General features: G+C 66.6%; 90 protein-coding genes. 47 read left to right on the plus strand and 43 right to left on the minus strand.

Translation table 11 applies throughout. The features are described from left to right. Positions 1-59 precede the first annotated feature (59 nt). Both RT91_RS05855 and RT91_RS05860 read left to right on the plus strand, forming a co-directional pair. Complete coding sequence (locus RT91_RS05855) at positions 60-551, plus strand: transposase (RefSeq protein WP_160321844.1); 492 nt, start codon at positions 60-62, stop codon at positions 549-551. Further along, a complete protein-coding gene (locus tag RT91_RS05860) occupies positions 484-786 on the plus strand; it encodes a hypothetical protein (RefSeq protein ID WP_035186185.1) in 303 nt (100 codons plus the stop codon). The genes RT91_RS05855 and RT91_RS05860 overlap by 68 nt, the downstream gene beginning before the upstream one ends. A gap of 50 nt (positions 787-836) precedes the next feature. Here the strand turns inward: RT91_RS05860 and RT91_RS05865 are convergent, their stop codons facing one another. After that, on the minus strand, positions 837-1,367 hold the full coding sequence (locus RT91_RS05865; RefSeq protein ID WP_007422107.1) for a DUF4142 domain-containing protein: 531 nt from the start codon (positions 1,365-1,367) through the stop codon (positions 837-839). Positions 1,368-1,954: 587 nt separating this feature from the next. Here RT91_RS05865 and RT91_RS05870 point away from each other — a divergent pair. Both RT91_RS05870 and RT91_RS22300 read left to right on the plus strand, forming a co-directional pair. Beyond that, the gene (locus tag RT91_RS05870; RefSeq protein ID WP_035186188.1) at positions 1,955-4,183 is read left to right on the plus strand and encodes a bifunctional diguanylate cyclase/phosphodiesterase; all 2,229 of its coding nucleotides are present in this window, start codon (positions 1,955-1,957) and stop codon (positions 4,181-4,183) included. Positions 4,184-4,678: 495 nt separating this feature from the next. Next, positions 4,679-5,008: a hypothetical protein gene (locus RT91_RS22300; protein WP_196796278.1), complete on the plus strand. Its 330-nt coding sequence runs from the start codon at positions 4,679-4,681 to the stop codon at positions 5,006-5,008. Positions 5,009-5,405: 397 nt separating this feature from the next. Here the strand turns inward: RT91_RS22300 and RT91_RS05880 are convergent, their stop codons facing one another. Further along, entirely contained in the window at positions 5,406-6,101 is a 696-nt protein-coding gene (locus tag RT91_RS05880; protein WP_035186191.1) for a DJ-1/PfpI family protein, read from the minus strand. Between the two features lie 78 nt (positions 6,102-6,179). Here RT91_RS05880 and RT91_RS05885 point away from each other — a divergent pair, with 78 nt between their 5' ends. Then, positions 6,180-7,127, plus strand: coding sequence for a GlxA family transcriptional regulator (locus RT91_RS05885; protein WP_013639484.1), 948 nt, complete (start codon positions 6,180-6,182; stop codon positions 7,125-7,127). A 92-nt stretch (positions 7,128-7,219) separates the two neighbouring features. Here RT91_RS05885 and RT91_RS05890 read toward each other — a convergent pair whose 3' ends face one another. The 4 genes from RT91_RS05890 to mrdA form a co-directional block, all read right to left on the minus strand. Next, positions 7,220-8,002 (minus strand): 3-hydroxybutyrate dehydrogenase, encoded by a 783-nt coding sequence (locus tag RT91_RS05890; protein ID WP_035186193.1) that lies wholly within the window; start codon positions 8,000-8,002, stop codon positions 7,220-7,222. A 40-nt stretch (positions 8,003-8,042) separates the two neighbouring features. Then, positions 8,043-8,780, minus strand: coding sequence for an acetoacetate decarboxylase (locus RT91_RS05895; RefSeq protein WP_007422113.1), 738 nt, complete (start codon positions 8,778-8,780; stop codon positions 8,043-8,045). Between the two features lie 17 nt (positions 8,781-8,797). After that, a complete protein-coding gene (locus RT91_RS05900) occupies positions 8,798-9,946 on the minus strand; it encodes a patatin-like phospholipase family protein (RefSeq protein WP_035186194.1) in 1,149 nt (382 codons plus the stop codon). A 388-nt stretch (positions 9,947-10,334) separates the two neighbouring features. Beyond that, the gene (gene mrdA / locus RT91_RS05905; RefSeq protein WP_013639487.1) at positions 10,335-12,239 is read right to left on the minus strand and encodes a penicillin-binding protein 2; all 1,905 of its coding nucleotides are present in this window, start codon (positions 12,237-12,239) and stop codon (positions 10,335-10,337) included. 283 nt (positions 12,240-12,522) lie between these two features. Between mrdA and RT91_RS22470 the strand changes: the two genes are divergently transcribed. From RT91_RS22470 to RT91_RS05925, 4 genes are all read left to right on the plus strand, one after another. Then, positions 12,523-12,747, plus strand: coding sequence for a hypothetical protein (locus RT91_RS22470; protein WP_035186195.1), 225 nt, complete (start codon positions 12,523-12,525; stop codon positions 12,745-12,747). Continuing rightward, the gene (locus tag RT91_RS05915; protein ID WP_013639488.1) at positions 12,711-13,361 is read left to right on the plus strand and encodes a DUF6969 family protein; all 651 of its coding nucleotides are present in this window, start codon (positions 12,711-12,713) and stop codon (positions 13,359-13,361) included. The genes RT91_RS22470 and RT91_RS05915 overlap by 37 nt, the downstream gene beginning before the upstream one ends. Before the next feature lie 301 nt (positions 13,362-13,662). Beyond that, a complete protein-coding gene (locus tag RT91_RS05920) occupies positions 13,663-14,835 on the plus strand; it encodes a YeeE/YedE family protein (RefSeq protein ID WP_035186197.1) in 1,173 nt (390 codons plus the stop codon). Between the two features lie 58 nt (positions 14,836-14,893). Continuing rightward, complete coding sequence (locus RT91_RS05925; RefSeq protein WP_007422118.1) at positions 14,894-15,835, plus strand: sulfurtransferase; 942 nt, start codon at positions 14,894-14,896, stop codon at positions 15,833-15,835. Between the two features lie 58 nt (positions 15,836-15,893). Here the strand turns inward: RT91_RS05925 and RT91_RS05930 are convergent, their stop codons facing one another. Beyond that, a complete protein-coding gene (locus tag RT91_RS05930) occupies positions 15,894-16,892 on the minus strand; it encodes a LacI family DNA-binding transcriptional regulator (RefSeq protein ID WP_035186198.1) in 999 nt (332 codons plus the stop codon). 135 nt (positions 16,893-17,027) lie between these two features. Next, on the minus strand, positions 17,028-18,518 hold the full coding sequence (xylB, locus tag RT91_RS05935; protein ID WP_035186199.1) for a xylulokinase: 1,491 nt from the start codon (positions 18,516-18,518) through the stop codon (positions 17,028-17,030). Between the two features lie 254 nt (positions 18,519-18,772). On the opposite strand from xylB, the gene RT91_RS05940 reads away from it, so the two are divergent. The 4 genes from RT91_RS05940 (at position 18,773) to RT91_RS05955 (ending at position 22,809) form a co-directional block, all read left to right on the plus strand. Next, on the plus strand, positions 18,773-19,870 hold the full coding sequence (locus tag RT91_RS05940; protein ID WP_231295344.1) for a substrate-binding domain-containing protein: 1,098 nt from the start codon (positions 18,773-18,775) through the stop codon (positions 19,868-19,870). Beyond that, a complete protein-coding gene (locus RT91_RS05945) occupies positions 19,867-21,372 on the plus strand; it encodes a sugar ABC transporter ATP-binding protein (protein WP_035186200.1) in 1,506 nt (501 codons plus the stop codon). Before RT91_RS05940 ends, RT91_RS05945 begins: the two co-directional genes overlap by 4 nt. Positions 21,373-21,502: 130 nt before the next feature. Further along, on the plus strand, positions 21,503-22,408 hold the full coding sequence (locus RT91_RS05950; protein WP_240314210.1) for an ABC transporter permease: 906 nt from the start codon (positions 21,503-21,505) through the stop codon (positions 22,406-22,408). A 131-nt stretch (positions 22,409-22,539) separates the two neighbouring features. Continuing rightward, complete coding sequence (locus RT91_RS05955) at positions 22,540-22,809, plus strand: HU family DNA-binding protein (protein ID WP_007422124.1); 270 nt, start codon at positions 22,540-22,542, stop codon at positions 22,807-22,809. A gap of 106 nt (positions 22,810-22,915) precedes the next feature. Here the strand turns inward: RT91_RS05955 and RT91_RS05960 are convergent, their stop codons facing one another. The 5 genes from RT91_RS05960 to RT91_RS05980 all read right to left on the minus strand — a co-directional run bounded on the left by RT91_RS05960 (position 22,916) and on the right by RT91_RS05980 (position 28,765). Then, a complete protein-coding gene (locus tag RT91_RS05960; protein WP_035186203.1) occupies positions 22,916-23,812 on the minus strand; it encodes a GDP-mannose 4,6-dehydratase in 897 nt (298 codons plus the stop codon). Positions 23,813-23,926: 114 nt separating this feature from the next. Further along, entirely contained in the window at positions 23,927-24,910 is a 984-nt protein-coding gene (gmd, locus tag RT91_RS05965; protein WP_035186204.1) for a GDP-mannose 4,6-dehydratase, read from the minus strand. A gap of 78 nt (positions 24,911-24,988) precedes the next feature. Further along, positions 24,989-27,235, minus strand: a complete 2,247-nt coding sequence (locus tag RT91_RS05970) for a xanthine dehydrogenase family protein molybdopterin-binding subunit (protein WP_035186207.1) — start codon at positions 27,233-27,235, stop codon at positions 24,989-24,991. Continuing rightward, positions 27,228-28,271: a xanthine dehydrogenase family protein subunit M gene (locus tag RT91_RS05975; RefSeq protein WP_007422128.1), complete on the minus strand. Its 1,044-nt coding sequence runs from the start codon at positions 28,269-28,271 to the stop codon at positions 27,228-27,230. The genes RT91_RS05970 and RT91_RS05975 overlap by 8 nt, the downstream gene beginning before the upstream one ends. Then, positions 28,268-28,765, minus strand: a complete 498-nt coding sequence (locus RT91_RS05980; RefSeq protein WP_007422129.1) for a (2Fe-2S)-binding protein — start codon at positions 28,763-28,765, stop codon at positions 28,268-28,270. Before RT91_RS05980 ends, RT91_RS05975 begins: the two co-directional genes overlap by 4 nt. A 158-nt stretch (positions 28,766-28,923) precedes the next feature. Between RT91_RS05980 and RT91_RS05985 the strand changes: the two genes are divergently transcribed. The 3 genes from RT91_RS05985 to RT91_RS05995 all read left to right on the plus strand — a co-directional run bounded on the left by RT91_RS05985 (position 28,924) and on the right by RT91_RS05995 (position 31,275). Then, on the plus strand, positions 28,924-29,511 hold the full coding sequence (locus tag RT91_RS05985) for a TetR/AcrR family transcriptional regulator (protein ID WP_231844471.1): 588 nt from the start codon (positions 28,924-28,926) through the stop codon (positions 29,509-29,511). A 132-nt stretch (positions 29,512-29,643) separates the two neighbouring features. Then, positions 29,644-30,321, plus strand: a complete 678-nt coding sequence (locus RT91_RS05990) for an HAD family hydrolase (protein WP_007422131.1) — start codon at positions 29,644-29,646, stop codon at positions 30,319-30,321. A 45-nt stretch (positions 30,322-30,366) separates the two neighbouring features. Next, a complete protein-coding gene (locus RT91_RS05995; RefSeq protein WP_035186208.1) occupies positions 30,367-31,275 on the plus strand; it encodes an alpha/beta fold hydrolase in 909 nt (302 codons plus the stop codon). 68 nt (positions 31,276-31,343) lie between these two features. On the opposite strand, the gene RT91_RS06000 is transcribed toward RT91_RS05995, so the two are convergent. Beyond that, positions 31,344-31,958, minus strand: a complete 615-nt coding sequence (locus RT91_RS06000) for a septal ring lytic transglycosylase RlpA family protein (protein ID WP_013639498.1) — start codon at positions 31,956-31,958, stop codon at positions 31,344-31,346. Positions 31,959-32,123: 165 nt separating this feature from the next. After that, complete coding sequence (locus RT91_RS06005) at positions 32,124-32,603, minus strand: DUF488 family protein (protein ID WP_007422134.1); 480 nt, start codon at positions 32,601-32,603, stop codon at positions 32,124-32,126. A gap of 235 nt (positions 32,604-32,838) precedes the next feature. On the opposite strand from RT91_RS06005, the gene RT91_RS06010 reads away from it, so the two are divergent. Beyond that, positions 32,839-33,663 (plus strand): sulfotransferase domain-containing protein, encoded by an 825-nt coding sequence (locus RT91_RS06010; protein ID WP_007422135.1) that lies wholly within the window; start codon positions 32,839-32,841, stop codon positions 33,661-33,663. A gap of 147 nt (positions 33,664-33,810) precedes the next feature. Further along, entirely contained in the window at positions 33,811-34,191 is a 381-nt protein-coding gene (locus tag RT91_RS06015) for a DUF2784 family protein (RefSeq protein ID WP_240314212.1), read from the plus strand. Between the two features lie 69 nt (positions 34,192-34,260). Here the strand turns inward: RT91_RS06015 and RT91_RS06020 are convergent, their stop codons facing one another. Further along, positions 34,261-34,791: a flavin reductase family protein gene (locus RT91_RS06020; RefSeq protein ID WP_035186252.1), complete on the minus strand. Its 531-nt coding sequence runs from the start codon at positions 34,789-34,791 to the stop codon at positions 34,261-34,263. A gap of 209 nt (positions 34,792-35,000) precedes the next feature. After that, on the minus strand, positions 35,001-36,911 hold the full coding sequence (locus tag RT91_RS06025) for a methyl-accepting chemotaxis protein (RefSeq protein ID WP_035186254.1): 1,911 nt from the start codon (positions 36,909-36,911) through the stop codon (positions 35,001-35,003). A gap of 618 nt (positions 36,912-37,529) precedes the next feature. Here RT91_RS06025 and RT91_RS06030 point away from each other — a divergent pair. Both RT91_RS06030 and RT91_RS06035 read left to right on the plus strand, forming a co-directional pair. After that, positions 37,530-40,817 (plus strand): EAL domain-containing protein, encoded by a 3,288-nt coding sequence (locus RT91_RS06030; RefSeq protein WP_035186211.1) that lies wholly within the window; start codon positions 37,530-37,532, stop codon positions 40,815-40,817. A gap of 283 nt (positions 40,818-41,100) precedes the next feature. Beyond that, positions 41,101-41,688: a hypothetical protein gene (locus tag RT91_RS06035; RefSeq protein WP_035186214.1), complete on the plus strand. Its 588-nt coding sequence runs from the start codon at positions 41,101-41,103 to the stop codon at positions 41,686-41,688. Positions 41,689-41,707: 19 nt separating this feature from the next. Here the strand turns inward: RT91_RS06035 and RT91_RS06040 are convergent, their stop codons facing one another. From RT91_RS06040 to RT91_RS06060, 5 genes are all read right to left on the minus strand, one after another. Then, complete coding sequence (locus RT91_RS06040) at positions 41,708-42,298, minus strand: hypothetical protein (protein WP_011941584.1); 591 nt, start codon at positions 42,296-42,298, stop codon at positions 41,708-41,710. Between the two features lie 181 nt (positions 42,299-42,479). Then, on the minus strand, positions 42,480-43,691 hold the full coding sequence (locus RT91_RS06045; RefSeq protein ID WP_035186215.1) for an outer membrane beta-barrel protein: 1,212 nt from the start codon (positions 43,689-43,691) through the stop codon (positions 42,480-42,482). A 184-nt stretch (positions 43,692-43,875) separates the two neighbouring features. Continuing rightward, on the minus strand, positions 43,876-46,656 hold the full coding sequence (locus RT91_RS06050) for an ATP-dependent DNA helicase (RefSeq protein WP_013639504.1): 2,781 nt from the start codon (positions 46,654-46,656) through the stop codon (positions 43,876-43,878). A 47-nt stretch (positions 46,657-46,703) separates the two neighbouring features. Beyond that, positions 46,704-47,339, minus strand: a complete 636-nt coding sequence (locus tag RT91_RS06055; protein ID WP_011941587.1) for a uracil-DNA glycosylase — start codon at positions 47,337-47,339, stop codon at positions 46,704-46,706. A 6-nt stretch (positions 47,340-47,345) separates the two neighbouring features. Then, a complete protein-coding gene (locus tag RT91_RS06060; protein WP_007421783.1) occupies positions 47,346-47,918 on the minus strand; it encodes an NYN domain-containing protein in 573 nt (190 codons plus the stop codon). A 101-nt stretch (positions 47,919-48,019) separates the two neighbouring features. Here RT91_RS06060 and folK point away from each other — a divergent pair, with 101 nt between their 5' ends. The 6 genes from folK (at position 48,020) to RT91_RS06090 (ending at position 54,684) form a co-directional block, all read left to right on the plus strand. Further along, a complete protein-coding gene (gene folK, locus RT91_RS06065; RefSeq protein ID WP_007421784.1) occupies positions 48,020-48,526 on the plus strand; it encodes a 2-amino-4-hydroxy-6-hydroxymethyldihydropteridine diphosphokinase in 507 nt (168 codons plus the stop codon). Between the two features lie 102 nt (positions 48,527-48,628). After that, positions 48,629-49,039 (plus strand): DNA-directed RNA polymerase subunit omega, encoded by a 411-nt coding sequence (gene rpoZ, locus RT91_RS06070; protein ID WP_007421785.1) that lies wholly within the window; start codon positions 48,629-48,631, stop codon positions 49,037-49,039. 37 nt (positions 49,040-49,076) lie between these two features. Then, entirely contained in the window at positions 49,077-51,326 is a 2,250-nt protein-coding gene (locus tag RT91_RS06075) for a bifunctional (p)ppGpp synthetase/guanosine-3',5'-bis(diphosphate) 3'-pyrophosphohydrolase (RefSeq protein ID WP_011941589.1), read from the plus strand. Between the two features lie 45 nt (positions 51,327-51,371). Then, on the plus strand, positions 51,372-51,776 hold the full coding sequence (acpS, locus tag RT91_RS06080) for a holo-ACP synthase (protein WP_007421787.1): 405 nt from the start codon (positions 51,372-51,374) through the stop codon (positions 51,774-51,776). 4 nt (positions 51,777-51,780) lie between these two features. Beyond that, complete coding sequence (locus RT91_RS06085; protein ID WP_035186218.1) at positions 51,781-52,869, plus strand: class I SAM-dependent RNA methyltransferase; 1,089 nt, start codon at positions 51,781-51,783, stop codon at positions 52,867-52,869. Between the two features lie 240 nt (positions 52,870-53,109). Continuing rightward, positions 53,110-54,684 (plus strand): 2-isopropylmalate synthase, encoded by a 1,575-nt coding sequence (locus RT91_RS06090; protein ID WP_007423002.1) that lies wholly within the window; start codon positions 53,110-53,112, stop codon positions 54,682-54,684. Positions 54,685-54,794: 110 nt separating this feature from the next. Here RT91_RS06090 and RT91_RS06095 read toward each other — a convergent pair whose 3' ends face one another. From RT91_RS06095 to RT91_RS06130, 8 genes are all read right to left on the minus strand, one after another. After that, the gene (locus tag RT91_RS06095; RefSeq protein WP_035186219.1) at positions 54,795-55,691 is read right to left on the minus strand and encodes an alpha/beta fold hydrolase; all 897 of its coding nucleotides are present in this window, start codon (positions 55,689-55,691) and stop codon (positions 54,795-54,797) included. After that, positions 55,688-57,166, minus strand: coding sequence for a glycosyltransferase family 39 protein (locus RT91_RS06100; protein ID WP_035186221.1), 1,479 nt, complete (start codon positions 57,164-57,166; stop codon positions 55,688-55,690). The genes RT91_RS06095 and RT91_RS06100 overlap by 4 nt, the downstream gene beginning before the upstream one ends. A 60-nt stretch (positions 57,167-57,226) precedes the next feature. Continuing rightward, positions 57,227-58,486 carry an FAD-binding oxidoreductase gene (locus RT91_RS06105; RefSeq protein ID WP_007421361.1) on the minus strand — a complete coding sequence of 420 codons (1,260 nt, stop codon included), beginning with the start codon at positions 58,484-58,486 and terminating at the stop codon, positions 57,227-57,229. Positions 58,487-58,491: 5 nt separating this feature from the next. Next, positions 58,492-59,832, minus strand: a complete 1,341-nt coding sequence (locus RT91_RS06110) for a glutamine synthetase family protein (protein ID WP_007421362.1) — start codon at positions 59,830-59,832, stop codon at positions 58,492-58,494. A 135-nt stretch (positions 59,833-59,967) separates the two neighbouring features. Further along, positions 59,968-61,044, minus strand: a complete 1,077-nt coding sequence (locus tag RT91_RS06115; protein ID WP_011941593.1) for a spermidine/putrescine ABC transporter substrate-binding protein — start codon at positions 61,042-61,044, stop codon at positions 59,968-59,970. A gap of 72 nt (positions 61,045-61,116) precedes the next feature. Continuing rightward, complete coding sequence (locus RT91_RS06120) at positions 61,117-61,944, minus strand: ABC transporter permease (RefSeq protein WP_240314214.1); 828 nt, start codon at positions 61,942-61,944, stop codon at positions 61,117-61,119. A 22-nt stretch (positions 61,945-61,966) separates the two neighbouring features. Then, positions 61,967-62,899, minus strand: a complete 933-nt coding sequence (locus RT91_RS06125; protein ID WP_007421365.1) for an ABC transporter permease — start codon at positions 62,897-62,899, stop codon at positions 61,967-61,969. After that, positions 62,896-63,969: an ABC transporter ATP-binding protein gene (locus RT91_RS06130; RefSeq protein WP_231844475.1), complete on the minus strand. Its 1,074-nt coding sequence runs from the start codon at positions 63,967-63,969 to the stop codon at positions 62,896-62,898. The genes RT91_RS06125 and RT91_RS06130 overlap by 4 nt, the downstream gene beginning before the upstream one ends. Positions 63,970-64,392: 423 nt before the next feature. Here RT91_RS06130 and ald point away from each other — a divergent pair, with 423 nt between their 5' ends. The 5 genes from ald to RT91_RS06150 are packed head-to-tail and all read left to right on the plus strand — an operon-like array spanning position 64,393 to position 69,114. Further along, on the plus strand, positions 64,393-65,508 hold the full coding sequence (ald, locus tag RT91_RS06135) for an alanine dehydrogenase (RefSeq protein WP_007421367.1): 1,116 nt from the start codon (positions 64,393-64,395) through the stop codon (positions 65,506-65,508). Positions 65,509-65,510: 2 nt separating this feature from the next. Further along, positions 65,511-66,122, plus strand: coding sequence for a cupin domain-containing protein (locus RT91_RS06140; RefSeq protein ID WP_007421368.1), 612 nt, complete (start codon positions 65,511-65,513; stop codon positions 66,120-66,122). Between the two features lie 52 nt (positions 66,123-66,174). Continuing rightward, entirely contained in the window at positions 66,175-66,318 is a 144-nt protein-coding gene (locus tag RT91_RS21370; RefSeq protein ID WP_138919125.1) for a capsid protein, read from the plus strand. Between the two features lie 56 nt (positions 66,319-66,374). Further along, complete coding sequence (locus RT91_RS06145) at positions 66,375-67,751, plus strand: aspartate aminotransferase family protein (protein ID WP_035186222.1); 1,377 nt, start codon at positions 66,375-66,377, stop codon at positions 67,749-67,751. Position 67,752: 1 nt separating this feature from the next. Beyond that, positions 67,753-69,114 (plus strand): glutamine synthetase family protein, encoded by a 1,362-nt coding sequence (locus RT91_RS06150; RefSeq protein WP_007421370.1) that lies wholly within the window; start codon positions 67,753-67,755, stop codon positions 69,112-69,114. A gap of 12 nt (positions 69,115-69,126) precedes the next feature. Here the strand turns inward: RT91_RS06150 and RT91_RS06155 are convergent, their stop codons facing one another. Both RT91_RS06155 and RT91_RS06160 read right to left on the minus strand, forming a co-directional pair. Next, positions 69,127-70,215, minus strand: coding sequence for a PA0069 family radical SAM protein (locus tag RT91_RS06155; RefSeq protein ID WP_035186224.1), 1,089 nt, complete (start codon positions 70,213-70,215; stop codon positions 69,127-69,129). 88 nt (positions 70,216-70,303) lie between these two features. Continuing rightward, positions 70,304-71,746: a mannose-1-phosphate guanylyltransferase/mannose-6-phosphate isomerase gene (locus tag RT91_RS06160; RefSeq protein WP_011941597.1), complete on the minus strand. Its 1,443-nt coding sequence runs from the start codon at positions 71,744-71,746 to the stop codon at positions 70,304-70,306. A gap of 85 nt (positions 71,747-71,831) precedes the next feature. Between RT91_RS06160 and RT91_RS06165 the strand changes: the two genes are divergently transcribed. Further along, the gene (locus tag RT91_RS06165; protein ID WP_035186256.1) at positions 71,832-72,620 is read left to right on the plus strand and encodes a creatininase family protein; all 789 of its coding nucleotides are present in this window, start codon (positions 71,832-71,834) and stop codon (positions 72,618-72,620) included. Further along, positions 72,617-73,540: an EamA family transporter gene (locus RT91_RS06170; protein ID WP_007421374.1), complete on the plus strand. Its 924-nt coding sequence runs from the start codon at positions 72,617-72,619 to the stop codon at positions 73,538-73,540. Before RT91_RS06165 ends, RT91_RS06170 begins: the two co-directional genes overlap by 4 nt. A gap of 30 nt (positions 73,541-73,570) precedes the next feature. Here RT91_RS06170 and ispD read toward each other — a convergent pair whose 3' ends face one another. Then, positions 73,571-74,266 carry a 2-C-methyl-D-erythritol 4-phosphate cytidylyltransferase gene (gene ispD, locus RT91_RS06175; protein WP_007421375.1) on the minus strand — a complete coding sequence of 232 codons (696 nt, stop codon included), beginning with the start codon at positions 74,264-74,266 and terminating at the stop codon, positions 73,571-73,573. Between the two features lie 255 nt (positions 74,267-74,521). On the opposite strand from ispD, the gene lpxC reads away from it, so the two are divergent. Beyond that, entirely contained in the window at positions 74,522-75,472 is a 951-nt protein-coding gene (gene lpxC / locus RT91_RS06180) for a UDP-3-O-acyl-N-acetylglucosamine deacetylase (RefSeq protein WP_013639515.1), read from the plus strand. 40 nt (positions 75,473-75,512) lie between these two features. On the opposite strand, the gene cydC is transcribed toward lpxC, so the two are convergent. Further along, entirely contained in the window at positions 75,513-77,156 is a 1,644-nt protein-coding gene (cydC, locus tag RT91_RS06185) for a thiol reductant ABC exporter subunit CydC (RefSeq protein ID WP_035186258.1), read from the minus strand. Then, positions 77,156-78,838, minus strand: coding sequence for a thiol reductant ABC exporter subunit CydD (cydD, locus tag RT91_RS06190; RefSeq protein ID WP_035186226.1), 1,683 nt, complete (start codon positions 78,836-78,838; stop codon positions 77,156-77,158). Before cydD ends, cydC begins: the two co-directional genes overlap by 1 nt. Before the next feature lie 201 nt (positions 78,839-79,039). On the opposite strand from cydD, the gene panC reads away from it, so the two are divergent. The 9 genes from panC to RT91_RS06235 all read left to right on the plus strand — a co-directional run bounded on the left by panC (position 79,040) and on the right by RT91_RS06235 (position 89,478). Continuing rightward, a complete protein-coding gene (panC, locus tag RT91_RS06195; protein ID WP_011941603.1) occupies positions 79,040-79,876 on the plus strand; it encodes a pantoate--beta-alanine ligase in 837 nt (278 codons plus the stop codon). Between the two features lie 114 nt (positions 79,877-79,990). Further along, on the plus strand, positions 79,991-80,893 hold the full coding sequence (locus RT91_RS06200) for an EAL domain-containing protein (protein ID WP_158320258.1): 903 nt from the start codon (positions 79,991-79,993) through the stop codon (positions 80,891-80,893). A 51-nt stretch (positions 80,894-80,944) separates the two neighbouring features. Next, positions 80,945-81,277 carry a DUF3253 domain-containing protein gene (locus tag RT91_RS06205; RefSeq protein ID WP_007421455.1) on the plus strand — a complete coding sequence of 111 codons (333 nt, stop codon included), beginning with the start codon at positions 80,945-80,947 and terminating at the stop codon, positions 81,275-81,277. After that, a complete protein-coding gene (locus tag RT91_RS06210) occupies positions 81,277-81,759 on the plus strand; it encodes a DUF1499 domain-containing protein (protein ID WP_007421456.1) in 483 nt (160 codons plus the stop codon). Before RT91_RS06205 ends, RT91_RS06210 begins: the two co-directional genes overlap by 1 nt. Further along, positions 81,756-83,522 carry an ABC transporter ATP-binding protein/permease gene (locus RT91_RS06215; RefSeq protein WP_007421454.1) on the plus strand — a complete coding sequence of 589 codons (1,767 nt, stop codon included), beginning with the start codon at positions 81,756-81,758 and terminating at the stop codon, positions 83,520-83,522. Before RT91_RS06210 ends, RT91_RS06215 begins: the two co-directional genes overlap by 4 nt. Before the next feature lie 15 nt (positions 83,523-83,537). Continuing rightward, complete coding sequence (locus RT91_RS06220) at positions 83,538-84,464, plus strand: glycerophosphodiester phosphodiesterase (protein WP_035186229.1); 927 nt, start codon at positions 83,538-83,540, stop codon at positions 84,462-84,464. A gap of 871 nt (positions 84,465-85,335) precedes the next feature. Then, positions 85,336-86,382, plus strand: a complete 1,047-nt coding sequence (locus RT91_RS06225) for an HlyD family secretion protein (protein ID WP_011941607.1) — start codon at positions 85,336-85,338, stop codon at positions 86,380-86,382. Continuing rightward, positions 86,379-87,929, plus strand: coding sequence for a DHA2 family efflux MFS transporter permease subunit (locus tag RT91_RS06230; protein WP_011941608.1), 1,551 nt, complete (start codon positions 86,379-86,381; stop codon positions 87,927-87,929). Before RT91_RS06225 ends, RT91_RS06230 begins: the two co-directional genes overlap by 4 nt. After that, positions 87,919-89,478 (plus strand): efflux transporter outer membrane subunit, encoded by a 1,560-nt coding sequence (locus tag RT91_RS06235; protein ID WP_035186235.1) that lies wholly within the window; start codon positions 87,919-87,921, stop codon positions 89,476-89,478. The genes RT91_RS06230 and RT91_RS06235 overlap by 11 nt, the downstream gene beginning before the upstream one ends. A 4-nt stretch (positions 89,479-89,482) precedes the next feature. On the opposite strand, the gene RT91_RS06240 is transcribed toward RT91_RS06235, so the two are convergent. Then, positions 89,483-90,496 carry an LLM class flavin-dependent oxidoreductase gene (locus tag RT91_RS06240; protein WP_035186237.1) on the minus strand — a complete coding sequence of 338 codons (1,014 nt, stop codon included), beginning with the start codon at positions 90,494-90,496 and terminating at the stop codon, positions 89,483-89,485. Between the two features lie 85 nt (positions 90,497-90,581). Next, positions 90,582-91,811 carry an NADP-dependent isocitrate dehydrogenase gene (locus RT91_RS06245; RefSeq protein ID WP_007423101.1) on the minus strand — a complete coding sequence of 410 codons (1,230 nt, stop codon included), beginning with the start codon at positions 91,809-91,811 and terminating at the stop codon, positions 90,582-90,584. 115 nt (positions 91,812-91,926) lie between these two features. Here RT91_RS06245 and RT91_RS06250 point away from each other — a divergent pair, with 115 nt between their 5' ends. Together RT91_RS06250 and RT91_RS06255 are read left to right on the plus strand one after the other, a co-directional pair. Beyond that, positions 91,927-92,655: an orotate phosphoribosyltransferase gene (locus RT91_RS06250; RefSeq protein WP_007423100.1), complete on the plus strand. Its 729-nt coding sequence runs from the start codon at positions 91,927-91,929 to the stop codon at positions 92,653-92,655. A 462-nt stretch (positions 92,656-93,117) separates the two neighbouring features. Further along, positions 93,118-94,251: a diguanylate cyclase gene (locus tag RT91_RS06255; RefSeq protein ID WP_035186239.1), complete on the plus strand. Its 1,134-nt coding sequence runs from the start codon at positions 93,118-93,120 to the stop codon at positions 94,249-94,251. Between the two features lie 73 nt (positions 94,252-94,324). On the opposite strand, the gene RT91_RS06260 is transcribed toward RT91_RS06255, so the two are convergent. From RT91_RS06260 to RT91_RS06280, 5 genes are read right to left on the minus strand one after another with little or no spacing between them, the layout of a single operon-like run. Beyond that, the gene (locus RT91_RS06260) at positions 94,325-97,108 is read right to left on the minus strand and encodes a glycoside hydrolase family 3 C-terminal domain-containing protein (RefSeq protein WP_035186242.1); all 2,784 of its coding nucleotides are present in this window, start codon (positions 97,106-97,108) and stop codon (positions 94,325-94,327) included. Positions 97,109-97,117: 9 nt separating this feature from the next. After that, positions 97,118-99,394, minus strand: a complete 2,277-nt coding sequence (gene bcsA / locus RT91_RS06265; RefSeq protein ID WP_035186244.1) for a UDP-forming cellulose synthase catalytic subunit — start codon at positions 99,392-99,394, stop codon at positions 97,118-97,120. Next, positions 99,391-100,512 carry a cellulose synthase complex periplasmic endoglucanase BcsZ gene (gene bcsZ / locus RT91_RS06270; protein WP_231295349.1) on the minus strand — a complete coding sequence of 374 codons (1,122 nt, stop codon included), beginning with the start codon at positions 100,510-100,512 and terminating at the stop codon, positions 99,391-99,393. The genes bcsA and bcsZ overlap by 4 nt, the downstream gene beginning before the upstream one ends. Before the next feature lie 13 nt (positions 100,513-100,525). Then, positions 100,526-101,260, minus strand: coding sequence for a cellulose biosynthesis protein BcsS (gene bcsS, locus RT91_RS06275; RefSeq protein WP_007423095.1), 735 nt, complete (start codon positions 101,258-101,260; stop codon positions 100,526-100,528). Then, positions 101,257-103,527 carry a cellulose biosynthesis cyclic di-GMP-binding regulatory protein BcsB gene (locus RT91_RS06280; RefSeq protein ID WP_240314215.1) on the minus strand — a complete coding sequence of 757 codons (2,271 nt, stop codon included), beginning with the start codon at positions 103,525-103,527 and terminating at the stop codon, positions 101,257-101,259. Before RT91_RS06280 ends, bcsS begins: the two co-directional genes overlap by 4 nt. Positions 103,528-104,295: 768 nt before the next feature. On the opposite strand from RT91_RS06280, the gene RT91_RS06285 reads away from it, so the two are divergent. Beyond that, a complete protein-coding gene (locus RT91_RS06285) occupies positions 104,296-104,574 on the plus strand; it encodes a hypothetical protein (protein ID WP_050751090.1) in 279 nt (92 codons plus the stop codon). A 121-nt stretch (positions 104,575-104,695) separates the two neighbouring features. On the opposite strand, the gene RT91_RS06290 is transcribed toward RT91_RS06285, so the two are convergent. Next, on the minus strand, positions 104,696-105,448 hold the full coding sequence (locus RT91_RS06290; protein WP_007423092.1) for a response regulator transcription factor: 753 nt from the start codon (positions 105,446-105,448) through the stop codon (positions 104,696-104,698). Between the two features lie 196 nt (positions 105,449-105,644). Between RT91_RS06290 and RT91_RS06295 the strand changes: the two genes are divergently transcribed. Beyond that, positions 105,645-106,102 (plus strand): DUF6444 domain-containing protein (locus RT91_RS06295; protein ID WP_240314216.1); only part of this gene is annotated, 458 nt, incomplete at its 3' end.

A 106,102-nucleotide genomic window follows, 5' to 3' on the forward strand; every position in this document is an offset into this window, starting at 1 on the left:
GCTATCTGGATCTCCGATCTCTATGGCGCCCAGCGCGGTCATGCCGATGACTGGCAGATTTGCCTCGCCACCAACTCCGGGACTGCAAATTCGCGATCGAGGCGGGTGATACGATCTTCGCACCCAGAATGAAGGCCCTGCTGCTCCGCGCCGTCGTGCTGGCGCGGCGCCATCGCACGCTCGCGGACGCTACAAGACGCGCCTGGCGGCGGCGCCTCGACCATGATCTCGACGCCGTCATGGCGCTCGCCCCGATCAACCACCACGGCAGACGATTGCGCCGACGATACGGCAAGGTTCGTGATCATCTCTTCACCTTCCTCGACCACCCGGATATCGCCGCGGACAACAACGGCTCCGAGCGCGAACTCCGGCCTACCGCGACATATCGCAAGGTCACCGGAGGGTTCCGATCCAACTGGGGCGCCGATTTCTTCGCCAACGTCCGATCCGTCGTCGGGACCGCCGCGCGGCACGGCCTTGATGCCTACACCGCTATCAAAAACGCCGTCACCGGAGCATCACTGCCCATCGCCCCCCTACCGGGTTGAGCAGATACTCGGCCTCAGCTTCGAGAAAACCTTCGGCGGCAAGATATCCGAAGTCAATCCGCTGGGGACGTTCGATACCGGCAACCGCAACAACTTCACCCGCATCGGCGTCATTGCCGGCTCGTTCCTCTCGCCGACGATCTTCGCCCAGGCCCAACTCGCGACCGACGTTCAGGCCCGCGGCGGCGCCAAGAACGACATCTTCTTTCAGGTCCAGGTCGGCAAGGTCTTCTGACCTCACCCCCTGGAATGGCGGGAAGCCCGGGCCTGAGGCCCGGGCTTTTCTCATTCCGCGGTGCCGGTGGGCAGGGCGGCGCGCAGCATGGCGAGGTTGCGCTCCAGCACCGGCAGCGCCTCCTGCGCCTTCTGCCGGAAGGCCGCGTTGCGTCCCTCGCGCAGTTCGCCCTGGAACACCGCGATAGCGCTCTCATGGCTGCTGATCTCGTCGCGCAGGAACTCGACGGTCAGGTTCGGCTCGGGATGATAGCTGAGCGAGACGAGCTTTTCCTTGAGGTCAAAGGGCAGCGTGTTCGGCAGCGTCACGCCCTCCTGGGCCGCAAGGGCGCGCAGCTGCGGCTTGTAGGTCGCTGCATCGGCGCAGACCTTGTCCACCGCGGGCATCGCCGCGGGCTCGATCGGCCCCTTGCGGACGAAGGAGCAGGCGTCGATGTCGAACTGCACGAGCTGATACGCACTCGTGATGAAAGCGAGATCCGCCGGCCCGAGGGCGGCGCTTTCGGGAGCGCGTGCCGTGCTCGAGCAGCCGGCGAGGGCCAGCATCGCGGCCAGGGCGGCATATCGGAATACAGGGTTCATGATCTTGTCTCCATGAGAAAGCCGTGCGTTTGCAGAATAACGCTGGCACGCCGACTCGCGACCGTCATTGATTCATCGCATCCGGTCCGCCGCCATTTTATTGTTGCGTCGACGCAATATGCTCGCTATGGTTGTAAGATTGACGGCGCCGGCTCCCGCGACTGTTTCCGGCGAGACACTCTCCTCCCATTTTCCCTCCTGGCCCCGGTGCGCTCCGGGGCCATTTCCTTGTGGCGGAATGGCGGTAAAATTGCCCGATTTTCATGTGTTCCACACATGATCGCGGAGCGGAGTGGATTTGTTAACCCGTTCCTGTTACGTTCTCGTGATGCGTTGAGGAACAGGGATGCAAACCTGACGTAAATGACATGCTCGCGTCACCCGTGTGCAGCGTCTCTTCTGTTACATACGTTGGGCCTTGAGACATGCAGAGACGTTCGAGGCTCCCCTCCCAGAACGGTCCCGGAAGCATCCGGGGCCGTTTTTTTTCGGCATGCATTCATACTACGTAATGAGTCTAAAATTACATTAAGTATTAACGATTCCCGTTCATGTGATCACACTGGGTCCGATGGACGGAGACAGTCGTGTTGCAACGGAAGGACAATCGAACGAGCCTCGCCTTCGTGCTGACGCGCGCCGTTCCGGCGCTGCTGCTGACCCTGGCGGCCGGCGGGCTTGCCTTCCTGCTCCTCGCCTGGGCGGCCCATCAGTCCGACCGCGTCTCCTTCCAGCGGCAGGAAAGGCTGGTTGCCCTCGTCGTCTCGCAGCTGCGCTCGCAGGTTGCGCACGACCAGGAAAGCTCGACGGTGTGGGACACCGCGGTGGAGAAGGTCCGCGCCGACGACACGCACTGGATCGACGACAATCTCGGCACCTGGATGCACAGTTACTTCGGGTTCGACGGCGCCTATGTGCTGAACCCCGAAAACCGTCCGATCTACGCCTTCGCCAATGGGAGGATGACGTCCCCCGCCGCCTATGACGCGATCCGCGGACAGGTCGCGCCGCTCGTCCACGCCCTGCGGCATGACATGCGCGATGGCCATGCTACGGGGCAGGGCGGCAAGTTCCTCTCGCCCGGCATTGCCGATCTTGCGGTTGTCAGCGGCCATCCCGCGGTCATCAGCGTCAAGCCCATCGTCTCGGATACCGGCAAGATCCGGCAGGCGCCCGGCACTGAATATCTGCACGTCGCCGTCCGCTTCCTCGACGGCTCCTTCGCCCGCCGGCTGACGCGCGACTATCTTTTCAATGGCCTGCATTTCGCCTGGACTCCGGCGCACGGCCCCGGCGCCGCCGCCTACCCGGTCGACGACAATGCCGGCAAGCGGATCGGCTATTTCATCTGGCGCCCCTACCGCCCCGGCACGGCGGTGCTGTCGCGGGCGATGCCGATCCTCGGCGGGCTGCTCGCCCTGGCGCTGCTCACCGTCGCCGGCTTCCTCGCCGTCGTTCGCAGCCGCTCGCTCCGGCTACAGGCGAGCGAGGTGCGGATCCATCACCTCGCGTTTCACGATCCGCTGACGGGCCTGCCCAATCGCACCTTCTTCAACGAGAGCGCCGATGCCGCCCTCGCCGCGCTGTCCGGGACCTCGATCGCGCTGCTCTTTCTCGATCTCGACCGCTTCAAGCAGGTGAACGACACGCTGGGCCATCCCGCCGGCGACACGCTGATCCGCGAATTTGGCGCGCGCCTCCGCGCCCTGGTCCGCGAGGAGGACATGGTCGCCCGCGTCGGCGGCGACGAATTCACCGTCATGCTCGCTGGCGTTGCCGGGCGCGAGGATGTGGAGAAGCTCTGCGCGCGCATCGTCGAGTCCGTCCGCGTCCCCTTCGATCTTGATGGCAACCGTGTGTTCGTCGGGCTGAGCATCGGCGTCGCTCTCGCACCGGATCATGGCACGGACCGTATTGACCTGCTCCGCAAGGCCGACATCGCCCTCTACAGTGCCAAATCCACCGGGCGCGGCCGCTTTGCGTTCTTTGACCCGGTCATGGACGACGCGCTCCGCCTTCGCCGCGAAATCGAGGCCGACCTGCGCGCTGCCCTGCAGGAAAGCGGCGAGATCGTGCCGTATTACCAGCCCATTCACGCCGCCGCCGGCCATACCATTACCGGGTTCGAGGCGCTGCTGCGCTGGCGCCACCCCGCGCTCGGCTGGATCTCGCCCGACCTGTTCATCCCCATCGCCGAGGAAGCCGGCCTGATCGAGATGATGGGCGAGCGCGTGCTCCGCGAGGCCTGCACTGCCGCGGTCAACTGGCCGAACCGCACCATCGCGGTGAACGCCTCCGGCCCCGAACTCGCCAATCCCGGCTACGCCGAGCGGGTCGCCGCCATCCTGCGCGTCACCGGCCTGCCGCCGCAGCGCCTCGAGATCGAGATCACCGAAACCGCCGCCAACGGCCAGATCGGCACCGCAGCCGAGAACCTCGCATCGCTCCGGGCAATGGGGGTCCGCATCGCCATCGACGACTTCGGCACCGGTTTCTCTTCGCTTGCCCGCCTCCAGCAGCTCCGGGTCGACCGCGTCAAGATCGACCGCAGCTTTATTCACGGCTTCGGCGACCAGGACAGCGACGAGGTCATTGTCCGGGCGATCATCGAGCTCGCCCACGCCCGGGGGCTGCGCGTCACCGCCGAGGGCGTCGAGACACTGGAACAGCGCGAGGGCCTCGCGCGGATCGGCTGCGACGATCTCCAGGGCTTCATCTTCTCGAAGGCGCGGCCTGCCCCCGAAATCGACAGACTCGTCGAGGCCGACGACGCGCCTGCGAACGATATGCCCGCACCGCGGGGCCGTACCGCCTGATGTCAAGCGGCACTTCGCGACACGTGCGGCAGGTTGCCTGTCCGCTCCTCTGTCAACTGCCACCCATATGCAGAATTTCCGACACTGCCTGATCGGTTTGAGAAAGTGATCGCGCGCTGCCTTGCGCCTGTCCGGACGATCCTGCGGATGACCTGATCGACTTCCGCTGACCAAAATATGCCCGCCAAATCTTCGTAATCGTCGCCATCACCACATCCCGGCTCCGCCCCCATATCGTCCATGGGGGCGATTGTGGATCCAGCGTCCCCAAGAGCCCGATGCGTTGCCGATCCCCCAAACAACCTGGCCCTTATTCCATGCCGAAAGACCGTCTGATCCCGGTTGGAAGGCGATCGTACGAACGGTTGAACGTGCCGCCCCGCCCTGTCCTTTCTCCCGACTCTCTGCTTGATCCAGCGCAACGCCCGGCACATGCGGTCTGCCTAGCCTCCACACACGCAATAAGCGGCAACCTTCTTGGCGTGGAGCAAGACAATGGCCTTACGTATCGACTCATCGGAAATCATGTCCCGCCGGCGCGTCGTCGCCGGCGCCGCCGGGCTGGCTGGCCTGGCTGCCGGCCTGGTTGCCCTCAGCCGCACGGCCCGGGCGCAGGACCAGGATCAGGACCGGCTGCGCGATCAGGACAAACTGCAGGATCCCGATCAGGACCGCGATCTCGACCGTGACCGCGACCGCGACATGACGCACGACCAGATCGGCGTTGGCCGAGGCCCCGCAGCGGGCGGCCACGGGTCGGGAAGCGGCGCGGGCGGCGGCGGCGGTGCCGGCGGTGGTGGCGCTGGTGGGGGCGGAGGCCGATAGGCCTGCGCAACGTCTGTCCGGGAGGACATGCGGTCTCCACTGGCGGCAGAGCCGGGCGGCGGCATGATGAACTCGCGCGAGACTACCGCGTTTTCTGCAAGCCAAGCCCACTCGCGACAACTGTGTGTGCCCCGGAGCGATCCGGGGCCTTCTTTCCGCCCGCCGGAGCGAACCCGGTATTGGCTCAATCGGAAGCTGTCGCCGTTCATCTCAAGGAGAGGACGTGATGGGCCAGTCGGTAGAGTTGCGCGCCTCCATCAGTTGATGCACCAGACCGGCTACGGTCACGAACCCCGCCGGGAGGCCGCTTGCCTGCGCGGTCTCTCGGCCTGGTTCAACGCGCCACCGCTAGCCTGGTGTTGTCATCAGGATCGACAGCTTCACACCCTCAGCGGAGTCAATGTTGCGTGGCGAGGCGGGATGCTGCTTCGCGGGTTTGGGCCTCGCGGGTCGCAGCCAGCCGAGCGAGACCCTGCCGGCAGGCCGCGAGGATGTCAGGCGGCGCGTGTTCCGGGCGCCCAGCCTCGAAGGGTGGGGCGGGAGCGTATTCGAAGCCCAGCTGGAGGGTTTGCGCCACCTGCGGACCGGCAATCTCGGCGAGGACCACGAGCGCGAAATCAATTCCCGCGGTCACACCGCCGCCGGTGATGACGTTGCCATCGCGCACCACGCGGCCGTCATCCGGAATTGCGCCGAACGGCTTCAGCAGGTCTCGCCACGCCCAGTGGCACGCGGCGCGCCGCCCCCGCAACAGCCCGGCGGCGCCGAGGATCAGCGAACCGGTGCAGACCGAGGTGATGTAGCGTGCATCGGCGGCAAGTCGGCGGAGTTCGGAGATAAAGCCGTCGTCCAGCGCCGCGTCGAGCGCGTTTGTGCCGCCCGGCACGCAGAGAAGGTCACAGCCGGGAACGTCCGCAAGGCGGGCGGTGCGGGCGAAGACGAGGCCGTCGCTCGGCACATCGCCGCCATCGCGACTGGCGACGATGACCTCGCATCCCGGCGCGCGGATGAAGAACTGGTGCGGACCCGTGAAATCGAGCTGGGTCATGCCCGGATAGACGGCGAAGAGGATACGAAATGGCGGTGGGGACATGGGGTATCTCCGATGATGCGACCGAGTGTCCCATGACGGCACGATTGACGAAATGACCATGATCCCTCATTTCAGGCCATGGCCCGGCATATCGGCATCCTGATCTATCAGGACTTCCAGATCCTCGACGCCTCGGGGCCGATCACGGCGTTCGAGATCGCCGCGCGGCATCAGGCGGACGTGTATCGGCTGGCGATCCTCTCCGCATCTGGCGGCCCCGTCCGCTCATCGTCCGGCGCCGTGCTGGGCAGCGAACCCGCCAGTGCGGCCGGTGCGCTGGACACTCTGATCGTGACGGGCGGCAGAGGCTGCCGGCGGGCAATGGAGTGTCCCGAGATCCGTGCCTTCGTCGTGGCGCAGGCGCGGGGAGCGAGGCGGCTGTGCAGCGTCTGTTCGGGTGCTTTCCTGCTGGCGGCGGCGGGCGTTCTGGACGGGCGGCGGGTGACGACGCATTGGCGACGGACGGAGGAACTGGCGCGGCTGTTTCCGCGCCTCCTGGTCGAGCCGGATGCCATTCACATCCGTGACGGGGCGATATGGACCTCGGCGGGGATTACCGCCGGCATCGATCTGTCGCTGGCGCTGATCGCCGGGGACCTGGGCGAGGCGGTGGCGCGGCGCGTGGCGCAGGAGATGGTGGTCTATTATCGCCGGCCGGGCGGGCAGTCGCAGTTTTCGGCGCTGATCGAGATGGGTGGAGGAGACGGACGCTTCGCCGGGCTGCTCGGCTGGATGCGCGACCATCTGGACGCGCGTCTGACCGTCGAGGTGCTGGCCGAACGGGCCGCGATGAGTCCACGGCATTTCTCGCGGGCATTCAGCCGGTCGGTCGGCATGAGTCCGGCGAGGGCGGTGGAGCGCCTGCGGCTGGAGACCGCGCGCGAGCGGGTCGAACATTCCAGCATGCCCATCGAGGTGATTGCCGGGATGGTCGGGTTTCACGACCCGGAACGCATGCGGCGGGCGTTCCTGCGCGCCTTCGGCCAGCCGCCGCAGGCCTTGCGCCGCAGCGCGCAAGCGCAATGACGGCGACGGGTCACGCCGGCTGTTTCCCGTATCGGCAACGGGCAAGGAGCCGAGCGCGGGAGGTCGGACTCCCGCGCGTTGACCGGATGCGGCTACTGCATGAACCAGCCATGGCTGACGACCATCGACTGGCCGGTCAGGGCATTGCTCGGGAATCCGGCGAAATGGAGCACCGCGGCGGCGACGTCTTCCACGGTTGTGAATTCGCCGTCCACGGTGTCTTTCAGCATGACATTGCGCACGACGTCATCCTCGCTGATGCCGAGTTCCTTTGCCTGTTCCGGGATCTGCTTTTCGACCAGCGGCGTCCGCACGAAGCCGGGGCAGACGACATTGGCGCGGACATTATGTTCCGCGCCCTCCTTGGCGAGAACCTTGCAGAGGCCGATCAGCCCATGCTTCGCGGTGACATAGGGCGCTTTCAGCTTCGACGCCTCCTTTGAATGCACCGACCCGATATAGACGACCGAGCCGCTTTTCTGCGCATACATGTATTTCAGGCAGGCGCGCGTCGTCAGGAATGCGCCGTCGAGATGTATCGAGAGCAGCTTCTTCCAGTCGGAAAAGGGAAACTCGGCAAGCGGCCTGACGATCTGGATGCCGGCATTGCTCACCAGCACATCGATCCGGCCGAACCTTTCAGCGGCGGCGGCAACGCCGTCCTCCACCTGTTGCTCGTCGGTGACGTCCATCGAAACCGCCAGCGGCGCCGGCCCGAAGGTCGCGATGGCGCTTGCCGTCTTGCGTGCGGCGTCGAGATCGAGATCGGCGATCACGGCGTGGCCGCCTTCTCTGGCGAACTGTTCAGCGATGGCGCGGCCGATGCCGCTGGCGGCGCCGGTGATGATGCCGACCTTGCCGTCGAAACGGGCCATGGGAAAATCCTTTTCTCTTGAGGGGAATCCGGAGGGTCGATCAGGCAAGATAGTCGTGGACGACCTCGCCGAGATCGAGCGTCATGTCCGCGAGGATGTGGGAGGCGGCGACGACTTCGCGAACCGGCAGATCGGCGACCGGGGCGAGGGCGTGCGGATAGAGCGCGAGCGCGGCGGGACCGGTCCAGGCACCTTTCAGGACGATGTCGCTCATGTGATAGCGCACCAGTTCGCAGATGCGTGGCGAACCGTCGACATGCGGGATGATCTTGAGCAGGAAGTTCGGCTCATGCATCGAGGAGAGAACCGGATCGTGATCGAGCGTATGGTGCTTGTAGCCCATCGTGCCGGTGGCCACCCGGATTCGGCCGTAATCGAGCGTGCCAACCAGCGTGTCGATTTCGACTTCCAGGACCGGGCGCGCGAGTTTCTTCGGAAAGCCCCAGATCTCCCGTCCGCCGGCGATCGGCGGATGGTCGTTCAGGAACATCGAATGGACATAGACCCCAGGTTTGCCCTTGTAGCGAACCGGTATCACCTGGCCAGACTCCGTGTAGTCGCCGAAGCCGGTGCTGTCGGGCATGCGGATGAATTCGTATTTCACCACGTCATCGGCGAGTTCGAGCGGTTCGGGGACGATCTTCTCGAGCGCCGCGCGATCGGTGCGGTAGGTGATGATCATGTATTCGCGATTGACGAAGCGATAGGGTCCTTTCGGAAAGCCCGGGCTCGTCAGCGGCATCGCAAAGGCGGTTTCCCTGATCGTTGCTGCATCCATCGTGGCAATGCTCCTCGTCAAGATTCGGTTTTGGCGATGTCGAAGGTCCGCATGCCGAGTTCGTGCGGGTGTGGTTCGCGCCACGGTGCCGCGACCAGCGCGCGCGAGGCATCTTCGTGACCGTGGCGCCATCGTTCCGTGGCGGTGGTACGGTCGAACTGCACGTCCTTGTCGGCGCCCTGCGGATGCTCGGGGCGGTAGATCAAGTGTACGACATCGATCTGTGCCGGGCAGGAAAATTCTTGGAGATGCTTCGCGATCGGATCGTCGCGCAACTCGGGCGGCAGCTTTTCAAGGAAGGCGCAGACCCGGCGGCGCAGGTCCTGGCGGCGTTTCTCCGCGTCGGTGCCATAGCGCGTGCGGCTTGAATAGCGGATGTCCTTCTCGCGTTCGGCGACGCCATCGAGCGTTTTCGGCATCGGCCCACGGGCCGGAAACAGGTCCACCTGGAAGACCAGGCTATTCTCGCGCGGTTCGCAGCGCATCATGTATTCGAGCGGAGTGTTCGAGACGAGCCCGCCGTCCCAATAGGCCTCTCCATCGATTTCGACCGGCGGGAAGCCGGGCGGCAGGGCGCCGCTGGCCATGATGTGCTGCGGCGTGATCCGGCACTCGGCATTGTCGAAATAGATCATGTTGCCTGTACGAATCTGCACGGCGCCAACGGCAAGCCGCGTGGTGCCGCTATTGATCAGGTCGAAATCGACGAGTTCTTCGAGAGTCTGGCGCAGGTGGGCCGTATCGTAGAAGCTGAGCGGGTTTTCCGTAATGAAGTCGACCGGATGGCGGGGGCGGAAAAAGCCGGGTTGGCCGAACAGGACCGCGTTGAGCGCGCCGAGCTTCTTCTCGGCGGCGACCTGCAGGGACAGGGCGGGAGGAATGAAACCCGGCCGTGGGGTCGTGACGCGCTTCCAGAATTCGCGAAGCCGTTCGAGGCGGCGCTCCGGCGGATTGCCGACGATCAGGCTTGCATTGATCGCGCCGATCGAGACGCCGATGATCCAGTCGGGGTCGTAGGCGTGCTCCGCGAGTGCCTCGTAGGCGCCGGCTTGGTAGGCACCGAGCGCGCCGCCGCCCTGCAACAGAAGGACGTTCCGCAACCCCGTGGCGCAAGCCGGGGTGGCGGCGGAGGGCTGTCGGGATCTCCGCTTGTTCGTGACCGACATCGGGTAAGCCTTTCCATTGGAGCCTGGCAGGGTTCGGCAAGGCGGTGGCGACAGGCGAGGTGCGGCCAGGTTGAGCCCGCGCGGCAGGATCGATCCGGAACCGGTGACCCGCCATGCGAATGCCGACCCGCCGATATTGACTGCCCTGATTTTGTGCGCTGCGGTAGAGGTCGCGATGACGTGTCAATAACACGTCATCGTCAGAAGAGGCCGTCGGCGACCGGCCGATCGGAAAAATTGCCGATACTGCAAGGACAATCCAGAAACGCACTGGTTCCGGAGCCGGTGTTGTATCACCGTATCTTGAAGCAGCGGGCGTGAACCTGCGGCCGCGGATCCTGATGTCATGATCGGCAACGGGACGATACGATGCCCGGAGCGATCCGCATCACGCAGGTCTGGACTCGTCGCCATAGGCGAGACGGCGTCGGGAGAGGGCGGCCGCGAACAGGTCCCGGGCGATCTTCACGGGGCCGAGAAGCGTGCCATGCTCGATCACCACGGCCGCAGCGAAACGTGGCCTGTCGAGCGGCGCGTAGCCCACGAACAGCGCATTCGGCCGGTCCTGCCACGGCAGTTCGGCATCGTTGTAGTTTTCGGCTTCCATCTCGGCGCTTTCCCCGATGACCTGGGCCGTGCCCGTCTTGCCGGCCATCCTGGCACCCCGGAGCGCGAGGCGGGCGCCCCAGGCGGTGCCGAGGGGCGTGTTGACCACCTCCGCCATACCCTGGCGGACCAGGGCCAGGTGACGATCCGAAAGGGAGAGCGTGGTTGCCGCCGGATGGGTTCGCTCGACCGCTCCGACCGTCCGGATGATTCGCGGGCGAACCGCCCGGCCGGTGCCGATGCGTGCCGCCATCACGGCGAGTGCGAGCGGCGTCAGGACGGTGTAGCCCTGACCGATCCCCTGAACCGCCGTATCGCCCTTCGTCCAGTCGATTTGCCGCTGTTTCGCCCACCGGCGCGTCGGGATGAAGCCTTCGGCGACATTCGGCAGGGCGAGCGCTTCGCGGCCCGTCAGGCCGAGATGCCGGGCCATCGCGGCCATCCGGTCGATTCCGGTGCGCATCGCGACGTGGTAGAAAAAAATGTCGCAGCTCTGCTGCAGGGCCGAGGCGACGTCCATCGAGCCGTGGCCGGAGCGGAGCCAGCAATAGAAGATCCGGTTGCCGATCTTCATGTGTCCGGAACAGAAGAACCTTGTGTCGCCGGTGATCGCGCCGGCTTCGAGTGCGGCGAGGGCGACGGTCGGCTTGAAGGATGAGCCCGGGGCATAGAGTCCGCCGGTCGCACGGTCAGTAAGCGGATGATGCGCCGCCTTCGAGGTCCAGCGCCGCCAGACATGATCGGGCACACCGTCGTCGAACCAGGTCGGGTCGAACGAGGGCGCGCTGGCCATGGCGAGCAGGTCGCCTGTGCTGGTGTCGATCAGCACCGCGGCGCCGGGCCGCCCGTTCAGGGCGCCGGCAGCGGTGCGCTGCAATCCGGCATCGAGGGTGAGACCGACGGCGTGCCCCTCGCGCGCCGGGCGTCGCGTGATGACGCGAACGACGGCCCCGCCGGCGTCGACCTCATCCTCGACGATGCCGGGCGATCCGAAGAGCGCGGCATTGGCCGATTTTTCGATGCCGCTGCCGCCGACGCGCACACCCGGCAGGGCGAGAACCGGCTCGCGCCCCGCATCGGCGCTGTCCGGGCGGACGACGTAGCCCACCGGATGGGCGGTAAGCGGGCCGAGCGGGTAGAATCGCCGGAAGCCGCGATCGATGATGAGGCCGGGCAGCGATGGCCTGTGAACTTCGAGTCTGGCCATCTCGTCCCAGCCGAGATCCTTCTTGACGAGGATCGGCAGGAAATGGATCGGCCCGGTGGCGAGCTTCGCAAGCCGGGCGCGATCGGCCGGCGACAGCGACACGATCCGTTCCAGGCGCGCGATCGTGGCGGCAGGGTCAGACGCCGCCGTCATCAGGAACAGGGCCTGCCATTGCTGGCGATTGCCGGCCAGAATGACGCCGTTGCGGTCAGTGATCAGTCCGCGTTCCGGCGCGATCAGCCGTTCGCTCACCGCGTTCTTGCGGGCGAGCCGGCTGTAGCGGCTGTGATCGACGATCTCCATCTCGTAGAGTCGCGCAGTCAGCGCCGAGAACAGCGCGACCTGGCTGCCTCCGATGATCATGGCGCGCCGGGTGAAGACGGCACGCTGCTTCTTGTCGCGTTGCGCGTTCATGCGGGCGGTCTGCCTCGCGCCGCGGCCGGTGCCAAGACACGGTTCGATGATCGTTGCCGGTCTCACGCGGCTTTGACTCCCCGCGGCGTGAAACGGGGCGGTTCGCCATATGTGGCATGGCAGGGTTTCGCACCGGGCGGCCGGCGTGCAAGGGCATGTGACCTGGCGGGGGTCGTTCTGGCGGAAAGCCGCGGCGCTGCGTCCTGGTCACCGGGTCGTTGCCCGGATGGGGGCGCGCGACTGGCCAGATGGCGTCCTTGACGGCACGGCGGCTTGTCACTCTATGTTGACCGAGGCCCGGCGCGGGCGAACCGCACCGTCCCGCCCGCATTCACCGAGGAGACCCGTCATGAAGCCGAAGCACAGTGCCCTGTCGATGCTCACCCTGGCCGCCGCGCTCGCGCCGGCGCTGCCGCATGCGACGGCGGCGAAGGCGGCGAGCGGGATCGTTCTCGCCGCGGCCAATCCCTGCGCACCGCAGAATCCGTGCGCGCCGCAATCCGGCGCGACGAACGGGCAGACGAATTCGGGCAACCCTTGCGCTCCGCAGAACCCCTGCGCGCCGCAGAAATAGGCGTTTCGCCGCGGCGGCGGGCGCGCGCCGGATACGCCGCGGCAGCCCAGATCGCCGCCTGGGCGCGGGCCGGAACCAGCGCGCCCGCGCGGTTGCCCGGCACTGCCGAGGGGTTCGCCGAATGGACGCAATATCCGCAGCCAGAGGCGTTGGATCCGGTGTCAGGCTGGCGGTTCTTCTACCATGCCCATGCGGTGCGTGAGCGGTTGCGCGCCGAGCATGGGCATTTCCACATCTTCACGCCGGGGCCGGCGGGCGGGATGGGCTTCACGCATCTGATCGGCATTTCGGTTGACGTGCAGGGGCTGCCGATCCGGCTGTTCACAACCAATCGCTGGGTGACTGACGAAGCCTGGCAACCAGCGGCGGCGATCGGACCACGCGCCTCGCGGCCGCGCCTGGCGGGGGCGTCGCCCGGCGATGTGGCGCGCTGGCTGGAAAATCTCGTTGTCCTGTTCGCGCCGGACATCGTCGCGCTGCTGTACGCCCGGGATGCGCGGATGGGATCGGGGATCGGCCCTGACGACCGGCGGTTCGAGGATCGCAGGTTGCGGATACCGAGCCAGATGCGGGTTTCCCTCGCCGCCGCCCTGCGGCGTCTCGCCGCGGCATAGAAAACATTCATTTCCGCTACCGTGTTTTGCAGGACAATCGTTCTGCCCAAGGAGGCCTTGCCGACATCCCCATTTTCATTTTTCCGGAACTATTGACCGGCCTTTGGTAGGTCACAAAAATCGTCTCGAAAGTCTTAATTCGAACGATCACGCGGCCGGCGAGTCCGGCGCGCAATCCGGGCAAGATGGACCTCGAAGGAGGAAGGATGAAGGCGGGCGGTTTCGGAATGGCCGGCGCAATCGCTGCTGGCCGCAATGCCGGGAATGGCGCCTCGCCGGCGGTTGTCACGCGGGGTGAGGCATGAGCCAGATTGCCGCGACCGGGCCGCGTCCGCCGCGAGTTCTGCTGGCCGCAGCGAGCGTCGTCATCGTCGGGCTTCTCGCGATGACCATGCCGGCTACCGGCGGCAGGCTGCCGGCGCTGGTTCTGATCGGTGCGGCAATGGGCATGACGCTGGCCCACGGCGGCTACGGTTTCGCCTATGGCTGGCGCGCGCTGGTCCTGCGCCGTGACGGCAGCGGGGCGATGGCCAATCTTCTCATGCTCGCGGCGGCGACGGTGCTGTTCGCCCCCATTCTGGCGCGGGGAGCGGTGTTCGGCCATGGCGTGGCCGGTGCGATCGCGCCAGCGGGCGTGCCGGTCGCGGTCGGTTCGTTTCTGTTCGGGGTGGGGATGCAGATGTCCGGCGCCTGTGCCTCGGGCTGCCTGTATGCGTCGGGCGGCGGCAATCTGCGCACGTTGCTCGCGTTGCTGTTCTTTTGCGCGGGAGCCTTCATCGCAACATTCCAGCTGCCCTGGTGGCTTTCCCTGCCTTCGCTTGGCGCGGTCTCGTTCGGTGGCATGATCGGCTGGGGCCCGGGCGCGGCCCTGCAGATCGTTGCGCTCGGCGGCCTTGCGCTGATACTGCGGCGGTTCGCGCCGCCGGCCTCGCCGATGATGCGCGCCTGGCTGCCGCAAGGGAGTGCCTGGTTCCGTGGCCCCTGGCCGCTCCCTTTCGCCGCGCTGATGCTGGCCGGGCTGAACTGGTTGACCCTCCTGATCGCCGGGCATCCCTGGTCGATCGTCTGGGGGTTCACGCTCTGGGGCGCGAAGGGGGCGAGCCTGCTCGGCTGGGTGCCGCCCGCGCACGGCTTCTGGAGCTGGCCGTTCCCGCACGCGGCGCTTTCCCACGGCATTCTGGCCGACGAGACGTCGGTGATGAATATCAGCATCGTTCTCGGTGCGCTGCTTGCAAGCGCGATCGGCGGACGGTTCAGTCTGACCACGAAATTCGAGCCGCTGCCGTTGCTTTCCGCGGCGCTGGGCGGTCTTGCCATGGGTTATGGCGCGCGGCTCGCCTTCGGCTGCAATATCGGCAGCCTGTTCAGCGGCATCGCCTCGACCAGCCTGCACGGCTGGGAGTGGCTGGTTTTCGCGCTGCTCGGCACGCCCGTGGGCATCGCGCTCAGACGACGGTTCGGACTGCCGGACTGAATGGACATGCGGGCGGCCGGCGCAGGCCGGCGCCTCGCCAGGGATCAGGGAGATCATCATGAAACTGTCAGTCATTCCGGCATTCGGTCTTGCCGCGGCCGTTCTCGGCGGCACGGCCTTCGCCGCGAAGCCGGTGCCGCCGCTGGTGAGCGCGGATTGGGTCGCGGCCCATGCGTGCAAGCCCGGCGTCGTCATGCTCGACGTCCGCAATCCGATCGGCGGCGGCAACGTGCAGACCTATATGCACGGGCACGTGCCGTGCGCGGTCTACAGCAATTATGCGCAGAACGGCCTATGGCGGAAGGATGTCGACGGCGCGCCGGGGATGGTGCCGCCCGTCGCGGAGCTGGAGACCCTGATCGGCGGCCTCGGTATCGGCAACCGCACGCGCGTGGTCATCTACACGGCCGGGACGAGCGCCACCGACATGGCGAGCGCCGCGCGTGTGTTCTGGACCTTCAAGTATCTGGGCGACAACAATGTCTCCATCCTGAACGGCGGCTATGCCGGATATGTCGGGCGGGGCAGCACGCCGGCCCATCCAGTGCAGGCGGGCTTCGTCAAGCCGGTGGCGACACGCTTCGTGGCCCATGTCAGGCCGCGCCTGCTGGCGACGGAGGCCGAGGTGGAGCGGGCGATGAAGGCGCACGTTCCGCTGGTCGACGACCGGCCGTCGGCGCAATATCTCGGCGTGAACCTCGCGCCGGTGGATACGCGTCCGGGCACGATTCCCGGAGCGCGCAACCTTCCCGAAAGCTGGTTGACGGTGAACGATGGCGGCGTGTTCCGCACGCCGGCGGATCTTGCCGGACTCTACAAGGCGGCAGGGGTGCCGATGGCGGGTCGGCAGATCAATTTCTGCAATACCGCGCACTGGGCGGCGCTCGGCTGGTTTGCCAGCTATGAGCTGCTCGGCAACAAGCAGGCGAAGCTCTACACGGGCTCGATGTCGCAATGGTCGCGCAACGCCGCGCTGCCCGTCGAGCGTCAGGTGCGCTGACCTCGGATGCGTTCTTGTAACACCGCCGTGGCCAGGCTTTGGCCGGGCCACGGCGGTGTCAGCGCTGATCCTGGCAGCCGCAGGAGTTCCGGATCCTCAATTCCGGCGTGAGACGCACGATTTCGAATTGATCATCGGGCCGCGCGATGCGTCTCGTCAGCAGTTCCACCGCCTTCATGGCGATGTCCTCGAGTGGCTGTGCGAGTACTGTGAGCCGGGGGTTGAAGAGTTCGGCCCAGTCGAAATCATCGAACCCGACCAGAGCCATTCCCGCAGGCACCTCTATGCCGGCGTCGCGCAAGGCGTGCATGGCGCCGATCATCATCAGGTTGTTGGAGGCCACGATCGCGGTTGGCCGTGGGTCGAGCCGGAGCAGTTCGCGAACGGCGCGGCGTGCCGGTTCGTTTGCTGATTCTCCGCAACACACCAGGGCGGGATCGAACGGGATGCCGGCCTGATGCAGGGCGTCGCGATATCCTTCGAGCCGCTCGATCGATGTTGAAATTCCTGGGGCTCCCGCCACGAAGCCGATGCGGCGATGGCCGTGGCCGATCAGATGCGAGATCAGCTCGCGGCACGCGACGGTGTTCTCGACGCCGACCTGGTCAAACTCGCCTCGAACGATACGATCGACCAGCACCGACGGTATGCCCTTGCCCTTCAGGTAGTCGAGCGCCCGTCGGTCGGTTCCCGCGGTCGGTGCGAGAATGATGCCGTCCACCCGGCGCTGGTGCAGCGCCTTGATGACCCGCAGTTCCTGGTCCGGATCGTCATGCGTGTCGGCCAGGAATATCATCAGGCCCCGCCTTGCGCATTCGGATTCGATCACACGGACCGTTTCCGCAAAATAATGATTTGTCAGGGCCGAGATCGCCACACCGATCGTTTTCGTCGAAGCTCCCGCCAGGGCCTGCGCCAGCGAGTTCGGAACGTAGCCGGTCTTCCTGATGGCATCCCTTACAGCTTCGACCGTCGCGGGACGGACTTTTCTGGTGCCGTTGATGACATGCGAAACGGTTGATACCGAAACGCCTGCCTTGTGGGCAACATCTTCCATGGTGGCCAATTGCTCGACCCCTTACAGATCCGGCGACCGGTGATGTCGGTAAGCAGCCGACCGAGGAGATGGGAGCGGGGCGACGTTCCCATACTGTCCAATCATGATGCGGCGAGTCACGAAATGGCCCCTCCTTCAGGTGCAGAGCGAACGCGCCGCAGGGTAAAGGGTTCGGAATTTCTGATATCGGTCGTCCAGATCCTCGCGACGGTCCGCTTGCGGCTCGAAGGTCTTTCTGACGGGCAGTGACATGTTCACCGGCTCGTCGATTCCGAGCGCGGCGAAACCGAGTTTCGCCGCGCCGATCCCCGCGCCGAGTTCGCTGCCTTCCAGCGTATGGAGTTCGCGTCCCAGCACGTTCGCCAGCAACTGTCCCCAGTAATCGCTTTTCGCTCCGCCGCCGACCAGAGAACAATGACGAATATCCGAACCTGACTCCTCCACCGAACCCATGGCATCCCGCAGGGCGAAGGCGACTCCTTCGAGAACGGCGTAGCCGAATGACGGCGCCGCGGTCTCGATGCCGACATTCATGAAGCCGCCGCGCACGTTCGGATCGTTGTGCGGGGTACGCTCGCCGGATAGATAGGGCAGAAACAGCGGGGTTGTCGGCGGAACCGGCCGTTCGAGTGGCAGTTCGGCGGCAACCCGATCAAGCAAAGCCTGTTCGCTCGGCATCGACAGCAGTTTCGATACCCAACGCAGCGAATTTGCGCCGCACAGGATGGCCCCCATCGCGTACCATCTCTCTGGCAGCGCGTGGCAGAAGCCGTGAACGCCGCCGGCAATGCGCGCCAGGGGGCGATCGGTGATCGACACGACGGCGGCACTGGTTCCCAGGGTGACAAACGAATCGCCCGGGTGTGACGCGCCGATCCCGACCGCGGAGGCCGGATTGTCGGCGCCGCCGCCTGCGACCACGACCTTGCTGTCGAGGCCAAGCTCGCTGGCGGCGCTTCGGGTCAGGGTGCCGGTGGCGGATGTTCCCTCGCACAGGCTGGGAAATTGCCGAGGTTCGAGATGGGTCGCGGCGATCATCGGCTCGAACCATGAGCGGCGATGCACATCAAGAAAGAGCGTGCCGGCGGCATCGGACATATCGGTGACGCGCTCGCCGGTTAGCCGGAGCCGGAGATAGTCCTTGGGCGACAGGAGGCAGTCGATCTTCCGGAATGATTCGATTTCGTGGCCATGCAGCCAAAGCAGCTTGGGTGCCGTGAGGCCGGCCATCGGAAGGCTGCCCGTCGCCTCGATGAACGAGGGATGATTTTCCGCCAGGAACGCCGCTTCGGCAGTGGAGCGCGCATCGTTCCACAAGATCACGGGGCGGATGCTTCGGTTATGCCGATCCAGAAGGACCGCTCCATGCATCTGTCCGGACAGCCCGATCGATCTGACCGCCTCATAAGCTTCGGGATACTGCCGGCGAAGTTCGCGCAGGGCCGTCATGCAGGCGATCCACCAATCCTCGGGATCCTGCTCGGCCCAGCCGGGGTGCGGATGCGATGTCGGCACGGCAGCCGACATGGTGCCGATGACCGCTCCGGATGAGGTCAGCAGGACCGCCTTGACGCCTGATGTCCCGAGGTCGATGCCAAGTGAGAGGGGGGAGGCGAAAGATCTCATTCTCGCAACTGCTCGATATTTCCAATGCTTGCCTGTCTCGCGCTGCGGCGCACGAGACTGCGCCGGAGGTCATGCGTGGAGGCGTTTGCTTTCAACCCATGTGGCCTGCTCCGTGCGGAACCGAAATCCAAAACGATCGCGTGTATGCGGCGAGCCCTGGCGGACGCGGGGGGATGATGCGCAGCGGCACGATGCCGGCCCGCGAGTCGATCTTCTTCTGACCTGCCTACAAACACTACAGGGAGCGAAAGCGCTTGCGCAAGCGCTTTCGTTCATCTAATTTTTGGTCTCCGGGCAAATCTATGAGCCAAATTTGTCCGAAAAGTAGAATTGTTCAAAAACAGGAGGGAACGGGAATGAAGCTGGCAAAGCGGCTTTCGATAGTGGGCATGGCAATCGCCGGAACGATCGGCCTGGCCGGCCCGCACGCCGAGGCGGCGCAGACCTGCGCGAAGCCGAAATACGTGATCGGCATGTCGTTGATGACGCTGACCAATCCGTATTTCGAGACCATGGCGAAAACCGCCGCCAAGGATGCGGCCGCGGATTGCGCGAAGCTGATCTACTATGGCGGCAACATGAGCGAGGCGCAGCAGCTCAACCAGGTCGAGGCGTTCATCCAGCGGCATGTCAACGCGATCATGTTCGCTCCCGCCGATGCGGCGGCGGCCTCCTCCGCCGTGCTGGCAGCCAATCACGCGCATATCCCGGTCTTCACGATCGATACCAATGTCGACATGAAAACCCTGAAGCGCGCGGGCGGGCATATCGTCGAATTCGTCCAGTCGAACAATGTCCAGCTTGGCGAGAATGCCGCGAAGGAAGTCATCGCCTATGACAAGTCGGCTCTGCACGGGGCGCCGGTGAAGCTGGGATGGATTGATTATCCGTTTGCAACCTCGGTCCAGGATCGGGACAAGGGTTTCAAGAAAATCATCGATGGTGACAAGAACATCCACGTCGTATCGAGGTTGAATGGCAAGGGGACCACGCCGGGCGGCTTGTCCGCCACGGCGGCGATGCTTTCGGCGCATCCTGACGTCAATGTGATTTTCGATATCAATGCGCCGAGTGGTCTTGGGGCGATGGATGCGATCCGCGCCGCCAACAAGGTTGGCAAGGTTGCGGTGATCGGTCTCTCAGGCAGCCAGCAGGCCGTGCAGGCGATCTGCCAGAACTCTGTCTACAAGGCTGGCGCGCTGCAGTCCCCCGCGGTCGAGTCGAAGATCGAGGTCGCGAATATCATCAAGTATCTCGATGGCGACAAGAATATTCCCAAACTGGTTCTCACCAAGACCTATACCGTCAGTAAGGCTAACTGCCACGAGATGATGAAAATCGCCTATCCGTGACGACGGTGTCCACCGGCCAGGCTGGCAGCCTGGCCCTTTCGGGAATCGTCAAGCGATACGATTCCGCACCCGTGGTGCGCGGAGTGAGTTTCTCGCTCCGCGCTGGGGAAGTGACGGCGCTGCTTGGGCATAATGGCGCGGGCAAGTCGACGGCGCTGAAGATCCTGGGTGGGGCGGAGCAGCCATCCGGCGGCCATATCCTGCTCGATGGCGAGGCCGTGACGCTGACGACGCCGCGCATCGCCGAAGCGCACGGCATTGCCGTGGTCTGGCAGGAACTGCGCATCATCGAGAAACTGACGGTGACGCAGAATTTCTTCCTCAACCGGGAGAAGCGGCGCGGGCCATTCACCGACCGCACCGCGATGAACGAACATGTCAGGAGGGCCCTGGCGACTTACGGCCTCGCCGCTGATCCGGACATGGCTGCGGGAGCGCTGTCGCCGGCTGACCGGCAGATGCTGGAGATCATCATCGCGCTCGACAAGGGCGGCCGGTTCCTGCTGCTCGACGAGCCGACGTCGGCACTGAACGCGAGTGAGATCACCCGGCTGCTCGATACGGTCCGCCGGCTGGCGGCGGGCGGCACCTCGATCGCCATTGTCACGCACAAGCTCGGCGAGGCGCTGGCGGTTGCCGATCATGTGGTGGTGATGAAGGATGGCGATGTCGTGCTGGATGCGGAGCGCGCCGATCTTTCGGAGGCAGATCTTGCCTATTACATCACCGGCCATCGGCGCGATGCCACGCCGCTCGCCGAGGTCTCGCCGCGGACCGCGTTCGGCGGCACCACATTGCTCGATATAAGGACCCTCTCGAGCGGCAATTGCCGCTCGGCGAGTCTGGAGATCAATGCTGGAAGAGTGGTCGGGCTGTACGGCGTGGCCGGAGCCGGGCAGGTTGAACTGCTGGAGGTGCTGTTCGGCGTTCGGCCGATGCAGGGTGGCGAGATCCGCCTGGCCGGTGAGCCGTATGTGCCGACAACGCCGCGCGCCGCGCTGGCAAAAGGCTTCGGGTTCCTGACGGACGACCGCAAGGCCAACGGCTTCATTCCCGACATGACCATCGGCAAGAACATCGTGCTCGCCAGCATCGACCGGTTCTCGCGCGGGATCTGGTTCGACGATGCGGCAGTGGCGGAGCAGGCGCGCACCATGGCGGCCCGCCTGGCCATACGCTCGCCGCTTGGAACCAGCGTGCGGCGCCTGTCCGGCGGCAACCAGCAGAAGGTCATCTTCGCGAAATGGGTGACGGCGCGGAGCCGCATCCTGCTGCTCGCCGAGCCGACAAAAGGTGTCGATATCGGTGCCAAAGCCGAGATCCATGCCCTGATCCGCGAGTTGGCCGCGGCGGGCGATACGCTGCTCGTGTGCTCCTCGGAGATCGAGGAGATTCTCGAAGTTTCAGACGTGATCTATGTATTTCGGCACGGCATCTGCGAGGGCACAGGGATTCCGCGCGCCGAGGCCGAGGCACGTTCGATTCTCGCACAATCCCTCTGACATATCCGCAACCGGGGCGATCTTCATGGCAAAACAGGACACCAGCACGACTGCCAGCCCGCAACGGAAGGGCCTTCGCCTGCCGCCGGAGACGGGAATTTTCGTCATTCTCGCGCTGATCATGGCCGGGATGGAGGTGCTGACCGGAAACTTCCTGACCATCGGCAATATCTCGACCCTGCTGGTCAACACGATCACCATCGGGTTGCTGGCGGTCAGCGAGACCTTCGTGCTGCTGATCGGCGGCATCGACCTTTCGGTGGGCGCGATCCAGGCGCTGTCAGGTGTAACGGCCGCCGTGGTCATCAACCATACGCCGCTCGGCTGGCCTGGAGCGATCCTCGGCGGCATCCTGGCCGGGGCGCTGATCGGCTTCATCAATGGTTCGATCACACATTACATCAATGTTCCAGCCTTCATCACGACGTTCGCGACCCTGGGCGTCGCCGCATCGATCCCGCTGATCGTGACGCAAGCGAATCCGATTCCGATTTTCAGCAACACGTTCAACGCCCTTGGACAGGGATACGTGCTGAAGATCATTCCGATCGGCGTTCTCGTGATGCTGGTGGTCGCCGCTGCCGCGCATGTGGTGCTTAGCCGCACCGCGTTCGGCGTCAAGGTCTACGCCGTCGGCGGCAATCGCCATTCCGCCTGGCTGGCTGGCGTGAACATCGCGCGGATCGAGATCCTCTGCTTTACGCTTTCGGGAACGATTGCAGGGCTTGCCGGGGTGATCCTCGCCGCGCGTCTTGCGTCCGGTTATCCGACAGCCGGTTCCGGCGCGTCGTTGTTCGATGGAATCGCATCGGCGGTCGTGGGCGGGGTGAGTTTGTTCGGCGGATCCGGCAGTGTTGCCGGTGCCCTGCTCGGAGCGATCGTGATCGGCACGCTGACGGAAGGCATGGATGTGCTCGATCTCAATACCTATTGGCAACCGCTCGTGATCGGCATCGTCATCCTGCTCGCGGTGATGCTGGATACGTGGAAGACCGGATTGCTGCGCACCCTCATGCGCCGACTGCGCCGCGCCTAATCGCACCGCACCGCCGGGGTAAAAATCGGAATTACACCAGGCGTTTTTCGTTTCATCGGCCCCCGTTTTGCGTCTTTGTTTGAGCAGTGAACAGTGCTAGGATTCTCCTGCAATCATTGAAAGGCGTCGCCATGTCGAAAGCGTTCATAACGGATGTGATTCAGAATTCGACCGGGATTACCGGCGTCGCCGCGAACCGGGCGGCTACGGACGTTATCGAGGCGATCGTCAAGGAACTGAAGAAGAAGGGCAAATTCACGCTGCCGAGCTTTGGCACGTTCACGGTGCGCAAGACGAAGGCGCGCAAGGGCGTCAATCCGCGCAGCGGCGAGCCCATCAAGGTCAAGGCCGGAAAGACCGTGCGTTTCAAGTCGTCGCCGACGCTCAAGACACGCGTCTGACCCGCGGCGGCAGTCTGGCGCATCGGCGGAATCTGCCGCCGGTTTCCGGCCGGGCTGCCGGTCGTGTCTTCAGGGCTGGTTTCGCCTCGGGGCGCAGATGCGGCGCTTAGAGGACCGAGCGCACGATCTCCTCGATCCCGTGGTCCGGGTGCCAGCCAAGCAGGTTTTCGGCGCGGGAAGCATCGCCGACCGCGCGCGGAATATCGCTTGGCCGAAGGCGGGTCGGATCGATCTCGACCGAGACATGGATACCGAGAGAGACGATCATCGCCTCGACCATGTCGCGCATCCGGCGCGGAATGCCGGAGGCAATGTTGAAGATCGTGCCGTTCGGCAGGTCGTCGGAGCGTCCCAGCGCCAGCGCATACGCACGGACCACGTCGTTCACGTGAAGAAAGTCGCGCTCGGCATCGAGGTTGCCGACATGCAGCACCGGCGCGGCATCGCCGCGGGCAATCCGGCGGAGTTGGGCGGCAAAGGAGCCAAGAGCGAAGGCTTCGCTCTGCCCCGGGCCCACATGGTTGAAAGGACGGAAGCGCAGCACGCGCAGTCCGGATTCCGCAGCCATGGCGCCGAGGGTCAGATCCGCTGCGGCCTTGCTTGCCGCATAGGTGTTGAGCGGCGCCAGAGGCGCCGATTCGTCCAGCGCCTGGCCCGAACGGAAACTGGCTCCGTAGCAATCGGCACTTCCGGCATGGATCAGTTGGCAGCCAGGCGCATGGGCAAGCAGGGCACGGGCAAGATTCAGCGTGCCGTCGAGGTTCACCGCGAAGGCACGGCGTGGGTGTTCCCGTGCCTCGGGAACGGCGGTGATGCCCGCGAGATGGACGCAGGCATCCGGCCGGACGTCGCGCACCGAGGTCTCGGTGGCGGCGGGGTCGGTGATATCGGCGCGGAAGGTAACCAGTTCGGCCTCGGGAAATCGGCGGCCGAGTTCAGGCATCAGGTGCCGGCCTACGAAGCCGCCGGCGCCGGTGACAAGTATCCGCGTCAGTTGTCCCATTGACCAAGCGTCTCCATCGTATAGTCGTAGTCGGCGCACGCTAGTGGAAGTTGGAGACGGTGGCCAGTCCGCCGCCGGCGCGGAACGTTCGCATGGCGGCGGCAATCTGCGAGGTCAGCCGGGCGTGGTGCGGCGCAGGCGTTCGAGATCGGCGTCGACCATTTCGATGATCATCTGCTCGAGCGTGGTTTCCGGCCGCCAGCCGAGTTTCTGCTCCGCCTTCGCGGGATTGCCCAGCAGCACGTCGACCTCGGCGGGGCGGTAGAAGGCGGGATCGATGACGAGGTGGCGCTCCATGTCGAGGCCGGCATGGTCGAAGGCGATACGACACATGTCCCGCACCGTGGTAGTGCGGCCGGTGGCCACGACGTAGTCATCCGGCTTGTCCTGCTGGAGCATCAGCCACATCGCCTTCACGTAATCCCGTGCGTGGCCCCAGTCGCGCTTCGCGTCGACATTGCCAAGACGCAGTTCGCCGGCGAGGCCGAGCTTGATGCGGGCGACGCCGTCGGTCACCTTGCGGGTGACGAACTCGACGCCGCGAAGCGGGCTTTCGTGGTTGAACAGGATGCCCGAAGAGGCATGCATGCCGAAGCTCTCGCGGTAGTTCACCGTGATCCAGTGGCCGTAGAGCTTGGCGACGGCGTAGGGCGAGCGGGGATAAAAGGGGGTCGCCTCGCTCTGCATCGGCTCCTGGATCAGGCCATACATTTCCGAGGAGGATGCCTGGTAGAAGCGGGCCTCCGGCTGTTCGGCGCGGATTGCCTCGAGGATGTTGGTGACGCCGACGGCGGTGATGTTGGCGGTCAGAATCGGCTGCCGCCAGGACGAGGCGACGAACGACTGGGCGGCAAGATTATAGACCTCGTCGGGCCGGACTTCCTTGACGATGCGCACGAGGCTGGAAAGATCAGCGAGATCGCCGTCAAGCAGGGTGACCTTGTCGGCAATGCCGAGCCAGCGCAGGCGATGGTCTTCGACGCCGCGATGCGAAGAGCGCCGTATCACGCCGAATACCTCGTATCCCTTGCCCAGGAGCAACTGGGAGAGATAGGCGCCGTCCTGGCCGGTGATCCCGGTGACGAGTGCTGTTTTCATGCTTCGATCCCTTAGCCAATAAACTTGGCGGGATCTATATGCGCCAAAATGTCAAATTAATGGCCGGAGGCGCGACCACTACATCGATTGCGAGCCCGCCAGCAGATCCGCGATCCGGATCGGGAAGCGCCGTACCCGCGTGCCGGTGGCGTGCCAGATCGCGTTGCCGATGGCGCCGACGGTGCCGGTGATCCCGATTTCGCCGACGCCCTTGATGCCGAGCGGATTCACATGCGGATCGTCTTCGTGGACGGTGATCACGTCGAGGCCCGCCACGTCGGCGTTGACCGGGATGTGGTAGCCCGCGAAGTCCGCATTCACGATCCGGCCGGTGCGGCGGTCGTGGCGAGCCTCTTCATGCAGCGCGAAGGACAGGCCCCAGATCATTCCGCCCATCAACTGGCTCGTGGCGAGGCGTGGGTTGATGATGCGGCCTGCGGCGAAGGCGCCCACGAGGCGGGTGACGCGGATCTGGAAGAGCGCGGGATCGATCTTCACCTCGGCGAAGACCGCGCCGTGCGAATACATCGCATGGCGTTCCGCGGCCTCGGGCGGGCGGGCGGCGCTGCCGGCGCCCTGGACTGCCGCGCCGCCGGCGCGGGCAATGATCTCGATATAGCTTTCGCTGCGGCTGTCATCGTCGCGGGCGAAGAGCCTGCCGTCGCGCGCGACGACGCCGGCATTGGCGCCGAAAAGCGGCGAGGCGGGATCGGCCACGGCGATCTCTCCGAGCCGGCGGACGGCATCGCAGCCGGCGGCATGAAGCGCGCCGCCTGCGGTGGCCGTGTGCCCCGAGCCGCCGGCGATGCCGCCATCGGGAAGGTCGGAAGAGCCCGCGCGGAACTCGATCCTGTCGAGCGGCAGGCCGAGGCCGTCGGCGGCGATCTGCGCGAGCGCGGTCCAGGCGCCCTGGCCCATGTCGGCCGCCGCCGTCTCGACAAGGCCGGTACCATCGGGGCGCAGCGTGGCGCGTGCCTCCGCCGCGAACATCGGGGCGTGGAACAGCGCGGTGCCCATGCCCCAGCCGACGAGCAGGCCGCGATCGTCGGTCATCTGGCGCGGCGCGAGCGGCCGGCCGGCCCAGCCGAATCGCTCGGCGCCCTGCCGGTAGCATTCGCGCAGAGCCTTCGAGGAATAGGGCCGGCCGGTGCCCGGCTCGGCGTCGGCATAGTTGCGCAGCCTGAATTCCAGCGGGTCGAGTCCCACCGCTTCGGCCATCTCGTCCAGCGCGCATTCGAGCGCCGCCGAACCGGATGCGATGCCGGGGGCGCGCATCGGCCCCGGTGTGCCGATATCGGCGCGCACGGCGTATTGCGTCGAGCGCAGGGCCTCCGTGGCATAGAGCCCCAGGGACGCGTCCGCCGCACCTTCGATGAAATCGTCGAAGGTGGAGGTGACGGCGAGCGATTCGTGGTCGAGCGCGGTCATGCGGCCGTCATCGTCGGTGCCGATGCGCAGGCGCTGGCGCGTGGCGCCGCGATGGCCGACCGGGCCGAACATCTGCTCACGCCGCAGCATCAGCTTGACGGGCCGGCGAAGCGCGCGCGCCGCCAGGATGGCGAGTAACGCCGGCCCGTTGATCACCGCTTTCGAGCCGAAGCCGCCGCCCAGATAGGGGCTGCGAATCGTCACGTTTTCCGCAGGGATGCCGAAATAGTAGCCATAGGCCCCGCGCGACATCACGATGGCCTGGCTCGGCACGTCCAGCGCCAGTTGGTCGCCGTCCCAGGTGGCGACGATGGCGTGGGTCTCCATGGCGTTATGGTATTGCGCCGGAGTTTCATAGGTCAGGTCGACCGCGTGGCGGGCTGCCGCGTGGCCTGCGGCGACATCGCCGAAAACGGTTTCCGCCGGCCTACCGAAATTGCCGGACTCCGGCTTGTACGGGGCATCGCCGTCAAGCCCGAGGCGCGGCGGCAGGGCTTCGTAGTGCGGCACCACGAGACGGGCGGCTTCGGTGGCGGCCTCGACCGTCTCCGCCACGACCAGTGCGATCGGCTGGTTGGCATAGCGGATCTCGGCGCTTTGCAGCACCTCGGTGCGGAAGGCGAACAGGAAGGGTTTCGCGTCCGGATCGCCGGCCAGCGCCGGGCGGTTTTCCGGCGTGAACACCTCGACCACGCCGGGATGGGCCCTGGCCGCCCCGGTGTCGAGGCGGATGACGCGCCCGCGCGCGATGGTGGCCGGCACATAGACGGCGTGGAGCAGGCCGTCCGGGTGATTGTCGGCAGCGAAAGTGGCGGCGCCGGTGACCTTGGCGATGCCGTCGCGGCGGGTGACGGACTGGCCGGCGTTCGAGCCGAAGCGGATGGAAGTCTCAGACATGAGCGAGGTCTCCGAAGGGCGAGGCAGGCAGCGCCGGCATCCGGGCGGGCGTGCCCGCGGCGGCGAGCGCCAGAGCCCGGGCCGCGGTGCGACGGGCGAGTTCGATCTTGTGGGCATTCGCCCCCGACGGGGTGGCGCCGGAAAGCGCCACGGCGGCGGCGCGGGCGAAGAGTTCGGGCGCCGGGGCGGCGCCGGCCAGCATCGCCTCCGCCTCGCGGCTGCGCCAGGGTTTCGCGGCGACAGCACCGAGCGCGAGCCTGGCCTCGGCGATCCGGCCGCGATCAAGACGCAGCGCCGCGGCGGCCGAGACCAGCGCGAAGGCGAACGAGGTGCGCTCGCGCAGCTTGAGATAGCGCGCATGGGCGCGGAAGGCGGACGCGGCGGCGGGCAGGCGCAGGGCGACGATGAGTTCACCCGGCCCAAGCGCGGTCGCGCGTTCGGGGGAATCGCCCGGCAGCCGATGAAGCTCGGCGAAGGGGATCTCGCGCGCTCCCGCCGGGCCGGTGGTTTCGACCACGGCATCGAGCGCGGCAAGGGGAACGCAGAAATCCGACGCGCTGGTGGCGATGCAGGCTTCGCTCCAGCCCATGACCGCGAGGGCGGCGTTGTCGCCGTCCCGCGCATCGCATCCGCTGCCGGGCGCACGGCGGTTGCAGGCACTCAGCGGGTCCTGGAAATAGGCGCAGCGCGGGTGCTGCAGCAGGTTGCCGCCCACGGTCGCGGCGTTGCGCAACTGGCCCGAAGCTCCCGAGAGCAGCGCCTCGGCGACCATCGGGAACTGCGCGGCGAAGGTAATGTCATGGGCGAGATCGGCATTCCGCACCAGCGCGCCGACCCGGACACTGCCGTCCTCCAGCGTCTCGATCGCGTCGAGGTCGGGCAGGCGGGCGAGGTCGATCAGCTTGCCCGGCCGCAGCGCGCCGGTCTTCATCAGATCGACCAGGTTGGTCCCGCCGGCGAGATACGCCGCGCCCGGTTCCCAGGCGCCGAGGGCTTCATCGAGCGTGGCGGGGCGGAGATAGGCGAAAGGGGTCATGCGGCGTCTCCTGCGCTGGTATCCGCCATGCGTCTCGCGGCGTCCTGCACGGCCTCGGTGATGCCGTGATAAGCGCCGCAGCGGCATAGATTGCCGCTCATTCCCTCGCGGATGCGCTCCGGGTCGTCGCCGGCATGACCCTCGGTGATCAGGCCGAGCGCGCTCATGATCTGCCCTGGCGTGCAATAGCCGCACTGGAACCCGTCATGCTCGATGAACGCCGCCTGCACCGGATGAAGGCGGCCGCCTTCCGTGAGACCCTCGATGGTCGTGATCTCGGCGCCATCGAGCGTGACGGCCAGCACGAGGCAGGAATTGATCCGCCGCCCATCGACCAGCACGGTGCAGGCGCCGCACTGGCCGCGGTCACATCCCTTCTTGGTGCCGGGGAGCGCCATCCGCTCGCGCAGGAGGTCGAGCAGCGTGATGCGCGGGTCATCGAGCGTCAGGTCGCGGCAGATGCCGTTGAGCGTGAGGTGTATCGGGTGGAGCATGGAGTCTCCGATCATTCGGGATGTTTATGGATCGACGGGCGCGCTGGCGCGGTGCAAAGGTGCCCGAAAGGTGCGTTGAGCGGCGAAGCCGGATCCGTCGGCCGCTTTCGACAATATACGGAGCATGCCTCCGTTTAGCAATGGGAGAGTTCGGCACGATGCAGATCGCCGGTCGCAAGCCAAGATCGGATGCGCAGCGCAACCGCGAGCGACTCGTCGCGGCGGCAAAGGAGATACTGGGGCAGGGCGGTCCGGAGGCGAGCCTTGAAGCGGTCGCGCGGCGTGCGGGCCTCGGCATCGGCACGCTCTACCGCCATTTCGCGACGCGCGAGTCGCTGTTCCTGGCGGTCTACGCCAGCGAGGTTGCACAGGCGACGGAGACGGCCACCGAACTGGAATCAGCCGGCGACGGGCTGGAGGCGCTGCGGGCGTGGATTCACGGAATGGTCGGGCTGGTCGAGACCAAGCGAGGCCTGATCGGCGCGTTGTCGGTGGCGATGACGGAGGAGGCGAGGGCACGGTATTCCGAGGTGTCCGCGCCGCTGATCGTCGCGATGGAGCGCCTCGTGGCGCGGGCCCAGGCGGACGGCTCGGTGCGGGCGGATGTCACCACGCAGGAGATCATGTCGACGGTGTTCGCTCTGTGTTACGCGCGCCAGCCCGATCCGGGCTGGAAAGTCCAGGTGCTCCGTATCATCGATATCTTCGTCGACGGGCTGCGGCCTCCGATGGCGCGCGGCGGCTGATCGCCAGCGAGCCTGCCGGCCGGATGCGCGAGATGATCGCGTCTTGTCCGGCGTGCATGAGAGTCCCCAGATATCGTGCGGATCTTGGCGTGATGCCCTGAGCCGGTTGAGGACAACGAGAAAGACGAAACCATGATACCCAGAGAACCGGTCTTCCTTTTCGACCTTGATGGGACGTTGGTCGACAGCGTTTACCAGCATGTCCTGGCCTGGAAGGACGCGCTCGATGCCGAGGATATCGACCTTGCCGTCTGGCGCATCCATCGGAAGATTGGCATGAGCGGCGGACTCTTCACGAACCAGCTCCTCCGCGAGACCGGGCTGGAGATCAGCCCGGAACGCATCGAGCGCCTCCGTCGGGGCCATGCCGAATCATATCGTCGTTACGGGAAACGGATTCGTCCTCTCCCGGGTGCGAGGGCTCTTCTCGATCATCTCACCGGGTCCGGCGTGCCCTGGGCGATCGCGACCAGCGGGCGCATGGAGACCGCCGCGGTCAATCTCGAGGCGCTGCAGGTGGACCCCGAGCAGGCGGCGGTGATCACGCGCGATCAGGTGAACCACGCAAAACCGAACCCGGATCTCTTTCTCGCCGCGGCGGAGCGGCTCGGCGCGGCGATCGAAACGGCGGTCGTGGTGGGCGACAGCATTTGGGACATGCTCGCGGCGGCGCGCTGCAAGGCCCTGGGAGTCGGGTTGCTGAGCGGGGGGTATGGCGCCCATGAGCTGCGGGAGGCTGGCGCGATCAGGGTCTACGAGGATCCCGCCGATCTGCTGCGCCATATCGACGAGATCGGTGGCCGCCGGTGACATCCGTGCCTGACCGGCCCCGACCCGCCGGATTGTGCCCGTCCCATGATCCTCACTGAAGGCGGCGTTCCGGAGAACGAACCCGGTTCGACGGTGAGGCTACACGATGGGCGGGCGCTCGGGTATCTCGATGTCGGTGCGGCGGAAGGTCCACCGGTCTTTCATTTCCACGGGCACGGTTCTTCGCGGCTCGAGGCCCTCGTGCTGGCCGACGCGGCGCGGTCGGCCGGCCTTCGTATCCTCGCATTCGACCGTCCCGGTATCGGACGCTCCGCCCCCCGACCGGGCGACAGGCTTCTCGATTGGCCGGCGGATATTCTGGAGGCGGCCGATCTTCTCGGAATCGGCCGGTTCGCGGTGCAGGGCATGTCGGCCGGAGGGCCTTATGCGCTCGCCTGCGCGAGGGCTTGCCCCGCCCGCATCACGGTGTGCTCGCTGGTCAGCGCCATGCCGCCGCCGGCGATCGCGCGTCGCTCAGGGCCGCTGAAGCGACGGCTCGCCTGGTGGATCGCGTCTCTGTTCCCGCGCTATCTGCGGCGCCGGCTCAGGCAGTTTCGACCGGACGGCATTCCGACGAGGGAGATGATCAATGCCCGGCTCATGCGCATGGCGCACTGGCTGGGCGGCGAGGATCTGGCCCTGATGCGAAACCCGGCCATGCTTGACCTGATGGCGCGGACGATGACCGAGACAGCCCTGCAGGGCGGCGCCGCGAACCGCACCGAGATCGAACGGCTGGCCCGGCCCTGGGGATTCAGGATCGGAGACGTGCCCGTGCCGGTCCTGCTGTGGCATGGCGGCCAGGATCGGATCCTGCCGGTTGAAGCGGCACGCCTCATGGCTGGGCGGCTCAGGCAATGCGCCGCCACCTATTATGACGGGGAGGGGCATTTCTCGGTTCTGGTGAACCGGTCGCACGATCTGATGTGCGCGTTGAGGGCGCATGCGAGATAAGCTCGCCGGCACCTTGGCGAGCGTTGCGATCGGGCGGAAAGGACGTCGTCAGACGAGGGGCGCGCGGCTCACCGGTCCGCGACCCGGATTCCGTCCTGGCGCATCACGCGCCGGGAGGTTCCGATGGCGGCCGCGATCTGCGCCTTCGAGGCATGCGCCGCGCCGGCGCCGAGCTTCACCTTGCCATCCGGCTCCGGGATGGTGATCGGCTCGACCAGAACCCGCGCCACGCCTTCCCGGATCATGCCGAGGCGGATCGCGACCTCCGGACTGACATCGAGCATGCGGCTTTCGACATTCGGCCCCCGGTCGGCGACCGTGACGGTCGTGCTCGTGCCGTTGGACAGGTTGACGACCTTGGCAACCGTGCCGAGCGGCAGCGTCTTGCTGGCGGCCATCGGCGCGTGCGGATTGAAGCGCTGGCCATCGGCGGTGCGCCGGCCGGCAAAACGGCGGGCGTAATAGGAGGCCTTGCCGGTCTCGTTGCGTCCCGAGAGATCGAGCGGCGGGCGGAGAACGGCCGGCACCGCGACGGGAGGCATCGTACTCAGCCGTTTTGCGACGGTCAGCGCGGGAAGCGCCTGCGGAGGCGGTTCGGCAGGCGGCGGCATGGCGAGACTGGCCTGCGGCGCCTTGGCGGCGCATGCGGCAAGCCCTGCCGTGCAGAGAATGATCGCGCCCATCCTGAGCCATGCTCCGGACCGACACTCGACCGCGACATTCTGCTCTCCCGACTCAAGGGCGCATCTTGGTGATGTGTCCATGGGCAGAGGTTATGAGGAAGATGCATGGCCGAAATGTGGCAGGGTTTGGGCGGGCGGAAACGTCGGCGTCCGGGCGGCGCGTGTTCAGCGCGAGGGCGGCGTATGTCCGACCGCGCCTTGGACCAGGAGATGCCGAAGCCGGAACCCATGGCTGGCGGAGAGACGTTCACCCACGCGCAGCCGGTGGCATTGGCAGACCGCCGCCTCGTAGCACAGAAGACAGGATGGCTTCGCCGAGGCCAGTTCCGCGGCTTCCGCCAGCGCGAACGCAGCTTCCGGCGTAGCCAGACGGTCGTCGACAATGCGCCAGAACTCGTCCCACCGCCGCCGACGATTGGCCTCGCGCCCCGCTGCCGGCGTGCCCAGCGCCCGCAGGTGATGGTAGCCGATTCCAGCCGCATCGAGACCGGCGGCGAGTTGTCGCTTCGAAAAACCCGCGCGCCGCGAGAGAGGCAGGTCCCTGACATCGATCACCTGGCGAACGCCGGCTTCGCGCAGGCACCGCACGAAATCATCAAAGCCGCATTTTTCGTAGCCGATCGTGGCCAGTTCATCGGTGTCCATGGGCGGAGTATAGACGCCGGCGCGGCGAAGTCGAACGCCGAGCCCGGTCACCCGCGATCACGGAAACTGCCCAAGCCCGCCAGCCGCCGGCGGCGGTTGCAAAACCGGAGTTGCCACCGGATATGTGCGGCGACGGGCTATCTTTCAGGACTGCCGGACGTGAGCGAAAGGCCGATTTCACAAGTGCGATCGGGGCGCGGCGGCGCCTGCTGCCCTCGGCGGAGGACGATCTGACATGGGACGCATCATCTGGCTCGCCTCCTATCCGAAATCCGGCAACACCTGGCTGCGGGCTTTCCTGCAGAACTATATCCTCGATGAGGGCCGGCCGCAGGACATCAATCGGCTGACCCTGCTTTCGACCGGCGAGAGCGGAGCATCGCTCTACCGGCCTTTCATGGCCGAACCGGATGCGACGCTGTCGGCCGAGGCGGCCGCCCGCCTGCGTCCCGCCGTTCACCGCGCGATCGCCGGCGCCGACCCGCAGCGGGTCTTCGTCAAGACGCACAATGCCAATGTCGACCATGCGGGCACGCCGCTCGTGACGGCCGGGGTCACCGATCGCGCGATCTATCTGGTGCGGGATCCGCGCGATGTCGCGGTTTCCTATGCGCATCACCTCGGCGTCGGCCATGACGCATTGATTGATCTGATGACGGACGATCGCGCGGTGTCGGGAGACAACGTCCACAAGGTGACCGAATTCGTCGGCTCCTGGAACCGGCATGTGGAGTCATGGACCGCGCACCCCGCCTGGCCGACGATGGTGTTGCGCTACGAAGATCTGCTCGCCGATCCGGCCGATGGTTTTGGCGACGTGATCCGCTTTCTTGGCGCGGAGCCCGATCCCCCCCGCCTTGCCCGCGCGATCCGACACAGTGCGTTCGACGTCCTCGCCGCACAGGAACGTGAACGGGGTTTTGTCGAACGGCCGGGGGCGGCGGCGCTCTTCTTCCGCAATGGGCGCGCCGGACAGTGGCGCGACGTGCTGTCGGATCGGCAGAGCCGCGCGGTGGAGCACGCCCAGGCGCCCCAGATGCGCCGCTTCGCCTATCTCTGAACAAGGTCGGGGCAGCGCTCCTCGCCAACCCGCGCAGGAGAGCTCCGGCATCACTTTGGGCTTTCTGCGTCGATGAAATCGGATCATGGTGCGCAATCAGGCAACTTGTTCCATTCGCCCAACCGGAGACCCATGCGGGAGATTCTTGTGCTCGCGGATGCGATCCTTGCGGTGCATGTGATCGTCATCCTGTTCAATGTAACGGGGTTGGTCGTGATCCCTGTCGGTGCGCGCCTCGGCTGGCGGGTCATTCGCGTTGCGTGGCTCCGGCTGCTTCATCTTGCTCTTCTCGCGGTGGTTGCCGGCCAGGCGGTGGCAGGCCGTGCCTGCATCCTGACCATCTGGCAGCAGGATCTGGCGGGCGGCGCCGGGACCGTGCACCCGCTGATCATGCAATGGGTCGATCGGCTGATCTATTGGAACCTGCCAATGTGGTTCTTTCAGATCCTCTACTGCGCCGTTTTTCTCTACGTTGTGGCGCTGACCGTCTATGTGCCGTTCTGGGGAACGGCGACGCGAAACCGGTAGATCACCTTGCGAGCCGACCGGTGTGGGGGCCATCGGGGCTGACCTGCCGGTCGTTTGCAGAGGGTTGGTCTACCGCATCCTCGAACGAAACGAGATGGTTTCGCCATCAACGGCAAACCGGCCGAAGCCGCGATGATGGAGTGTTCGCGCGTTCCGGCGTGCCGGGTCGATCCACCCCTTGATGACCTCGAGCACGAACATGTCGTAGCGTCTGACCAGACGCATATCGATGCCGCGGCATTCGAGGTTGACGAAGCATTCGGCGATCAGCGGCGCGGTCACGAGCCGGGCCGGCCTTGCCGTCAGACCGAATCGCTCAAACTTGTCGACGTCACGGCCGGAACAGTTGCCGATGCCGACCACCGTCGAAGCCAGTTCCGCCGCTGGAATGGCGATGACACATTCTCCCGTCCTGCGCAGGGCGGCAAAGCTGTAATCGCCCTCGCCGACAATGCAAGCGATCAGCGGCGGTTCGAACTCCACCATCATATGCCAGGACATCGTCATCACATTGAGGTGCCCCCGCTCTGCTGTGGTGAGCAGAACGACGGGCCCGGGCTCGATGAATTGGTAGACCCTGGCGAGCGGAAGATCCCTCATCGCCATACCTTTCCACGGCTTCAGCGCGGCGTGGTCATGCCGTATGCCCGCAAATGAGCCTCGAACATCTCGGGCGGCAATGATTTGCGTCAACCAGGTGCGACATCTTCATGCCAGCGTACCGGACGCGCGGTGCCGGGGCTGCGGGCGAAGCGCACCGGCGATCATTCCGGAGGCCTCCTGGCCAGCCGTGATCGTTCGTCGCAGCTTCAGAAATCCTCCCAATCGCCGGCATCGGCGCCTTCGAGGTGCCGCTTAGGGGCGGCAATGGGGGCCGGCTTTGCCGCGGGCCGCGGCGGCGTTACCGGCAGTCTGCCCGGTGAGGCGGGGGCGGGCGATGTGCCCAGATCGAACCGCCCGATCAGCTGGGTAAGCTGCTCGGCTTCCTGAACGAGGCTGTGGCTGGCAGCCGTTGATTCCTCGACCATGGCCGCGTTCTGCTGCGTTGCCTGATCCATCTGGCTGACGGCGGTATTCACCTGCACCAGCCCGGTCGACTGCTCCTGCGCCGAGGCGGCGATCTTCGCAACGGAGTCGTTGAGTTCGGCGATCTGGCGGACGATCCGTTCGAGAGCCTTGCCCGTCTCGTCGACAAGGTCCACGCCCGCGACAACCTGCTGGTTGGAGGCGGAAATCAGTGTCTTGATCTCTTTCGCGGCATCGGCCGAGCGCTGCGCCAGCGCCCGAACTTCGGAGGCGACCACGGCGAAACCGCGCCCCGCTTCGCCGGCCCGCGCCGCCTCGACACCCGCGTTCAGCGCCAGCAGGTTGGTCTGGAAGGCGATCTCGTCGATCACGCCGATGATGTTGCCGATCTGTTTCGATGAGGTCTCGATTTCCCCCATCGCCCGCACCGCCTGCGACACAACGGAGCCGCCATGCTCGGCGTCCTGCTTCGCGGTATCGACGATATTTCGGGCATGCACCGCTGCGTCCGCGGTATTGCGTACCGTCGTCGTGATTTCGTCGAGTGCTGCGGCAGTTTCCTCGAGGGTCGCGGCTTGCTGCTCGGTGCGGCGGGCCAGATCGTCCGCAGCGCTGGAGATCTCGCCGCTGCCGGAGCGAATGGCCGAGGCATTTGTGGCAACCACGCGCATCGCGTCCTGCAACCTTTGCATCGCGCCATTGAAGTCTGTCCGGAGCTGTTCGTATTCCGCTGCGAAGGCGGCGGTCAGTCGGAACGTCAACCGGCCGGCCGAGAGTTCCTCCAGGCCATGGGCGAGAGAATCGACCACCGTGGCGAGCTGCTGCGCGGCGGCGGCGCGTTCCGCCTCCGTACGAGCACGCTCGGTTTCGCGCTGCCGTGCGGCTGCCGTGGCATCGTTTTCCAGCCGCGCCTTCTCGATGCCCGCGGATTTGAAGATCTCGACCGCGCTCGCCATGCCGCCGATCTCGTCGGTCCGGTCGGTGAAAGGCACATCAACGCTGGAATCGCCCGTCGACAGCGCCTTCATCACCGAGGTCATGCGCTTGAGGATGTTTGCGATGTTTTTCTGCATGTAAATCATGAGCAGAAGAAAGGCGAACAGAACCGGAATGAAGATCGCGGCGAAACGCAGCACCCCGTTCCAGAAATTCGTTCTGAGATCACTGATGTAGAGACCGGACCCGATCATCCAGTGCCAGCCCGGCACCTCCGCCATGTAGGAAATCTTGGGCTGGGGAGTCGAGGATCCCGCTTTCGGCCAATAATATTCATGAAAGATCGGATGACCGCTCGCCGCTGCCTGCATCAGTGGGCGGATCACGTAGTGACCGTATGGATCCTTCACGTTCTCCAGATTTTTCCCGATCACCGACTTTTTCGGATTTGCCAGCGCAACGCCGTGCCGGTCGTAGACGAAGAAGTAGTTGCCGTGATCGAAGCGCGCCGCGCCCAGTGCCTTGAGAGCGAGGGACTGGGCCTTCTGTTTCGTGATCACTCCCTGAGCCGCGAGACGGACATAGGTTTCAGTCGAGGTGACGGCGCTCGCGACCAGTGCTCTGGCCTGGGCTTCCTTGGAGTGTAACTCCATCTGGTATGAGTCGAACAGGTTCAACGCGACCGCCGCGACAGTGATTGCGACGCCAAAAGCACCGAGCATGGCGAACTGATAGCGGATCGAGAGCTTCTTGAGCACGAACAATCTCCCAACGACGACGAGCGCCTCATTTGCCTGCAAAAGATTAAGAAAGAATATCCGGATCGATACGAGGCGCGTGTCGGTTCTCGTGCCGGAACCAGCCGCTGTCAGCGGGGCCGAGTCGCCCGTGCCGGCCGTCCTGTCATCGGCTCAGCGCGGGGCGGTGAAGTGCTTTTATGGCAGGATATATAACTTATTCTCAATTTATGAACACCTTCCGCACCTGTTAGAAAGATATCTTCTCGGGCGGCGTTCAAGTGCGAATATTTTCAGAATCAACGCGATAAATATTGGCTGGTGTGCGATGTGGATTTCCCTTGGTTCAAATTTTGTTGTTATTGTTTCTTTCCCAATGTATCATGACGTTCGTGGAATTCGACATCATCGAGAGGTTGATTGATCGCACCACATACACGGCACCGGTCAGACAATTCGGTTCGTTGATGCAACTTTGGTCAAAGATGAACAAGAGGGAGAGACGCCGGGATTGTGGTTTCCACGTGTTGGCGTGGTATCATGAATTAGCAAGGACGCTGCGGCATATCGGAGCGCGAGAGATTGACCATGCGCGCCGGAGCTTGCCTCCTGTCACCCGCGAAAGCAGGGGAAGCCCGCTTGCCGTCTGACGATACGGAAACGCGGCGCCTGGCCGCCCTTGGCCGTTACGATATCGTCGGCACACCGGCGGAGGAGAGCTTCGATCGCTTTGCCCGCCTTGCGGCGCATGGGCTCGACATGCCGATCGCCACGGTATCCTTCGCGGATGCCTCCCGTCACTGGCTCAAGGCGAAGGTCGGCACCGATCTTGAGTGCATGCCCCGCGGCACCGTATTTTGCGAGCACACGATCGGCACCGACAGTCCTCTTGTAGTGCCGGATGCCCGCGAGGACGAACGCTTCCGTGACAATCCGCTCGTCAGCGGGTTTCCCCATATCCGGTTTTACGCGGGTGCGCCGATCATCACGCCGGACGGCTATCGTATCGGCAGCATGTGCGTGCTCTCGCCTGAGCCGCGTGCGGAATTCGATGCGTCCAGCCGGAAGTTCCTCACCGAACTCGCCCAGTCGGTGATGACCGAACTCGAACTGCGGCGGCTGAACCGGGAGCAGGCGAAGGTATCGGCCGATCTTGCGTTCTGGAACCGCCTTTCCGAGGCGATTGCCGATGCGGCGGATTTCGACGCCGCTCTCGATCATGCCCTGGCCTGTTGCGCCGAACGCGCCGGTGCGGCGATCTGCTTTCTCGTCGCGTTTCATCCGGCATACCGGATGCTGGAATACGTCAAGTCGCATATCGCTCAAGACAGTGATCTGGCCGACTTTGACATGACCCCTTGGTTTGCCGGCCACCCGGTCGACACCATCAGTTTCGGCGCGGCCCTCGTCGAGGGGCGGATGTATGACAGCGGACCGATGATGGACGCCGATCCTGGGCCGGCGTACCCGCGCCTGCGCGAACTGGTCCGCGCCGGCATCCGCCGGCAGGTCGTCCATCCGTTCGATCTTGCCGACCGCCGTTTCGGTCTGGTGCTCGATTTCAGGAGCCCGGCGATCGCGGAGGAAACGCACGGCCTGATTCTGGAATTCGTCGCCCGCCTGACCCCACTTCTGCTCGGGCGGCTGCGGGAGGACGCGCTCGAGCGTGCCAACCGGGCCCTGCGGACGATCCACGAAGCGACCGAAGCCTTTGCGCACGCCACCACCGCGCAGGCGGTGTTCGACGCGGCCTGCCGGCTTGCGGTCGAGACCGGAGGTTACAATACGTGCTGGGTCGGTCTGGCGCAGCACGATCCCGAGAAATCGGTCAGCCTCGCGGCGAGCGCCGGGCGTGGGACCGGGTATGTCGCGCAACTTCGCCTGTCCTGGGCGGATGTGCCCAACGGCCGGGGGCCCGCCGGCACCGCAATCCGCGAACGCCGGATCTCCCGTTGGCGCGACATTGCGGTCGATCCCCGTTTCGAGCCCTGGCGGCACAAGGCGCTCGCCTCCGGGTTCCGGTCCTGCATTTCGCTGCCGTTCGGCGGGGCCGGGATTCCGGCAGCTGGCGCGCTGACTCTCTATTCCTCGGACCCGATGGCCTTTGGAGAGGAGGAGCGCGATCTCCTCGTGGAACTGACCGCGAACATGACCAAGGCTTTGCAGGCGTTCACCACGCGGCAGGAACGCGACGACGCACTGATGGCCCATTCGATGAGCGAGCGGCGGATCGACCGGCTGCTCGCCGCGACTGGCGTCGTCCTCTACGCTCTTGCCCTGCACGGCGACGAGGCCGTTCTGGTCGACATGAGCGAGAATATCGTTGACATGCTCGGCTACGCCACGGGGAATATCCGAGGACTCGACTGGTGGCGAAACCACGTGCACCCCGAAGACCTGCCGCAGGCGGCCCTCGGTGTCCCGCGCACGGTCGAGAGCGGGCAATTCGTTCATCGCTACCGTATCAGGCACCAGAACGGCGGCTATCGCTGGATCCATGACGAGAAGACCTTGCAGCGTGATGCCGCCGGCAATCCGGTGGGTATCGTCGGTGTCTGGATCGATATCACCGAACGCCGGGAGGCGGAGGAACAGATCTATCGGCTTGCGCATATCGATCCGCTGACCGAGTTGCCGAACCGGCGTCTGCTGAACGAGCGCTTGCGCGAGGTGCTGATCGAGGCGCGCCGGACCGGCGTGCAGGGAGCATTGCTGTTCATCGATCTCGATCGGTTCAAGACGATCAACGACATGCTTGGCCACTCGGCGGGTGATTCGGCGCTCCGGCAGGCTGCGCAGCGGCTCCGCCAGGCGGTCCGCGCGGCCGATACGATCGCCCGTGTCGGCGGCGATGAATTTGTCGTTCTCATTGCGGATGCCGGCAGCACGGTCGCCGATGCGGCCGATCATGCCGCCACGATCGCCCGAAAGATGATCGACGCGCTCACGGCAAGGCCTATCTCGATTGGCGAACGTGAGTACCATCTCGGCGCCAGCATCGGCTTCACGATGTTTCCGAAGCCGGATGACACGATCGATACCCTGATCCGCGAAGCGGACACGGCGATGTATCAGGCCAAGGCCGGAGAAGCCGATGTCGTCATGTTCCGGCAGTCGATGCATCTGTCGATCGTGGCGCGCCATGCCATCGAAGACGAGATCAGGAGTGCGCTGAAGGCTGGGCGGTTCGAGATCTGGTTGCAGGACCAGGTGGAGTTGGGGGGGAAGCCCGTCGGCGCGGAAGTCCTTCTGCGCCTGCGCGATCGTGATGGTCGCATCGCCGTCCCGTCCGAGTTCATCGGCATTGCCGAATCATCCGGGCTGATTGTTCCGCTGGGCCGGTGGCTGTTGCGCGAGGCGTGTGCGCTGCTGGCACGAGCCCATCGCGACCGGCCGGACTGGCGGCTATCGGTCAATGTCAGCCCGCGACAGTTCCGCGATCCTGCTTTCGTCACCGACGTGATTGCGGCCCTCGACATCTCCGGCGTCCCGGCGGACCGACTTACGCTCGAGATTACCGAAAATCTGCTGATCAGGGATACATTCGAGATCGCCCGGATCATGGGGATTCTGGCCGATCGCGGCGTCCGCTTCTCGGTCGACGACTTCGGGACCGGCTATTCAAGCCTGCACTACCTGCGCCAGTTGCCGATCCACGAAATCAAGATCGACAGAGGTTTCATCGGCCAGGTGCCGGATGATGCGTCTTCCGTGGCGATCGTCGAGGCGATCCTCGCCATGGCCCGGCGGCTCGATCTCGATGTGGTGGCCGAAGGGGTCGAGACGCCGGAGCATGTCGCCTTCCTGAAGGCGCGCGGCTGTCCGCGGATGCAGGGTTATTTCTTCGCCTGCACGATACCCGTCTCTGAGTGGCTGGAACGGTCCGCTCACACGCCGGACGCCGGTGTGGCCAACGCCCGCCGATAGATTTGGCGGATCGCGACGGCTGACGTCGTTCACGCTGGCGGCGTGTCACCGCTTGACCGGCGGGACGCGGCGCCCGCAAATCGATAAGCGGATGTTAATAAGTCTTTACTATTGTCGGAACACCGGACCGGCGGGCCGTTGCTGCCTTTCGGAGGCTGGACCGTCATGATGCGCCGATCGGGAGTTGCGGATGATACCTCGCCGGATTCACCAGTTCTGGCTGATTGACCTGTTGCGGGCACGACGGAGGCGCTTTGGCGGTGGTTCTCCCTGGGAAGAGGGCATGCAGGAGGAACTTCGCGCGAACCATCTCGAATGGAGCCTGCATCATCCCCGATTCGAAGTGAAACTCTGGTCGCTCGACGAACTTCTCTCGCTCTGTCGTGTTGGCGGTTTTACGTGGGTCGCTCAGGTGCTGACCGCCGATGCACCCGTGCCATTGCAACTCGATCTCATACGATTTTTCCTGCTTGAGCAACTTGGCGGCATCTGGGCGGATCTGACGGTTCGGCCGGTCGGGCCCATGCCTGCGGCGCTTCTTGCCGCGGAGTTCGTGGCAATAGGCGTGGATGGCGGCGCGCCGGTGTTTGATCAACGCTTCCTCGCCGCGCGCCCGGGCCTCGAGTGCTTCATGCGCGCGACCGACAAGGTCATGCGCGGCGGGTTCGATGAAGCGCGGCGGATGAGCGGTCAGGACGCGCTAGCAGCCGCATTCGCCGCGAGCCGTCGGCCTGTCGCGGCTTGCCTCTTGAGCGAGCAGGACACCTGGGGATCGCTGCTGGAACGACGCAGCCTTGACCGCGACGCGGATTGGTTGCCCGATCCCATGGCCACGCTGGAGGTGAACGCCGCACGGCCGACTCCGGCCTGAGCATAGCGCGTTCCAGGCATCAGCGCGGCCTGAAGTGTCGCCAACCCGGGTTGTTGTGATAGTAGTTGCGGGCGCGCATCTGATAGCTGTTCCAGTAGCCGGAGTGGAAGCGCCGCAGCGGGGGCGGTGCCGCGTGGATGCGCCACGGGCCGCTATACGACGAGCCGACATACCAACGACCACTATACAAATAGTAATACAAGCCGCTGTAGAAGAAGAGCGGATAGTTGTAGCCGAGAGCCACATAGACGCCGGGTGAGGGCAGCCAGACCATCTCTGGCGACCAGCTTGCGGGTGCCGCCGGCGGATAGCCGGCCTCGTACGGCGAGGGTGGAGGGGGTGTGGTCGCGGCCCCACCCACGGCACCGATGGCCCCGCCGATCAGGGCGCCTGTCGCGGCGCCACGGCCACCGCCGGCAAGAGCGCCAATCGCGGCACCCGTGCCGGCACCGAGGGCGGCTCCTCCAAGAGCGCGCTGGCCGGGATCATAGGGATTGGTGCAGGCCCCGAGGCCGGCGGCCAACAGCAGCGCGAGCCCCAGCGGTGCCGACCGGGTACGCGGGCGACGGGTTTGCGCGATGGAGGGCGGGGCAGATGCGGTCGGGATCATATCGGGCTCCTGCTCTGTGAACCGGACGTTTGCCGGCTGAGCCACCGACGTGACAGCGCGCGTCTGATTTTTCATTGATCCCGATCAACGCTGCAATGTTTCGCAACATCAATTCTGCCTGGGGCAAAAAGGGGGCCGGCAGCTCCCGCTGCCCGGCCCCGCGATTGCGCCCAGGGTGGAATCAGAACAGCACGCCGGCCTCGACCACGAAGGTGGCCTGGTTGCGCCCGGTGCCGTTCGCACCGTAGCCGGTGCTGCCAGCATAGCCGACCTTGGTCAGATGCAGCAGGCCGAGATCGCCGCGGACGAACAGGTTCTTGTTCTGCCAGGTCGGCGTGACCGACAGGCCGTAGCCCTGCGCTCCGGGGTTGAGGAACCACAAGCCGGGGCCGTTCGAGCTGAAATACTCGACCCAGCCGCCCAGCGAATAGGGGCTTTTGCCGAACGCGTAATCGGCGAAGAGCGCCGCGCCGAAATTGCTCGTGAACTTGCTGATGCCAACCTTCTGGTCAGGCTTCGCATACACATACTGAACCTCCGGCACGAGGTTGAGGTTGCCATGCGTGTAGCTGTAATAGCCGCCGATCATCGTGGAGTTGATATAGTTGGCGCCATAGTTGCCGACGGTCGACTGGTTATAGGGCGTTGTGGCGCTGCCATAGGTATTCGCGAGCAGGCCGGTATGACCCAGATTGGTCGCGCCGAACACCGAAAGCGCGTTGTTGTCGTTGAAGCTGTAGGTGACCAATCCCTGCAGGAAGTTGAACACCCCGGTGTCGAACCCGTCGCCGAAGGTCACGCTGGCGCTGACCGGTCCCATCGTGTAGGTCGCCGAAACGCCGCGGCTCTGCGAATTTTCGACATAGAAGAGGTCGGTCGTCAGCACGTTGGCGTTGTTCCAGTCGATGCCGGATTCGTAGCCTTCGAGCGAACCGATCTGGCCGACCGAGATCGAGAAGTTCTTGGTCGGCGCGAGCGTGATATATCCGGCGTAGAGCGGGCCGGTGGAGAAGGTCTGCACCGAGGTCGCCGTGGGCTTGGTGCCCAGGGTCAGCGAGTTGTTCGAGCCGACCTGGATGGTGAACTGCACGAGGCCGCTGGTCTTCTGGACCTCGATCTGCCCGTTCATGAACTCGGCGCCGGTGCTCTTGTCGGTGCCCAGAAGACCGCCGCTCGTGCTGTTGCCGGTGCCGGAGAGCGCGTACATGTAGCCGTCGGCGCCGCCGCTGAGTTGGAGCGGGCCGAGCGGACCGCCGTCGATCTTGATCGCCGAGGGGCCATTGAATGCCTGCGCCGATTGCAGGGCGCAGAGCGAAATCGCCGCGCCAAACGAGGCGGCGATCAGCCGCGCGCGGTTCCGCCGGCCGGGCGTTCTGGAATGGTCTAAACTCATGATGCCTCCTTCAGGCTCTTGTTTCGTGTCTGCTGCACAAGTTTTCATCGTTCAACGACGGAAGATTCCGCTCTCGCGTCGCACAACGTGATTATGCCGCAAACCGCATGCCAGAAGATTGCGCAACCGCTCACATTCCAGGAGTGGAATCAGTTTCGATGGTAATGTGGCAGATTGGTTACAGTCAGGCGGAAGCCCGATCTGCGGCAAAAAATTCGCGCACCGCGGCGACCGTCTCGGCGAGGCCCTGCCGACTGACCGTGACGCCGGTTGGAAACGCGCTTTCGAGCCTCGAGGGAAAGGCGCGGTCGAGCAGGACGAATACGCCTCTGTCGCCGGCGCGACGGATGAGCCGCCCAAAGCCCTGCCTGAGGCGGAGCCGCACGATGGCGTCATCATAGGTCTTCGGATCGCCATGCGAGAGGTGGGTCCGGCGGACGCGGTGTAGAATGTCGGGCCGTGGCCAGGGCGTGCGCTCGAACACCACGAGGCGCAGCGCATTGCCCGGAATATCCACGCCGTCCCGCATCGCATCCGTGCCTAAAAGACAGGCATTTTGTTCGGCGCGAAAGCTGTCGACCAGCGTGGCGTTGTTCATCGCGTCCACATGCTGTGCAAAGAGCGGAATGTTTGCGGCATCGAGCGCCGGCGCGATGCGCGCATGCACGGCGCGCAGCCGCGCGATGGCGGTGAACAGGCCGAGCGCGCCACCGCCAGAGGCAAGGAAAAGGGCGCGGAAGGCGGAGGCCAGCGCCTCCGGCGTCTCGCGCAGATTGTCGCGGACGATGAAGATGCGGGTCTGCGCGGGATAGTCGAAGGGCGAGGCGAAGGCGGCGCGGATCGCCGGCGCTGCGAGATGGGTCGCGCCGGTGCGCGACTCGGCGCGTTGCCATTCGGCATCCTGCTCCACGTCATCCATCGCTGTGGTGCGGTCGCGCAGGGTCGCGGAAGTGATCAACAGCCCGTGCGCCCGACTCGCCACCGCGTCGGCGAAGGCTTCGGTCGGGTCGAGCAGATGCGAAAGCAGGGCAATGTCGCGCCCCTGGCGGATGAACAGCACGTGGAACGGCCGCTCGCCAGGCTCGGGTGGCGCTTCGTTGACGGCGGCGAGCATGCGCCGCCAACTCGCCACCGGATCGAGGGCGCGGCGCTTCAGGCTGCGAATCGCCGCCTCGATGCGCTGCCGTTCAGTACTGTCGATGGTGCCGGCCTCTTCGTCGAGTCGCGCCGCGAGCCGCTCGCGCAGCGAGGTCAGCGGCGCTTCCAGTCTGGCGAGATCCCGCGCGAGATCGGATGCGGCGGCGGCCAGTTCCGGCTCGGCCGGATAGAGATCCGCCTCGATATCAAGATTCGACTCGCGCTCGGCTGCGGTCGCACGGGCGCGGGCCTGAGCGGCGAGGGCGGTGAGAAACGCTTCGGCGGCGCCGGGGCCAATCTGGTCGAGCGCTGCGGTCGGCTCGCCCAGTCGTGCCAGCATGGTCGCTCCCGGCAGCACCCGTGCCGCCGCGCGCAGCGCGTCGAGCGGTGCCGCAAGCCGTTCATCGGCGGCGACCAGATCTTCGAGCCGCCGGGCAAGGCCGCGCGCGCGCGACCGGCCGCCTTCGGCGCCGAGCAGCCAGCGGCGCAACTCGGCCATGCTCGCGCCGGAGAGTTCCGCCGCGAAGGCGGAATCGGCGGCATCGAACAGGTGGTGCCCCTCGTCGAACACATACCGCGTTGGCACGCTGGAATCGTCCAGCCCGCCCCAGACCGCCTGCGCCATGACCAGCGCATGGTTCGCGATCACCAGATCGGCACCGCGGGCGCGGCGGATCACGTGTTCGATCGTGCAACGCTTCCAGTGCGGGCAGGCTGAATGGATGCACTCGCCGCGCCGGTCGGCAATCTGCGGCAGCAGCCCCGCGCCGAACAGTTCGGCGAACCAGCCGGGCAGGTCACCGCCAGCGATGTCGTGATCGCTCGAGGCGAGCGCCCAGCGTGCGATCAGCCCGAGGGCAACCAGATTGTAACCGCGCGCTCCGGCGGCGGCGTCCTCGAAATTCAGCAAGCAGAGATAATTCTCCCGCCCCTTGCGAAGCACGACCCGCCGCCGTCGCCGCGCCGGATCGGGCTCCAGCCGCGCCGATTCCTGCTCGATCTGCCGCTGAAGGTGGCGGGTATAGGTGGAGATCCACACGCTTCCCTGGTTGCGCTCCGCCCAGAGCGAGGCCGGGGCGAGATAGCCGAGCGTCTTGCCCGTGCCGGTGCCCGCCTCGGCAAGCACGCAATGCGGCACGCCCTCGGCGGCGGGCGGCGCAAAGGCGGCGGTGGCCGCCGAGGCATAATCGGATTGGGCCGGCCGTTGTTCTGCGCCGCCGCCGAGCAGGTCGGCCAGCCGCCCCCGGGCCGCATCCTGCGGCACCGGATAGGAAGAGGGCGGCGGCCGGGGCGCCTCCTCCTGCCATTCGGGCAGGATCATGCCAAGACGCAACGCCGCGCGATCCGGCCTTGCTGCCGGCTGTCCGAGCGCTGCTGCCACAGGCTTCGCCCAGGGCCAGCCGGCCTCGCCCATCAGTGCGGCGAGCCCGGCGGCCCGGCGATTCATCGGCAGCGAGGCGCTCTGGTCGAGCCGGCCGAGCAGGGCGATGGCGATGTCCGGCAGCAGGGCGGCGGCGGCCTCGATCGTTGCCGGCGGGTCGAAATCGAGCGCGCGGGCGAGGCCGGAGGGTGTTGGTGCCGCCGTCACCGCCGGCATGACGAAAGCGAAGAGGTCGAGCAGGTCGAGGACGGGGATCGACAGGTCGAGCCGCTGCAATGTCGCCGCCTCATGCACGACCAGGGGCGGCGGCAGATCGCGCAGCGCGGCGCGTGCCTCGGCCACGGTCAGATGTCGCAGTTCGCCGTCGGGATCGAGGAGAGCCGCCCGGCCATGCGCCGTCACCAGCGACGGCGCGGCGGGAAGAATCAGGCGCGACGGGGTGTCCATGCGGTTTGTCTATCCCGCAGTGGCGGTTTCGCCAAAGCGCCGGACACTCAGGCAGCGATCCGCGCGAGCAGCGCGCCGACGACAGCCTCGAACATCGCCGCGGTCAGCCGCCCGGTATTGGTATTCAGCCGGGAGACGTGGAAGCTGTCCGCGAGCACGATACCGCCCGGCAGTTCCGTCATCGCGCCGTGGCTGAATTTCGCATGGCTCTGCTTCAGGCCGAAGGCCCGCAGCGTTGCCTGGTGGGCGATTCCGCCGAGAGCGAGAATGCCGCGCAGCTGCGTCATCGCTGCGATGTCGCGGGCGAGGAAGCCGTTGCAGGCAGCGATTTCGGCGGGCAGGGGACGATTCTCCGGCGGCACGCAACGAACTGCGTTGATGATGCGGCAATCCCGCAATTCCAGCCCATCATCCGGCCGCTCGGCATAGACGCCGATGGCAAGGCCATACTTGATCAGCGTGGCATACAGCAGGTGGCCGGCGAAATCGCCGGTGAAGGGCCGGCCGGTCCGGTTGGCGCCACGCAGCCCCGGCGCGAGCCCGACCACCAGCAACCTGGCGTTCTCCGGCCCGAAACACGGCACGGGAGCGTTGAACCAGCCCGGGAATTTCGCATGGTTCGCTGCGCGAAACCCGGACAGGCGAGGGCAGAGCGCGCAGTCGCGCGCCGGTTGCGCCGACACGCCGGATCAGTCTTGCGTCGCTTCGGCGCGCTGCATCCGGGGCCGCGGTTCGGTCTGCCGCCGAGTGAACTCGTTGGCTATGTCAGCCAGGTCGACGAACTGATCAGACTGGCGGCGCAATTCGTCGGCGATCATCGGCGGGCTGGTCTTGATCGTCGAGATGACCGATACGCGCACGCCGCGCCGTTGCACCGCCTCGACGAGGCGGCGGAAATCGGAATCGCCCGAGAACAGGATCGCATGGTCGATATGCGGGGCCATTTCCAGCATGTCGATTGCGAGCTCGATATCCATATTCCCCTTGACCCGGCGGCGACCGGCGCCATCAGTGAATTCCTTTGCCGGCTTGGTCACCAGCGTATATCCATTATAGGCCAGCCAGTCGGTGAGGGGCTTGAGCGGCGAATATTCTTCGGTATCGAGTAACGCCGAGTAATAATAAGCGCGCACGAGATTGACTCGGTCAAAAAAATCGAGAAGCCGCCGGTAATCGACATCAAAGCCAAGCGCCCGCGACGCGGCGTAGAGATTTGCGCCATCGATGAATAATGCAGTTTTTTCTTGTGGAAGCAGGCGCATGGCCGTAACCTTTCGACGTAAAATTTTTCGGAATAAATCAATCTGTTAAAAGCAGGTCGCCACATAACGTTTACGCGAAAGTTTCACATTAGTATAGTTATGTGTTCATGATCCTGATCGCACTCGGTGCCAACCTGCCCCTTACAGATGACGGCTCACCGTATGACACATGTTTTCATGCGGTGGAAGAGATGCAGAAAATTGAGACAATTCACCTTGAGGCTGTCTCATCCTGGTATCGCACGCGCCCGGTTCCGCCTGATCCGACGCAACCGGATTTCTGCAATGGTGTCGTCCGGTTTTCGGGAGCGCCTGATCCCGTTGCGCTGCTCGAGGCACTGCACGAGATCGAGGCTCGGTTTGGCCGCGTCCGGTCGGTTCCGAATGCGGCACGCACGCTGGATCTCGACCTGATCGACGTGAACGGGATGGTGCGGGAGACCGGGTCGCCGATCCTGCCGCATCCGCGCGCTCATTTGCGGACATTCGTGCTCCGGCCGCTGCTTGATGTCGCGCCTGATTGGGTGCATCCTCTACTGCTAGGTCCGGCAAGGGAATTGTTCTCCGCGCTGCCGGAACGTGCGGAAGGCGAAATACGCCTCTGGTAGAAAGGGACGTCCCGGTTTGGTTGCATGCCGGGCGGCGCTCTGCTATTTTCAAAGCCGTTTCTGTTTTCCGGGTGCCTGCGGGCGCCCTGCTGGAGTGACCACATGGCACGCGTTACCGTCGAAGACTGCATCGAACAGATCCCCAACCGGTTCGAACTGGTGCTCCTCGCCGCCCAGCGCGCGCGGAACCTCTCCAGGGGCGCCTCGATCACGATCGATCGCGACAACGACAAGAACCCGGTGGTCGCACTGCGCGAGATCGCTGATTCCACGGTCGATTTCGGCGGTCTCGAGCAGGATCTCGTCAAGTCGCTGTCTCGCGTGCCGGACCCGGAACCGGCGGACGAAGAGGTTCAGGACCTCATCCCGACCGATCAGAACATCTTCGGCCTGCAGGACGTCTCCGCCGAGGAGGAAGCCGCAGCGATGGCCGCCGAATCCGAGGAGATGACCTCCGAGGACATCGCCGCGGCGATCGAGGCCGAACTCGGCGGCGGACGACCGCGCCGCTGAGACCGGTCTTTTTCCGGTGGGCGCGCCGCTTGACGGGATGGGCGTGAACCACCCCCTCCTCGCGCCCGAAGGTCTCGCGGGCACCGCCGTCACCCACGAGGCGCTCAAGCCGTTGATCAGCCGGATCAACGGCTATGACACGAAAGTCGATATCGCCCTGATCGACGACGCCTATGGCGTCGCATCCGAGGCCCATGCGGGGCAGACCCGCGAAAACGGCGATCCCTACATCACCCATCCGCTCGCGGTGGCGGACATCCTGGCCGATTACCGGCTCGATGCCCGCAGTATCGTCACCGCCCTGCTGCACGACGTCATCGAGGATACCAAGGTTACCCTCCCGGCGCTGCAAGGCCGTTTCGGCGCTGAGGTCGCCGGGCTGGTCGACGGCGTCACCAAGCTGACCCGCCTCGAACTTCAGTCGGACCGGACCAAGCAGGCGGAGAATTTCCGCAAGCTCGTGCTGGCGATGAGCAAAGATATCCGTGTTCTGCTCGTCAAGCTCGCGGACCGCCTGCACAATATGCGCACGATCCATTTCGTCCGCTCACCGGAGCGCCGCGCGCGCATCGCGCGCGAGACGATGGAGATCTACGCGCCGCTTGCCGAGCGCATCGGCATGGACCGGGTGAAGGTCGAACTGCAGAACCGCGCCTTCGCGGTGCTCGACCCCGAAGCCTACGACTCGATCCAGGCCCGGCTGAACTTCCTGCGCGGCCAGGGTGCCGATGTCATCGACGAGGTGCGCGCCGAACTCGGTCGGATCCTCAAGGAGGCTGGGGTCGAGGTCATTGATATTTCCGGTCGGGAGAAGTCGATCTACTCCATCTGGGAGAAGATGCAGCGGCGCAACGTTGCCTTCGAACAGTTGTCGGACATCATGGCATTCCGCATCATCGTGCCGACACGCGAGCAGTGCTACGTCGCCCTCGGCGCGATCCACGCGGCCTTTCCGGTCATTGCCGGCCGATTTAAGGACTACATCTCGACCCCGAAGGCGAACATGTATCAGTCGCTCCATACCGGGGTGACGTTGCGCCATCCGCGCAACCAGAAGATCGAATTGCAGATCCGCACACCGGAGATGCATGCGATCGCGGAAAACGGCGTCGCCGCCCATTGGCTCTACAAGCAGGGCGAGGCCTCTGCCGCCGACGTCAAGCAGTTCCGCTGGGTGCAGGACCTGCTCGAAATTCTCGAGAACTCTTCTGCGCCTGACGAATTCCTCGAGAATACCAAGCTTGAGCTCTATCAGGATCAGGTTTTCTGCTTCACTCCGAAGGGGCAGCTGATTCAGCTGCCCCGCGGCGCGACGGCAGTGGATTTCGCCTATGCGGTGCATTCGCAGATTGGCGATACCTGTGTTGGCGCCCGTATCAACGGCCGGCTGATGCCGTTGCGCTACGAACTGCAGAACGGCGACCAGGTCGAGATCCTGACCGCCCGTGGCGGAACGCCCTCGCCGTCGTGGGAGCGTTTCGTCGTCACCGGCAAGGCGCGGTCGCGGGTGCGCCGCTTCATCGCCGGCCAGTTGCGCGAGCAGAATCGCGACCAGGGCAAGGCCGCCCTCGCCAAGGCATTCCGCCAGGACGGCGTGGACGGTTCCGAAAAAGTTCTGGAAGTTGCGCTGAAGGCGCTCAAGCAGGCCAGCCTCGACGACCTCTATGTTGCGGTCGGCACCGGCAATCTCGCAGCCCGGGATGTGGTGCAGGCGGCTTATCCGGATCTGCGCGAAAGCCGTGCGCCGCGCATGGTGCCCGGCATGCTCGCCCGAGCGCCGCGGCCGCCCGCGCGCGGAACCGGCCTGCCCATCACCGGGCTGATTTCCGGCATGGAGGTGCATTACGCCGGCTGCTGCCACCCGCTGCCGGGCGACAAGATCGTCGGCATCATCGCCACCGGAAAGGGCGTGACCATCCACACGCGCGACTGCCTCACCCTCGAGACCTTCGCCAACACGCCGGAGCGGTTCATCGATGTTGACTGGGATTACGCCCAGATCGGCCCAGGCAAGGAAGGCACGCGCGATGGCAACGGCCGCGAACGGCCGTTCACCGGGCGGATCAGCGTGATCGCCTCCAACGCGCCGGCGACCCTCGCCAACATCGCCAACGCGGTCGCCAAGCAGGACGGCGCGATCGCCAATCTCAAGATCATCCACCGCCAGCAGGATTTCTTCGAATGCCTGATGGATGTCGAGGTGCGCGACCTGCGGCATCTCTCCCAGGTCATCGCCGGGCTGCGCGCCGCCGGCGGCGTTGCCCAGGTCGATCGTGCCCGCACCTGACCCCGCCGGGTTGGCGCTGCCGCCCTCTATGGCTATGACGCTCGCATGATCATCGGCATCGGCTCCGACCTGTGTGACATCCGCCGCGTCGAGCGCACGCTCGAACGCTTCGGCGAGCGGTTCATCCAGCGTGTCTTCACCGAAACCGAGCGCCGCCGCGCCGCCCGCCGCCCGGCGCAGTTCGCCGCGACCCTCGCCAAGCGCTTCGCCGCCAAGGAAGCCTGCGCCAAGGCGCTCGGCACCGGCTTTCGCCGCGGCGTATTCATGTCGGACCTCGGCGTCGTGAATCTCCCGAGCGGCCAGCCGACGCTCGCCCTCACCGGCGGCGCTGCCGAGCGTCTCGCCGCGCTCACGCCCCCCGGGCGCAGTGCCTTTGTCCATCTCTCGTTGACCGATGAATATCCCTACGCCTACGCGCATGTGATCATCGAAGCGCGGGACGGCGCGTGACGCGATGACCGCTCCGGCGACGGTCGTGCCGGTCTGCCGGCATTTCGGCGTCTGCGGTGGCTGCAGCGCGCAGGATGTCGCCCCTGCCGCGCTTGCCGAGGCGAAGCACGCCCGGCTTGCCGCCGCCCTCGCGCGGGCCGGCTTCGCTGACCCGCATCCGGCGCCGGAGGTCTCGATCCCGATGGGCACCCGCCGGCGGGCGGATTTCGCCGTCGCGCGCGTCGCCGGCGCCGTCCGGCTCGGCTTTCACGAGACCCGTTCCCGCACGGTGGTCGACATTGCCGAATGCCCCCTGCTGCGGCCCGAGCTCGAAGCGCTGATCGACCCGCTTCGCGCGCTGCTCGCCCGGTTGCAGGGGCTGCGCAAGAGTGCCGATGTCCGGGTCAACCTCCTCGATGCCGGGGCGGACGTGTCGGTCGCGCTCGATGGCGAGGCCACCGCCGCCGACCGGGCGCGGCTGGTCGCCTTCGCGCAGGAACACGACCTGCCGCGAATCAGCCTCGGCGCCGAGCCGGTGCTGATCCGCCGCCCGCCCACGCTCGACTGCGCCGGCCTCGTCGTCCTCCCGCCGCCCGCCGCCTTCCTGCAACCGAGCTTCGAGGGCGAGGCGGCGATCCGCGCCGCCGTGCTCGCCGGCCTGCCGCCGAAGCTCACCCGCAAGTCGCGGATCGTCGAGCTCTATGCCGGAATCGGCACCCTCACCGGCGCGCTCGCCGCCCATGCAAGGGTGCATGCGGTCGAGGGCAGCGCCCCGGCGCTGGCCGCGCTCGATGAGGCGGCGCGGACCGGCGGCCAGGCCGGGCGGATCGACACCGAGCGGCGCGACCTCGCCCGCCGCCCCGTCACCGCGAAGGAACTTGCCGGTGCTGCCTGCGTCGTGCTCGATCCGCCCTTCGATGGCGCCGGCCCGCAAATCGCCCCCCTGGTCGAGGCGAAGGTGCAGCGCATCGTCTATGTCAGCTGCAACCCCGAGGCGCTCGCGCGCGAGGCCGCCCCCTTCGCCCGCGCCGGCTACCGCCTGCTCGCGTCCACCCCGATCGACCAGTTCCCCGGCTCCGACCATCTCGAAAGCGTCGTCGTCCTCGGCCTCTGACCGGAACGCGGGGCAGCAAAACCTTGCGCGCGGCGAAGCCGCCATGTTACTCATCCTTGCATGAGCCAGACGGTTTTCCGTTCCGCGCTTTTCCTGCCCCGCGCCGCCACCGTGCTGCGGAGCCTTCCGCTCGCGCTTCGACTTATCGACCCCTGGGCGTAACACCCGGCTGAAAACCGGCACGCACAGGGGAGAAAGACGAGGCTACCCAACGGTTCCCCAGCAGAGCGAGTGCATTCCATGACGATCCATCACCCGAATTTCGGCGCGGTCCCCGACGATCGCGTGTTCATCTTCGACACCACGCTGCGCGATGGCGAGCAGTCGCCCGGCTTCTCGATGAATCTCGACGAGAAGCTGCGCATGGCCGAAGCCCTCGCCGAACTCGGCGTCGACGTCATCGAGGCCGGCTTCCCGATCGCGAGCCAGGGCGATTTCGAAAGCGTGCGCCGCATCGCCGAAACCATCAAGGGACCCGTCATCGCCGGCCTCGCCCGCTCCGGCCGCGACGACATCGTCCGCGCCGGCGAGGCGGTGAAACCGGCCGAGCGCAAGCGCATCCACACCTTCATCTCCACCTCGCCGCTGCACATGAAATACAAGCTGCGGATGGAGCCCGACGCGGTGCTCGAGGCGGTGGTCCGCTCCGTCACCCTCGCCCGCGACTATACCGACGACGTCGAGTGGTCGGCCGAGGATGGCAGCCGCACCGAGCCCGATTTCCTCTGCCGCTGCGTCGAGGCGGCGATCCGCTCCGGCGCGACGACGATCAACATCCCCGACACGGTCGGCTACGCCGTGCCGGAAGACATCGCGCGGATCTTCACCATGCTGCGCGAGCGCGTCCCCGGCGCCGATGCGGTGATCTTCTCGACCCATAACCACAACGATCTCGGCCTCGCCGTCGCCAACACCATCGCCGCGATCAAGGCCGGCGCGCGCCAGATCGAATGCACCATCAACGGCATCGGCGAGCGCGCCGGCAATGCCGCGCTGGAAGAGATCGTGATGGCGATCCGCACCCGGCACGACGCGGTGCCCTACCGCAACAATATCGACACGCCGCGCATCCTGCGCACCTCCAAGCTGCTCGCCACCATCACCGGGTTCGACGTGCAGCCCAACAAGGCGATCGTCGGGCGCAACGCCTTCGCGCATGAAAGCGGCATCCACCAGGATGGCGTGCTGAAGAACGCGGCGACCTACGAGATCATGACGCCCGAATCGGTCGGCTGGCAGAAGACCAGCCTCGTGCTCGGCAAGCATTCCGGCCGCGCCGCCTTCCGCGACAAGCTGCGCGCCCTCGGCTATGGCGAGGTCGGCGACAACGCGCTGAACGACGCCTTCCGCCGCTTCAAGGACCTCGCCGACCGCAAGAAGCTGGTCTACGACGAGGACATCGCCGCCCTGTTCGACGAAACCGTGCTGCGCGACCAGAGCCGCATCCGCTTCGTCGCGCTGGAAGTCTGGGCCGGCTCGAAGGCGAAGCCCCGCGCCCGGCTCGAACTCGAGGTCGATGGCGAGATGAAGGTGCACGAATCGCATGGCGACGGCCCGGTCGATGCCACCTTCAACGCCATCCGCGCGATCTGCCCGCACGAGGCGGAACTGAAGCTCTTCACCGTCGGCGCCGTCACCGAAGGTACCGATGCGCAGGCGAAATGCGGTGTGCGCCTCGAGGAAAACGGCAAGAGCGTCGATGGCCAGGGCTCGGATACCGACACGATCGTCGCCGCCGCCCGCGCCTATGTCCACGCGCTCAACAAGCTGATCGTCAAGCGCGAGCGCAAGGAACCGGCGGCGCTGACCGCCTGACCCGACCCCTTCTGGCGGGCGGCGCGATAGAGCATTTTCCGATCCTAATCGATCGGATGATCCTCTATCATATTGATAAACAGAGCATCTTTATCTGATCGGATGATGCTCTATCCGTCCGCCAGAAATTCCTGGAGAGCGGCCAGCGTCGCCTCCGGGGCTTCCTCGGCGAGAAAATGACCCGACTCGATGGCCTGCCCCTCCACCGGGCCTGACGCATATCCGCGCCAGATCTCCAGCGGATCGTAGAGCGCGCCGACCAGCCCGCGCGACCCCCACAGCACCTTCAACGGCGCGGCGATCCTCTCCCGCCGCGCCCGGCTTTCGCGGTCGTGTTCGAGGTCGATCGTCGCCGCCGCGCGATAATCCTCGCAGATCGCCGTCACCGTCGCCGGGTCGGCCATCGCCCGCCGGTAATCCGCCATTGCCGCCTCGTCGAACACCGCCCGCGCCGTCTTGTGCCGGGCGGTCTGCGACAGCAGCCAGTATCCGGCGTCGCGGTTGATCAGGTCCTCCGGCAGCGGTGCCGGCTGGGCGAGGAAGAACCAGTGATAATAGCCCATGGCGAAGCGCATGTCGGTGCGCTCGAAATGCTCGATCGTGGGAATGATGTCGAGCAGCGCGAGCCGCGAGATCCGGTCGGGATGGTCGAGCGCCAGCCGGTGCGACACCCGCGCCCCGCGATCGTGGCCGACCAGCGCGAAGCGGCCGATCCCGAGATGTGCCGCGAGGTCGACGATGTCTTGCGCCATGCGCCGCTTGGAATAGGCTTCGTGGTCCGCACTCGCCGCCGGCTTGTAGCTGTTTCCATAGCCGGTGATGTCCGGGCAGATCACGGTGAATCGCGCCGCCAGCGCGGGGGCGATCCGGTGCCACATGCAATGGGTCTGCGGCATGCCGTGCAGCATCACCAGCGGCGGCCCGCTGCCGCCGCTGCGCAGCCGGAAGTGCCGCCCGTCGCCGAGATCGGCCGTCGTTTCGCTGAACCCCTCGAAAAACCCGCTCATCTCCGCTCCCGGCATGTGTTGGCGAACACCGCAAGCAGCGGTCCCGCCGGCGCAGAGTGCCAGCAGGGTGCGGCCTTGAACAGGGCGGCGAGACGCGGCACCAGCGCGCGGCTCGCCCCATCCGCCTCGATCCGTGCGACGGCGATGCGCGGATACGGCCGTGCCGCCGCCTGCACCGCCGCTCCCGCCGCCCGTGCCACCAGAATGTGCATCTGCGCCGGCGCCGCCGCCACGAACGGTCCCGGCACGCCCACCCCGTCATTGCCGAACGGGACAATGACCAGCGTGCCCGCCGGCAGACGCGCCGCCGCCCGCACCATGCGGGCGGCCGGCTGCATCGTCGCCGGCGAAAGCGCGAGCCCCGCGATCGACGCCGCCCCGACCGCCAGCGAGGCGGCGAGCGCCCACGGCCGCCGCCGCAGCGAGGCGGCCAGCGCCAGCCCGGCGAAGGGCAGGCCGAGCCACACATAGCGCATCTCGAAAGGCTGGTTGCCGAACGCCGCCCCCAGCGCCAGCAGGCCGAGCGGCGGCGCGGCGAACCCCGCCGCGAGCAGTGCCCGGTCATCCCGCCCGAGCGCCCGCCGCCCGTCGTGAAGGACGAGGATCAGCACCCCGGCCAGCCCCACCCCCAGCACCACCGCAACCGGCATGGCGAAGGCGGACGGCATCTCGCGGGGCAGGGCGCCGAGCAGCGCGCCGGCCTGGTCCCTCGCCAGCGCGCCCAGCGCCGGGGCGAGTTGAAATGGCGGAAATTGCCCCCGCGCGACCCGCCTGGGCGAGAAAAACCACAGCCCCGCCGGCAGGAACGCCGCCCCGCCCATCGCCGCCGCCAGCCACACTCGCCATTGCCGCCAGGTCATCGCGGCCAGCCACAGCCCCACCGCAACCGCGGTAAAGCTGGCGAGGTAATTGCTGAAACACGCGGCCCCCAACAGCGCGCCGGCGCAAAACCCGGCGCGGGCGCTGCCGCCGCGCGCCGCGTCGATCGCCAGCAGCGTCCCCGCCATCGCGCAGAGCGTCGCCAGCGCGAAATCCCGCGCCACGATGCCGGTATAGGCGAAGCCGTAGAACAGCGTCGTGATCGCGATCGTGAGGGACGGGCTGATGCCCATCCGCAAGGCGATCCGCCCGAGCAGCGCCAGCGCGCCCAGCGTCTCCACGACCGAGAGCAGCCGCAGCCGGAACAGCCCGACCCCGAGCGAGTCGCGCCAGAGCGACAGCAGCCAGAAATACAGCGGCGGATGCACATCGCCCCGCCGCAAGCCCGTCGCAATCGCGCCGAACCCCGCATGGCCGCGATAGAACGCCCGCGCCGCGCCGGCGCCGAAGGGCAGGGCGGGCCAGTCCGGCCGCGGATGCCCGGCAACGAGGAAGACGGAATAGAACTCGTCATACTCGCCGCCGCGGCGCCACGCGATCGCGACGAGCAGGATCGCGGCGCCGCACAGCGCGGGCGCAAGGCGGGCAGGGCGCATGGCTTCAGCTCCGGGCTTACCCCGAATAGCAACCACAGGTTGTTGTTTCTGGCAACCCGGTCAGAGCATGTCCCGCAGCCGGAACCAGCTCGTCGCCAGCACCAGCGTCGGCATCCGCAGCAGCGGGCCGCCCGGAAACCGCGCATGCGGAATGCGGGTGAAGGTGTCGAACCGCTCGGCGCGGCCGGCCACCGCCTCGGCCATCAGCCGGCCCGCGAGCCCGGTCAGCGCCACACCGTGCCCGGAAAACCCCTGGGCGAACAGCACGTTGCGGCCGAGCCGGCCGAAATGTGGCAGCCGGTTGCGGGTGATCGCGACATTGCCGCCCCACACATGCTCTGCCCGCGCATCCGCGAGTTGCGGAAAGGCCCGCTTCGCCCGCGCCAGCATCGCCGCGCCGAGATTGGGCGGCGGCAGCGTGGAATAGGACACCCGCCCGCCGAACAGCATCCGGTCGTCGGCGCTGCGGCGGAAATAGTCGAGCACGAAATTGAGGTCCGCCACCGCCTCGTCATGCGGAATGAGGTCGCGCACATCCGCCCGCGCCTCGGTCGCGACGATATAGGTGCCGACCGGCATCACATAGCCGGCGATCGGCCGCACCAGCGTGCCGAGATAGGCATTGCCGCAGATCAGCAGATGCCCCGCGCGCACGCTGCCGCGCGCCGTCTTCAGCACCACCTCGTCCCCCGACGTGATCGATGCGACCCGCGTGCCCGTATGGATCACGGCGCCCGCCGCCATCGCCGCATGGGCAAGGCCAAGCGTGTAGTTCAGCGGATGGATATGGCCCGCGACCGGGTCGAGCAGCCCGGCGAGGTAGCGCGGGCTGCGCAGCCGCTCCTGCAGCGCCGCACCGCGCAGCAGCCGGAACCCCTCCAGCCCGAGCGCCTCGAGTTCCCGCTGCCAGGCTTCGAGCTCGCCCACCTGCCGGTCCTTCACCGCCACATGCAGATAGCCCCGCCGCGGGTCGCACGGCATCGCGAACCGCGCGATCTGCGCGTGCACGAGGTCCACCGCCTCGATCGACATCTCCCACAGCGCCTTCGCCACAGAATCGCCGGCGAGCCGCCGGAGCTTGCCGAGATCGGCGGCGAAGCCCGGCAGCACCTGCCCGCCGTTCCGCCCCGAGGCGCCGAAGCCGATGCGCTCGCCCTCCAGCACGACCACGCGATAGCCCCGCTCGGCGAGGTGCAGCGCCGCCGAGCATCCGGTCATTCCCGCGCCGATGATCGCGACATCGCAGCGCAGGTCGCCTTCGAGCGGCGCCGTCGTCGCGTCATACCGCGCCGTGGTCTCGTAGTAGTTCGACAGGGCCATGCGGTTCAGACGTTCAGCAGCAGGTGTTCGCGTTCCCACGAGCTGATCACCCGCAGATAGGTCTCGTATTCGAGCCGCTTCACCGCGACGAACACCTCGACGAGCTTCTGCCCGAGAATGTCGATCAGCGGCCGCGCCTGTTCCATCATCTCGAGCGCGTGCGAGAGTTCGCGCGGCAGCGAATAGGGCTGCGAATAGGCCGAGCCGCGGAAGGCCGGAGTCGGCGTCAGCCCTTCCATCATGCCGAGATAGCCGCAGGCGAGCGAGGCGGCGAAGGCGAGATAGGGATTCGCGTCCGCCCCCGGCACGCGGTTCTCGACGCGCATCGCGCCGGCCTCGCCGTAAGGCACACGCAGGCCGCAGGTCCGGTTATCATGCCCCCATTGCAGGTTGATCGGCGCGTTGGAAAACCGCGTGAGCCGGCGATAGGAATTCACGTTCGGCGCGAAGATCGGCATGATCGCCGGAATGTATTTCTGCAATCCGGCAATGAAGGAAAGAAAAAGCTGGCTCGGCCGCCCGTCCTGGTCGGCGAACAGGTTTCGCCCGGTTTCGAGGTCGACCACGCTCTGGTGCACATGCATGGCGCTGCCCGGCTCCTGGCCCATCGGCTTGGCCATGAAGGTGGCATACATGTCGTGGCGCAGCGCGACCTCGCGAACCGTGCGCTTGAAGAGAAACACCTGATCGGCCCGGTTCAGCGGATCGCCGTGCAGGAAGTTGATCTCGACCTGGGCCGCCCCTTCCTCGTGGATGAGCGTGTCGAGATCAAGTTCCTGCATTTCGCAGAAATCGTACATCTCCTCGAACAGCGGATCGAATTCGTTCACCGCGTCGATCGAGTAGGATTGCCGCCCGGTTTCCTGCCGCCCGGAGCGGCCGACCGGCGGCACTAACGGGTAGTCAGGGTCGGTATTGCGCCCGACCAGATAGAACTCCAGTTCCGGCGCGAGGACGGGTTGCCAGCCACGCTCCTTGTAGAGTTCGAGCACATGGCGCAGTACCTGCCGTGGCGCGATCGTCACCGGTCGGCCATTCGAATACTGGCAGTCGTGGATGATCTGCGCTGTCGGCTCATGCGCCCAGGGCACGAGGCGGACGGTCGCGGGATCGGGGATCAGGTTGATGTCGATGATCGCAGGGTCGGTCAGCGTGTCTTCCGGGTCTTCCGGATATTCTCCCGTCACGGACTGGATGAAAATGCTCTCCGGCAGGCGAGGTGCGCCGCCGCGAAGGAATTTCTGCGCGGGCATGATCTTGCCACGCGGGATGCCGGTAATATCGGGAACCAGACACTCCACTTCAGTGATGCGGTGTTCGTTGAACCATTCGGCCAGGTCGGTCATGTGTGCCTCAGGAGCAGTCCCGGCGGGAACATGATGTTCCACCGGCGACGATGCCCGGTTTCGGATGTGTGGCGTGGGGTCCGCGGTCCCGCCGCCACGGTTCCGGCGCGCCCGGCTCGGGCGCGCCGTCGTCGTTCAGTGCTGGCGGACCGCGGTCCAGATCGCACCGAATTCCTTGGCCTGCGCCGGCGTCAGCGCGGGAAGGAAGCTGAGCCGCTTCATCTGCGCCGCGGTCGGCGTGACCAGCGGCTGCTTGATGGCCTTGTCGAGATACGGCTCCGAGGCCGCATTCGGGCTCGGATACATGTTGAAGTTCGACAGCTCCGCCCCCTCCTTGGCGCCGAGGATGAAGTTGATGAACTTGTAGGCGAGCTCGGGATTCGGTGCGTGGGTCGGGATCGCCATGTTGTCCACCCAGGCCTCCGAGCCTTCCTTGGGCAGGATCCAGCCGATATTGAGGCAGGTCTTGTCAGCATAGCACTGCGCGACGCTGCCGCTCCAGGTCATCCCGATCGCGACGACGCCCTTCTTGAGCTGCTGCATCGTCGGATCGCCATCGACGAAGCCGGAGAAGTTCGGCCGCTTGACCTGCTTCTCGATCAGTTTCGCCGCCTTGATCCAGGCGGCCTTGGTCTTGCAGGCGAAGCCCTCGCCGAGATAGGCGCAGGCCGCCCCGATCAGATCGCGCCCCGAACCCTTCATCATCGAGAACGGGTAGCTCGCGTTGTATTTCGGGTCGAACAGTGCTGCCCAGCTCTCGGGCGGGTTCTTGATCTTGTCCTTGTTGTAGCCGATCACGATCGTGCCCCACTGATAGGGGACGACGTGAGTGTCGTGCGGATCGTAGCTGACGTTCTGGAAGCGCGGCAGCAAATTCTTGAAGTTCGGCAGTTTGGACTTGTCGAGCTTGCGGATCAGCCCCTGCTGGACGAGCTGCGGAATGTAGTAGCTCGACGGGACGACCACGTCATACTGCGAGTCGCCGCCGGCACGCAGCTTCGCGTCGAGTTCGGAATTCGAATCGTAGTACGTCTGCACGACATTGCAGCCGCAATAGGCCTCGAACTTCTTGATCAGGCCCTTGCCGATATAGTCCTGCCAGTTGAACAGGTAGAGCGTCTTGCCCGCGGCATGCGCGGCCGGCGCGCCACCGCCGATCGCGATGAGCGCGGCAAGCGCACCTCCCGCGATCTTCCCCATGAGTCCCTTCATCAAAAACCTCCTGTAGCGTTGATTCATCCGCGTTGCCGCGTCGTCATCCGTTGCCTGTGCGGCTCGTCCGTCTCAGTCTCCAGGTCGCGCGACGAGCTTTCGCGCCCGGTTTCTCGTGAACATGTATTGCAGCAGCCCGGTGCCGATGACGGTGGCGATCATCAGCGTGGCCAGCGCGTTGATGTCGGGCGACACGCCCTTCCGCGCCACCGCGCTGTAGATGTAGATCGGCAGCGTCGTGCTGCCCGGCCCGGCGGTGAAGAAGCTGATCGTGAAATCGTCGATCGACAGCGTGAAGGCGAGCAGGAAACCGCCGATGATCGCCGGCCGGATCACCGGCACGGTCAGGTGCAGGAAGGATTGCCGCGCATCGGCGTAGAGATCGTGCGAGGCCTCGAACATGTTCGGATCAAGCCCCGACAGCCGCGCGAACACCACGAGGGCGACGAACGGTGCCTCGAAGGTGACATGCGCGATGCCCATCGTCAGCAGCCCGGCGGCCAGAAATCCGGTCGCGCTGTGGATGAAGCTGAAGAAGATCAGCTCCGAAATCCCGAACACCAGGCTCGGCATGATGATCGGCGTGTAGATGATCAGGCTCGGCAGCGCGCTGGCGATGCCGGTCGCGTTGCGGTCGCGGTAACGATAGAGGCCGAAGCCCATCAGCGTGCCCAGAGCCGTCCCCAGGATCGAGGAGCCGATCGCCAGCGTCAGCGATCGCCGGAACGCCGCGATGACCTCGGGCGAATGCAGCAGGTCGGCATACCAGTAGAAGGTCTGCCCCTTGGCCAGCGGCGGCGGCGCGAAGGAAAAGATCGCGATCAGAAGGAGCGGCGCATAGAGCAGCAGATAGACCGGCAGGCTCATCGCCAGCAGCGAACGGCGCGTCGATTTTCCCATCGAGATGGCCATCATCCGCGCCTCACATCATGCTCTCTTCGGCGCCGCCGAGCCGCTTGCTCAGCACGCGGAAGGCGAGCAGCCCCGCACAGGTGAACACCAGCATGAAGATCGTCAGCGCCGCCCCGTAGGGCCAGTTCGGCGTTTCCAGGAACTGCGAGGCGATCAGCGAGCCGATCATCATCGACTTGCCGCCGCCGAGCAGCGTCGGCACCACGTAATCGCCGAAGGCCGGGATGACGACGAGGATGATGCCCGAGAGCAGCCCCGGCAGCGTCTGCGGAAACACCGTGTTCCAGAACAGCCTGGGGCCGGAGGCGTAGAGATCCCGCCCGGCCTCGACCAGCGCCCAGTCGAGCTTCTCCGCCGCGGCGTAGAGCGGCACGACCATGTAGGGCAAATAATTGTAGGTCAGCCCGATCTGCATCGCGAGCACGCCCGGAAACAGGCCGAGATGCGGCTGCAGCAGCCCGAGCGACTGCACGAGATGCGACAGCGCCGATTCCGGCCCGAGCAGCTCCATCCACGCATAGGTCCGCACCACCTGGTTGGTCCAGGACGGCAGCACGATGAACAGCAGCAGAAGTGGCCGTGCCGCCGGCGGGCGGGTGACGATGTAGAACACGACCGGATAGGCGAACAGCACCGTCAGCACGCCGGCGCTCATTGCCTGGATGAGCGACCGCACGAGCACCGTGATGTTGCCGGAACTCCAGCCCAGGATCGAATAGCCGGCAACCTCGCGCAACGGCTGCAGGGTTAGCGGCAATTCGGGTCCACCATAGCTGCCCGAGGTGAAGAAACCGATGCCGAGCAGAATGGCGCTCGGCAATACGAGGAACAGCACGATCCAGGTGAGGCCCGGCCCGGCGGTGACCCAAAGCCGCAAGGCGCGGCCGAGGCGCTCCGCCCGCGCGGCACTGCCTCGCCGTGCGTCTGCCGTCGTTGCGCTCATGAGCCGATGAGCACGATATTTTCGGGCTTCAGCTCGCAGGTCACCGCCTCGCCGGGCCGCCAGCTGCGTTCGGCCGCCTGGTTGTTGGTGTCGTAGACGAGCAGCGGCGCGCCATTTTCCAGCTCCACCCGGTACTGCGTCGAGGCGCCCATGTAGATCGCCTCGCGCACCACGCCGGCAACCATGTTCGGCCGCCCCGTCGGTGCGCCGCTTTCGCTGTACATCCAGATCTTCTCGGGCCGGATCATCGCCGTGCCGGAGGCCGGATCCGGGTTGCCGATCGCCAGCGGTCCGAGCGGCGTGTCAATCAGCCCGCCGGGCAGGGCGGTGACTGGCCAGATATTCGACAGCCCCAGGAATTCGGCGACGAAAACGCTCGAAGGCCGCTCATACACATCAAGCACCGGTCCGACCTGGAGCAGCCGCCCCCGCTGCATCACCCCGATCCGGTCGCTCATCACCAGCGCCTCGTGCTGGTCGTGGGTGACGAAAATGAAGGTCATGCCAAGCCTTTTCTGCATCCGCATCAGCTCGACCTGCAATTCCGCGCGCAGCTTGGCGTCGAGCGCGGAAAGCGGTTCGTCGAGCAGGACCACCTCGGGCTCGTTGACCAGCGCGCGGGCGAGGGCAACGCGCTGGCGCTGCCCGCCGGAAAGCTGCGCCGGATTGCGATTGGCGAAGGCGTCGATCTGCAGCAGTTCCATGATCCGCCGTGTCCGCTCGCGCCGTTCGGCCTTCGCGACCCCCCGCATCCGCAGCCCGAAGGCGATGTTCTCCGCCACCGTCAGATGCGGGAACAGCGCATAGGACTGGAACACCGTGTTCACCGGGCGGCGATGCGCCGGCACCGCCTGCATCTCTCGCCCGGAGACCAGGATGCGTCCGGAATCGGGTGTCTCGAAACCGGCGATCATGCGCAGCAACGTGGTCTTGCCGCAGCCGGAAGGGCCGAGCAGCGTGAAGAATTCGCCTGGATGTATCACCAGATTGATGCGGTCTACGGCAACGACATCGGCGGCGAAAACGCGGCTGATGTCTTCGAGGACAATCTGGCCGCGTCGATCGGCCACGGCCGGTTCGCTTGCTGCGTCGTGCGGTTTCATGGCCGCCGAGACTACCGGGCCCGCCATCAGCCGCAAGCCCCCGTTGATGACGTTCGCGCGGCGCCACGGCGTTCCGGCGCAGTAATCCACTTCATGCGATCTCCCAGCTTTCGGGCAGGTGGTCCCTGCCGGACGGTTCGGTTCTTGTGCTGGCTTATGCTCCCAATGCGCAAAGCATCGCGAAAGTCGCGACGGTCGTCAAGAATAATCAACGACAAAATATCATGATGTCGAAATTTCCCGGGACGGCACAGGATTTCGGTTGAAAGATTTGGTCTTTCTTTGCGGAATGTAAGCGACGATCGCGTAAGCTGGTTGCGCGAGCGGGATGGCGCGGCTAGGCTCTGATTATTATTCTAAACACTACAGCGTCGCGAAAGGATTCTGTCCATGCTGATCGGCGTTCCGCGGGAGATCAAGAACAACGAATTCCGGGTCGGCCTCACGCCCGCTTCGGTGCGCGAGCTGCACGCAAACGGCCACCGCGTGCTGGTTGAAACCGGCGCGGGGGAGGGGATCGGCATGGACGATGCGGCCTATGTGCGCGCCGGTGCCGCCATCGCCGCGGATGCCGCAACCGTCTTTGCCGAAGCCGAGATGATCGTGAAGGTGAAGGAGCCGCAGCCCGAGGAATGCCGCCGCCTGCGCCCGGGTCAGATCCTCTTCACCTATCTCCACCTCGCCCCCGATCCGGAGCAGGCGAAGCTGCTGATGCAGTCGGGCGCCATCGCCATCGCCTACGAAACTGTGACCGACGCGCAAGGCCGCCTGCCGCTGCTGGCGCCGATGAGCGAGGTCGCCGGCCGCATGGCGGTGCAGGTCGGTGCCGTGTCGCTGCAGAAGGCCGCAGGCGGCTTCGGCGTCCTGCTCGCCGGCGTGCCCGGCGTGCCGCCTGCCCATGTGGTCGTGCTCGGCGGCGGCGTGGTCGGCACTAACGCGGCCCGCATCGCTCTCGGCATGGGCGCCGATGTCACCATCCTCGACAAGTCGATCGCCCGCCTCGCCCAGCTCGACGATCTCTACGGGCCGCGGCTGAAAACGATGTTCTCCACCACGGAAGCGCTGGAGCAGACCGTCTTCAACGCCGATCTCGTCATCGGCGCGGTCCTCGTCCCCGGCGCCTCGGCGCCGAAGCTGGTCACGCGCGACATGCTCGGCCACATGCGCCGCGGCGCCGTGCTGGTCGATGTCGCGATCGACCAGGGCGGCTGCTTCGAGACCAGCAAGCCCACCACGCACGACAACCCGACCTACGTGGTCGACGGCGTCGTGCATTACTGCGTCGCCAACATGCCGGGCGCCGTCCCCCGCACCTCGACCTTCGCCCTCGCCCAGGCGACGCTGCCCTACGCGCTGCGCCTCGCCGGGCAGGGCTGGCGCGAGGCCCTTCGCGCCGATCCGCATCTGCGCGCCGGTCTCAACGTCGCTAACGGGCGGATCGTCCACCCGGCGGTCGCCGCAGCCCTCGGTCACGACCTGCTGCCGGTCGAGCAGGTTCTCGCCTGAGCATGGACGCCGACGCGCCCGAACCGCCAGACCCTCCCGATCCATCCGATCCGGCAACCGCCGCCGATGCGGGCGTCGGCGCGCGTTTGCGCCGGATGCGCCAGATCTTCGGCCTCACCCAGCGCGAGCTTGCCCGTCGCGCCGGCGTGACCAACGGCGCCATTTCGCTGATCGAGCAGGGGCGGGTCAGCCCGTCGATCTCCTCGCTGAAGAAAATCCTCGATGGCATCCCGATGTCCCTCGCCGAGTTCTTCACGCTCGATCTGACCGCGCCGGAGGATGTGTTCTTCACCGCCGCCGACCTTACCGAAATCGCCTTCGACGAGCGGATCTCCTTCCGCATGGTCGGTCGGCGCCTGAAGGACCGGGCATTGCAGATGCTGCACGAAACCTACAGCCCCGGCGCCGATACCGGCGAGGCGATGCTCCGTCACGAGGGCGAGGAGGCTGGCGTCATCATCCGCGGCCGCATCGTCGTCACCGTCGGCGACCAGGAACGCACCCTCGGCGCCGGCGAGGCCTACTATTTCCGCAGCCGGATCCCGCATCGCTTCCGCAACCCGTTCGACGAGGTCTGCGAGGTGATCAGCGCCAACACACCGCCGAGCTTCTGAACCGGCACATTCCGGTTGAACAGCGCCGCCGGAGCCGATACTGTGTCACGCGATGACACGCTTCGGTGAAACCAGGTCCGATCCGGCCCGCCGCGCGGCGACGCTCCGCCTCGTCGCCCCGCGCGCCGGCCTCGACCTGCAAGCCGAGATGCTGCGCCTCTGCGCGCGAATCGGTTTCAGCCCGCCCCGCTCCTGATCGTTGCCGTCACGCGGCCCCGGCCGTCACCCACGCACGACACAACGGAGTAGATCATGTCCGACCAGACCATTGCCTTCGACTGGCAGGCGGCCGACGCTGCCCACCATCTCCACCCGTTTTCCGACCACAAATCCCTCCACGAGGGGCGCGTCCGCATCATCACCGGCGGTGACGGCGTCTGGCTGACCGACGATCAGGGCCGCCGCGTCCTCGATGCGATGGCCGGCCTCTGGTGCGTCGCCGCCGGCTACGGGCGCGAGGAACTGGTCGAGGCTTCGGCGGCGCAGATGCGCGCGCTGCCCTTCTACAACACCTTCTTCAAGACCTCGACGCGCCCGGTCATCGCCCTCGCCGAGCGTCTCGCCGCGATGGCGCCGGGCGACCTGAACCACGCCTTCTTCGCCTGCTCCGGCTCCGAAGCGGTCGATACCGCGCTGCGCATGGCCCGCACCTACTGGATCACACGCGGCAAACCCGCCAAGCGCATCGTCATCGGCCGCGAATACGGCTATCACGGCTCCACCACGCTGGGTGCTGCCGCCGGCGGGATGAAGGACATGCACCGCCAGGGTGCCGCGCTGCCCGACTTCGCCCATATCATGCCGCCCTACTGGTATGGCCGCGGCAGCCAGATGGACCCGGCGGAGTTCGGCCTGCACGCCGCCCGCGCGCTGGAAGCGAAAATCGCCGAACTCGGGGCCGACAACATCGCCGCCTTCATCGGCGAGCCGATCCAGGGCGCCGGCGGCGTCATCATCCCGCCCGCGACCTACTGGCCGGAAATCCAGCGCATCTGCCGCGAGAACGACATCCTGCTGATCGCCGACGAGGTGATCTGCGGCTTCGGCCGCACCGGCCGCATGTTCGGCTGCGAAACCTTCGGCATCCAGCCTGACATGATGACCCTCGCCAAGGCCATCACCTCCGGCTACGCGCCGCTCTCCGCCGTCATGGTGGGTGACCGCGTGGCCGAGGTGCTGATCAACGAGACCGGCGAGTTCTATCACGGCTTCACCTATTCCGGTCATCCGGTCTCCTGCGCCGTCGCCCTCGCCAATCTCGACATCATCGAGCGCGAGGATCTTGCCGCCCGCGCCGCCGCCAGCGGCGAGATCCTGCGCGAAAGGCTGCATGCCGCGCTGGACGACCTGCCGATCGTCGGCGAGATCCGCGGCGTCGGCCTGATCGGCGCGATCGAGCTGACCGCCGACCGGCGCACCCGCCGCCCCTTCGAGAAGACGGGCCGCGTCGGCACGATCTGCCGCGACCACTGCTTCGCCAACGACCTGGTGATGCGCGCGGTGCGCGACACGATGGTGTTCGCGCCGCCGCTGATCATCGGCGAAGCGGAAATCGATGACATGGTCGCCCGCGCCCGTCGCGCCATCACCGCGACGATGAATGAAGTGCGCGGCGAGATGGCGGTCTGACATGGACGCGATGGCGGCGTCGGCGGACCGGCGCGCGCTGCTCGCCGATTGCGAGCTGATCGAGGCGTTCATCATCGATGTGAACGGCGTTCCCCGCGGCAAGTGGCTGCAGCGCGACCGGGCGGACGCGCTGTTTACCGGCGGCGTCGCCCTGCCGCGCTCGGCCTACCTGCTCGACATCTGGGGGCGGGACATCGTCGAGGGCGGCATCGCCTTCGACACCGGCGACCCGGACGGCAAGTGCTTCGCCGTGCCGCACAGCGTCGCCATCATGCCCTGGGCCGAGGGCCGCGCCGCCCAGGCGCTGCTCACCATGCAGGAGCCGGACGGCTCGCTCTTCTACGCCGATCCGCGCGGCGTGCTGTCCCGCGTGATCGACCGCCTCGCCGCGCGCGGCCTCACCGCGGCGGTCGGGATCGAGCTGGAATTCTACCTGCTCGACCCGAACCGGACCGGCGGGCAGCGTGTCGCCCCGCGCGGCGCCGATGAAAGCCACTGGCGCGGGTGGCAGACGGATACGCTGGGGCTCTGGGAGATCCACGACTACGAACCCGTGCTGCGCGATCTTCTGCGCGCGGCGGACGCCCAGTCGATCGCGCTCGACACGCTGATCAGCGAGAACGGCCCCGGCCAGTTCGAGGTCACGCTGCACTACGCGGCGGATGCGCTGCGCATGGCCGACGATGCGGTGCTGTTCAAGCGCTCGGTCAAGCACATCGCCCGCAAGCACGGCCTCGCCGCGACCTTCATGGCCAAGCCCTTCGGCAACTGGGCCGGCAGCGGCATGCATGTCCATGTTTCGCTGCTCGACCGCGCCGGCCGCAACGTCTTCACCGGCGATGCCGCGCGCGCCGCCCCGGCACTCTACCATGCGCTCGGCGGCCTCGTCGCGGCGATGCCGGACACGATGCTGACCTTCGCCCCGCACGCCAATTCCTACCGCCGCTTCGCCCCCGGCACCCATGCGCCCGTCTTTGGCGACTGGGGGCACGACAACCGCATGTCCTCGATCCGGGTGATCAATGCCGACCCCGCCGCGGCCCGCATCGAGCACCGCGTCGCCGGGGCCGACTGCAATCCCTATCTCGTCCTCGCCGCTCTGCTCGGCGCGATGGACAAGGGGATCGGGGAGGGGGCCGATCCGGGCGAGGAAACCTTCGGCGACAAGGTGGCCGCCACCGCGCCGCGCCTGCCAATCGCCTGGAGCCAGGCCACCGAGCGCTTCGCCAGCTCGCCCCTTACCCGCGCGATCTTCGGCGAAAGCTTCCAGTCCATCTTCGCCGCCTGCAAGCGCCAGGAAATCGCCGAGTTCCGTCGCCGGATCTCGGACGTCGAGTACGACGCCTATCTGAAGAACGCCTGACCCGGCGCCACGTCAGAACAGCGAAAGCTGGGCGGATGCCGCCTTCGCCGGCGGCTTCGCGAACTGCCCGCAATCGAGCGGCGGCGGCGCGTCGCTCAGCCCGAACTGCCGCGCCGCCCGGTGGAAGCGCGCGCGCAGCAGCGCGGCATATGCGCCGTTGCCGCGGAACCGGCTGCCGAACGCGGCATCGTTGAGCGCGCCGCCGCGGGTCTGGCGGATCAGGCTCAGCACATGCGCGGCACGGTCGGGCATGGTGCGCTTCAGCCAGTCCTCGAACAATGCGCCGAGTTCGTGCGGCAGGCGCAGCAGGATGGCGCTGGCGCAGGATGCGCCGGCCCTGGCGCTCGCCTCGAGAATCCGCTCGAGCTCGGCGTCGTTCACCCCCGGTATCATCGGCGCCGCCAGCACGCCGACCGGAATTCCCGCCGCCTTCAGTCCGGTGATCGCATCGAGCCGCCGCCCCGGCGCCGCCGCGCGCGGCTCCATCGCCCGCGCGAGTCGCGCGTCCAGCGTCGTCACCGAGAGGTGCACACGGGCCAGGTTGCGCGCTGCCATCCGCCCGAGAATGTCGACATCCCGCAGCACCCCGGCCGACTTGGTGACGATGGACACCGGATGCCCGAACCGCTCCAGAACTTCCAGCACCGCACGGGTCAGCCGCAGCTGCCGCTCCACCGGCTGATACGGGTCGGTGTTCGATCCGAGCACGATCGGCGCCGCCTGGTAGCCCTTGCGCGAAAGCTCCCGTTCCAGAAGCGTCGCCGCCTCCGGCTTGAAGACCAGCTTCGTCTCGAAATCGAGCCCCGGCGACATGCCGATCCACGCATGGGTCGGCCGCGCATAGCAATAGATGCAGCCATGCTCGCAGCCCCGATAGGGATTCAGCCCGCGATCGAAGCCGAGATCCGGGCTGTCGTTCCGGCTGATGACCGATTTCGTCGCATCGCGGATCAGCACGGTGGCCGGTGGCGGCGGCGCTTCGTCCAGCGTGCCCCAGCCGTCATCGAATGCGTCCTGCCGCACCGTCTCGAACCGGTTCGGCGGGTCCAGTCTTGTGCCGCGACCATCCGGCCGCAGCTTTCGGGGAATGACCGTTTCCATGTTCTCGTTCCGTTCTTGGTCAACACACCGGAATTCCGGCGCGAAGTCAAGAACAAAAACGGAACATGGACTGTTTCAGCTACGCCCGTCAGCTACGCCCGTATGTATCCTCGAAGCGGACGATGTCGTCCTCGCCGAGATACGAGCCCGACTGCACCTCGATCAGGGTCAGCGGAATCTTGCCCGGGTTCTCCATCCGGTGCACGCAGCCGAGCGGCAGGTAGATGCTCTCGTTCTCGCGCACGAGAAGCGTCTCCTCGTCCCGCGTCACCAGCGCCGAGCCGGCCACCACCACCCAGTGCTCCGCGCGGTGGAAATGCTTTTGCAGGCTGAGCTTCGCGCCCGGCATCACCACGATACGCTTCACCTGGAAGCGGTCGCCCTGGATCAGGCTCTCATAGAACCCCCAGGGGCGGTAGACGCGGTTGTGATCCTCGGCCTCGGGGCGCTTCAGCCGCTTGAGCGCGTCCACCACGCGCTTGACGTTCTGCGCCTTGTCGCGGTGCGCGACCAGCACGGCATCCGGCGTTGTGACCACAACGGTATTCTCGAGGCCGAGCACCGCCGTCACCGCGCCGTCGCTGCGGACATAGCAACCCGTCGAGTCCTCGATCACCGCATCGCCGAGCGCCGCGTTGCCTGCCGCATCCTTCTCCGCGATCTCCCAGATCGCCGACCACGAGCCGACATCCGACCAGCCGAGCGAGGCCGGCACGACCACGGCGCGATCGGTCTTTTCCGCAATCGCGTAGTCGATGCTGATTTCCGGCGAGCCGCGAAAGGCCTCCGCATCGAGCCGGATGAAATCGAGGTCGGGGCGGCGCGTGTCGAATGCCGCGCGCACGCTGCGGGCAACTTCGGGAGCGAGGCGCTCCATTTCCGACAGCATGGTCCGGGCGGTGGCGACGAACATGCCTGAATTCCAGTAATGCCGTCCGTCGGCGATCAGCGTCGCCGCCGTCGCGGCATCGGGTTTCTCGACGAAGCGGGCGATGCGGAACGCGCCATGATGCCCGGCGAGCGCCTCGCCCTGCTCGATATAGCCATAGCCGGTCTCGGCCACGCTCGGCCGCATGCCGAAGGTCACGATGTGACCCTCCCGCGCGGCGGCGGCGGCGATGCCAAGCGCCTGGCCGAGGGCGGCCGCATCCGCGATCGAGGCATCCGCGGCCATGATCCACATGACCTGATCCGGATCGCCCTCCGCCACCAGGAACGCGGCGGCCGCGATCGCCGGCGCGCTGTTGCGCCCGACGGGTTCGAGCAGGATCCGCGCCCCCGTGTGCCCGCTGCCGCGCAACTGCTCGGCGACGATGAAGCGGTGCTCGTCGTTCGCCACCACGATGGGTGCCGCGAACAGCTCGCCCTGCGCGCGCGACGCCGTCTCCTGCAACATGGTGCGCGAGGAGATCAGGGGCCAGAATTGCTTGGGATAGGATTTGCGCGACACAGGCCACAGCCGCGTGCCGGTCCCCCCCGCAAGAATGACCGGAACGATTCCGGCGTCGCGCGCTTGTGTCTGATCAGGCATGCAGGCTCCCCCAAATCATCGCAGCTTCATTGCCAGCGGGCCGCCATTGCGTCCAGCATGGCGTCGTGTGGAACAGGATGAAAAAATGGAAAAGACCGGGCTCGACGATCTGACAAGCGCCGAACTGCGCGCCCTGCTGCCGCGCCGCCCGCTCGTGCTCCTGCCGCTCGGCAGCCAGGAGGATCAGGGCGCCCACGCACCGATGGGCGATTTCCGCCTCGCCGCTGCCCTGACCGGGCGGATCGCGCGGGCGGCAACCGAGGCCGGCACATTGACGCTCGCCGCACCCGCGCTGCCCTTCGGCGCGGCGGACCATTTCGGCGCGGTTCCCGGCGGCCTCGCCCTCGCGCCCGCGACATTCCGCGCCGTGCTCGCCGACCTGATCGCCGATCTCCGGCGCACCGGACTCGACCGCATCGTCATCCTCAACGGTCATGGCGGCAACGCGCCGCTGGTGCATGAGGTCACCCTCTCGATCCGCCGCGCCGGCGGGCCGATCATCCCTTCGTTCTATCTCTGGAAGGTCGCCCGCCGGCTGATGGAGCGGCGCATCGGCCCCGCTGCCGGCCGGTTCGGCCACGGCGCCGAGCCGCTCGCCTCGATCACCCTGGCCCTCCGCCCCGATGCCGCGCGGCCCGACCTCGCGGTGAAGCCCGCACCCGGCGCCAGATTGCTCGGCTGCCCGGTCATCGGCTTCGGCACGATCGGCTTCGAGGACGTCGAGATCGACGCTCCGGCCGAATATCCCGAAATCGCCCCGTCCTCCGCCACGGCTGACGCCACCGGCGCCGATCCCGCCCTCGGCGCCGCCGTCATCGCCGACCTCATCGCCCTCGCCGTCCGGTTCTGCGCCCATGTGGCCTCCCTGACATGAGCCTCGTTCCCGCCTGGATTCCGATCACCATCGCCGCCGCCCTGTTCCAGGTCTGGCGCACGGCGCTGCAGGCCCGGCTGCGCGGCGCGCTCAGCGCCCCGGCGGCGGGCTTCGTCCGCTTCGTCTATGCTCTGCCGGCCGATATCCTGCTGCTCGGCGCCGCCCTCTTCCTGCTCCGGCGGTCCCTGCCGGCGATCCCGCCCGCCTTCGTGCTCGACTGTCTTGCCGGCGGCGTCGCGCAGATCTTCGGCACCATGCTGCTGATCATGGCCTTCGGCCATCGCAACTTCGTGGTCGGCACCGCCTATGCGAAGACCGAGGCGGCGCAGCTCGTCATCTTTTCCGTCCTCGTCCTTGGCGTGCGCATCCCGCCCGAGGCGATCGTCGGCATCATGCTTGCCGTCGCCGGCGTTCTCGCGCTGTCCTTCGCCGGCCAGAAATTCTCGGCCGCCGACCTGCTGCGCGCCTCGGCGCAGCCCGCCGCCCTTTGCGGTCTCGGCTCGGGCTTCAGCTTCGCCGTCACCGCGATCCTGCTGCGCAACGCAACACTGACGCTTGGCGCCGACACGCCGGTCCTGCTCAAGGCGCTGCTGACCCTGACCGTGACCAACGCCCTGCAAACCTTGGCACAGGGCGGCTTCATGGCGTTGCGGAACCGGGCCGAGCTTGCGAAATGCTTCACCCTCTGGCGCCGCGCCGCGCCGGTCGGCGTGCTCTCGGCCTTCGGCTCCGGCTGCTGGTTCGCCGGATTCGCGCTGACCAACGTCGCCCTGGTGCGTGGCCTTGGCCAGATCGAGATCCTGTTCACCCTCGCGGTCGGCCATTTCTTCCTGCGCGAACGCACCAAACGCGGCGAGATCACCGGTCTCGTGCTGGTCGGGCTTGGAGTCGTGCTGATCGCGGCGGCCGGAATCGGTTAAGGCGTCGCGCCGGGGCCGGGCAGGGCGGCCCTATCCCGCGAGTGCGCGCGCCCGTTCGCGAAGCAGCGCCTCGGCCCGCAGCAGGTCGGCCTCCGTGGTGATCTTGAAATTCTCCTCGCTGCCCGGAACCATCTCGATCGCCAGCCCCGCGAGTTCGGCGACCGCGCAGTCATCGGTGAAATCCCGCCCCCGATGCGCCGTCTGCGCCAGCCGGTGCGCGCCGAGAATTGCGTCATAGCGGAACCCCTGCGGCGTCTGTGCCCGCCACAGATCGGCGCGGTCCACCGTGCCGGTCACGATCGCGCCGCTGCAGCGTTTCAGCGTATCGGTCACCGGCACGCCGACCACGGCGCCCGGCACGCGGTCGAGCGCGCCGATCACCGCGCCGATCACGTCCGGCGCCACGAACGGCCGCACCCCGTCATGGATCAGCACCCTCTCCGGTGCGACGCTGGCGATCGCCTCAAGCCCGTTGCGCACCGATTCCTGCCGCGAGGCGCCGCCAGCGACCGGTTCCGGCAGGCCAAGCCCCGACATCGCCTCGTCATACAGCGCGCGGTCCGCCGGATTGATCACCACGAACACGGCGCGCATCGAGGCATGCCGGCGCAGTGCCTCCGCCGTGCGGCGAAGGATCGGCACGCCGTCGAGCAGGCGATACTGTTTTGGAATGGGCCCGCCGAGGCGATGGCCCCGGCCGGCGGCGACGATCAGTGCAACGGTCATGCGGTCCCCGGCTCGGCGCGGCGGCGCCGCGCTTCGGCTCCCTGAAAGCAGAACCGGCCGGCAAAGGCAAACCGCCTGGCGCGGGCTTGTGATCGGATTATGTCAGCCCCGCCACGAAAACAACAAAATCATAGGCTTATACAGAAATAATCAGAAATATTCATTGATTTCCCCATAACGCCCGACCGGGCTAGTTTGCAGCGCAATAAGGATGGCGGTCGGCCATCCTGCGCTCACCGACAAGGCTTCTATTAGATGATGTATGCCGCCGCACAGTTTCATGGCCATGTCGCACCCGGGCAGGATGTCCCGGTGCCGCGACGTGGGCTGAGAGCGGCGATCTCCTGCCGCGGCGTCGGGCTGCACGGCGGCCAGGAGGTGAATTTGCGTTTTGCCGCCGCCGAGCCGGGCAGCGGCATCCGCTTCCGCCGGACCGATCTCGGCGTCACGATTCCGGCCCGTCACGATCTCGTGGCCGACACCAGGCTCTGCACCGTGCTGGCCGATCCGGCCCGGCCGGAGGCGCGTATCGGCACGGTCGAGCATGTGATGGCCGCGCTCGCAGGCCTCGGTATCGACGATGCGCTGGTCGAGGTCGATGGCCCGGAAATCCCCATCCTGGACGGGTCGGCGGCCGAGTTCGTCTTCCTTCTCAACTGTGCCGGCATCGTCGAGACAGGCTTGCCGCGCGACATCATCGAAATCCGCCGCCCGGTCCGCGTGAGCGACGGCTCTGCCTTCGCCGAGCTGCGGCCCGCGGCGCAAGGCGAATATGGCTTCTCCGCCGCGCTCCAGATCGACTTTCCCGCCCGTGCCATCGGCCGCCAGGCCCTCTCGCTCGAGATCACGCCCGAGAGCTTCGCCGCCGAACTGGCCCGCGCCCGCACGTTCACCATGAAGCAGGACATCGATCGCCTGCGCGAGGCCGGGCTTGCCCTCGGCGGCACGCTCGCCAACGCCGTGGTGGTCGACGGCGATGAGGTGATCAACCCCGAGGGCCTGCGCAGCCCGGATGAATTCGTCCGCCACAAGCTGCTCGACGTGGTGGGCGATCTCGCCCTCGCTGGCGCCGCGATCCGCGGCCGCTTTGTCGGTGCCCGCACCGGCCACCGGCTCAACAATCTGCTGCTCCGCGCCCTGTTCGCCGATCGTGCGAACTACCGCTTCGCCGGCGTGGCGGAGCCGGACCTCGCCGCCGTTGCGTGACGCGGGGCGCCACCGTCCGCGGCGCTGCCATAACTCCTGATCATCTGGCCGCCGGCGTCAGCCTGCCGTTCTGCAGCCGGTAAACCCGGTCGAGTCTTTCGACCCCGGTCAGCCGGTGGGTGATCATCAGCACGGTGCGCCCCTCCAGCGTGTTGTTCAGCGTCGCGAGGAAAGCGCGCTCGGTCTCGAGATCGAGGCCCGAACACGGCTCGTCGAGGATCAGGATCGGCGCCGGGCTCAGCAGCGTGCGCGCCAGCGCGAGGCGTCGGCCCTGGCCGCCCGAGAACTGCGATCCCTGCTCGCCCACCCAGGCCTCCAGCCCGTCCGGCAGGGCGCGCACCATATCGGCGATGCGAGCCGCCTCCAGCGCGGCCCAAAGCGCGTCGTCATCCGCATCGTCGCGGCCAATCAGCAGGTTGTTGCGGATCGTGTCGGCGAACAGATGCGTCGTCTGCGACAGCCACGCGATCCGCCTTCGCACATCGGCCGAGCGCAGCGTGGCAATATCGGTGCCGCCGAGCCGGATCTGTCCTTCATCCGGCGAAACCAGTTTGAGGGCCAGCGCCGCGAGTGTGGACTTGCCCGCCCCGGACGGCCCGAGCACCGCGATACGAGATCCCGCCGGTATATCGAGCGACAGATCCTCGAACACCGCCTGCCCCTCCGGTGTCCAGCGGAAGGCGACATGTTCGAAGGCGAGCGCGTTGCTCCCCGGCATCGGCGCCGGCCGCGCCGGGTCGCGCACCCGCGGCTCGGCCTCGGCGGCCTGCATAACGCGTGAGGCGGCGGCGGAGGCGCGGCCCGCCGTCACGCCCGCCCGGGGCATGCCGCCCACTACCTCGAAGGCGGCAACGACGACGAACACCGCCACCACCACCGCGACCGGATTCGCGCCATGAATCAGCAGCACCGCAAGCAGTGCCGCCTGGGTGGCCAGAAACGCGAGGCCCTGGAGCGCCCCTCCGCGCGCGGCGAGGTCGCGTTCGGCCCGGAACAGCCGCGATTCCTGCCATTGCACGCCGGCGAGCATCCGGCCCTCGGCCTCGTAGACCTTGATTTCGCGGAGTCCGGTCAGCGTATCGAGAACCGAAACCCGCAATGCGCCGCCCGCCTCGGTCTCGTCCGCCGCGGCCGCCCGCGCCGCGAGCATTGCCCGCCACGGCATCACGAAGGCGACCACGGCGAAGAGCACGAGCACCAGGGCGGCGGCGGTCTCGTCGTCGCGCGCGACCGCGACCAGCAGCACCGGCACCAGCATCGCCGCCCCGAGCAGGGGGATCAGCAGGCGCAGCAGCACGCCGTCCAGCGCCTCGATGTCGTTCACCAGCCGCGCCAGCACATCCCCGGAGCGGCGGAAGCCAAGGCCGCCGGCGGCGCTGCGCGCGAGCCCGCGGTAGAACCAGAGCCGCAGCGCCGCCAGCGCGCGGAATGTCGCGTCATGCGTCGTCAGCCGTTCAAGATAGCGCAGCACGACCCGCGCGACGCCGGTCACCTCCAGCGCCACCGGTACCGCGAGGGTGATGCCGAGCGCGGCGGCGGCGATATAGTGGCCGGCCGCCGCCATCAGCGCGATCCCGGCGGCAAGCGAGGCCAGTGCCACCAGCGCGCCGAACACGATCGCCGGCGCCTGCCGCCGCCAGATCAGGATCACCCGCAGCAGCGGCGCCAGCACGGAGTCCGTCATCACGCCACCCCCTCGAGCCGCGCGGTCTGTGCCGCGCCAAGATCGAGCTTGCGGCCGCTGAATTCATGCGCGAAGGCCGCGTGGCTGGCCAGCACCACGGTCCGCCCGATCGCCAGCCGCTTGAGGCTTTCCACCACCTCGCGCTCCGTCGCCGGATCGAGCTGGGCGGTCGGTTCGTCGAGCAGCAACAGGCTGGCATCCTTGAGAAAGGCGCGGGCAATGGCGATCCGCTGCGCCTGCCCGCCCGACAGCCCGTAGCCGCCTTCGCCGATCCGCGTCGCCAGCCCCTCCGGCAGCCGCTCGGCAAATTCGTTCACGCGCGCAAGGCGCACCGCCTCCAGCAGTTCGGCCTCGCTCGCTTCCGGTCGCCCGAGCCGGATGTTCTCCTCGATCGTCCCGGCGAACAACACCGGCCGCTGGCTGATGAGCGCCGTCATGCGGGCGAGCGCTGTCGGCACGATCGTCTCGATCGGTGCGCCGTTCAGCGTAATCCGCCCGGATTGCGGCCGGATATAGCCAAGCAGCAGCTCGATGATGGTCGATTTCCCCGATCCCGACGGGCCGACCAGCATCATCGTCTCGCCCGCGGGCAACTGGAAGCTCAGATCCCGCAGCACGGGGCCGCGTTCCTGGTCCCAGGCGAAGCCGACGCCTTCAAAGGCGATGGTGATGCCCTGGGCTGGCACATTGCGGATCGCGTCCGGCGGCACCGCCGCCACCGTCGGTTCGGGCAGGCCGACAAGGTCTTCGGCCGCGGTCTGTGCCGTCATCCGGTCCTGATACACGGCCGAGAAGGCGCGGAACGGCGCGAAGAATTCCGGCACCAGCAACACGCAGAACAATGCGGTCGGCGCCAGCGCCGTCTGGCCGGCGAGCAGGGGGCCGGCGAAGCGGATGGCAATTCCAACCAGTGCCGCCGCGGCAAGCAGGTCGAGCGCGGTGGCGTTGAGAAAGGCAACCCGCAATATGCGCATCGTGCGCAGGCGCAGTTCGTCCGCGGCGCGCCCAAGCGCTGCGGCCTCGGTTTCGGCGCGCCCCGCCAGCACAATGGTGGCGATGCCGCGCACACGGTCCAGGAAGCGGGTCTGCAGGCGCGCCATGGCGGTGAACTGTCGCCGGGCCGCGACGCCGGTGCCAATTCCGGTGATCGCCATGAACATCGGCACCAGGAGGCCGGCGCATGCGAGGATCACACCGCTGCGCCAGTCGGCGATCGCCGCGGCGAGAGCGACGAGCGCCGGCCCGATCGCGGCGAGCCGCGCCGCAGGAAGCCAGCGTCCGTGGAGCCCGTTCATCGCCTCGATCCGGTCGACGACGATGATCGAGAGTTCTGCCGAATGCCGCCCGCGCAGCAGCCCCGGCCCGGCGCTCATCAGCCGTCCCAGCGTATCGCTGCGCAGCCGCCGGCGCGCGGCGATGCCGAGCCGGCTCGCCTCGTGTTCCTGCCCGACGATCAGCGCGGCCCGCACCAGGGCGGCGGTGACGAAGCCGAGTCCAAGGAGCGCCGTCGGCAGCCGCCCCGGTGCGATCGCGGCGGCAAGCAACCCGGCCGCGCAGGCGATCTGCCCGATCGCAACCAGCACCGAGGCGATGCCGAGCCCGATCGCGAGCCGCGCGCGCCGTCCTCCAAGCCTGATTTCCTGACGGATCCACTGTTTCGCGGGAGACGATTGCCGTGCCATGCTGGCTACATATAAGCAGTTCGCCCATTTCAAAAGCGCGGCATCTCCTGCCGGTCGGTTGGCTCGCGGATTGTTTATGCTTTCACGAATATGTCACGCCGCCGCTTCCGTCATGCCGCATGCCCGCTGCCGGGCATGGACGCCGCGACCGGTTTCGCCCAAAAACCCCCGGCAACTCGAGGCCGTTCACGGAGAGACAGCATGCAGATCGTCCGCAATGTTCCGGATCTCCGCGCCGCCCGCGCGGCGCTGACGGATGGTGGCCGCGCCCGCCTCGCCCTGGTGCCGACCATGGGCGCGCTGCATGAGGGGCATCTCTCGCTCGTCCGCGCCGCGCGCGAGGCCGGCCACGTCGTTGCGGCGTCGATTTTCGTCAACCCCACCCAGTTCGGCCCGAATGAGGACTTCACCCGCTACCCGCGCGACCCCGAGCGCGACTGCGCCCTGCTCGCCGAAGCCGGGTGCGCGCTGGCCTGGCTGCCCGAGGTCTCCACGATGTATCCGCCCGGCGATGCCACCTCGGTCGAGGTTGCCGGCCTGTCCGTCGTGCTTGAGGGCGCGGTCCGTCCCGGCCACTACCGCGGCGTCGCGACGGTGGTGGTCAAGCTCCTCGGCCAGGTCCGTCCCGATGCCGCCTATTTCGGCGAGAAGGATTGGCAGCAGGTGCAGGTAATCCGCCGCGTCGCGGCCGACCTGTTCCTGCCGGTCGAGATCGTTGTCGGCCCCACCCTGCGCGAGAAGGATGGCCTCGCCATGTCATCGCGCAACCGCTATCTCGACCCTGCGGACCGCGCCCGTGCCCCGCTTCTCCACCAGGTGCTCCGCCGGGTGCGCGCCGCCCTGCGTGACGGCGAGCCCGCGGCGGCGGCGCTGGCCGCCGGCCGGCGGGCGCTCGCTGAGGGCGGCTTCATCGTCGACTATCTCGAACTGGTTGACGCCGGGACCCTCGCGCCGCTGACCGCTCCGGACGACGGCGCCCGTCTCCTCGCCGCCGCGCGGCTCGGCACGACCCGCCTGCTCGACACGGTCGCAGTCTGAAAAATCGAGACGCCGCAGGATGATGGTCGCATTTATGTTGCACCGTTAAGCTATATTTTACCTCGCTGCGCCATCATCACTGCCAGGTGTTCAGCCGTGATGGAGCAAAGGCGCTTGAGTTTACCCCAGTCTCCGGACCTTCAGCCGTCCTCTGGCCTGATGCCCGTGCAGTCGCGCCGTCCTGTCGCCGGGCGGACCGAGTCGGAGCGTCGGGAACGCGCCTCGCTTCGCCGTCTCGAGGCGGGCGAGCAGCGCAAGCGCGCCGCCCGCCTCGCCGAGGCTCTCCGCAATGACAGCTTTGTTCTGCGCTACCTGCCGCGGCTCGATCTCGCGTCCCCCGGCGATGGCTTCGTCTCGGCCGAACTGTGGCTCGGCCTGCCGAATCGCCGCCGCGGGCTCATGCCCGTGGCGCCGCTCCTCCGCGGGATCGACCGCGCGCCGCTTCGCCACGAGATGTTATGCCACACGCTGCGCATCGCGGCGGAAGAACTGGCCTGCGGGCCGCCGCGCTGGCAGATTTCGGTGCCGATGTCCGGCCATGCGCTGGCGGACGGCCTGATCGGCGAGGTCGCGCTGCAGACGCTGGATCCCCTGGGCATCGAGCCGCACCGGATCGACATCCTGATCGACGAGGCCGAACTCGTCATCGGCGGTGATCTGTTGCAACAGCAGATCGCCAGCCTGCGCGAAGCCGGAATCGGCGTCACCCTCGAAGGGTTTGGGAACGCGTTCGGCGGCCTCGCGCTGCTCTCCCGGCTCCCGTTCACCGGCCTCAAGCTCGATCGCCGGCTGGCGCATGCGCTCGTGAACGATCCGGCCGGACCGGACGTGGTGCTGATCCGTGCCGCGATCGATATTGCGCGCCGCTACGACGTCCTCGTCTCGATCGACGGGATCGAGACCGAGACGGAATTGCAGAAGGCCCGCGAACTCGGCATCGGCCAGGCTCAGGGACCGTGGGTCGGCCCGGCATTGCCGGCGGATGTGATGCGCGCGCGGCTGCGGCTGAACGGCTGAACCCGCCACCGGAACTTGCCCGAGGCCCCGATCCGGGCCAGAGAATGCGCGATGACCGCCGTTCCGCATTCCGCCAGGCCTTCCGCCCCCGCGACTCCCGACGAGGCTGGCCGCGCCATCCGCGCCACCCTTGCGGACCGCCGTCCGGGCGCCTCGATCTGTCCGACCGATGCCGCCCGCCAGATCGCCGCCGCGCGCGGCGAAACCGCGCCGGACGCCTGGCGCCGCCATCTTGCCGCCGTCCGCCGTGCCGCCGGGGATCTTGCGCGCCGGGGCGAAATCATCATCCTTCGCAAGGGCAGGGCCGTCGACCCCGACGCGATGCGCGGCGTGATCCGTCTGCGCCTGCCCGGCGTCGAGGCCGAAACAACGGAGGAAACCTGATGGCCGTTGGCATCCTGCCGCTGCTGCTGAGTCTGATCTTCCCTGCCTGCGGCAAGGCCGGGGCTGCCGGGGTCAAGCCGCCCGGTTTCGTCGATTTCACCCATCTCACGCTGCCGTCATCGCCGAACAAGGCGCTTGCAGCCCCCGCCGGCTTCATCCCGAAACCCGCCTTTGACACGCCGCGCTACGCTCTGCCCCCTGCCGCGCTTTACGCGCTGGTCGCGCGTGTCGCCGGCGCCGAGCCACGCACCTACACGCTCGACGCCTTTCCCGACCGGCTGCAGCAGGCCTGGGTGGCCCGCACGCCGGCGGCCAATTTCCCCGACGTGGTGATCGCCCAGATCCGCCCCGACCCGGCCGGCGGCAGCGATCTCATCCTCTATTCCCACTCGATCTACGGCTATTCCGATTTCGGCACGAACGCGGCGCGCCTCCAGCGCTGGCTCTCGGCGATCGGCCGGGCGGCGGAGGCCCATCCATGAAATTCCTCCGAGCGGTCGGTGCCGCGCTCGCCGATGCCTGGCGCCTCGCCAAGCCCTATTTCAGCTCGGAAGAACGCTGGGCGGCGCTGGCCCTGCTCGGCACCATCATCGCGCTCAACCTGATCTCGGTCTATCTCAACGTCCTGTTCTCCTACTGGTACAAGATCTTCTACAACGCGCTGCAGGCGAAGGACGCCGCGGGTTTCTGGCAGTCGATCTTCACCTACAAGATGATCAAGGGCTATCCCTGGTTCGTCCCGGGCTTCACCGAGATCGCGACCTTCAACATCCTGGTCGGCGTCTACGCCTTCTACCTCCAGCAGATGCTGGAGATCCGCTGGCGCCGCTGGATCACCGAGAATTTCGTCACCGACTGGCTGGGCAACCGCGCCCATTACCAGCTCAGCCTGAAGGCCGAGGCCGGCAGCCCGCTCGACAACCCCGACCAGCGCATCGCCGATGACCTGCGCAGCTTCGTCTCGAACAACCTCTCGCTCGGCATCAGCTTCATCTCGAACATCGTGAACCTGCTCAGCTTCATCTTCGTGCTCTGGTTCCTGGTGCCGCCGCTGCATCTCCTTGGTCTGGTCATCCCCGGCTACCTGGTCTGGATCGCGATCATCTACTCGCTGGTCGGCACCTACCTGACCCATGTGATCGGCTGGAAACTGATCCCGCTGAGCTTCCAGCAGCAGCAGGTCGACGCCGATTTCCGCTTCAACCTGATCCGCGTGCGCGAGAACACCGAGCAGATCGCGCTTTATGGCGGCGAGGCCGAGGAAGGCGTCGGCCTCAAGCAGCGCTTCCATGCGATCTACCTGAACTGGTGGAAGATCATGAAGCGCACCAAGGCGCTGAACTTCTTCACCATCGGCTTCAGCCAGGTGGCGATCATCTTCCCGATCCTGATCGCCGCCCCCGGTTATTTCTCCGGTCTCTTCACCCTCGGCCTGCTGCTGCAGATCAACAACATCTTCGGCAACGTGCAGGGTTCGTTCTCCTGGTTCGTCTCGTCCTACCCGCAACTGGTCGGCTGGCGCGCCACCGTGCAGCGTCTCGACGGGTTCGAGCGCGCGGTGAAGCTGGCGCACGCGCACCGGCCCGACCACGTCGCCGTGGCGGCGGATGCCGCGCTGCACGCCGAGGACCTGACCGTCTCCCTGCCGGACGGGCGCGAACTGTTCGCCGGCGCCAACCTCGCGATCGAGCGCGGCGAACCGGTCGTGATCACCGGCCCCTCCGGCACCGGCAAATCGACCCTGTTCCGCGCGCTCGCCGGCATCTGGCCGTTCGGCCGAGGCCGGGTCTCCCGGCCGTCCGGCACGGCGATGTTCCTTCCCCAGAAGCCCTATTTTCCGCTCGGCTCGCTCAAGCGCGCCGTCGCCTATCCGCAGCAGGAATACGATGTGGACGACGAGGCGGTGCGCGCCGCGCTCGATGATGTCGGTCTCGGCGGGCTCGGCCTGCGCCTTGAACATGTCGACAACTGGTCGCTCCGCATGTCCGGCGGCGAGCAGCAGCGTCTCGCTCTCGCGCGCGTGCTGGTCGCGAAGCCGGACTGGCTGTTCCTCGACGAGGCGCTGTCCGCGCTCGACGAGGAGGCCGCCGCCAGCCTCTTCGCGATGCTGCGCGCCCGCCTGCCGGCGACGCAGATCGTCTCGATCGCCCATCATGACAGCGTCATTCGCCTGCACCCGCGGCGGCTGCGGGTCAGGCGGGGCGAGGGCGGCCATGCCCGTGTCGACGAAGCCGAAACAGCCTGATCACGGAGCGACCGCATGAATGAGCGAATGCCTTCCCCGCGCCCCATGGCGTTGTTCGGCCATCGCGGCGCCCGAGGCCTGTTGCCGGAGAACACGCTGGAGGGCTTCGCGAGCATCGCCGCGCTCGACCTGACCGGCGCGGAATTCGATGTCGGCCTTACCGCCGACGGCGTCGCGGTCGTGCATCACGATCCCCGCCTCAATCCCGATATCGCGCGCGATGCCGACGGCGCCTGGCTCGCGCCGGATGCCGCCCCCCTGCTGCGCGAGCGCACCCTCGCCGATCTAGGCAGCTTCGATGTCGGCCACCTGCGGCCGGGATCGGACTACGCGGCGCGCTACCCGGAGCAGACGCCCGCCGACGGCGCGCGAATTCCCACCCTCGATGCCGTGATCGCCGCGCTGTCCGGGCGGGATCTGCTGATCGAGGTGAAAACCTTCCCCGACCGTCCCGGCCTCACCGCGCCGCCCGAGCGGATCGCCCAGGCGGTGATCGCCTGCCTCAACCGGCACGACGCGCTCGACCGGGCCGTGCTCTTCGCCTTTGACTGGCGGGTGCTGCGTGCGGCGGCGGCGGCGGCGCCGGCGCTGCGCCGCTGCTGCCTGACCGAGCCGGAAACGGTCAGCGCCGGCCCGCTCTGGCTCGATGGCTGCGACCTAGGCGCATTTGGCGGCAATCTCCCGCGCGCCGTGGCTGCCACGGGTGCCGTGTGCTGGGCGCCGTTTCATGCCACGCTCGAGGAGGACGATGTCCGTGAGGCTCATGCGCTCGGCCTCGCCGTGCTGCCCTGGACGGTCAATGCGCCGGAGGCGTTTGACCGGATGATCCGGCTTGGCGTGGACGGCATGATTTCCGACCGGCCTGATCTCGCGCGCGCCGCCATCGGGCGCGCCGGCCTGCAGGTCGCCGGCCCCGGCTTCGTCGCTGCCATGGCACGCTGAATCCCAGAAATTCGCCCGCCGCGCGGCGTGGAACAGGAACTGACGCAGCGCCGGCGCCCGCCAGCCGTCCTCGTCGAGCAGAATGTCGACCGGCGCGAACAGCTCATGCGCGTGGGCGATATTGCATGCCGCGAACTCCCGGAAATGCTTGGTCTTGAGCGCGTAGAGCACGCGCATGTCGCGCACCGGCAAGGCAATTGCGGTCTCGGGGGCGGTGTCGAACAGGCCGGCGCGCTCCCAGCGCGGCGTCGCGTCGCGCTCGTCGACCGGCCGGCGGAGCCACACGGCCGGGCAGGAGACCAGCAGCGAATGCAGGCTCGGCGTGTAGCGGGACCGCTTGTCGAGCAGGTTCTGCAGGCTGCCGCAGACCTCGACGGCGAAAATGTCCACATAGGGATCGGCGCCGGTTCCGCCGAACCAGAGCCACAGCCCGTCCGGGAAGGTCCGCATGCGGGAGGCGCCGGGAATTTTCAGGGACGGGGCGTCGTTTTCCATCGCCGGCCCCGGCCGGGCCTTGAGCCACACGCCGCGGCCGCGCGGATCCGCGTGTTCGAGGCCGGGAGGCGTCTGCGGCCAGGCCCGGATCCGTTCGCGCACGAAAGCGTCCATCGTCTGAAAATGCGTCATTTTTCATCCATCCCGATAGTAGTACACTGCAAATTACTACCTTAGGTAGTATCATGTCTCCCGGTTCGGTTTGCAAGCCGAATCGGCATTGAGGCTAAAACTTTATTAATTTATGGATTTTCCATCGACGCGCCGCGCCATTCCCGTTACGGAAGCATCGTTCCGCGCGCTGTGCGGGTGGAGCCAGGCCATGGCGCCTTGGCGCCCGGTGACAGCCGATCCGGCGATGGGATAAGGTCATTCCATGAACGAATTGAAGGAGAGAAGCGAGAATCGCCCAGCGGTCTCGCGGGCCACACCGGTCGACGGCTCGCGCAGGAGCCGCCGGCCCTTCATCATTCTGGTCCTGGTGCTGCTTGGCCTCGCCGGCGCCAGCCTCGTCTACTGGTGGCGCACCAGGGATTTCGCCTCGACCACCGACGCCGAGATCGACGGCTCGATCCACCAGATCGCCCCGCGCATTTCCGGTCAGGTCGTCGCCGTGCTCGTCAAGGACAACCAGCATGTCGTCCGCGGCCAGCTTCTGGTCCGCCTCGATGACGGCACGCAGAAAGTGGCGCTCGACCGGGCCGAGGCCGAACGGGCCCAGGCCCAGGCCCAGCTCGGCGCCCGCGAGGCCGATCTCGCCGAGGCGCGCGCCAATGTCGAGGTGGCCGACGCGACCCTCTTCCGGGCGAAGCGCGACGAGGCGCGCTACGCGAAGGTCGACCCCCGCGCGGTCACGCCCACGACGCGCGACGCCATTGCGGCCGATCTGCGCGCCGCCGTCGCCCGCACCGATGCGGCGCGCCAGCAGGTCAAGGCCGCGCAGGCCGCCGTCGCCGCGGCGGACGCCGCGGTGAAGGCCGCCGGCGTCGCGGTCGAGAATGCCCGGCTCGAACTCGGCTATACCGAGATCCGGGCCCCGGTCTCCGGCTGGGTGGCCAAGAAGACCGTCCGCACCGGCAATGTCGTCGGCGCGGGCACCGCGATGATGGCCGTCGTCGGCGACCATGTCTGGGTCACCGCGAATTACAAGGAAACCGAGCTGGGCGCCATCCGCCCGGGCCAGAGCGTGAATGTCTATGTCGATGCCGTGCCGGGCGTCGCCTTCCACGCGCGGGTCGCCAGCATCCAGCACGGCACCGGCAGCATCTTCTCCCTGCTGCCGGCCGAGAATGCCACCGGCAACTACGTGAAGGTGGTCCAGCGCGTGCCGGTCCGCATCGAGTTCGACGACAGCCGGATCTCCCGCTACCTGCTGGCCCCGGGCATGTCGGTCGAGCCCTATATCCGCATCCGCGGCAAATGAGCCTGCTCTACGCCTCCCGGCCGAACACGCCGCGTTCGGCTGCGGGGCTCTACAACCCCTGGCTGATCGTGGCGATGGTGGCGCTCGCCCCGTTCATGGAGGTGCTCGACACCACCATCGCCAATGTCGCGCTCACCCATATCGCCGGCTCGCTGGCGGTCAGCCCCGACGAAAGCACCTGGGTGCTGACCTCCTACCTCGTCTCGAACAGCATCATACTGCCGATCACCGGCTGGCTGCAGGACGTCGTCGGCCGCAAGCGGCTGTTCCTGATCTGCGTGGCGCTGTTCACCGCGAGTTCCGTCTTCTGCGCGGTCTCCACCTCGCTGACCATGCTGATCGTCGCCCGTGTGCTTCAGGGGCTTGGCGGCGGCGGCCTGCAGCCCATCACCCAGTCGATGTATGCCGACAGTTTCCCCGCCGAGAAGCGCGCCCAGGTCTTCGCCGTGTTCGGCCTCGTCATCATCGTCGCCCCGGCCACCGGCCCGATCCTCGGCGGCTGGCTGACCGACCATCTCTCGTGGCACTGGGTGTTCCTGATCAACCTGCCGATCGGGCTGATCGCCTTCACCCTGATCGCGATATTCGTCGACGAGCCGGAACTTCTGGTCCGCGAGCGCGCGGCGCGCCTCGCCGGCGGCCTGCGCTTCGACTGGCTCGGCCTGCTGCTGGTCGCCGTCGGCTTCGGCGCGCTGCAGATCTTCCTCGACAAGTTCTCGATCGATGACGGGTTCGGCAGCTTCTTCATTCGCAGCCTGTTCGCGGTCTGGGCGGTCTCGCTCTCCACCCTGGTCGTCTGGGAATGGGGCCACCCCGAGCCGGTGGTGAACGTGCGCCTCTTCGCCCATCGCAATTTCGCGATTTCCTGCCTCGTGATGTTCGTGATCGGCTTCATCCTGCTCAGCACCACCCAGCTCCTGCCCCAGCTGACCCAGACGCTGATGGGCTACTCCTCCGAAACCGCGGGTTTCGCGCTGGCGCTGGGCGGCCTCGCCACGATCGGGCTGATGCCGCTGGCCGGCGTCGTCACCGGCCGGATCATCCCCGCCCGGGTGCTTCTGGTCGGCGGCCTGGTCGAAACCGGCATCGCGCTGATCTTCCAGTCCCACCTCGCGCCGAATGCCTCGTTCTATACGATCTCGATCGATCGCGTCCTGCAGGTGATCGCGCTGCCCTTTCTGTTCATCCCGATCTCGGCGCTCTCCTATGTCGGCCTGCCGCCGGCCCGCAACGGCGACGCCTCGGCGATCATCAACCAGGTCCGCAACATCGGCGGCAGCATCGGCATCTCCTTCGTCACCACGCTGCTGGCCTGGCGCACCCAGTTCCACCATGCCAGGCTGGCAGAGTCCGTCACACCGTATGCCAGCCTGCACGGTCAGACCCTTTCGCAGATCGGCGCGGCGGTGCAACATCAGGCAGCATTCATGAGCTATCTTGACCTGTTCCACATTCTGGGCCTGATGGCCCTGCTGGTCTGGCCGGTCGTGCTGCTGCTGAGCACCCCGTCGAGTCCCGCTGCCGAAGGAGTCGTCTATGAGATCTGAGGTTTTTGCTCCCCGCCTGCGCCGGCGCGCCCTCATGGGCACGGCGATGCTCGCCGCCATGGCGCTCGGCGGCTGCGAACTCGGGCCGAATTTCCATGCGCCCCGGACCAGGACGGCCGCTTCCTTTCTCGCCAATCGTCCGGCGCTGACCTCGCCGGACACGGTCAGCCAGGGCAAGGTCGACCTCGCCTGGTGGCAGAGCTTTGACGATCCGGCGCTGACCACGCTGGAGCACGAGGCCATCGCCCGCAATCTCGACGTGAAGGCCGCCACCGAGCGCCTCGCCGAAGCCGAGGCCCAGGCGCAGATCGAGGGTGCCGCCCTCTACCCGAACCTCAATTTCTCCGGCTCCTACACGCGCGAGAAGCCGAGCAACAAGGGCGTGTTCACCGCCCTCAGCGGCGGCGGATCGACCTCGACCAGCACCAATGCCGGCTCCACCGCCAGCGGCAGCTCGACATCGATCGGCGGCGGCGGCCTGCCCGGCTCCGAGCTGCAGCCCTTCAACCTCTTCCAGTACGGCTTCTCCTCGGTCTTCGATTTCGACCTCTGGGGCAAGAACCGCCGCGCCGTCGAGGCCTCGCTCGCCGCCGTCCAGGCGTCGCGCGATGCCCGCCGCGCCGTCCTCCTCAATACCGAGGCCGAGGTGGCGCACGACTACATCAACCTGCGCGCCCAGCAGGCGGTCCTCGCCATCACCAGGCGCAACCTCGCCAGCGCCGAGCACATCGCCAACCTGACCCGCCAGCGCGAGCAGGCGGGCCTCGCCAACGCGCTCGACGTCGCCGATGCCCAGGCCCAGGCCGAATCCGTCCGCGCCCAGATCCCCACCCTGCGAACCGCGATCGCGGCGGACATCAACCAGCTCAGCCTGCTGCTCGGCGAGGGGCCGGAAGCGCTCCGCGCCCAGCTCGTGACCGCGAAGCCGATTCCGCCAGTGCCCCCGGTGGTGCCGATCGGCCTGCCCTCTCAGCTGCTCCAGCGCCGTCCGGACATCCGCGAGGCGACCGCCCGCCTGCACCAGGCCACCGCCGAGATCGGCGTCGCGACGGCGAGCTTCTTTCCCGACATCTCCCTCGCCGGCTCGGTTTCGCTGCAGGCGCTGCAATTCTCGAACCTGAACCAGCTCTCCGCCGTCACCTACGCAATCGGTCCGCAGATCACCATGCCCCTGTTCGAGGGCGGGCGCCTGCGCGGCGAGCTCCACCTGCGAAAGGCGCAGCAGCGCGAGGCCGCCGTGAGCTACGCGAAAACCGTGCTCACCGCCTTCCACCAGGTCGACAATGCGCTGACCGCCTATGACGAGGAGCAAAAGACCCAGGCGGCGCTGCAGGCCGATGTCACCCAGACCCGCCGCGCCCTTTCACTCGCCCAGGAACGCTACCGCGAAGGCCTGATCGACTACCTGCAGGTTCTCACCGCGCAGCAATCGGAGCTGGCGGCCGAACAGGCGCAGGCGCAGAGCCAGGCCAAGATCTCGACCGACCTCGTTTCGCTGTACCAGGCGCTCGGCGGCGGCTGGGAGCAAAACGAGCCGGCGGCCGGCTGACGCCTCAGGCGGCCTTGCTCAGGCCGCCGCGTATCTCGCGCACGATGTCGTAGCTGCGCCGGCGCGCCGCGTCGTCGTGGATCTGGCAGGCGATCATCAGTTCGTCCGGCCGGAACTCCGCCACGAAGCCGGCGAGCTTCGCCGCCACCCGCGCAGGTCCGCCGACCATCGCATAGGCCAGCGCGTGCTCCACCCCGGCACGTTCGCGCTCGCTCCAGAACCCGTCGAGCGGCGCCGGGCGGGGCAGCAGGCCGGGCTGGCCGCGACGGAGATTGACGAAGGCGCGCTGCTGCGAGGTGAACAGGAATTCCGCCTCCCCGTCATCCGGCGCCGCGCAGACCGTAACACAGATCATCGCATGCGGCTTCGCCAGCCGAGCCGAGGGTTGGAACCGCGTGCGATACAGCGTCAGCGCCGCACCCAGCAGGTCGGGCGCGAAATGCGCGGCGAAGGCGAAGGGCAGGCCAAGGGCCGCGGCGAGTTCGGCCGAGAACGTGCTCGATCCGAGCAGCCAGAGCGGCACGTCGAGCCCTTCGCCCGGCACCGCGCGCACCCTCTGCTCCGCGGCCGCCGGCTGGAAGTAGGATTGCAGCTCGATCACGTCCTCGATGAAGCGCGCCTCGGTCCCCTCCATGTTCCGCCGCAGCGCGTGGGCGGTGCGTGGGTCGGTGCCCGGCGCGCGGCCGAGCCCGAGATCGATCCGCCCCGGATGCAGCGCGGCCAGCGTGCCGAACTGCTCGGCGATCACCAGCGGCGCGTGGTTGGGCAGCATCACCCCGCCCGAGCCGACGCGGATCCGCGTCGTCGCCTGCGCCACATGCGCGATCACCACCGATGTGGCGGCACTCGCGATTCCGGGCATGTTGTGGTGTTCGGCCAGCCAGTAACGGTTGAAGCCGAGGGCCTCGGCGTGGCGGGCGAGGTCGATGCTGTTGCGCAGCGCATCGCCCGGCGTCGCGCCATCCGGCACGGGGGCGAGGTCGAGAACCGAGAACGGGATGCTTTCCATCATCCCCATATAGGGAAGGCACCCCGTCTTTCAGTCAATGATGCTGTCCGGTGTTCGGCCCTGCGATCCGGGGATGGATCCCAGGGCCCCACCATCACGCGGCCTGGCGCTTCGCCATCGCCGCCTGCAGGTTCTCGTCGAGCTTGGCGAGGAAGTCCTGCGTGGTCATCCAGGGCTGGTCCTTCGAGATCAGCAGCGCGAGGTCCTTGGTCATGAACCCGCTTTCCACCGTCTCGACGCAGACGCGCTCCAGCGTCTCGGCGAACTCGGTCACCTCGGGCGTCTCGTCGAACTTGCCGCGATAGGCGAGGCCGCGGGTCCACGCGAAGATCGAGGCGATCGGGTTGGTCGAGGTCGGGCGGCCCTTCTGGTGCTCGCGATAGTGGCGGGTCACGGTGCCGTGCGCCGCCTCGCTCTCCACCGTCTTGCCATCCGGGCTCATCAGCACCGAGGTCATCAGCCCGAGGCTGCCGAAGCCCTGCGCGACGATATCGCTCTCCACATCGCCGTCATAGTTCTTGCAGGCCCAGATATAGCCGCCGTTCCACTTCAGCGCCGAGGCGACCATGTCGTCGATCAGCCGGTGCTCGTAGGTCAGGCCGCGCTTGTCGAACTCGGCCTTGAACTCGGCGTCGAAGATCTCCTGGAACACGTCCTTGAACATGCCGTCATAGGCCTTGAGGATGGTGTTCTTGGTCGAGAGATAGACCGGATAGTTCCGCGCCAGCCCGTAATTGAAGCTCGCCCGCGCGAAGCCCTCGATCGAGGCCTTGGTGTTGTGGATGCCGAGCGCGACGCCGGGGCCCTTGAAATCGTGCACGTCGAGGATCAGCGGCTTGCTGCCATCGGCCGGGATGTAGGAGAGCTGCACCTTGCCCGGGCCGGGGATCTTGGTTTCGGCGGCGCGGTAGATGTCGCCATAGGCATGGCGGCCGATCACGATCGGCTGCGACCAGTGCGGCACCAGGCGCGGCACGTTCGCGCAGATGATCGGCTCGCGGAAGATCGTGCCGTCGAGGATGTTGCGGATCGTCCCGTTCGGGCTGCGCCACATCTGCTTGAGATTGAATTCCTTGACGCGCGCCTCGTCCGGCGTGATCGTCGCGCACTTCACCGCGACGCCGTATTCCTTCGTTGCCAGCGCCGAGTCGACCGTCACCTTGTCGTCCGTGGCATCGCGGTTCTCGATCCCGAGATCGTAGTATTTCAGGTCGACATCGAGATAGGGCAGGATCAGCTTGTCCTTGATGAACCCCCAGATGATCCGGGTCATCTCGTCGCCGTCCATCTCGACGATCGGGTTCTTAACCTTGATCTTGGCCATTCCGAAGCTCCTTGCGCCAGTTTGAGCCGGTCTAGCCACGCCTCCGCCCCGCCGCAAGACGGTGGACGGCAGGGCAGGGGTGTTCTAGGACGTCGGCCAGAACCGGAGGGATATCATGACGTCTGGCCTGGGCCACGCGACCGACTGGGACCGTGACGCCGCGCTCACCGCGGCCCGCATCCTGCTCGAAATCAGGGCGGTGAATTTCCGCCCCGAGGAACCCTACACCTTCACTTCGGGCTGGAAGGCGCCGGTCTATATCGACTGCCGCAAGATCATCTATTTCCCCCGCGCCCGCGCCAAGATCTGCGAACTCGGCGTCGAGAAGCTCTACCGCCATGTCGGCTTCGAGACGATCGAGGCCGTCGCCGGCGGCGAGACCGCCGGCATCCCCTACGCCGCCTGGATGGCCGACCGCATGGGCCTGCCGATGGCCTATGTCCGCAAGAAGCCGAAGGGCTTCGGCCGCAACGCCCAGATCGAGGGCGACGTGCCGGAGGGCAGGAACACCCTCCTCGTCGAAGACCTCACCACCGATGGCGGATCAAAAATCCACTTCGCCAACGCGCTGCGCGAGGCCGGGGCGATCTGCAACCACGTCTTCGTGGTGTTCTACTACGGCGTCTTCCCCGGCAGCCTGAACACGCTGGCCGAGATGGGCATGTCGCTGCACCATCTCTGCACCTGGTGGGACGTGCTGGAAGCCTGCCGTGGCGGCGACTACTTCCCCGAGGCGACCCTGGCCGGCGTGCGCAAGTTCCTGGAAGACCCGGTGGCCTGGTCGGCGAAGCATGGCGGCGTCGCCAGCGCGGAGGAGGCCGCGGCCTTCAAGGCGTCGAAATAGGAGACCCGGGCCGGATGGAGTCCGATGCTGCCAGCCCCACGGCTCGCGCGGCACCGGAACGCCGGCGATCCCCGGCCCGTCGCCGGACCCGTCGGCTCGCTGGCGGTCATGCGGCAACCCTGAATTCCGCCGAGCTGATGAACGCGCTGAAGACGGCCGTGGCGGAACCGGCCCCGTCCGCGGCCCATGGCGCCCTGGCGTCAGGCAATGATGGTCTGCCGTCGCCAATTTGATTAATTTTGAAACGATTATCGATAATTTGAATAATTCGATAAATGATTTTTGACTCGTAATTTTAATTGGATTTAAAGACTAAAAGGATAATTATCCAAAATTATCCCAATGTCTGCTCATGAAACGTGTGGATATGCCAAGAACCGGTGCGGGCTCCATCGTCCATTTTTCCCTGCATGTCCGAACGTTTCGAGGCGCCATCACAAGACAGTGTCGCTGGGGCGGGGGATGACCGAGTCCACAGCTTTCTACCGCGAGCGCCGCGCGCCTCTTCCGCCATTTTCCGCAATACTGGGGACAGATCAGGCCGAACGGCTGGCAATCGGCCTGACACTCATTTCGATGGCGCTTTATCTGTTCTGCCTGGTCGCGGAATGGATCGGCGTCTCGTTGAATCTAGTCGATGCCACGCAGTCGCTATGGCTGACCATCGTGGCGCTGGGCGGCGAAGTCGCGTTCTACGTGCTGCTCAGGAGCGGGATCAGCAGGCGCTGGCCGGATCCGACGCTCAGCCTGCCGCAGATGGTCTTCGCCATCACGCTGCTCGGTGCCGCCTATCTGATCAACCCGCAGGTACGCGGCGAATTGCTGATGCTGGCCGCCCTGGTCCTCGAATTCGGCGCGTTCCAGCTCCCGCCCCGCCGGTGCCGGGATCTGGGCTGGTTTGCCGTCGCGGTCTTCGGTGTCGCGATGGCCATCGGCGCCACGGTCTCTCCGGATCGCTTCGATCCGCGTATCGAGGTGTTCCAGTTCGCGCTGATGCTGGCGTTCCTGCCGGTGATTGCCGGCATCGCCGGCAAGCTGAGCCAGATGCGCCTCGACCAGAAGCAGCAGCGCCGGCAGCTTCGCGACGCGCTGAAACAGGTGCAGATCCTCGCAACGCGTGATGAACTGACGGGACTGCCAAATCGCCGCCACGCGCTTGAGTTGATCGAGCGCGAAACCGCCCGCACCTGCCGCAGCGGCGCCCCGCTCTGCGTCGCCATTCTCGATCTCGACCATTTCAAGCGGATCAACGACACGTTTGGCCACGGCGTGGGCGATGAGGTGCTTCGCACCTTCGGCCGCGAGGGGCGTCTCGTGCTGCGCGCCGACAATATCTTCGCCCGGTGGGGCGGCGAGGAATTCATCCTCGTCATGCCGGACAGCACGCTGATCGACGCGCAGACCATCGTTCGCCGGCTGCGCGAGCATATGGCAAGCCCGGAATGCTGGGCGTCATGCCTGCGCGCCAGAACGACATTCTCGGCCGGGATCGCCGAGTTCCTGGTCGGCGAAACCCTGGACGAGACATTCATCCGCGCCGACGCGGCGCTCTACGAGGCCAAGAAGCTCGGCCGGGACCTGACGATGACCGCCTGATGTCCCCAGGCTCTTCGTGATACGCCCCCGGGCCTGGCGGCCCCGCCCCTGAACCGGCCGCGCCGGCATCCCGTCATCGGGCCGCGAGCGTGATCATCGCGCCGCTGTCCCGCGTCGCCGTGACACATCCTGCGTCGGCCCCCCTGGTGCAATGTCTCGCGCCGAGTTGCGCAACCGCCCGCAGCGCATAGGTCCCCGCCGCCGCCCAGCCGGGGGGCGTGACCGTGAAGGTCGCGCGAACCGCCTCTCCAGGCTGGATGCCTTCCCCTGCCGCGGAACCGATGGCGGAAACCCGCCATCCCGCCGGCGCGTCGAGCCTCAGCCGCACGTGCCGGAGCGTCGCCTCGCCGCCGGCCGAGAGCGACACCTTCACCTTGACGGGCTGGCCGGGGATGGCCTGTTCCGGCGCCTCGACCAGCACATTCCGGGCGCCGACCGTGTGCGGCATCGGGAACGAAACGCGTTGCGCGAGATGGGCATGGTCGGCGGCATCGCCGAGATACAGCCGATAGGTGCCGGGCGAGGCCGTCCAGCCCGAGCCGTGCCACCACCAGGTCTGTCGCGGCGTCACCGTGAAGCGGAGACGCTTCGACTGCCCCGGAGCAAGCCGGACGCGGCGGAAGCCGACGAGCTTGAGGGGCGCCTCGCCCGCGCTGCGCGGGAAGCGGAGATAGAGCTGGGCGACGTCGCTGCCGGCAACCTTGCCGGCATTCGTGACGAGGGCGGATACGACGACCGGGCGTGTCCCGTCGCCGGGGCCGGAGACGACCTTCAGGTCGCTGAACGCGAAATGCGTGTAGGAGAGGCCAAACCCGAACGGGAACAGCGGCCTGACATGATGCGCCGAATACCAGCGATAGCCGACGTCGATTCCCTCGGAATAGTCGACCCTGCCGCCCGTGCCGGGAAAGCGCGCCACCGGCGCGGTCGGCATGTCGGCGAGGTGTGCGGGGAACGTGACCGGCAGGTGCCCGCCGGGATCGGCCTTGCCGAACAGGATCGCGGCCAGGGCCGTTCCGTTGGTCTCGCCCGGATACCACGCATCAACGACCGCGGCGACCTTGCCGAGCCAGGGCATGGCGACCGGCGCTCCGGCATCGATGACCACGACCGTGTGCGGATTTGCCGATGACACCGCCTCGATCAGTCGGTTCTGGGCGGATGGCAGGTCGAGATCGGGCCTGTCCGCCGCTTCCGACTCGGTGTCGTCCGCCACCACCACGATGGCGACGGCGGCCCGTCGCGCCGCCGCGACCGCGCGCGCGATATCGGGCCGCAGGGTCGATGGCGTGGCCCAGGTCAGGCGCGACGCGGCGCCGGTGACGCCGAGCCTGTACCGCTCGCCCTTCCGCAGTTGCACCGCGGCGGAATAGGTGGAAACCGGCGGCGTGCCGGGATCGCTCAGCAATTCCCTGCCATCGAGCGAGAGATCGGTGGGCGCATAGCAATGGCACGGGTTGGTGATGCCGAGCACGTAGGTGCCGGTCTCCGGCGCGGTGAGCACGGCCTGGAACGAACCGTGCAGGGGCGTGGGCCGGAACGGACCCGAAAGCGCCGAGGGCGGGATCGGCGTCAGCGCCTTGTCGGCGGGCAATCCCGCCACGTAGTCGACGTGGCGCGTCATCCCCGGCGCGTGATCGATGCCGGCGAGCGGCGGGACCGGCTGCATGGGCACCACGTTGGCGCTGCCGCCGCCGGCGTAGACAGGCTGGATCGATGCGGCGGGCCCGATGACCGCGATCGTCCCGCCATGGCCCGGATCGAGCGGCAGGACGTTTCCATCATTCTTGAGCAGCACCGTCCCGGCTTCGGCGATCCGGGTCGCCGCCAGGCGATCCGCCCGGGTCGCGACGATGGCCGTGGTGCTGCCCTGGGGCGGATGATCGAACAGCCTGAAGCGGAACATTTCGGCGAGGATATGCCGCGTCATCGTCTCCGGCACGCTGCGGGCGAGCTTTCCGGCCGCGACCGCCTGCGTCAGCCGCGCGCCGAAATAGGTCGCGAAGGGCTGCTCCATATCGGCGCCGGCGGCCGCGTCGGCCGTTGCGTGAATGGCCTGATAGTCGGAGGTGACGAAGCCGCGGAATCCCCAGTCCGCGCGCAGCACGCCGGTCAGCAACGCCTTGTCGCCGCAACTCTCATGCCCCCCGATCGTCGCATAGCCGCACATGATCGAGGCCACATGGGCGCGCCGCACGGCGGCGCGAAAGGCGGGGAGGTAGATTTCATGCAGCGCGCGGGGCGAGACGATGACGTCGTCCTCCGGGGTGTTGCGATAGGTCTCCTGGTTGTAGACGGCGAAGTGCTTCACTTGCGCCATGACGCCGGTGGACTGGATGCCCCGGATCTCGGCAACGCCGATCCGGGCGGCCAGATAAGGGTCTTCCGAGAGGGATTCGAAAGACCGCCCCCAGCGCGGATCGCGATCGATGTTCACGGTCGGCCCGAGATCGACGGCGGTTCCCTTCGCCTTCTGCTCGGCGCCGATCACCGCCCCGTAGCGCCGCGCGAGCGACGGATCCCAGGTCGCGGCGAGCGCCACGCCGGCGGGCAGGGCCGTGACGCCGCCGAGCTTGTCGCCGACACCGGCTGGCCCATCCTCGAGACCCATGGGCGGAATGCAGAACCGCTTGAGTCCCCTGGTGTAGAACACGTAGGGTTCATGCGTTCCCGCTCCGGCAATCAGATCCGTCTCGTCGCCGGGCGTCAGGGCATGGAGCAGCAGCGCCGTGCGGCGTGCCGTCGAAAGATGGTCGTTGCGCCAGGCGCATCCCGCCGCTTGCGGGGCGGCATGGGCGGCGCGGACCGCCAGGATCGCCGAGAGGGACAGCAGAGCGGCAAGGGGCATCCGGCGCATCGGTTCATCCTATGACAAGGGGGCGAGGCGAGCCTTCTGGCCGCCGTTCTCCTCGGCCTGCCGGCTGCTGGCAAGCAGGGCCCGGCGCTGGCGCGACACCCGCAGCGTGATCGCGGCGTCGCGTGCGAGGATCCGGAAATGCCTCGCCGTACCGCGCAATCCGATGGCGAAGAGAAAGCCGAGGGCATACGCGATGCTCGTGCCCCGGTGCCGGAGGGCGGCGTTGCGGACGAGCAGCTCGCTGTCGCCGAACGCCCGGTCCACCGCGGCCCGCGCCTCGGCGACACCATCGGATACGTATTGCAGCCCGATGATGCTGTTGCGTGCGCCATCCTTGCGGTGCCGCACCACCGCGGGAAGCCCGCCGCGCAGGCCCGGAACGTGCAGGCGCACACGGTCTCCGGGCTGCGGGCCCTCCGTTCCGGCGGCAAGGACCAACCCGGCGGCGCCGCGGCCGAGGTCGTGCAACGCCGCCTCGACCCAGCCGCCGCCGTCGCGATGCATCCAGGCCGGCCCCTTGCAGCCGATCCGCGGCATCGTGCGCGTCTGGCGCCGTTCGGCCAGCGCGCCGATCACGCCGAGCAGGGCGATCATGTCGAGCACGACCCAGAACACGACGAAGATCAGCGCCCAGCGCAGCTGCGGCTGGGTCACGATGCGCCAGAGCCCGATACCGAGGGAGGCGCAGGCCAGGGCAAACAGCCAGTAGAAAGGCCAGGATAGGCCGGAGATGAAATCCTTGTCCAGCATTTCGCCCTTCGGCGTGACCTTGAATTTCGGCGCGCGCGGCCGCCGCAGCACCGAGACCAGGGCCGCCGAAAGAAAGACGGTCTGCGCCGTCTCGTAGACCTGGGAAATGAACGGCCAGCGCACGCGCCCGTAGAAATACTGGCTGTTGACCAGCGCCGCGAGGTAGTAGGGCAGGGCGTAGACCAGCAACTGGCGCGGCGTTGTCGCCGCGACGTTGAACCCGAAGAAGAGAAACAGCGGCGGCATCAGCAGGAGGATGCTCCGCGAGATCGGGAACAGCCAGTAGAAGGCGAAGTTGGTGAACAGCAGCCGCTGCATGAAGGTCAGGCCCGATTTCAGCCAGACATTGTCGAGCATGAAGATCTGCATCATGCCCTGCGCCCAGCGCACCCGCTGGAGGATGAAGCCGGAGAACGTTTCCGGTTGCAGGCCGGAGACCATCGGCCGGTTGTAGAACGCCGTCCGGTAGCCGCGGCACATCGCCTTCACGGTGGTTTCCGCGTCCTCGGTGATCGACTTGCCCGAGATCCCCCCGATCTCGTCGAGGACATGGCGCCGCAGGACGGCCGCAGAGCCGCAGAAGAACGCCGCCCCCCAGAAATCGAGGCCGGGCTGCATCACATGGTAGAAGAGCTCGTTTTCGGCCGGCATCACCTCGAAGGTCGAAAGATTGCGCTCGATCGGATCGGGCGTCACGAAATTGTGTGGCGTCTGGAGCAGGAACAGTTTCGGATCGGCCTGGAAGAACCCGACGGTGCGCGAAAGGAAGTCCCGTGTCGGCACGTGGTCGCAATCCAGAACGAGAATCAGCTCGCCGTCGATCTGGCCGAGCGCGTGATTGATGTTGCCGGCCTTGGCGTGAACGTTTTCCGGCCGCGTGAGATAGATCGCGCCGAATTTCCGCGCGATCTCGCGCAGCGTCTCCGCCCGCCGCGCCGCCTCCCGTCCGGCGGCGCCCGGCTTCGCGCGCTTCGCATCCGTGCCGCCATCGTCGAGGATGTAGACCCTGAACCTCGAAGCGGGATAGTCGATCTGCGTTGCCGCGATCACCGTGGTTTCGACGATCTCGGGATCCTCGTTGTAGGTGGGGATGAGGATGTCCACGGTGGGGCAGGACGCGGGGTCGAGCGTGAAATGCTGAGGCGTCCTGTCGAGAGGCAGCACGTTGATGATCTGCCCCATGATGGCCGAGCCGATGCCGTGCAGTTCGGCGAGCACGAGAAGAATGCCGAGGGCGATGTTGATCGTGCCGAACCCGAACGGCAGCGTGTCGGTCAGCCGCCAGTCCAGATAACGGCACGTCAGCAAGATGGTCAGGGCGCTGATGGAGATGCGCACGATCGGCCGCTTGCGCCGGCTCCGGCATCCGCCATCGAGATTGTAGAGGATCAGCAGCAGGCCGAAGACGACGCCCTGTTCGATATCGGGCAGGGGCCCCGTCGTGGGCAGCAGCGTGGCGGCGATGAGCACGAAGCCCACGGCTGCGGCGACGATGAAGGTGAGGCCATTGGTCAACGCGGGGAGATGGCGCATCATGACGTGATCAGACCTCCTTGCTTGTCGAAGCGGATGCTTCCCGAAAGTCCGCCAAGTCCGAACAGGATCAGGTTTTCCGAGTAATAGTCGGCGGGCTGGCCGAACAGGCCGCTGGTCTCCCGCTGGGCCAGCACGCGGCCGAGCTGCTGGTGGAGCAGCCGGTGGCGCCCGAGTGCCGCGAGGTAGGGCAGCAGCGCCGCGGAAAACCCGATCCCGCCCGTCCCGTGCGTCGCCTGGCTCGCGAGATCGACGCTCTGCGGCGGCGCGCGGTGGGTGGCCAAGTATCGGGCCATGCCCTTCAGCGAGGCGAGAACGGTCGCGCTCCCCTCCGTTTCCGGCGCGGTCAGGCCCGCCCAGAGATAGCACCGGATCGCATCGAACGATCCGGTGCCGGTCTCCGGCAGGCCCGCCGGCGGCGAGGCGGGGGCTTGCGGCGCCCAGGCCCAGTCGGGGGCGAATCCGTTGCGGCAGATCGTCGTCATCAGCCGTGGCAGCGTGGCCGCGATCGCCTGCCATTTCGGCAGGTTGGTCGCGCGCGCGATGCCGCGGGCCAGAAACAGCGGCGTATAGCTCGGATCGACGATGACGGGCGGCGTGTCCGGAAAATCGGAGGCGCCGGGTATCAGGACCCGGCCAAATCCGTTGATCGCCACGCTCTCGTCATCGGCGATGCGCGTCGCCAGCTTGTGCCCCTCGGCGCCGAGATTGTGATCCTTCCAGATCCGGGCGGCCTCGAGCAGCGAATAGGCCATCCACGCATCCGCGTCCGCCGCCGAGTTGGCGCCGATCACCCCCCATTTGCCGCCGTGCAGCCCCCATTTCCACGCCGCGAGCACCTCCCCGAGGCGCCCGCCCGCCATGTTCGTGTTCGTCCAGTTCAGGATGCGGCGGAACGTCGCGCGGTCGCCGGCGACGAGACTGAGGAACATGCCATAGGACTGCCCCTCCGAAGTGCTGAATCCCTTGTTGGCGGAATAGTCGATGACCCGCCCCTGGCCGTCGATGAATCCGTGCCGGTAGCCGCGCCAGGACGATTGCCACAGCTCCCGCGCCATCATCACCGGGCCGCCCGTGAGCGCGGCCGCGCCGAGAAGACCGAGAAAATTGCGTCTCGCCATGTCGGTCATGCGATTACCGGAACGGCACGCTGAGATTCAGGGCGACATACGGGTGATACGGACCCGGAAGGTTCGTCGTCGCGCCGGCGGACAGATCGACATCGAGGGAACTGGTCAGCTTGTCGGCAACGCGCAGCGCGAAGGTGCGGGAACGATAGTTGATGCCGCCGCCGAAATCGGCCTCGGGCCCGATCGCGATCGAGGGCGAAACCGGCACCAGCAGGTAGGCGCTGCTCCAGTAGCTCCGCATGCCGGTCAGGTAGCCGCCGTTCACGGTTGCCGTGGCCCCGGCCGGAAGCTTGAGCTGGGCATAGATTTCCGGCTCGGCGAACCACTGGCCGCCGTGGAACGATCCCTTCGGCGCATAGGGCGTCACGGTGGTATTCGAATACCCGCCGGCTACCGAAAGGCTCAGGTTGAAATCCGGCTCGTCCCAGGCGTGGCCGATGGCGACACTCGCGGACGGCTCGCTTCCGGTGAAGCTCTGCCCGTTCTTCTGGAAGGTGTAGCGGTTCCAGCCGGCGAACGGCGAGACGAAGAACCCCTTGCCCAGCGTTCCGCCCGGCAATGGCAGGATCGCGCCGAGATACGCGCTCTGCGACGAGTTGGCATACTGGCCGCCGGCAATGAACAGGTTCGTGTGCGGGGCGGCCCGCGCGGTTGCGGTGATCGCGATGGTCGAGATGCAGGTGACGATCCCGGCCCTGGTCGCGCGCCGCGCGGTGCGGCGCAAACTTGCGGATTTCATCGCTCGTCGACTCCTTTTACTGAGGGGTGCAGCCGCCGCCGCCTGAGCGTCACGAAGGTCCGGACCAGCAGGATCAGGATCACTAGCGTGCCAAGCACGGCCAATACGGTGGTCAGGGGATTGCGTGTGGCGAGGAAGCCGAGCCGCGCGGAAGGCCCGATCGGCACGTTCTCCGCCGGCAGGACCTGCAACTCGCTCTTGGCCGGCGCGACCACGATCGCCTGGCCGGAAATCTGCCGCCATGTCGCGGTGTGGACCAGCTTGCCCATCGCCTGCGCCAGCCCGGCATCGCTCTTCGCCGTCAGCACGATGGCGGGAGCGAGCCGCCCCGGCGCATCGGGCACCGCGGGAGCGTCGGCGACCGCCATGATCGCGGCATTGCCGAAGCCCTGCACCGTCGCGCCGGCGCCGTGGCCGTGGCCGGTCTTGCCGGTGGGCGCGCTTTCGGCCCTGTTGCCGAAGATGCGGCCCAGCCACGCGGTCACGTCGTCCAGGTCCGCCGCGTCGGGAACATGCGGCGTCTGGCCGGAGGGCTCCTTCACGGCGGGCGAGCCGCCCACGAGCGATATGCCGCTCGCCGACAGAAGTTGCTCCGGCAGCCGCGAGACCGCGCCGACGACCAGCACCCCCGGCTTCGCGGCGGGGTGGGGTTCAAGCACGAGGTTCAGCGGCTGATCCGGCGTGACCTGGGCCAGCTTCGCACCGAGGGTGGCGGCGGCGGAGATCGCCGCCGGAGAGGGAGAGGCGATCGCGATCGTGCGCAGGGGATACACGCCCGTGGTCATCGCCGCGAGATCGTCCTTGTCGACCGGCGCGCCGCCGATGATGGTCAGGTGGCTGTCCGAGAACACCGTCACCGCCAGGTTGTGACCGAAATCATTGGCGACGCAGGCGGAGGCCGCCGCGTGCTGCATTTGAAAGACCGGCTTCAGCACCAGGCGGTTCCGCCCCACCTTCAGGGCATCCTGCGGAACCAGCAGCTTGTAATCGGGATAGGTGCCGCCATCGGGATTGGTCAGCGGAATCGTGTTGACCATTTTCCCGTTGACCAGCGCCTGGATCATCGACCCCGCCCCGCCACCGACCGAATAGGCCATGTGGAGATACAGGATCGCATGGCTGTCCCAGTTGGGATTCCAGAATGTCACCGGCGCGAACTGGCTGCTGCGGCCGTGTTCGGTCTGTGTCGGCAGGCCGGTGGCGCGGAAGCTGATATCGGTCGGGCTGGCTGCCGGCGCGTGCGGGCTCTGCGCGTGGCCGGTGGCGGCCGGAATGCGGATGACGGCGCTCTGTTCGTTCGGCCAGACCGTTCCGGGCCGCCCGATCAGCCGGGCCGCGCCGGTAAGGGCGCGGGGCGTTTCCGCGGCAATGGTCATCACGACCCCACCGACCGGATTGCGGGCGATCGACAGCGTCGCGGCGTCGAGCCCGCTGCCGGCGGCCGCTCCGTTCTCCAGCTTGAGGATGATCACGGTCGCGGCCGATGTCTGCGCCACGGCCTTGCCGACCCGGTCGAGCGGCCGCGCGACGAAGGACACCGCGCGCATCGCGTCGGCCCGCGCCACCGACCGCGCGATCGCCATGATCGGTTCCGGCGCGCGCGCGAGCGCGGGATCGTAGAGGACGAATATGTGGGACGTATCCGGCTGCCACGACATGAAGCTCGACTTCAGGCTGGCGAGGGTGAGGGGAACCGAGTCCCGCCGGTAGCTCATCGACAGTTGCGACTTCGGCGAAATCCGTGTCCACAGCGCGGGGTCATCGAACGCCTCGCAGCCCTGCGCCGCCTTTTGCGTGACCGACAGGGTGAGCTGGTTCGTTCCATCCCGCAGATCGCCGGGTGGAATGCCGATGGTCCGGTCGATCGTCGGCGACGAGCCGTCGAGCGGGATCTGCTTCAGCGGCGAGCCGTTCAGCAGCACCAGCAATTGCGAGGCGCCACCGATCAGCGATGCGGAATTGGTGCCGAGAAGATGCAGCTCGGCGGCCGAAACCTCCCGATGATCGGCCACCTGGAACGTGATGTCGCCCGAAGCCGAGCGTCCCTTCAGGACGATCGGGGCCCGATCGCGGTCATACCAGGCCAGCGGATGGGAAATCGCCGTCGCGGGAATGCCTGCCCCGGACCGGACCTCGCTCTGGCGGTGTTCGAGGCGCGCCTGAGCGGGTTGGCAGCAGAGTGGCAGCGCCAGCGCCAGTCCGGCAGCCCAGCGTGCGGGCTGGAAGCGGGCGGGCAGCCCATGACCGGGCCGATCTGGGCAGGGCATGTGTCGAGACTGTGGGTCTTTTGAATGTCCGTCCATGGCTGCCAAGACAAGGAGCGGATATGGCGCAATCGTCGCCAATTTGTGTCAAAAATATGATCATAAAATATTTAATAATCGGATCATCAAATTGAATAAAACGTATTTGTAATATTTTATCGTTATTCTATAAACGTTCAAAACTATTTTTGAATGAACAAATCAAATAAAAATATCATGAAACAAAAGTAAAAATTCAATTGTGATCATCGAAAATTGTGCTTGATCGATCGTCCTGAAGCATCCATCGGTCCCGATTGTGCAATGCGGTGCCGGTGAATTCGATGCGGACTGCGAGTATCGGCCTCGTCTACCGATGCGTCTCACCAATCGGCCCTAAATGACTGTGAGTCGACGAATCGGGAACCAGACATCAGGCCGGGATCGCCGGTCCGCCGACCTGACCTGCCGATGACGCCGCGCCGGGGAATTCGCCGGCACATGGCCGCGATCGGATTACTGCGCGGATACACGACAATTACATGACATGTTGCGCGAATGATTGACGCCGTGACTGAAGTCACGCCCTCGAAAAAGCGCTCCCGGGCCGAAAGGCGTCACGCGACATCCCGGACGATGATCCGCGCGTGCCGATCTGCTCCGAAGCCCGCATGATCCGGGTCATGACCTTGGCAGGGTAAAGAAATTGTAAAGTTTCAAACAAATTCAGCGTCACAGAAACGCCACGGTCAATCTCTTTCCTGTGTCTCGCCAATCGAAAGGAGAGCGAAGATGGAAAAGACCACAATCTGTATTCTCGGCGCAGTGGTCGGGGCCGCTATCGCCGCCCCGGTGATGAGTTCCGCCGCGTCGCTTCCCCCGGCGCCCCGCTTTGAAGCGGCGTCCTATGCCGAACTTCTCGGCCCGGTCCCCAATGCCTCCGTCATGCTTCGCGAGCACGATGCGGCGCTCGCCCGCCAGCGCGCGGAGCAGGGTGGCGCCCGGATCCAGCAGGCCGATGAGCATCATCACCACCATCATCACCACCATCACCATCATCAGACCTGGTAATGATACCGAAATGAATTCGGGAAATGCCGGTCACCGAAGCCAGGGCAGGCCGGTCGCGCCAATCGCCGCATCCGTTGCTGCCTTCGGTCAGTGAGGTGCCGCGAGATCCCGGGTTCGAGGGTCAAGCGACTGCAAGGCTTGCAGTCGTCTTGATCCTGGCTTGGATGCCCGGCGCGGTCACCGTCTGAACCATGTTCTGGGGGCGCTGGTCGGCCATCATATAGCCGCGTCCCCAGTTGGTGACGAGCACGTCCTGGCCGTCTGCGGCAAGCAGCTTCTTGCGGATCTTGCAGATGAACACGTCGATGATCTTGGCGTTCGGTTCGTCGAGGCCGCCGTACAGATGATCGAGGATCGCTTCCTTGCTCAGAACGCAGCCCTTGCGCAGCGCGAGGAGTTCGATGATCTGATACTCCTTCTTCGTGACGGCGACTTCGCGGGCGCCGACAAAGACCTTCTTCGCATTCATGTTGACCTCGATATTGCCAACGGAAAGCGAAGAGTCCTGGAAGCCCCGGTTCCTGCGTATATGATTCTGGATGCGCAGGAACGTTTCCTCGTATGAGGGAGCGCCGACGATGAGATCGTCGACCCCGGCCTCAAGAATATGCAGGCGGGCGGACTCGGCCAGCGTGTTGGCGACCGCCACGATCGGGGCGCGAAATCCGGATTTCCGCAGGCGGCGGATCAGGTCGAACTCGATCCTGTAGGTATCGAAGACCCGCATCACCACCGCTTCATATTCGTAATGATGGGTGAGATCGACCGCTTCGTCGACGTCTGCCGTCTCGTCGATGACGGCGAGTTTCGACTTGATGAAGCTGTTCAGGCTGTCGTGCCTGTCGAACGTTTTACCAAAAATGAGAAGCCGCATATCAACCTCCAGTTGATCTAATCAGTTTATACAACCCGAAAAATGACGGGTCAATGAAAATTTTTTAATTTTCGAGAATTTTTCAAAAAAGTTGAAATAATTAAAAAAGTAAAAGTATCTGCTCATCCTGGTCCGTCGATAAGTTGAATCGATTGTGAATTGACGTGACCACGGCGGATACGATTCGACGGGAGGCGTGAACGAGCTTCCTGACCTGTCTCTCCTATCGCACGCTGAGAAAGACGCGCTGATCCGCGCGCTATGGGACGCGTTGCAATCATCCGAGCGCAGGAACGCGGAACTGGCAATCCGGCTTTCGGATGCGGAACGCCGGATTGCGGAGTTGGAGGCGCGGCTAAACGAACCGCCGAAGCGGCCGGACAATTCGAGCCTGCCGCCATCGCGCGGGCAGAAGCCAAACCGGCCCGAGAAAAGTCCGCGCAAGGGGCCCCGCAAAGGCAGTCTCGGCCGTGAGGGTGGCGGTCGCTTGCTTGCCGAGAACCCCGATCAGACGGTGATCGCGAAGGCGGCGCATTGCCAGCACTGCCGTGCCGGGCTGACTGACGCGGATCAGCGCCTCGCGCAGCGCTACGACAAGATCGATCTGCCGCCGATCAAGCCGGTCGTCACCCGCGTCGAACGCTATGCSGCCAT

Origin of the sequence: Acidiphilium sp. JA12-A1 (assembly GCF_000724705.2) — a bacterium.
Taxonomy (GTDB): Bacteria; Pseudomonadota; Alphaproteobacteria; order Acetobacterales; family Acetobacteraceae; genus Acidiphilium; species Acidiphilium multivorum.

Coding starts and splice junctions, on each gene's coding strand:
- RT91_RS05860 (WP_035186185.1), top strand. CDS start 484: ATGCCTACACCGCTATCAAAAACGCCGTCACCGGAGCATCACTGCCCA.
- RT91_RS05865 (WP_007422107.1), bottom strand. CDS start 1,367: ATGAACCCTGTATTCCGATATGCCGCCCTGGCCGCGATGCTGGCCCTC.
- RT91_RS22300 (WP_196796278.1), top strand. CDS start 4,679: ATGGCCTTACGTATCGACTCATCGGAAATCATGTCCCGCCGGCGCGTC.
- RT91_RS05880 (WP_035186191.1), bottom strand. CDS start 6,101: ATGTCCCCACCGCCATTTCGTATCCTCTTCGCCGTCTATCCGGGCATG.
- RT91_RS05885 (WP_013639484.1), top strand. CDS start 6,180: ATGGCCCGGCATATCGGCATCCTGATCTATCAGGACTTCCAGATCCTC.
- RT91_RS05890 (WP_035186193.1), bottom strand. CDS start 8,002: ATGGCCCGTTTCGACGGCAAGGTCGGCATCATCACCGGCGCCGCCAGC.
- RT91_RS05895 (WP_007422113.1), bottom strand. CDS start 8,780: ATGGATGCAGCAACGATCAGGGAAACCGCCTTTGCGATGCCGCTGACG.
- RT91_RS05900 (WP_035186194.1), bottom strand. CDS start 9,946: ATGTCGGTCACGAACAAGCGGAGATCCCGACAGCCCTCCGCCGCCACC.
- RT91_RS22470 (WP_035186195.1), top strand. CDS start 12,523: ATGAAGCCGAAGCACAGTGCCCTGTCGATGCTCACCCTGGCCGCCGCG.
- RT91_RS05920 (WP_035186197.1), top strand. CDS start 13,663: ATGAGCCAGATTGCCGCGACCGGGCCGCGTCCGCCGCGAGTTCTGCTG.
- RT91_RS05925 (WP_007422118.1), top strand. CDS start 14,894: ATGAAACTGTCAGTCATTCCGGCATTCGGTCTTGCCGCGGCCGTTCTC.
- RT91_RS05930 (WP_035186198.1), bottom strand. CDS start 16,892: ATGGAAGATGTTGCCCACAAGGCAGGCGTTTCGGTATCAACCGTTTCG.
- xylB (WP_035186199.1), bottom strand. CDS start 18,518: ATGAGATCTTTCGCCTCCCCCCTCTCACTTGGCATCGACCTCGGGACA.
- RT91_RS05950 (WP_240314210.1), top strand. CDS start 21,503: ATGGAGGTGCTGACCGGAAACTTCCTGACCATCGGCAATATCTCGACC.
- RT91_RS05955 (WP_007422124.1), top strand. CDS start 22,540: ATGTCGAAAGCGTTCATAACGGATGTGATTCAGAATTCGACCGGGATT.
- RT91_RS05960 (WP_035186203.1), bottom strand. CDS start 23,812: ATGGGACAACTGACGCGGATACTTGTCACCGGCGCCGGCGGCTTCGTA.
- gmd (WP_035186204.1), bottom strand. CDS start 24,910: ATGAAAACAGCACTCGTCACCGGGATCACCGGCCAGGACGGCGCCTAT.
- RT91_RS05970 (WP_035186207.1), bottom strand. CDS start 27,235: ATGTCTGAGACTTCCATCCGCTTCGGCTCGAACGCCGGCCAGTCCGTC.
- RT91_RS05975 (WP_007422128.1), bottom strand. CDS start 28,271: ATGACCCCTTTCGCCTATCTCCGCCCCGCCACGCTCGATGAAGCCCTC.
- RT91_RS05980 (WP_007422129.1), bottom strand. CDS start 28,765: ATGCTCCACCCGATACACCTCACGCTCAACGGCATCTGCCGCGACCTG.
- RT91_RS05985 (WP_231844471.1), top strand. CDS start 28,924: ATGCAGATCGCCGGTCGCAAGCCAAGATCGGATGCGCAGCGCAACCGC.
- RT91_RS05990 (WP_007422131.1), top strand. CDS start 29,644: ATGATACCCAGAGAACCGGTCTTCCTTTTCGACCTTGATGGGACGTTG.
- RT91_RS05995 (WP_035186208.1), top strand. CDS start 30,367: ATGATCCTCACTGAAGGCGGCGTTCCGGAGAACGAACCCGGTTCGACG.
- RT91_RS06000 (WP_013639498.1), bottom strand. CDS start 31,958: ATGGGCGCGATCATTCTCTGCACGGCAGGGCTTGCCGCATGCGCCGCC.
- RT91_RS06005 (WP_007422134.1), bottom strand. CDS start 32,603: ATGGACACCGATGAACTGGCCACGATCGGCTACGAAAAATGCGGCTTT.
- RT91_RS06010 (WP_007422135.1), top strand. CDS start 32,839: ATGGGACGCATCATCTGGCTCGCCTCCTATCCGAAATCCGGCAACACC.
- RT91_RS06020 (WP_035186252.1), bottom strand. CDS start 34,791: ATGAGGGATCTTCCGCTCGCCAGGGTCTACCAATTCATCGAGCCCGGG.
- RT91_RS06035 (WP_035186214.1), top strand. CDS start 41,101: ATGCAGGAGGAACTTCGCGCGAACCATCTCGAATGGAGCCTGCATCAT.
- RT91_RS06040 (WP_011941584.1), bottom strand. CDS start 42,298: ATGATCCCGACCGCATCTGCCCCGCCCTCCATCGCGCAAACCCGTCGC.
- RT91_RS06045 (WP_035186215.1), bottom strand. CDS start 43,691: ATGAGTTTAGACCATTCCAGAACGCCCGGCCGGCGGAACCGCGCGCGG.
- RT91_RS06050 (WP_013639504.1), bottom strand. CDS start 46,656: ATGGACACCCCGTCGCGCCTGATTCTTCCCGCCGCGCCGTCGCTGGTG.
- RT91_RS06060 (WP_007421783.1), bottom strand. CDS start 47,918: ATGCGCCTGCTTCCACAAGAAAAAACTGCATTATTCATCGATGGCGCA.
- rpoZ (WP_007421785.1), top strand. CDS start 48,629: ATGGCACGCGTTACCGTCGAAGACTGCATCGAACAGATCCCCAACCGG.
- RT91_RS06075 (WP_011941589.1), top strand. CDS start 49,077: ATGGGCGTGAACCACCCCCTCCTCGCGCCCGAAGGTCTCGCGGGCACC.
- acpS (WP_007421787.1), top strand. CDS start 51,372: ATGATCATCGGCATCGGCTCCGACCTGTGTGACATCCGCCGCGTCGAG.
- RT91_RS06085 (WP_035186218.1), top strand. CDS start 51,781: ATGACCGCTCCGGCGACGGTCGTGCCGGTCTGCCGGCATTTCGGCGTC.
- RT91_RS06090 (WP_007423002.1), top strand. CDS start 53,110: ATGACGATCCATCACCCGAATTTCGGCGCGGTCCCCGACGATCGCGTG.
- RT91_RS06095 (WP_035186219.1), bottom strand. CDS start 55,691: ATGAGCGGGTTTTTCGAGGGGTTCAGCGAAACGACGGCCGATCTCGGC.
- RT91_RS06100 (WP_035186221.1), bottom strand. CDS start 57,166: ATGCGCCCTGCCCGCCTTGCGCCCGCGCTGTGCGGCGCCGCGATCCTG.
- RT91_RS06105 (WP_007421361.1), bottom strand. CDS start 58,486: ATGGCCCTGTCGAACTACTACGAGACCACGGCGCGGTATGACGCGACG.
- RT91_RS06110 (WP_007421362.1), bottom strand. CDS start 59,832: ATGACCGACCTGGCCGAATGGTTCAACGAACACCGCATCACTGAAGTG.
- RT91_RS06115 (WP_011941593.1), bottom strand. CDS start 61,044: ATGAAGGGACTCATGGGGAAGATCGCGGGAGGTGCGCTTGCCGCGCTC.
- RT91_RS06120 (WP_240314214.1), bottom strand. CDS start 61,944: ATGGGAAAATCGACGCGCCGTTCGCTGCTGGCGATGAGCCTGCCGGTC.
- RT91_RS06125 (WP_007421365.1), bottom strand. CDS start 62,899: ATGAGCGCAACGACGGCAGACGCACGGCGAGGCAGTGCCGCGCGGGCG.
- ald (WP_007421367.1), top strand. CDS start 64,393: ATGCTGATCGGCGTTCCGCGGGAGATCAAGAACAACGAATTCCGGGTC.
- RT91_RS06140 (WP_007421368.1), top strand. CDS start 65,511: ATGGACGCCGACGCGCCCGAACCGCCAGACCCTCCCGATCCATCCGAT.
- RT91_RS21370 (WP_138919125.1), top strand. CDS start 66,175: ATGACACGCTTCGGTGAAACCAGGTCCGATCCGGCCCGCCGCGCGGCG.
- RT91_RS06145 (WP_035186222.1), top strand. CDS start 66,375: ATGTCCGACCAGACCATTGCCTTCGACTGGCAGGCGGCCGACGCTGCC.
- RT91_RS06150 (WP_007421370.1), top strand. CDS start 67,753: ATGGACGCGATGGCGGCGTCGGCGGACCGGCGCGCGCTGCTCGCCGAT.
- RT91_RS06155 (WP_035186224.1), bottom strand. CDS start 70,215: ATGGAAACGGTCATTCCCCGAAAGCTGCGGCCGGATGGTCGCGGCACA.
- RT91_RS06160 (WP_011941597.1), bottom strand. CDS start 71,746: ATGCCTGATCAGACACAAGCGCGCGACGCCGGAATCGTTCCGGTCATT.
- RT91_RS06165 (WP_035186256.1), top strand. CDS start 71,832: ATGGAAAAGACCGGGCTCGACGATCTGACAAGCGCCGAACTGCGCGCC.
- RT91_RS06170 (WP_007421374.1), top strand. CDS start 72,617: ATGAGCCTCGTTCCCGCCTGGATTCCGATCACCATCGCCGCCGCCCTG.
- ispD (WP_007421375.1), bottom strand. CDS start 74,266: ATGACCGTTGCACTGATCGTCGCCGCCGGCCGGGGCCATCGCCTCGGC.
- lpxC (WP_013639515.1), top strand. CDS start 74,522: ATGATGTATGCCGCCGCACAGTTTCATGGCCATGTCGCACCCGGGCAG.
- cydC (WP_035186258.1), bottom strand. CDS start 77,156: ATGACGGACTCCGTGCTGGCGCCGCTGCTGCGGGTGATCCTGATCTGG.
- cydD (WP_035186226.1), bottom strand. CDS start 78,838: ATGGCACGGCAATCGTCTCCCGCGAAACAGTGGATCCGTCAGGAAATC.
- panC (WP_011941603.1), top strand. CDS start 79,040: ATGCAGATCGTCCGCAATGTTCCGGATCTCCGCGCCGCCCGCGCGGCG.
- RT91_RS06205 (WP_007421455.1), top strand. CDS start 80,945: ATGACCGCCGTTCCGCATTCCGCCAGGCCTTCCGCCCCCGCGACTCCC.
- RT91_RS06210 (WP_007421456.1), top strand. CDS start 81,277: ATGGCCGTTGGCATCCTGCCGCTGCTGCTGAGTCTGATCTTCCCTGCC.
- RT91_RS06215 (WP_007421454.1), top strand. CDS start 81,756: ATGAAATTCCTCCGAGCGGTCGGTGCCGCGCTCGCCGATGCCTGGCGC.
- RT91_RS06220 (WP_035186229.1), top strand. CDS start 83,538: ATGAATGAGCGAATGCCTTCCCCGCGCCCCATGGCGTTGTTCGGCCAT.
- RT91_RS06225 (WP_011941607.1), top strand. CDS start 85,336: ATGAACGAATTGAAGGAGAGAAGCGAGAATCGCCCAGCGGTCTCGCGG.
- RT91_RS06230 (WP_011941608.1), top strand. CDS start 86,379: ATGAGCCTGCTCTACGCCTCCCGGCCGAACACGCCGCGTTCGGCTGCG.
- RT91_RS06235 (WP_035186235.1), top strand. CDS start 87,919: ATGAGATCTGAGGTTTTTGCTCCCCGCCTGCGCCGGCGCGCCCTCATG.
- RT91_RS06240 (WP_035186237.1), bottom strand. CDS start 90,496: ATGGGGATGATGGAAAGCATCCCGTTCTCGGTTCTCGACCTCGCCCCC.
- RT91_RS06245 (WP_007423101.1), bottom strand. CDS start 91,811: ATGGCCAAGATCAAGGTTAAGAACCCGATCGTCGAGATGGACGGCGAC.
- RT91_RS06250 (WP_007423100.1), top strand. CDS start 91,927: ATGACGTCTGGCCTGGGCCACGCGACCGACTGGGACCGTGACGCCGCG.
- RT91_RS06255 (WP_035186239.1), top strand. CDS start 93,118: ATGACCGAGTCCACAGCTTTCTACCGCGAGCGCCGCGCGCCTCTTCCG.
- RT91_RS06260 (WP_035186242.1), bottom strand. CDS start 97,108: ATGCGCCGGATGCCCCTTGCCGCTCTGCTGTCCCTCTCGGCGATCCTG.
- bcsA (WP_035186244.1), bottom strand. CDS start 99,394: ATGATGCGCCATCTCCCCGCGTTGACCAATGGCCTCACCTTCATCGTC.
- bcsZ (WP_231295349.1), bottom strand. CDS start 100,512: ATGGCGAGACGCAATTTTCTCGGTCTTCTCGGCGCGGCCGCGCTCACG.
- bcsS (WP_007423095.1), bottom strand. CDS start 101,260: ATGAAATCCGCAAGTTTGCGCCGCACCGCGCGGCGCGCGACCAGGGCC.
- RT91_RS06280 (WP_240314215.1), bottom strand. CDS start 103,527: ATGCCCTGCCCAGATCGGCCCGGTCATGGGCTGCCCGCCCGCTTCCAG.
- RT91_RS06285 (WP_050751090.1), top strand. CDS start 104,296: ATGGAAAAGACCACAATCTGTATTCTCGGCGCAGTGGTCGGGGCCGCT.
- RT91_RS06290 (WP_007423092.1), bottom strand. CDS start 105,448: ATGCGGCTTCTCATTTTTGGTAAAACGTTCGACAGGCACGACAGCCTG.